The sequence below is a fragment of the Azospira sp. I09 genome (genome assembly GCF_009177135.1).
In the GTDB taxonomy this organism is placed as follows: domain Bacteria; phylum Pseudomonadota; class Gammaproteobacteria; order Burkholderiales; family Rhodocyclaceae; genus Azospira; species Azospira oryzae.
Genome location: NZ_AP021844.1, coordinates 2,411,944 through 2,522,623 on the forward strand (window position 1 = coordinate 2,411,944; position 110,680 = coordinate 2,522,623).

At 67.6% G+C, this 110,680-nt stretch carries 107 protein-coding genes, 1 pseudogene and 1 riboswitch (2 of these 109 running past the window's edge); of the genes and pseudogenes, 40 read left to right on the forward strand and 68 right to left on the reverse strand.

The window, feature by feature from the left end:
* The 5 genes from AZSP09_RS11265 to AZSP09_RS11285 form a co-directional block, all read right to left on the reverse strand.
* On the reverse strand, window positions 1-729 hold the start of the coding sequence (locus AZSP09_RS11265; RefSeq protein WP_014235768.1) for a methyl-accepting chemotaxis protein. The gene continues 1,470 nt to the left of window position 1, outside the view; the window shows 729 of its 2,199 coding nt (coding positions 1-729); the start codon lies at window positions 727-729; its stop codon lies off the left edge, out of view.
* A 79-nt stretch (window positions 730-808) separates the two neighbouring features.
* Window positions 809-1,321, reverse strand: coding sequence for a chemotaxis protein CheW (locus AZSP09_RS11270; RefSeq protein ID WP_014235769.1), 513 nt, complete (start codon window positions 1,319-1,321; stop codon window positions 809-811).
* A 14-nt stretch (window positions 1,322-1,335) separates the two neighbouring features.
* Window positions 1,336-1,698 (reverse strand): response regulator transcription factor, encoded by a 363-nt coding sequence (locus tag AZSP09_RS11275; RefSeq protein WP_014235770.1) that lies wholly within the window; start codon window positions 1,696-1,698, stop codon window positions 1,336-1,338.
* Window positions 1,699-1,719: 21 nt separating this feature from the next.
* Window positions 1,720-2,082 carry a response regulator gene (locus AZSP09_RS11280; protein ID WP_172974747.1) on the reverse strand — a complete coding sequence of 121 codons (363 nt, stop codon included), beginning with the start codon at window positions 2,080-2,082 and terminating at the stop codon, window positions 1,720-1,722.
* 126 nt (window positions 2,083-2,208) lie between these two features.
* Window positions 2,209-2,361: a rubredoxin gene (locus tag AZSP09_RS11285; protein WP_043797679.1), complete on the reverse strand. Its 153-nt coding sequence runs from the start codon at window positions 2,359-2,361 to the stop codon at window positions 2,209-2,211.
* Window positions 2,362-2,500: 139 nt separating this feature from the next.
* Here AZSP09_RS11285 and thiD point away from each other — a divergent pair, with 139 nt between their 5' ends.
* The 4 genes from thiD (at window position 2,501) to AZSP09_RS11305 (ending at window position 5,756) form a co-directional block, all read left to right on the forward strand.
* Window positions 2,501-3,343: a bifunctional hydroxymethylpyrimidine kinase/phosphomethylpyrimidine kinase gene (thiD, locus tag AZSP09_RS11290; protein WP_014235773.1), complete on the forward strand. Its 843-nt coding sequence runs from the start codon at window positions 2,501-2,503 to the stop codon at window positions 3,341-3,343.
* Window positions 3,336-3,986 carry a thiamine phosphate synthase gene (thiE, locus tag AZSP09_RS11295; protein WP_152090091.1) on the forward strand — a complete coding sequence of 217 codons (651 nt, stop codon included), beginning with the start codon at window positions 3,336-3,338 and terminating at the stop codon, window positions 3,984-3,986. The genes thiD and thiE overlap by 8 nt, the downstream gene beginning before the upstream one ends.
* Complete coding sequence (hemL, locus tag AZSP09_RS11300) at window positions 3,973-5,256, forward strand: glutamate-1-semialdehyde 2,1-aminomutase (RefSeq protein ID WP_014235775.1); 1,284 nt, start codon at window positions 3,973-3,975, stop codon at window positions 5,254-5,256. The genes thiE and hemL overlap by 14 nt, the downstream gene beginning before the upstream one ends.
* 143 nt (window positions 5,257-5,399) lie before the next feature.
* Complete coding sequence (locus AZSP09_RS11305) at window positions 5,400-5,756, forward strand: DUF805 domain-containing protein (protein WP_152090092.1); 357 nt, start codon at window positions 5,400-5,402, stop codon at window positions 5,754-5,756.
* 72 nt (window positions 5,757-5,828) lie between these two features.
* Here the strand turns inward: AZSP09_RS11305 and ppk2 are convergent, their stop codons facing one another.
* The 3 genes from ppk2 to AZSP09_RS11320 form a co-directional block, all read right to left on the reverse strand.
* Window positions 5,829-7,028 carry a polyphosphate kinase 2 gene (gene ppk2 / locus AZSP09_RS11310; protein WP_152090093.1) on the reverse strand — a complete coding sequence of 400 codons (1,200 nt, stop codon included), beginning with the start codon at window positions 7,026-7,028 and terminating at the stop codon, window positions 5,829-5,831.
* A 145-nt stretch (window positions 7,029-7,173) separates the two neighbouring features.
* The gene (locus AZSP09_RS11315; RefSeq protein ID WP_152090094.1) at window positions 7,174-8,676 is read right to left on the reverse strand and encodes a sodium:solute symporter family protein; all 1,503 of its coding nucleotides are present in this window, start codon (window positions 8,674-8,676) and stop codon (window positions 7,174-7,176) included.
* A 305-nt stretch (window positions 8,677-8,981) separates the two neighbouring features.
* Window positions 8,982-9,188 carry a hypothetical protein gene (locus AZSP09_RS11320; protein WP_014235778.1) on the reverse strand — a complete coding sequence of 69 codons (207 nt, stop codon included), beginning with the start codon at window positions 9,186-9,188 and terminating at the stop codon, window positions 8,982-8,984.
* 186 nt (window positions 9,189-9,374) lie between these two features.
* Between AZSP09_RS11320 and AZSP09_RS11325 the strand changes: the two genes are divergently transcribed.
* Window positions 9,375-12,095 (forward strand): DUF2339 domain-containing protein, encoded by a 2,721-nt coding sequence (locus AZSP09_RS11325; protein ID WP_152090095.1) that lies wholly within the window; start codon window positions 9,375-9,377, stop codon window positions 12,093-12,095.
* On the opposite strand, the gene AZSP09_RS20365 is transcribed toward AZSP09_RS11325, so the two are convergent.
* The 5 genes and pseudogenes from AZSP09_RS20365 to ubiB form a co-directional block, all read right to left on the reverse strand.
* A complete protein-coding gene (locus AZSP09_RS20365; RefSeq protein WP_232058917.1) occupies window positions 12,088-12,303 on the reverse strand; it encodes a hypothetical protein in 216 nt (71 codons plus the stop codon). The two genes, AZSP09_RS11325 and AZSP09_RS20365, sit on opposite strands and share 8 nt — an antisense overlap.
* A 5-nt stretch (window positions 12,304-12,308) precedes the next feature.
* A pseudogene (locus AZSP09_RS20745) lies at window positions 12,309-12,386 on the reverse strand (hypothetical protein); the annotation flags it as partial.
* A 74-nt stretch (window positions 12,387-12,460) separates the two neighbouring features.
* Window positions 12,461-12,778 (reverse strand): aldehyde dehydrogenase family protein, encoded by a 318-nt coding sequence (locus tag AZSP09_RS20375; protein WP_269473815.1) that lies wholly within the window; start codon window positions 12,776-12,778, stop codon window positions 12,461-12,463.
* A 246-nt stretch (window positions 12,779-13,024) separates the two neighbouring features.
* Complete coding sequence (locus AZSP09_RS11340; protein WP_152090097.1) at window positions 13,025-13,903, reverse strand: arginase; 879 nt, start codon at window positions 13,901-13,903, stop codon at window positions 13,025-13,027.
* Window positions 13,904-13,928: 25 nt separating this feature from the next.
* Window positions 13,929-15,479: a ubiquinone biosynthesis regulatory protein kinase UbiB gene (ubiB, locus tag AZSP09_RS11345; RefSeq protein WP_152090098.1), complete on the reverse strand. Its 1,551-nt coding sequence runs from the start codon at window positions 15,477-15,479 to the stop codon at window positions 13,929-13,931.
* A 118-nt stretch (window positions 15,480-15,597) separates the two neighbouring features.
* On the opposite strand from ubiB, the gene argS reads away from it, so the two are divergent.
* The 4 genes from argS to AZSP09_RS11365 all read left to right on the forward strand — a co-directional run bounded on the left by argS (window position 15,598) and on the right by AZSP09_RS11365 (window position 19,562).
* Entirely contained in the window at window positions 15,598-17,340 is a 1,743-nt protein-coding gene (gene argS / locus AZSP09_RS11350; RefSeq protein WP_152090099.1) for an arginine--tRNA ligase, read from the forward strand.
* A gap of 46 nt (window positions 17,341-17,386) precedes the next feature.
* Window positions 17,387-18,040: an SPOR domain-containing protein gene (locus tag AZSP09_RS11355; RefSeq protein WP_232058790.1), complete on the forward strand. Its 654-nt coding sequence runs from the start codon at window positions 17,387-17,389 to the stop codon at window positions 18,038-18,040.
* Window positions 18,041-18,051: 11 nt separating this feature from the next.
* The gene (locus tag AZSP09_RS11360) at window positions 18,052-18,711 is read left to right on the forward strand and encodes a thiol:disulfide interchange protein DsbA/DsbL (RefSeq protein ID WP_014235785.1); all 660 of its coding nucleotides are present in this window, start codon (window positions 18,052-18,054) and stop codon (window positions 18,709-18,711) included.
* A gap of 77 nt (window positions 18,712-18,788) precedes the next feature.
* On the forward strand, window positions 18,789-19,562 hold the full coding sequence (locus AZSP09_RS11365; protein WP_152090101.1) for an SDR family oxidoreductase: 774 nt from the start codon (window positions 18,789-18,791) through the stop codon (window positions 19,560-19,562).
* Here AZSP09_RS11365 and AZSP09_RS11370 read toward each other — a convergent pair.
* Window positions 19,559-20,380 carry a hypothetical protein gene (locus tag AZSP09_RS11370; protein ID WP_152090102.1) on the reverse strand — a complete coding sequence of 274 codons (822 nt, stop codon included), beginning with the start codon at window positions 20,378-20,380 and terminating at the stop codon, window positions 19,559-19,561. The two genes, AZSP09_RS11365 and AZSP09_RS11370, sit on opposite strands and share 4 nt — an antisense overlap.
* A 129-nt stretch (window positions 20,381-20,509) precedes the next feature.
* Here AZSP09_RS11370 and AZSP09_RS11375 point away from each other — a divergent pair, with 129 nt between their 5' ends.
* Both AZSP09_RS11375 and AZSP09_RS11380 read left to right on the forward strand, forming a co-directional pair.
* Complete coding sequence (locus tag AZSP09_RS11375; RefSeq protein WP_014235788.1) at window positions 20,510-20,866, forward strand: hypothetical protein; 357 nt, start codon at window positions 20,510-20,512, stop codon at window positions 20,864-20,866.
* Window positions 20,867-20,868: 2 nt separating this feature from the next.
* Window positions 20,869-21,543 carry an SCO family protein gene (locus tag AZSP09_RS11380; protein ID WP_152090103.1) on the forward strand — a complete coding sequence of 225 codons (675 nt, stop codon included), beginning with the start codon at window positions 20,869-20,871 and terminating at the stop codon, window positions 21,541-21,543.
* Window positions 21,544-21,546: 3 nt separating this feature from the next.
* Here AZSP09_RS11380 and AZSP09_RS11385 read toward each other — a convergent pair whose 3' ends face one another.
* Window positions 21,547-22,278 (reverse strand): SDR family NAD(P)-dependent oxidoreductase, encoded by a 732-nt coding sequence (locus AZSP09_RS11385; RefSeq protein ID WP_152090104.1) that lies wholly within the window; start codon window positions 22,276-22,278, stop codon window positions 21,547-21,549.
* Between the two features lie 29 nt (window positions 22,279-22,307).
* On the opposite strand from AZSP09_RS11385, the gene AZSP09_RS11390 reads away from it, so the two are divergent.
* Window positions 22,308-23,117 carry a helical backbone metal receptor gene (locus AZSP09_RS11390; RefSeq protein WP_152090105.1) on the forward strand — a complete coding sequence of 270 codons (810 nt, stop codon included), beginning with the start codon at window positions 22,308-22,310 and terminating at the stop codon, window positions 23,115-23,117.
* Between the two features lie 161 nt (window positions 23,118-23,278).
* On the opposite strand, the gene AZSP09_RS11395 is transcribed toward AZSP09_RS11390, so the two are convergent.
* Complete coding sequence (locus AZSP09_RS11395; protein WP_152090106.1) at window positions 23,279-23,872, reverse strand: 5-formyltetrahydrofolate cyclo-ligase; 594 nt, start codon at window positions 23,870-23,872, stop codon at window positions 23,279-23,281.
* Window positions 23,873-24,033: 161 nt separating this feature from the next.
* On the opposite strand from AZSP09_RS11395, the gene AZSP09_RS11400 reads away from it, so the two are divergent.
* From AZSP09_RS11400 to AZSP09_RS11415, 4 genes are all read left to right on the forward strand, one after another.
* Entirely contained in the window at window positions 24,034-26,022 is a 1,989-nt protein-coding gene (locus tag AZSP09_RS11400) for a lytic transglycosylase domain-containing protein (RefSeq protein ID WP_152090107.1), read from the forward strand.
* A 105-nt stretch (window positions 26,023-26,127) separates the two neighbouring features.
* Window positions 26,128-27,087, forward strand: a complete 960-nt coding sequence (locus AZSP09_RS11405; RefSeq protein ID WP_130459709.1) for a complex I NDUFA9 subunit family protein — start codon at window positions 26,128-26,130, stop codon at window positions 27,085-27,087.
* A gap of 33 nt (window positions 27,088-27,120) precedes the next feature.
* On the forward strand, window positions 27,121-27,753 hold the full coding sequence (locus AZSP09_RS11410) for a glutathione S-transferase family protein (RefSeq protein WP_083834008.1): 633 nt from the start codon (window positions 27,121-27,123) through the stop codon (window positions 27,751-27,753).
* Window positions 27,754-27,761: 8 nt separating this feature from the next.
* Entirely contained in the window at window positions 27,762-28,982 is a 1,221-nt protein-coding gene (locus AZSP09_RS11415) for a multifunctional CCA addition/repair protein (protein ID WP_130459708.1), read from the forward strand.
* On the opposite strand, the gene AZSP09_RS11420 is transcribed toward AZSP09_RS11415, so the two are convergent.
* Entirely contained in the window at window positions 28,966-29,157 is a 192-nt protein-coding gene (locus tag AZSP09_RS11420) for a DUF2905 domain-containing protein (RefSeq protein ID WP_130459707.1), read from the reverse strand. The two genes, AZSP09_RS11415 and AZSP09_RS11420, sit on opposite strands and share 17 nt — an antisense overlap.
* A gap of 95 nt (window positions 29,158-29,252) precedes the next feature.
* Between AZSP09_RS11420 and AZSP09_RS11425 the strand changes: the two genes are divergently transcribed.
* Both AZSP09_RS11425 and AZSP09_RS11430 read left to right on the forward strand, forming a co-directional pair.
* Entirely contained in the window at window positions 29,253-29,870 is a 618-nt protein-coding gene (locus tag AZSP09_RS11425; protein ID WP_152090108.1) for a glutathione S-transferase family protein, read from the forward strand.
* Window positions 29,870-30,682, forward strand: a complete 813-nt coding sequence (locus tag AZSP09_RS11430) for an alpha/beta hydrolase (RefSeq protein WP_152090109.1) — start codon at window positions 29,870-29,872, stop codon at window positions 30,680-30,682. Before AZSP09_RS11425 ends, AZSP09_RS11430 begins: the two co-directional genes overlap by 1 nt.
* Before the next feature lie 72 nt (window positions 30,683-30,754).
* On the opposite strand, the gene AZSP09_RS11435 is transcribed toward AZSP09_RS11430, so the two are convergent.
* The gene (locus AZSP09_RS11435; RefSeq protein ID WP_014235800.1) at window positions 30,755-30,949 is read right to left on the reverse strand and encodes a YjfB family protein; all 195 of its coding nucleotides are present in this window, start codon (window positions 30,947-30,949) and stop codon (window positions 30,755-30,757) included.
* Window positions 30,950-31,111: 162 nt separating this feature from the next.
* Here AZSP09_RS11435 and AZSP09_RS11440 point away from each other — a divergent pair, with 162 nt between their 5' ends.
* Complete coding sequence (locus AZSP09_RS11440; protein ID WP_152090110.1) at window positions 31,112-31,309, forward strand: hypothetical protein; 198 nt, start codon at window positions 31,112-31,114, stop codon at window positions 31,307-31,309.
* Between the two features lie 17 nt (window positions 31,310-31,326).
* Here AZSP09_RS11440 and AZSP09_RS11445 read toward each other — a convergent pair whose 3' ends face one another.
* Window positions 31,327-32,193, reverse strand: coding sequence for a type IV pili methyl-accepting chemotaxis transducer N-terminal domain-containing protein (locus AZSP09_RS11445; RefSeq protein WP_152090111.1), 867 nt, complete (start codon window positions 32,191-32,193; stop codon window positions 31,327-31,329).
* Between the two features lie 82 nt (window positions 32,194-32,275).
* Entirely contained in the window at window positions 32,276-33,433 is a 1,158-nt protein-coding gene (locus tag AZSP09_RS11450) for a class I SAM-dependent methyltransferase (protein WP_152090112.1), read from the reverse strand.
* A 90-nt stretch (window positions 33,434-33,523) separates the two neighbouring features.
* Between AZSP09_RS11450 and AZSP09_RS11455 the strand changes: the two genes are divergently transcribed.
* From AZSP09_RS11455 to AZSP09_RS11465, 3 genes are all read left to right on the forward strand, one after another.
* On the forward strand, window positions 33,524-34,279 hold the full coding sequence (locus AZSP09_RS11455; protein WP_152090113.1) for a pteridine reductase: 756 nt from the start codon (window positions 33,524-33,526) through the stop codon (window positions 34,277-34,279).
* A 21-nt stretch (window positions 34,280-34,300) separates the two neighbouring features.
* Window positions 34,301-35,200 carry a tRNA 2-thiocytidine(32) synthetase TtcA gene (gene ttcA / locus AZSP09_RS11460; RefSeq protein WP_014235805.1) on the forward strand — a complete coding sequence of 300 codons (900 nt, stop codon included), beginning with the start codon at window positions 34,301-34,303 and terminating at the stop codon, window positions 35,198-35,200.
* Between the two features lie 120 nt (window positions 35,201-35,320).
* The gene (locus AZSP09_RS11465; RefSeq protein WP_014235806.1) at window positions 35,321-36,223 is read left to right on the forward strand and encodes an adenylate/guanylate cyclase domain-containing protein; all 903 of its coding nucleotides are present in this window, start codon (window positions 35,321-35,323) and stop codon (window positions 36,221-36,223) included.
* A gap of 79 nt (window positions 36,224-36,302) precedes the next feature.
* Here AZSP09_RS11465 and AZSP09_RS11470 read toward each other — a convergent pair whose 3' ends face one another.
* The 12 genes from AZSP09_RS11470 to recA all read right to left on the reverse strand — a co-directional run bounded on the left by AZSP09_RS11470 (window position 36,303) and on the right by recA (window position 47,227).
* The gene (locus AZSP09_RS11470; protein WP_152090114.1) at window positions 36,303-38,639 is read right to left on the reverse strand and encodes a serine/threonine-protein kinase; all 2,337 of its coding nucleotides are present in this window, start codon (window positions 38,637-38,639) and stop codon (window positions 36,303-36,305) included.
* Window positions 38,640-38,655: 16 nt separating this feature from the next.
* Window positions 38,656-39,465: a hypothetical protein gene (locus AZSP09_RS11475; RefSeq protein WP_197739011.1), complete on the reverse strand. Its 810-nt coding sequence runs from the start codon at window positions 39,463-39,465 to the stop codon at window positions 38,656-38,658.
* A 62-nt stretch (window positions 39,466-39,527) separates the two neighbouring features.
* Complete coding sequence (locus AZSP09_RS11480) at window positions 39,528-40,343, reverse strand: hypothetical protein (RefSeq protein WP_152090115.1); 816 nt, start codon at window positions 40,341-40,343, stop codon at window positions 39,528-39,530.
* 16 nt (window positions 40,344-40,359) lie between these two features.
* Window positions 40,360-41,031, reverse strand: a complete 672-nt coding sequence (locus tag AZSP09_RS11485) for a hypothetical protein (RefSeq protein ID WP_130459699.1) — start codon at window positions 41,029-41,031, stop codon at window positions 40,360-40,362.
* Between the two features lie 124 nt (window positions 41,032-41,155).
* Complete coding sequence (locus AZSP09_RS11490; RefSeq protein ID WP_152090116.1) at window positions 41,156-41,470, reverse strand: PsiF family protein; 315 nt, start codon at window positions 41,468-41,470, stop codon at window positions 41,156-41,158.
* A gap of 45 nt (window positions 41,471-41,515) precedes the next feature.
* Complete coding sequence (hprK, locus tag AZSP09_RS11495; protein ID WP_014235811.1) at window positions 41,516-42,451, reverse strand: HPr(Ser) kinase/phosphatase; 936 nt, start codon at window positions 42,449-42,451, stop codon at window positions 41,516-41,518.
* Window positions 42,420-42,905 carry a PTS IIA-like nitrogen regulatory protein PtsN gene (gene ptsN, locus AZSP09_RS11500; RefSeq protein ID WP_014235812.1) on the reverse strand — a complete coding sequence of 162 codons (486 nt, stop codon included), beginning with the start codon at window positions 42,903-42,905 and terminating at the stop codon, window positions 42,420-42,422. Before ptsN ends, hprK begins: the two co-directional genes overlap by 32 nt.
* A 155-nt stretch (window positions 42,906-43,060) precedes the next feature.
* Window positions 43,061-43,381: a ribosome hibernation-promoting factor, HPF/YfiA family gene (gene hpf / locus AZSP09_RS11505; RefSeq protein ID WP_014235813.1), complete on the reverse strand. Its 321-nt coding sequence runs from the start codon at window positions 43,379-43,381 to the stop codon at window positions 43,061-43,063.
* A gap of 14 nt (window positions 43,382-43,395) precedes the next feature.
* On the reverse strand, window positions 43,396-44,874 hold the full coding sequence (locus AZSP09_RS11510; protein WP_152090117.1) for an RNA polymerase factor sigma-54: 1,479 nt from the start codon (window positions 44,872-44,874) through the stop codon (window positions 43,396-43,398).
* Window positions 44,875-44,940: 66 nt separating this feature from the next.
* Entirely contained in the window at window positions 44,941-45,687 is a 747-nt protein-coding gene (lptB, locus tag AZSP09_RS11515; protein ID WP_014235815.1) for an LPS export ABC transporter ATP-binding protein, read from the reverse strand.
* Between the two features lie 65 nt (window positions 45,688-45,752).
* The gene (gene recX / locus AZSP09_RS11520; protein ID WP_130459696.1) at window positions 45,753-46,208 is read right to left on the reverse strand and encodes a recombination regulator RecX; all 456 of its coding nucleotides are present in this window, start codon (window positions 46,206-46,208) and stop codon (window positions 45,753-45,755) included.
* A complete protein-coding gene (recA, locus tag AZSP09_RS11525; RefSeq protein ID WP_014235817.1) occupies window positions 46,205-47,227 on the reverse strand; it encodes a recombinase RecA in 1,023 nt (340 codons plus the stop codon). The genes recX and recA overlap by 4 nt, the downstream gene beginning before the upstream one ends.
* 136 nt (window positions 47,228-47,363) lie before the next feature.
* Between recA and AZSP09_RS11530 the strand changes: the two genes are divergently transcribed.
* Window positions 47,364-49,445, forward strand: a complete 2,082-nt coding sequence (locus AZSP09_RS11530) for a PAS domain S-box protein (protein ID WP_172974749.1) — start codon at window positions 47,364-47,366, stop codon at window positions 49,443-49,445.
* Between the two features lie 64 nt (window positions 49,446-49,509).
* Here the strand turns inward: AZSP09_RS11530 and bfr are convergent, their stop codons facing one another.
* From bfr to ilvA, 20 genes are all read right to left on the reverse strand, one after another.
* Window positions 49,510-49,989: a bacterioferritin gene (bfr, locus tag AZSP09_RS11535; protein ID WP_014235819.1), complete on the reverse strand. Its 480-nt coding sequence runs from the start codon at window positions 49,987-49,989 to the stop codon at window positions 49,510-49,512.
* A gap of 54 nt (window positions 49,990-50,043) precedes the next feature.
* Window positions 50,044-50,559, reverse strand: a complete 516-nt coding sequence (locus AZSP09_RS11540) for a CinA family protein (RefSeq protein WP_014235820.1) — start codon at window positions 50,557-50,559, stop codon at window positions 50,044-50,046.
* Entirely contained in the window at window positions 50,556-51,074 is a 519-nt protein-coding gene (locus AZSP09_RS11545; protein ID WP_172974750.1) for a phosphatidylglycerophosphatase A family protein, read from the reverse strand. The genes AZSP09_RS11540 and AZSP09_RS11545 overlap by 4 nt, the downstream gene beginning before the upstream one ends.
* Entirely contained in the window at window positions 51,052-52,023 is a 972-nt protein-coding gene (gene thiL / locus AZSP09_RS11550) for a thiamine-phosphate kinase (RefSeq protein ID WP_152090119.1), read from the reverse strand. The genes AZSP09_RS11545 and thiL overlap by 23 nt, the downstream gene beginning before the upstream one ends.
* Window positions 52,024-52,133: 110 nt before the next feature.
* Window positions 52,134-52,616, reverse strand: coding sequence for a transcription antitermination factor NusB (gene nusB / locus AZSP09_RS11555; RefSeq protein WP_014235823.1), 483 nt, complete (start codon window positions 52,614-52,616; stop codon window positions 52,134-52,136).
* Between the two features lie 60 nt (window positions 52,617-52,676).
* The gene (ribH, locus tag AZSP09_RS11560; protein WP_014235824.1) at window positions 52,677-53,150 is read right to left on the reverse strand and encodes a 6,7-dimethyl-8-ribityllumazine synthase; all 474 of its coding nucleotides are present in this window, start codon (window positions 53,148-53,150) and stop codon (window positions 52,677-52,679) included.
* A gap of 4 nt (window positions 53,151-53,154) precedes the next feature.
* Window positions 53,155-54,276 (reverse strand): bifunctional 3,4-dihydroxy-2-butanone-4-phosphate synthase/GTP cyclohydrolase II, encoded by a 1,122-nt coding sequence (ribBA, locus tag AZSP09_RS11565; protein WP_014235825.1) that lies wholly within the window; start codon window positions 54,274-54,276, stop codon window positions 53,155-53,157.
* A gap of 5 nt (window positions 54,277-54,281) precedes the next feature.
* Entirely contained in the window at window positions 54,282-54,884 is a 603-nt protein-coding gene (locus AZSP09_RS11570; protein WP_152090120.1) for a riboflavin synthase, read from the reverse strand.
* Window positions 54,885-55,001: 117 nt separating this feature from the next.
* On the reverse strand, window positions 55,002-55,625 hold the full coding sequence (ribA, locus tag AZSP09_RS11575) for a GTP cyclohydrolase II (RefSeq protein ID WP_014235827.1): 624 nt from the start codon (window positions 55,623-55,625) through the stop codon (window positions 55,002-55,004).
* Between the two features lie 150 nt (window positions 55,626-55,775).
* Window positions 55,776-57,560: a protein-disulfide reductase DsbD gene (locus AZSP09_RS11580; RefSeq protein ID WP_152090121.1), complete on the reverse strand. Its 1,785-nt coding sequence runs from the start codon at window positions 57,558-57,560 to the stop codon at window positions 55,776-55,778.
* A gap of 4 nt (window positions 57,561-57,564) precedes the next feature.
* Window positions 57,565-57,906, reverse strand: a complete 342-nt coding sequence (gene cutA / locus AZSP09_RS11585; RefSeq protein WP_014235829.1) for a divalent-cation tolerance protein CutA — start codon at window positions 57,904-57,906, stop codon at window positions 57,565-57,567.
* A gap of 60 nt (window positions 57,907-57,966) precedes the next feature.
* On the reverse strand, window positions 57,967-58,767 hold the full coding sequence (locus tag AZSP09_RS11590; protein ID WP_152090122.1) for an ABC transporter permease: 801 nt from the start codon (window positions 58,765-58,767) through the stop codon (window positions 57,967-57,969).
* A gap of 90 nt (window positions 58,768-58,857) precedes the next feature.
* Window positions 58,858-60,228 (reverse strand): peptide-modifying radical SAM enzyme CbpB, encoded by a 1,371-nt coding sequence (gene cbpB / locus AZSP09_RS11595; RefSeq protein WP_152090123.1) that lies wholly within the window; start codon window positions 60,226-60,228, stop codon window positions 58,858-58,860.
* Entirely contained in the window at window positions 60,225-60,395 is a 171-nt protein-coding gene (cbpA, locus tag AZSP09_RS11600) for a modified peptide precursor CbpA (RefSeq protein WP_152090124.1), read from the reverse strand. The genes cbpB and cbpA overlap by 4 nt, the downstream gene beginning before the upstream one ends.
* A gap of 86 nt (window positions 60,396-60,481) precedes the next feature.
* A riboswitch (cobalamin riboswitch) is annotated at window positions 60,482-60,682 on the reverse strand.
* Window positions 60,683-60,835: 153 nt separating this feature from the next.
* Complete coding sequence (locus AZSP09_RS11605; protein ID WP_197739012.1) at window positions 60,836-63,502, reverse strand: chemotaxis protein CheW; 2,667 nt, start codon at window positions 63,500-63,502, stop codon at window positions 60,836-60,838.
* Between the two features lie 226 nt (window positions 63,503-63,728).
* Window positions 63,729-64,637: an ATP-binding cassette domain-containing protein gene (locus tag AZSP09_RS11610; RefSeq protein WP_232058791.1), complete on the reverse strand. Its 909-nt coding sequence runs from the start codon at window positions 64,635-64,637 to the stop codon at window positions 63,729-63,731.
* Window positions 64,638-64,751: 114 nt separating this feature from the next.
* The gene (locus AZSP09_RS11615; RefSeq protein WP_152090125.1) at window positions 64,752-65,390 is read right to left on the reverse strand and encodes an alpha/beta hydrolase; all 639 of its coding nucleotides are present in this window, start codon (window positions 65,388-65,390) and stop codon (window positions 64,752-64,754) included.
* A gap of 2 nt (window positions 65,391-65,392) precedes the next feature.
* Window positions 65,393-65,701, reverse strand: a complete 309-nt coding sequence (locus AZSP09_RS11620) for a (2Fe-2S) ferredoxin domain-containing protein (protein ID WP_014235836.1) — start codon at window positions 65,699-65,701, stop codon at window positions 65,393-65,395.
* A 35-nt stretch (window positions 65,702-65,736) separates the two neighbouring features.
* Entirely contained in the window at window positions 65,737-66,792 is a 1,056-nt protein-coding gene (locus tag AZSP09_RS11625; protein ID WP_152090126.1) for a VanZ family protein, read from the reverse strand.
* 101 nt (window positions 66,793-66,893) lie between these two features.
* A complete protein-coding gene (gene ilvA / locus AZSP09_RS11630) occupies window positions 66,894-68,405 on the reverse strand; it encodes a threonine ammonia-lyase, biosynthetic (RefSeq protein WP_152090127.1) in 1,512 nt (503 codons plus the stop codon).
* Window positions 68,406-68,553: 148 nt separating this feature from the next.
* On the opposite strand from ilvA, the gene AZSP09_RS11635 reads away from it, so the two are divergent.
* The 3 genes from AZSP09_RS11635 to AZSP09_RS11645 all read left to right on the forward strand — a co-directional run bounded on the left by AZSP09_RS11635 (window position 68,554) and on the right by AZSP09_RS11645 (window position 73,566).
* Window positions 68,554-68,982: a YqaA family protein gene (locus AZSP09_RS11635; protein ID WP_152090128.1), complete on the forward strand. Its 429-nt coding sequence runs from the start codon at window positions 68,554-68,556 to the stop codon at window positions 68,980-68,982.
* Window positions 68,983-69,075: 93 nt separating this feature from the next.
* Complete coding sequence (locus AZSP09_RS11640) at window positions 69,076-72,954, forward strand: DUF3683 domain-containing protein (RefSeq protein ID WP_152090129.1); 3,879 nt, start codon at window positions 69,076-69,078, stop codon at window positions 72,952-72,954.
* Between the two features lie 192 nt (window positions 72,955-73,146).
* Complete coding sequence (locus AZSP09_RS11645) at window positions 73,147-73,566, forward strand: secondary thiamine-phosphate synthase enzyme YjbQ (protein ID WP_152090130.1); 420 nt, start codon at window positions 73,147-73,149, stop codon at window positions 73,564-73,566.
* Between the two features lie 15 nt (window positions 73,567-73,581).
* On the opposite strand, the gene AZSP09_RS11650 is transcribed toward AZSP09_RS11645, so the two are convergent.
* The 9 genes from AZSP09_RS11650 to gshA form a co-directional block, all read right to left on the reverse strand.
* A complete protein-coding gene (locus tag AZSP09_RS11650; protein ID WP_014235849.1) occupies window positions 73,582-75,123 on the reverse strand; it encodes an AmpG family muropeptide MFS transporter in 1,542 nt (513 codons plus the stop codon).
* 2 nt (window positions 75,124-75,125) lie between these two features.
* Window positions 75,126-75,722 (reverse strand): methionine biosynthesis protein MetW, encoded by a 597-nt coding sequence (metW, locus tag AZSP09_RS11655; protein ID WP_152090131.1) that lies wholly within the window; start codon window positions 75,720-75,722, stop codon window positions 75,126-75,128.
* A gap of 10 nt (window positions 75,723-75,732) precedes the next feature.
* Entirely contained in the window at window positions 75,733-76,860 is a 1,128-nt protein-coding gene (gene metX / locus AZSP09_RS11660; RefSeq protein WP_014235851.1) for a homoserine O-succinyltransferase MetX, read from the reverse strand.
* A gap of 189 nt (window positions 76,861-77,049) precedes the next feature.
* Complete coding sequence (gene ptsP, locus AZSP09_RS11665) at window positions 77,050-78,789, reverse strand: phosphoenolpyruvate--protein phosphotransferase (RefSeq protein ID WP_014235852.1); 1,740 nt, start codon at window positions 78,787-78,789, stop codon at window positions 77,050-77,052.
* A gap of 88 nt (window positions 78,790-78,877) precedes the next feature.
* Window positions 78,878-79,156 carry an HPr family phosphocarrier protein gene (locus AZSP09_RS11670; protein ID WP_014235853.1) on the reverse strand — a complete coding sequence of 93 codons (279 nt, stop codon included), beginning with the start codon at window positions 79,154-79,156 and terminating at the stop codon, window positions 78,878-78,880.
* 29 nt (window positions 79,157-79,185) lie between these two features.
* Window positions 79,186-79,578, reverse strand: a complete 393-nt coding sequence (locus AZSP09_RS11675; protein ID WP_014235854.1) for a PTS sugar transporter subunit IIA — start codon at window positions 79,576-79,578, stop codon at window positions 79,186-79,188.
* A 199-nt stretch (window positions 79,579-79,777) separates the two neighbouring features.
* Window positions 79,778-80,818 (reverse strand): FAD:protein FMN transferase, encoded by a 1,041-nt coding sequence (locus AZSP09_RS11680; RefSeq protein WP_152090132.1) that lies wholly within the window; start codon window positions 80,816-80,818, stop codon window positions 79,778-79,780.
* On the reverse strand, window positions 80,806-81,753 hold the full coding sequence (gene gshB, locus AZSP09_RS11685; protein WP_152090133.1) for a glutathione synthase: 948 nt from the start codon (window positions 81,751-81,753) through the stop codon (window positions 80,806-80,808). The genes AZSP09_RS11680 and gshB overlap by 13 nt, the downstream gene beginning before the upstream one ends.
* Window positions 81,754-81,847: 94 nt before the next feature.
* The gene (gene gshA, locus AZSP09_RS11690; protein ID WP_014235857.1) at window positions 81,848-83,128 is read right to left on the reverse strand and encodes a glutamate--cysteine ligase; all 1,281 of its coding nucleotides are present in this window, start codon (window positions 83,126-83,128) and stop codon (window positions 81,848-81,850) included.
* 173 nt (window positions 83,129-83,301) lie between these two features.
* Between gshA and AZSP09_RS11695 the strand changes: the two genes are divergently transcribed.
* Both AZSP09_RS11695 and AZSP09_RS11700 read left to right on the forward strand, forming a co-directional pair.
* Complete coding sequence (locus tag AZSP09_RS11695) at window positions 83,302-84,300, forward strand: ABC transporter substrate-binding protein (RefSeq protein WP_152090134.1); 999 nt, start codon at window positions 83,302-83,304, stop codon at window positions 84,298-84,300.
* Window positions 84,297-87,158, forward strand: a complete 2,862-nt coding sequence (locus AZSP09_RS11700; RefSeq protein WP_152090135.1) for an EAL domain-containing protein — start codon at window positions 84,297-84,299, stop codon at window positions 87,156-87,158. Before AZSP09_RS11695 ends, AZSP09_RS11700 begins: the two co-directional genes overlap by 4 nt.
* 23 nt (window positions 87,159-87,181) lie before the next feature.
* Here AZSP09_RS11700 and AZSP09_RS11705 read toward each other — a convergent pair whose 3' ends face one another.
* Complete coding sequence (locus AZSP09_RS11705) at window positions 87,182-87,514, reverse strand: hypothetical protein (protein ID WP_152090136.1); 333 nt, start codon at window positions 87,512-87,514, stop codon at window positions 87,182-87,184.
* A gap of 1 nt (window position 87,515) precedes the next feature.
* Window positions 87,516-88,727: an Eco57I restriction-modification methylase domain-containing protein gene (locus AZSP09_RS11710; RefSeq protein WP_014235861.1), complete on the reverse strand. Its 1,212-nt coding sequence runs from the start codon at window positions 88,725-88,727 to the stop codon at window positions 87,516-87,518.
* Window positions 88,728-88,939: 212 nt separating this feature from the next.
* Between AZSP09_RS11710 and AZSP09_RS19975 the strand changes: the two genes are divergently transcribed.
* Window positions 88,940-89,101, forward strand: a complete 162-nt coding sequence (locus AZSP09_RS19975; protein WP_014235862.1) for a hypothetical protein — start codon at window positions 88,940-88,942, stop codon at window positions 89,099-89,101.
* 130 nt (window positions 89,102-89,231) lie between these two features.
* Window positions 89,232-90,848: an ABC-F family ATPase gene (locus AZSP09_RS11715; protein ID WP_014235863.1), complete on the forward strand. Its 1,617-nt coding sequence runs from the start codon at window positions 89,232-89,234 to the stop codon at window positions 90,846-90,848.
* Window positions 90,849-91,060: 212 nt separating this feature from the next.
* Here AZSP09_RS11715 and AZSP09_RS11720 read toward each other — a convergent pair whose 3' ends face one another.
* Both AZSP09_RS11720 and AZSP09_RS11725 read right to left on the reverse strand, forming a co-directional pair.
* A complete protein-coding gene (locus AZSP09_RS11720; RefSeq protein WP_130459672.1) occupies window positions 91,061-91,756 on the reverse strand; it encodes a hypothetical protein in 696 nt (231 codons plus the stop codon).
* 43 nt (window positions 91,757-91,799) lie between these two features.
* Window positions 91,800-93,005 carry an HD-GYP domain-containing protein gene (locus AZSP09_RS11725; RefSeq protein WP_130459671.1) on the reverse strand — a complete coding sequence of 402 codons (1,206 nt, stop codon included), beginning with the start codon at window positions 93,003-93,005 and terminating at the stop codon, window positions 91,800-91,802.
* A gap of 142 nt (window positions 93,006-93,147) precedes the next feature.
* Between AZSP09_RS11725 and AZSP09_RS11730 the strand changes: the two genes are divergently transcribed.
* The 5 genes from AZSP09_RS11730 (at window position 93,148) to purU (ending at window position 99,962) form a co-directional block, all read left to right on the forward strand.
* Window positions 93,148-95,052, forward strand: a complete 1,905-nt coding sequence (locus tag AZSP09_RS11730; RefSeq protein WP_152090137.1) for an ATP-binding cassette domain-containing protein — start codon at window positions 93,148-93,150, stop codon at window positions 95,050-95,052.
* A gap of 63 nt (window positions 95,053-95,115) precedes the next feature.
* Window positions 95,116-95,952: a phosphate/phosphite/phosphonate ABC transporter substrate-binding protein gene (locus AZSP09_RS11735; RefSeq protein WP_152090138.1), complete on the forward strand. Its 837-nt coding sequence runs from the start codon at window positions 95,116-95,118 to the stop codon at window positions 95,950-95,952.
* Window positions 95,953-95,959: 7 nt separating this feature from the next.
* Window positions 95,960-98,386 (forward strand): EAL domain-containing protein, encoded by a 2,427-nt coding sequence (locus tag AZSP09_RS11740; protein ID WP_152090139.1) that lies wholly within the window; start codon window positions 95,960-95,962, stop codon window positions 98,384-98,386.
* A 99-nt stretch (window positions 98,387-98,485) separates the two neighbouring features.
* On the forward strand, window positions 98,486-99,094 hold the full coding sequence (gene thrH / locus AZSP09_RS11745) for a bifunctional phosphoserine phosphatase/homoserine phosphotransferase ThrH (RefSeq protein WP_014235871.1): 609 nt from the start codon (window positions 98,486-98,488) through the stop codon (window positions 99,092-99,094).
* A gap of 7 nt (window positions 99,095-99,101) precedes the next feature.
* The gene (gene purU / locus AZSP09_RS11750) at window positions 99,102-99,962 is read left to right on the forward strand and encodes a formyltetrahydrofolate deformylase (protein WP_014235872.1); all 861 of its coding nucleotides are present in this window, start codon (window positions 99,102-99,104) and stop codon (window positions 99,960-99,962) included.
* Between the two features lie 227 nt (window positions 99,963-100,189).
* Here the strand turns inward: purU and AZSP09_RS11755 are convergent, their stop codons facing one another.
* Genes AZSP09_RS11755 through AZSP09_RS11765 form a run of 3 tightly spaced genes read right to left on the reverse strand, consistent with a single transcriptional unit; the run spans window position 100,190 to window position 102,887 of the window.
* Window positions 100,190-101,689: an ammonium transporter gene (locus tag AZSP09_RS11755; protein ID WP_130459668.1), complete on the reverse strand. Its 1,500-nt coding sequence runs from the start codon at window positions 101,687-101,689 to the stop codon at window positions 100,190-100,192.
* A gap of 13 nt (window positions 101,690-101,702) precedes the next feature.
* Window positions 101,703-102,041, reverse strand: a complete 339-nt coding sequence (gene glnK / locus AZSP09_RS11760) for a P-II family nitrogen regulator (RefSeq protein WP_014235874.1) — start codon at window positions 102,039-102,041, stop codon at window positions 101,703-101,705.
* 60 nt (window positions 102,042-102,101) lie between these two features.
* Window positions 102,102-102,887 (reverse strand): TorF family putative porin, encoded by a 786-nt coding sequence (locus AZSP09_RS11765; RefSeq protein WP_152090140.1) that lies wholly within the window; start codon window positions 102,885-102,887, stop codon window positions 102,102-102,104.
* Between the two features lie 317 nt (window positions 102,888-103,204).
* Between AZSP09_RS11765 and AZSP09_RS11770 the strand changes: the two genes are divergently transcribed.
* The 5 genes from AZSP09_RS11770 to AZSP09_RS11795 all read left to right on the forward strand — a co-directional run.
* Window positions 103,205-103,441, forward strand: a complete 237-nt coding sequence (locus tag AZSP09_RS11770; protein WP_130459667.1) for an accessory factor UbiK family protein — start codon at window positions 103,205-103,207, stop codon at window positions 103,439-103,441.
* Window positions 103,442-103,525: 84 nt separating this feature from the next.
* Complete coding sequence (locus AZSP09_RS11775) at window positions 103,526-105,034, forward strand: YifB family Mg chelatase-like AAA ATPase (protein WP_152090141.1); 1,509 nt, start codon at window positions 103,526-103,528, stop codon at window positions 105,032-105,034.
* A 67-nt stretch (window positions 105,035-105,101) separates the two neighbouring features.
* Entirely contained in the window at window positions 105,102-106,295 is a 1,194-nt protein-coding gene (locus AZSP09_RS11780; protein WP_152090142.1) for a multidrug effflux MFS transporter, read from the forward strand.
* A 54-nt stretch (window positions 106,296-106,349) separates the two neighbouring features.
* Window positions 106,350-110,264 carry a response regulator gene (locus AZSP09_RS11790; protein ID WP_172974751.1) on the forward strand — a complete coding sequence of 1,305 codons (3,915 nt, stop codon included), beginning with the start codon at window positions 106,350-106,352 and terminating at the stop codon, window positions 110,262-110,264.
* A gap of 11 nt (window positions 110,265-110,275) precedes the next feature.
* Window positions 110,276-110,680, forward strand: partial view of a response regulator gene (locus AZSP09_RS11795; protein WP_152090144.1) — the start only. 759 nt of this gene lie beyond the right edge of the window; only the first 405 of its 1,164 coding nucleotides appear in the window; the start codon lies at window positions 110,276-110,278; its stop codon lies beyond the right edge, outside the window.

The window sequence follows — 110,680 nt, forward strand, 5'->3', positions numbered from 1 at the left end:
GGCGATACGCTGGGTCAGCATCACCATCTGGTTGGCCGCGGCGATTTCCCGGGCACCGCCGCCGGATTGCAGCTTGAGGGCGGCGACCTGTTCGGACAGTTCCAGCAGCTGGGGATTCTTGCTGGCGATGATGGCCACGTCCTTACCCAGGTTCACCAGGTTCTTTTCCATTTCCAGCAGGCGGGTGGCGTTCTTGTCGGTCTTTTCCCACTCGCTCATCAGGGCCTGCAACTGGGGCTGCACGCCATCGGGGGAGGGAGGGACCGCCACTTCGGTGATTTCACCGCCCTGGGAGAGGCGTTCCAGCAGGCGGGCAAAGGATTCGCGGGAGGTCTTCAGGTGTTCGAAGGCCACCGGCGTGCCTTGCAGGGCCTGGGCCGCATCCTTGGCCAGGCGCTGGGAGAGCATGCGCATTTCACCGGCCGCCGCCACATAGACGGTGCCGTAGGTGGATTCCCGGTTGTCGTGATAAACCAGCCCGGCGATGAACAGCATCACCACCAGCAGCACCGAACCGAGAATCTGCAACTGCTTGACGACCGGATACTGGCCAAGGAAGTCGGTCAGGGCCGCAGCCGGCTCCTTCGGCTTCTTTTCCTTGGCCGGTTTGGCCACCGGAACTTCCATTACCCGGGTGGGGGCGGCGAGGGTTTCCTCGCCCACAGGTGCGGCGGACTTTTTCTGACCCTTGCCGAAAGAAAAGGCGGGTAGCTTAAGTTTGAACGCCATGGTGTTCTCCAGTTCTCAGTGCTTTTGCAACCTAGTGTTGCGGAGCGGTTCGTTTATTGTTGGTTGGGAAAATCCGTGATCAGGCGCCGATCTGCATGAAATCGGGGTCGGCCAGGAGTTCCTTCAGGTTCAGCTTGTGCCAGGTCCGTCCGTCGCCATCCGTGTAGCACTCGCGGCCCCAGACAGGGAGGGAGGCATCCGGCTCGGCAGGCGTCAGGGTTTCCAGGTTCTTCAGCCCCAGGGAACGGTTCACCAGCAGGGCGGCGTTGGAACCGTAGCGGGTGCCCACCAGCAGCAGGCGGACGTTGGCGTTGTAGGGGGTGGGATCGCCGCCAAGGAAGGCGGAAAGGTCGGCCACCGAATAGAGGCTGCCGCGGATGTTGGCGATACCGGCGAACCAGGGCTTGGTCAGGGGCACGGGAGCCAAATGGGGGGAGGGAATGATTTCCCCCGAATCGGACAGGTTGAGCAGCCACAGGCGGCTCCCCGCCTGGACCCCGAGCAGGCCGGCCGCGGCCTGCCCGCGGGCGGCGCTGGACAGGCGTGCCGCCAGGTGTTCCTGGAACTGCCGCAGGCTGATTTTTCTGGCCATGCCGCCCCAGCCTCCTAGAGTGCGGCGATCTTGGCGAGCAGCTCTTCGGCGTTGACCGGTTTCACCAGGTAGTCCTGGGCACCCTGGCGCAGCCCCCAGATCTTGTCCGTTTCCTGGCCCTTGGAGGTGCAGACGATGACCGGAATGTCCTTGGTGTCGTCGTCCCGGGTCAGGGTACGGGTGGCCTGGTAGCCGTTGAGGCCGGGCATCACCACATCCATCAGCACCAGGTCGGGCTTTTCGGCCTTGGCCTTGGCGATACCGTCCTCACCGTTTTCGGCGGTAACCACCTGGTAACCGTTCTTGGTGAGGATTTCGACCATGAAGTGACGTTCGGTGGGGGAATCGTCCACCACGAGGATTTTCTTGACGGGCATAGGGACTCTCTCGGCTAACGCTTATTGAACCTGCTGGGGCCCGTAGGTGGCCACAGCCTGCAGCAAACTGTCTTTGGTAAAGGGCTTGGTGAGGTACTGGTCGGAACCGACCATACGCCCCCGGGCCCGGTCGAAAAGGCCGTCCTTGGAGGACAGCATGATCACCGGGGTGTTGCGGAAACGGGCGTTTTTCTTGATCAGGGCGCAGGTCTGGTAACCGTCCAGACGGGGCATCATGATGTCGCAGAAGACTATGTCTGGTTGGTGGTCGGCGATCTTGGCCAGGGCATCGAACCCGTCCTCGGCCAGCACCACCTGGCATCCTGCCTGCACCAGGAAGATTTCAGCGCTGCGACGGATGGTATTGCTATCGTCAATCACCATCACTTTCACGCCGCGCTGGGCAGTGGCATCCGGCAAATCAACCTCCCAAGATCTCTCGATTACCCCGGAACCAGCCGGGGCTTCTGGATTTTATGCAGCAATACTAAACCTTCGCCCGGGATTTTCCTAGATTTCCACCATTTCGAAGTCTTCCTTGCGCGCATCGCACTCGGGACAGACCCAGTTCATGGGAATGTCTTGCCAGCGGGTACCGGGGGCGATGCCCTCTTCCGGCAGTCCGGCGGCCTCGTCGTAGATGAAACCGCAAATCTGGCACATCCAGGTCCGGTAAGGACCTCCTGGCGGGGTGGATTCAGGCTGGGTCATATCAAAGCTCGGAAGGGGGTTTTAGGCTAGAATCGGGGCCCTTGATCTTACCCAAAGCGCTGCGCCGCCGAAAGGCAGAAAGCGTGCTGCAATGCCACAAAACCCCTCCCCCCAGCTGTCGCCCCCCATTGTCCTCACCTTTGCCGCCTCCGACCCCACCGGCGGCGCCGGCGTCCAGGCGGACATCCTGACCCTGGCCAGCATGGGCTGCCACCCCCTCTCGGTGATCACCGCCATCACCGTCCAGGACACCGCCGGGGTGGATGCGGTCCTGCCCATGGAGCCGGACTGGGTCGAGGACCAGGCCCGCTCCCTGCTGGAGGACATGCCGGTGGCCGCCTTCAAGATCGGCCTCATCGGCAGCGTGGAAAACGTGGCGGCCATTGCCGAGATCGTCTCCGACTATCCCCACATTCCCCTGATCCTGGACCCGGTGCTGGCCTCCGGCCGGGGCGACGAGCTGGCGACGGAGGACCTCATCGCCGCCATGAAGGAACTGCTGCTGCCCCAGACCACCATCCTCACCCCCAACAGTCTGGAGGCCCGCCGCCTAGCCGAGGAGGACGAGGAGGAGCCGGAACTGGAGGAGTGCGCCCGCCGCCTGGTCAGCTACGGCTGCGAATACGTGCTGCTCACGGGCACCCACGAAAACACCGGCCAGGTCATCAACACCCTCTACAACGAGCACGGCATGGTGCGGGCCGACCGCTGGGAGCGCCTGCCAGGCAGCTACCACGGCTCCGGCTGCACCCTGGCCTCCGCCATCGCCGCCAACCTGGCCAACGGCCTGGAGCTGGGCGACGCGGTGCGGGACGCCCAGGAGTACACCTGGCAGGCCCTGGCCGCCGGCTTCCGCCCCGGCATGGGCCAGTACATCCCGGACCGCTTCTTCTGGGCCCGGGCGCCGGAAGAGGGCAGAGAGGGCGATGCTTAAGCGCCCCCGCCCCGGCCTTTACGCCGTCACCCCCGACGGCCTGGAGACGCCGCGTCTGCTGATGCTGGCCGAGGCAGCCCTGGCTGCCGGCATTCCCCTGCTGCAGTACCGGGACAAGAGCGGCGACGCCGTCCGCCGCCGGGAACAGGCCACCGCCCTGCGGGCCCTGTGCCGCCGCCACGGCACACGCCTCATCATCAACGACGATGCGGCCCTGGCCCGGGAAGTGGATGCCGACGGCGTCCATCTCGGCGGCGAGGACGGAGACCTGGCCGCCGCCCGCGCCCTATTGGGCCCCGACAAGCTCATCGGCGCCTCCTGCTACGCCGATTTCGCCCGGGCCCAGGCCGCCGCCGCGGCCGGCGCCAACTACGTCGCCTTCGGCGCCATGTACGCCTCCCCGACCAAGCCCCAGGCACCCCGGGCGCCTTTCAACCTGGTCACCCGGGCCCGCCAGGAGCTGCCTGGCGTACAGGTCGCCGCCATCGGCGGCATCACCCTGGACAACGCCGCCCCGGTCATCGCCGCCGGCGCCCAGTTCATCGCCGTCATCACCGATTTGTTCGAGGCCCCGGACGTGACCGCCCGGGCCGCCGCCTATCAACGTCTTTTTGCAGAAAGTGCTGCCCATGAGCTCTCGTAACCAGCAACTCTTCGATGCCGCCCAACGCCACATTCCCGGCGGCGTGAATTCCCCCGTGCGGGCCTTCCGCTCCGTCGGCGGTGCCCCCCGCTTCTTCACCCGCGGCGAAGGCCCCCGGGTGTGGGATGCGGAAGGCAAGAGCTACCTGGATTACGTCGGTTCCTGGGGCCCCCTGATCCTGGGCCACGCCCACGCCCCCACGGTCAAGGCCGTGCAGGAGGCCGCCGCCCTGGGCCTGTCCTTCGGCGCCCCTACCGAGGCCGAGATCGAGATCGCCGACCTGCTCTGCGACATACTGCCCTCCCTGGACATGGTGCGCCTGGTCTCCTCCGGCACCGAAGCCACCATGAGCGCCATCCGCCTGGCCCGGGGCCATACCGGCCGGGACCTGCTGGTGAAGTTCGAGGGCTGCTACCACGGCCATTCCGACAGCCTGCTGGTGAAGGCCGGTTCCGGCCTGCTGACCTTCGGCAACCCCTCCTCCGGCGGCGTCCCCGCCGACGTGGCCAAGCACACCCTGGTGCTCGAATACAACAATGCCGAACAACTGGCCGAAGCCTTTGCCAAGCAGGGCAGCGAAATCGCCGCCGTCATCGTCGAGCCGGTGGCCGGCAACATGAACCTGATCGCGCCCAAGCCCGAATTCATGCAGGCCATGCGCGAGCTGTGCAGCAAGCACGGCGCCGTGCTCATCTTCGACGAGGTCATGACCGGCTTCCGCGTCGGCCCCCAGTGCGCCCAGGGCCTCTTCGGCATCACCCCGGACCTCACCACCCTGGGCAAGGTCATCGGCGGCGGCATGCCGGTGGCGGCCTTCGGCGGCAAGCGGGAGATAATGGAAAAGATCGCCCCTCTGGGTCCGGTGTATCAGGCCGGCACTCTCTCTGGCAACCCGGTGGCAGTGGCCGCCGGCCTGGTCACCCTCAAGGCCACCCGGGCCCCCGGCTTCTACGACAGCCTGGCCGCCCGCACCAAGCAGCTCACCGACGGCCTCACCGCCGCCGCCAAGAAGCACGGCGTCACCTTCTGCGCCCAGAGCGTGGGCGGCATGTTCGGCCTGTACTTCAGCGCCACCCCGCCCACCTCCTTCGCCGAGGTGATGCAGTGCGACAAGGAGGCCTTCAACCGCTTCTTCCACGCCATGCTGGAGGCCGGCCACTACCTGGCGCCTTCCGCCTTTGAAGCCGGCTTCGTCTCCGCCGCCCACACGGAAGCCGACATCGCCGCCACCATCGCCGCAGCCGAGGCCATTTTCGCCAAGGGCGTCTAAGTCCACACCCGGCCCATCGTTTTCAGCGTCGGCCTGAAACCCAGATGGGCCGGACACTTTGGCTACACCCGTTTGACATATTTCTGTTAGCTCCTTACTCTCGCCGGGCAGCTTCATCCGGAATTAATGTCTAAGGAGTCAGCATGAACTGGTATCTGGCAGTACTGAAAAAATATGCCGTATTCAACGGTCGGGCACGGCGCAAGGAATACTGGATGTTCTGCCTGTTCAACCTGATCATCGGGTTCATCCTGGGCTTCGTCGAAGGCCTCGCCCATGAAGGCTTTGGCATTCTGGGGGCTGTATACGGCCTGTTGGCGTTCCTGCCCGGCCTCGGCGTCGCCATCCGGCGCCTGCACGATACGGGTCGCTCGGGGTGGTGGCTATTGCTGGGTCTAGTCCCCCTTCTGGGTATGATTGTTCTGCTGATCTTCATGCTAATAGACAGCGATCCGGCAGAAAATGAATATGGCCCCAATCCCAAGTTACAGATAGCCTAGGCCTGCCTGTTCCCGGCATAAAAAAAAGCCCGCTCGTTTGAGCGGGCTTTTTTTTATGCCGGATGCCGGCGCTTACAGAATCGCCGTGCCTTCGTGTTCGCCCCGTTCGTACACCACGTTGGCCCGGCCCACCAGCAGGGGGTCCAGGGGGCCGATGCGTTCCACGTCCTTATTCTTGTAGGGCAGCTTGTGCAGGATGTAGCGCATGGCATTGAGCCGCGCCCGCTTCTTGCAGTCGGACTTGACCACGGTCCACGGGGAGTCGGCCGTGTCGGTGTAGAAGAACATGGCCTCCTTGGCCTTGGTGTAGTCCTCCCATTTGTCCAGGGAGGCCAGGTCGATGGGGGAGAGCTTCCACTGCTTCAGGGGATGGGTTTCCCGCTCCTTGAAACGGCGGCGCTGTTCGGCCCGGCTGACGGAGAACCAGAACTTGATCAGGTGGATGCCGCTGCGGGCCAGGTTGCGCTCGAACTCGGGGCACTGGCGCATGAACTCGGCGTACTCGTCCTGGTCGCAGAAGCCCATGACCCGTTCCACCCCGGCCCGGTTGTACCAGGAGCGGTCGAACATGACGATCTCGCCGGCGGTGGGCAGGTGCTGGATGTAGCGCTGGAAATACCACTGGCCCCGTTCCACTTCCGAGGGCTTTTCCAGGGCCACCACCCGGGCGCCCCGGGGATTCAGGTGCTCGGTGAAACGCTTGATGGCGCCCCCTTTGCCGGCCGCGTCCCGACCTTCGAAGAGGATCACCACCCGCTGCCCGGTTTCCTTGACCCAGGCCTGGAGCTTCAGCAGTTCCACCTGCAGGCGGTACTTCTGCTTCTCGTAGTTCTTGCGGGTCATCAGGTTCTTGTAGGGATAACCGCCGGTGCGCCACTCGTCGGAGAGCTGGTCGTCCGGGCTCACCGGCAGCTTGTCCGCCGGCACCTCGTCCTTGAACAGGGTGTCCCGCAGCATCTTCACGTCGTCGGGGGAAGCGCCGGCGACAATGGCTTCCAGGGTCTTGGCCACGGACTTGAGGTCGGTGCCCTGGGTACGGCTGAGGATGTCGCGCATGGCGACGACCTTGGAATTCTGGGCGGCGGCCACGGCCTGGCCGACTTCGAAACTCTCTACGCCGGCAGGGCTGTGGGCCGGGGCCACGTCGCCGCTCTTCACCGGGCGGGCGCGGCTGGGGCGGGGCTTGGCCACCACCTTGGTGGCGGCCTTGGGGGCGGTGTTGCCGAGGGCGGCGGACTTGCGGGTTGTGGGCTTGCTGACCTTTGTCACCATGTATTTATTCTCCGGGTCATGGGCTGGAATCGGGGCGCCGGGCCAACCTCCTTGGCCCGGCGGGCGAAGGAACATTGTGCGCCTATTTCAGCCCGGCCGGTGTGACCCATTAGGCATGGTAACCGTGCCATGCCGCAGTCGGCCGTCAGCGGCCGTCGTGATGGTGGGGGTGTTCGCCCAGGTGATGGGTCAGGCCGGCGGCATGGTGCTCGTGGCCGAAGGGCACCGGAGTCGGCTGACCCACCACGCGGGGCAGCAGGGAACCGGCCACCATGGCCACGCCGGCGACGAGGAAGCCCAGCACCTGGGGCGGCCAGGTGGCGTCTTCCGGCCCCAGCACTTCCATGAGGATCCAGGTGAAGAAGCCGGAGAAGATGGCGAACAGGGCGCCCTGGGTGTTGGCCTTCTTCCAGTAGAGGCCGGCGAAGAGGGGGATGAAGGCCGTGACCAGGGTGATCTTGTAGGCGTTCTCCACCATGTGGAAGATGCTCTCGTTGGAATTGAGGGCGAACAGCAGCACGGTGCCGGCGAAGCAGACGATCACCGTGCGCATGGCCAGGAGGAAGGTGCGATCCGGCATGCGCGGAAAGAAGCCGCGCAGGATGTTCTCGGAGAAGGCCACGGAGGGCGCCAGCAGGGTCGCCGAGGAGCAGCTCATGATGGCCGAGAGCAGGGCGCCGAAGAACACCACCTGGGCGAACACCGGCGTGTGCTGCAGGATCAGGGTGGGCAGCACCAGCTGGGAATCCTGTTCCAGCAGGTCGCCGAACATGGCCGGGTCGATCAGGGTGGCGGCGTAGGCCAGGAACATGGGCACGAAGGCAAAGGCGAAGTAGAGGCTGCCGCCCAGCACCGAGCCGCGGATGGCGGTCTTCTCGTTCTTGGCCGAGGTGATGCGCTGGAACACGTCCTGCTGCGGAATGGAGCCCAGCATCATGGTCATCCAGGCGCCGATGAAGGGCACCCACACCTCGAGCCCGCCCTTGGGGAAGAAGTCCAGCTTGCCCGCCGCCGCAGCGTGGCCGACCACGGCGCCGACGCCGCCGGTGAGGCCGGAGATGACGTAGCCGATGTAGAGCATGCCGCCCATGATCACGGTGATCTGCACGAAGTCGAGGATGGCCACGGAGAACATGCCGCCGAAGGTGGTGTAGGTCAGCACGATGAGGGCGCCCAGGATCATGCCCGCCTCCTGGGACACGGCGCCGCCGGTGACGACGAAGAAGACCAGGCCCAGGGCCTTGATCTGGGCCGAGACCCAGCCCAGGTAGGAGACCACGACGCAGAGGGTGGTGAGCACCTCCACGGTGCGGTTGTAGCGCAGCCGGTAGTAGTCGCCGATGGTCAGCAGGTTCATCCGGTACAGCTTGCTGGCGAAAAAGAGGCCGGCCAGGATGAGGCAGAGGGAGGCGCCGAAGGGGTCGGCGACGACGCCGCCCAGGCCTTCCTTGACGAAGGTGGCGGAGACCCCGAGCACGGCCTCGGCGCCGAACCAGGTGGCGAAGACCGTGGCGGTGACCACCGGCAGGGGCAGGCTGCGGCCGGCGACGGCGAAATCCTTGGCGCTATGGACCCGGGTGGCAGCGAACAGGCCGATGCCGATGGAGACCAGGAGATAGAGGATGACGAAGGCCAGGAGCGTGGTCATGTCAGAAACCCGGGCAGGAAGTCAGAAAAAGGGGATTGGAAAAAACGGGCAAGAGTATAGCCGGATTCCCCTTTAAAAGACTGACGAAAAGCAGCCAAATCAAGCGATTGGCACCATTCCGGCGATAACTGTATCGGAACGGGGGAACAGCCATAGCCCTGCTCTGGGCCGAACCATAACCCAGGACTTCTTGGTCACCCGCTACCTTGGCGCTGACGCCGCTAGCGGAGCGGATCAGGCACAGCCACGGGACAAGGCCACCAGCCTCATCCCGGCTGGCACTCGCTGACCAGGGACAAACTGATTTAGCCGGCGAGCAGGATGCGGTAGTTCACTCCTTCGCGAACTTGCCGCCCCAGCTGCAGCGACACCCCCAGTTCACACCGGTACGTACCGCTGGCCAGGGAAAATTCAAGCTGGGTAGCGGCTGGCGGGAGCGCCAGGGGAATTACGCCGCAGGCCGTCACCACAAGGATCGTGGCGACCAGGCTCCACAACGATTTTCGGCTCATTCGTACCGCCTCCCGGATTGCAGGAAGTCCTTTCATTGTAGGTCGCCCCCATGGACCGGCCGATCCATCCGCTCCAGCAGGCAGGCACCTGTAGCGGCAGCGAGACAATACCATCGGAATATCCCTATACTCGCGGGACAGCTTGGCGGCCTCCAAACGGCGGCCGGAACGAGGAAAGGACGCATCATGTGGTTACTGGGAGCAGTCATCGGCCTGATCATCGGCAGCCCCCTGGGCAGCTTCGGCAGCCTGGCCGGCGCCCTCGCGGGCGGCCTCATCGGCCACTGGCTGGGACGCCAGGGAAACAAGCGGGAGCCGGCAGTCGGCCCGGACTTCCGGCAGCGCCTGCAGCTGCTGGAAAACCAGGTCCAAGCCTTGCGCCGGGAGGTGGAGGTGCTCAAGGGCACCGCGACCGCCTCTACCGCCGTAGCTGAGAGCAGTTGGGAAACACCTGCCCCGACCTCCCCCGTCCCCCAAGCGGTGCAAGCTCCGCCCGTGGCAATGCCGCCCCAACCAGCCCCCCTCGCCGACAGCCCGCCTCCAGCAGCCCGCCCCGTAACGGGCCAGCCCTTTACCCTGGAGCCACCGGACTGGGCCCGGCGGCTGTGGGCCATCAATCCCCTGGCCAAGATCGGCATCGTCCTGCTCTTCTTCGGCATCGCCTCGGGCCTGCGCCTGGCAGTGGATTACGGCCTGTTGCCAGTGCCCCTGCGTCTCCTTATCGCAGCCGCCAGCGGCATCGCCATGATCGCCTTCGGCTGGAACCGAGCCGGGGAGGAAAAACATCGCACCTTCGGCCAGGCCCTCCAGGGTGGCGGCTTCGCCCTGCTCTATCTGGTCGCCTATTTCATGCTGCAGCGCTACACCATGATCGGCCAAGGACCGGCCTTCGCGCTCTTCGCCCTGCTGGGCATCGCCTGCGTCTTCCTGGCGGCGCGCCAGGATGCCCCAGTCCTGGCCGTACTTGGCCTTTCCGGCGCCTTCCTGGCCCCGATACTGGCCAGCGGTCAGGCCGACAGCCCCCTGCCCCTGTTCGCCTATTTCACCCTGCTCAATGTCTTCATCCTGGCAGTGGACTGGTTCCGGGCCTGGCGGGTGCTCAATATCGCCGGCTTCTTCTTCACCCTGGCGGTGGGCATGGCCTGGGCCATGGACGGCTACCAGCCCCGGCACTACCTGCTAACCCAGGCTTTCCTCGTCCTCTTCCTCTCCGTCTATTCGGCCATGCCGGTGGCCACTGCCCTGCTGCGGGCGCCCGGCCTGGCTGCCTGGCGCGATGGCATCCTGCTTTTCGGCACCCCCTTGGCCGGCACTTTCCTGCAGGCCCGGCTGATGGAGGGCGAGCGCTACGGCCTGGCCTGGAGCACCCTCATCGCCGCTCTTTGGTATTTTGGCCTGTGGGCCCTGCTTTTCCGACGTCGGGAACCGGCCAACCTGCTGGTGGAGCGCAGTCATCTGGGCATCGCCGTGGTCTTCCTCACCATCGCCATCCCCCTGGCCTTCGACGCCCAGGTGACCTCCGCCTTCTGGGCGGCGGAAGGGGCGGCGGTGCTGTGGTTCGGGGTGCGGCAGGAACGCAAGTTGGCCCAGGTCAGCGGCTTCCTCATGCAACTGGCGGCCGGCCTGTCCCTGCTGCTGGGCTGGGCAGCGCTCGGCCACCGCCTGCCGGTGGCGAACGACGCGATGCTCGGTGCCTTCATCCTGGTCCTGGCCGGCCTCTTTTCCGCCCGCCAGCTGCGCTCCCGGGCCTCCTCGGCGGCGCTACTGCCTTTCTTGCCCTGGGCCTGGGCCATGCTGTGGTGGCTGGGCCCGGGCCTGGACGAAATCTACCGTTTTGCCCCTGACAGCCTGCATGCTCCCTACGCCCTACTCTTCATTACCGCCACGGTGCTCCTCCAGGAAGGCCTGATCAGCCTCTGGCGCTGGCCCCAACTGCGGCCCGCCGCCGTGCTACTACTGGTTGGGTTGGTGGTGGCGACGCTGGCAGGCATCGGCCGCCACGGCCATCCCCTGGCCGGCTTCATGGCTTTGGTGCTGCCCCTGGCCCTGGCTGTCCATTACGTACTCCTGGCCCGCCACGAGCGCCAGGGCGAGACAGGCCTGGCCGCCATCCGCCATCTGGGCGCCTGGTGGCTGCTGCTCTTCGCCCTGGCCTGGGAATTGGCCTGGCAGGCCCGGCACCTGATGCCGGCACCGACCCTATGGTCCTTTGTCGCCGTGGTCTTGGTACTCGCCGCCGGGCTGACCCTGCCGGTCCTGGGACAGCAGCGACAGCGCTGGCCATTCACGGCGGCAGGGGCCGGCTACATCCCCTACGGCGTGCTGCCGCCCCTGTTCGGCCTGCTCCTGCTGCTGCCCTGGGGCAATCTGCGTCTGAGTGGCCTTGATGGCCTCGGCTGGCCCTACCTGCCCCTGCTCAATATCTTCGACGCGGGGCAACTCGCCGCCCTGGGCGCCCTCGTGCTTCTAGGCCGCCAGCTCGCTGCCGCCGTCGCCCCCCTGCTGCGGGTTCTCACGGCCCTGCTGGCCTTTCTCTGGCTCTCGGCCCTGGCTGCACGTATTGCCCATCACTGGGGCGGGATTCCTTTCAATTTCCCGACGCTGATGCATGCCACCCTCTTCCAGGCCCTGCTCACCCTGTTCTGGAGCACCACCGCCATTGCCACCATGATCCACGCTTCCCGCCGGGAACTGCGCCACCGCTGGTTCGGCGGCATGCTCCTGCTGGGCCTGGTGGGAGCCAAGCTGCTGCTGTTCGACACCATGGGCAGGGGCACCCTTACCTGGACTGCCACCCTCATCGGCGTCGCCCTGCTGGTACTGGCTGCCGGCTACTTCGCGCCCCTGCCGCCGAAGGCAGCGGCAGACGGCCCTCTGGAGTCGGACACCCTGCCTGGAATTACCTAGCCGGCCATCTGCCCGGCAGTTCGAAGCGGATGCCCTGAGCCGGGGACAGCTGGTTACCGTAGTTGATGGCCAGGGCCTGGCTCATTTCCGCTTCGTCCAGCAGCAGCAGGGTGAATACGCCCTGGGCGCCGTGGTTGCGGCACACCTCATCCACCACACCTTCTGGATGACGATGGCGGTGAGGGGCGCCTTGGGCGACGGCTTCCACACCACCGTATCGCCGCAGACGGCAGTGATAAAGGCACTCCAGGCCCACACCGGAGCGGGAAAGTTGAAGGCAGTGATCACCACTATCGGGCCCGAGGTTGCCAGCGCTCCAACAGGTGATGGCGGGGCCGCTCCAAGGGCAGGCTGAGGCCGTGGAACTAACGGAAGAGACCGACGACGTAGTCGGCGATGTCGATCATTTCCCGGATTTCCACTTCCGCCTCACTGCAGATTTTGCCCACCTCGATGGCCAGCAGGGTGGCCAGGTCAGCCTTCCTTTCCCGTAGGGCGGTGGCCAGGTCCCGGATCACCAAGCCCCGACGGGACGCCGGCACTTGGCGCCAGTGCAGGAAGCGTCGACCGGGTTGAGTTCGCTGAGGCCAAGGCGGTGGCCACCGACAGGGGCAGGCTGCGGCCGGCGACGGCGAAATCCTTGGCGCTATGGACCCGGCTGGCAGCGAACAGGCCGATGCCAATGGAGACCAGGAGATAGAGGATGACGAAGGCCAGGAGCGTGGTCATGGAGTAAAGCCCCGAGGCAGCGGCTGGGCGGAAATTGAAAAACGCGCAAGTTTAGCCACATTTTTGCACCGCGCCGGCAGGATTTAGGGCAAGCAAATCAGTGCCTTGGCGCACCATTTTGGACCGCCTGCGGGCAGACCCCGGGAAAGGCCGTCACCGCTGCCCTGCAGCTGGGCTGGAACGCCCGTCCGGCGGGCCTCTCAGGCCCCGTGCCGGCGGGGGAAGACAGCACCGATGAGCCGGGCCAGCAGGGCTGCCGTGCGCCCGCCCGCATCCCGGTCCGGGTTGAACTCCATCACCTCCAGGGCCAGCAGGGCCGGGTCCCCGGCCAGGCCGGCCAGGGCCGGCATCAGTTCGGTCTGGGACAGGCCCGCCGGTTCCGGGCTGCCCACCCCCGGCGCTTCCCGGGGATCGAAGACGTCCAGGTCCAGGCTGACGCCGTAGCCGCCGGGCGCCTGTCGCACCCGGGCCCGAGCTTCGCCGAAGACCGCCGGCAGGCCCCGCTGCCGCACCTCGTCAATGGTGAACACGCGCACCCCGAGGCGGTCGAGGAATTCCCGCTCCTCCGGCTCGTAGCTGCGCACCCCGATGAGGGCCACATGCCCGGGCAGCAGCTTGGGACCGGGACCGCCCACGGTCACCAGGCGCCGGTCGCCCTGGCCCAGCAGGCAGGCCAGGGGCATGCCGTGGAGGGCGCCGGAATGGGTGCTTTCGGGGGTGTGGCTGTCCAGGTGGGCGTCGAGCCAGAGCAGGCCGACGGGCGCCGGGCTGGCGGCGCGGACGCCGCTCCAGGTGCCGATGGCGCAGGAATGGTCGCCGCCCAGCACCACCGGGGTCTCGCCCCGCTCCCGAGCCTGGCGCACCGCCTCGGCCAGGCGCTGGCAGAGGTCGGCCACCTCGGCCACGCGGCCGCCCAGGGCCTGGCGCGGAAAGAGGGTTTCGCCCCAGTTGAGATCGGGGCGGCGTTGCAGGTCGTCGAAGGCGTGGGCCCGATGCAGGGCGGTGGGGCCGGCGTGGCAGCCCGGGTCCTGGGCGCCGACGCCGCTGGCGGCACCGATGAGGCGGAGGGTGCGGTGCATGGCGGCGCTGGCGGCGGGCCCGGACTCAGCCCAGGCTGCGGAAGATTTCCAGGGCGAAGATGCCGGCGGCCAGCAGCAGGGCCAGGCGCAGCCAGCGCTCGTGGCGGGCCTGGGTGGCCTGGATGGCGGCCAGGGCCGCCTGGGTGGCGGCGTCGGTTTCCGGCGCCCGGGCCTGGGCGGCCAGGGCCTGCTGGGCCAGGCGGGGAATCTGGGGCAGGCTGCGGGCCCAGTAGGGCGCCTCGTTCTTCAGGTTGCGCACGAAACCGCGCCAGCCCATCTGGCTTTCCATCCACTTCTCGAGGAAGGGCTTGGCGGTCTTCCACAGGTCCAGGTCCGGGTCCAGCTGGCGGCCCAGGCCTTCGATGTTGAGCAGGGTCTTCTGCAGCATCACCAGCTGGGGCTGGATTTCCACATTGAAGCGGCGGCTGGTCTGGAACAGGCGCAAGAGCAGCTTGCCGAAGGAGATGTCCTTCAGGGGGCGGTCGAAGATGGGCTCGCAGACGGCGCGGATGGCCGCTTCCAGCTCGTCCACCCGGGTGTCGGCGGGGGCCCAGCCGGATTCGATGTGGGCCTCGGCCACCCGCTTGTAGTCGCGGCGGAAGAAGGCGAGGAAGTTCTGGGCCAGGTAGTTCTTGTCGTTGTCGTTGAGGGTGGCAACGATGCCGAAATCCAGGGCGATGTAGCGGCCGTCGGCATGGACGAAGATGTTGCCCGGGTGCATGTCGGCGTGGAAGAAGCCGTCGCGGAAGACCTGGGTGAAGAATATCTCCACCCCGGCCCGGGACAGGGCCTTCAAGTCGGTGCCCTGGGCCTGCAGGCGCTGGGTCTGGCTGATGGGGATGCCGTGCATGCGCTCCATGACCATCACCGAGGGGGTGCAGTAGTCCCAATGCACTTCGGGCACCAGCAGCAGGGGGGAATTCTCGAAATTGCGGCGCAGCTGGGAGCAGTTGGCCGCTTCCCGCATCAGGTCCAGCTCGTCGTAGAGGTGCTTGGCGAACTCGGCCACCACCTCCCGGGGCTTCAGGCGCTTGCCGTCGGCCCACAGCTTTTCGGTAAGGCCGGCCAGGGTGTCCATGAGGGCCAGGTCGTGGCCGATGACCGGCTTCATGCCGGGGCGCAGCACCTTCACCGCCACTTCGCGGCCATCGTGCAGGCGGGCGAAATGGACCTGGGCGACGGAGGCGGAGGCCACCGGGGTCGGGTCGAACTCGGCGAAGATTTCCGCCAGGGGCTTGCCGTAGGCCGCTTCCACCTGGGCGATGGCCTGCTCCGAGGGGAAGGGCGGCACCTGGTCCTGCAGCTTGGCCAGTTCCTCCGCCAGGTCCGGCGGCAACAGGTCGCGGCGGGTGGACAGCACCTGGCCGAACTTGACGAAGATGGGGCCCAGGGCTTCCAGGGCCAGGCGCAAGCGCTCGGCCTCGGAGCGGCGGTCCAGATCGCGCCAGAAGAAGAGGGCGCGGGAAAGCCGGGAGAGGCCCCGGGCACGGCCGGTGGGCTCGTGTTCCAGCACCATCTGGTCGAGGCCGTAACGGATGGCGACGGTGGCGATCTTGGCGAGGCGCAGCAGGCGCATGGTCAGTCGGGAAGAGGCGGGGGAGGGAGCCGCCGAGAATACCAGAATCCAGACCGGCCCGCGGCGCCGGGCAGGTATAATCGGCCCTTTCAAGCTTTTGGCACCGCCCGATTTCCCTATGAGTCAAGATATCAAGGCCCACCTGGCCGACCTGCTGCAGACCGCCCTGAAGAGCGTGGCCCCCGATCACGCCGCCACGCCCATCGCCCTGGAACGCCCGAAACAGGAGTCCCACGGCGACTTCGCCGCCAACGTGGCGATGCAGCTGGCCCGGGAACTGAAAAAGAACCCGCGGGAAATCGCCCAGCAGCTGGTCAATGAGCTGCCGCCCTCCGCCTGGGTGGAAAAAGTGGACATCGCCGGCGCCGGCTTCATCAACTTCACCCTCAAGGCCGCCGCCAAGACCGCCGTGGTCCAGGCCGTGCTGGCCAAGGCCGGGGAATACGGCCGCAGCAACGCCGGCGGCAAGCAGAAGGTGCAGGTGGAATTCGTCTCCGCCAACCCCACCGGCCCCCTCCACGTCGGTCATGGCCGCGGCGCCGCCTATGGCGCCTCCCTCTCCAGCCTGCTGGCCTTCGTCGGCTGGGATGTGACCCGGGAGTACTACGTCAATGACGCCGGACGGCAGATGGACATCCTCGGTCTCTCCACCTGGCTGCGCTACCTCGGCCTCTACGACATCAACGTCCCCTTCCCGCCCAACGGCTACCAGGGCGACTACGTGCGCGACATGGCCCGCCAGATCAAGGACGCCCACGGCAACAAGTACCTGCGCCCGGCGGCGGACATCCTGGCCGGCGCTCCCGACGTGGAAGCGGACAAGGAGGGCCACCTGGACGCCCTCATCGCCAACGCCAAGAACCTGCTCGGCCCGGACTGGAGCTACATCCACCAGCACGCCCTGTCCGAGCAGCTGGCGGACGGCAAGGACGACCTGGAAGAGTTCGGCGTGCACTTCGACGTCTGGTTCTCCGAGAAGTCCCTCTTCGATACCGGCCTGGTGGCCAAGTGCGTGGAGAAGCTGGAAGCCGCCGGCCACCTATACGTGCAGAACGGCGCCAAGTGGTTCCGTTCCACCGCCTTCGGCGACGAGAAGGACCGGGTGGTGCAGCGGGAGAACGGCCTGTTCACCTACTTCGCCTCCGACATCGCCTACCACCTCAACAAGTTCGACCGGGGCTTCGACAAGGTCATCAACATCTGGGGCGCCGACCACCACGGCTACATTCCCCGGGTGAAGGGCGCCCTCCAGGCCCTGGACCAGGACGAAGCCAAGCTGCACGTGGCCCTGGTACAGTTCGCCGTGCTCTACCGCAACGGCGAGAAGGCCGCCATGTCCACCCGCTCCGGCGAGTTCGTCACCCTGCGCCAGCTGCGCGGCGAAGTGGGCAACGACGCCTGCCGCTTCTTCTACGTGCTGCGCAAGTCCGACCAGCACCTGGACTTCGACCTGGACCTGGCCAAGAGCCAGACCAACGAAAACCCGGTCTATTACATCCAGTACGCCCACGCCCGGGTCTGTTCCGTAGTCAAGCAGTGGGGCGATGCCGGCGGCAACGAGGCCGAACTGGCCGGTGCCGACCTGGGCCTGCTGACCCACCCGCGGGAACTGGCCGTGGCCGCCCGCCTGGCCGCCTTCCCCGAAGTCGTCGCCAATGCCGCCGCAGACCTGGCGCCGCACCAGGTGGCCTTCTACCTGAAGGACCTGGCCGCCGACTTCCACAGTTATTACAATGCCGAACGCATGCTGGTGGACGACGCCGCCCTGGCCCGTTCCCGCGTCGCCCTGGCCGCCGCCGTGCGCCAGGTGATCCGTAACGGCATGGCCCTGCTGGGTGTTTCCTGCCCGGCCTCCATGTAAGCCAACCCCGCCCCCATACGTTGAGCAGAGAACCATGAGTCGTGACATGAAACCCCGCAAGGCCCCCGCCAGGAAAAAGTCCGGCGGTGGCACCCTGATCGGCATCTTTATCGGCCTCATCCTGGGGGTGGTGGCGGCCCTGGGCGTCGCCTGGTACATCAACAAGGCGCCGATGCCCTTTGTGAACAAGACCCAGAACGGCGCCCCCATGCCGCCGGAGGCCCTGCCCAAGCCGGGTGAGAAGGCGGCGGACAAGGCCGCCCCGGCCCAGCCCCCCGCCCCGGCGGCCCTGCCCGGCAAGCCCGGCGACCCGGTGCCGGAAAAGCCCCGTTTCGACTTCTACAAGATTCTGCCCGGCAACGCCGACGCCGTTCCCGCCCCGGAAGCCAAGCCCGACGCCAAGACGGCCAAGGATGGCAAGGACGGGAAGGAGGCCAAGGACGCCAAGGACGGCGCCGCCGCCAAGGAACCCGTGTTCCTCCAGGCCGGCTCCTTCCAGAAGCCGGGCGACGCGGACAATCAGAAGGCCAGTCTGGCCATGTTGGGGGTGGAAGCCACCGTGCAGCAAGTGATGGTGGGCGACAAGGTGTGGTACCGGGTGCGCCTGGGGCCGTACACCAAGATCGATGAAGTGAACAAGGTGCGCGCCGAGCTGGCCAAGGCCGGCGTCGAAGCCAATATCGTCAAGAACAAGGACTGAAGGAAACCCCCATGACCCAGACCTCCGCTTCCCTGTATTCCCGCCTGCGCCGCTGGCTGGCGCCCCTGGCCCTGCTGGCCGCCGCCGCCCTACAGCCGGCCGTTGCCCAGCAGCAGCCCCAGTTCCAGGCGATCAACCCGCCCATCGCCACCGACAGCGGCAGCAAGATCGAAGTGATCGAGTTCTTCTCCTACGGCTGCCCCCACTGCGCCGACTTCAACCCCCTGATCCACGCCTGGGCCTCCCGCCTGGGCCCGGACGTGGCCTTCAAGAAGGTGCCCATCACCTTCGGCCGCCCCGCCTGGACCAACGTGGCCAAGCTGTACTACGCCCTGGAAACCACCGGCGACCTGGCCAAGCTGGACGAAGCCGTGTTCAAGGCCATCCACGAACAGCGCGTCAATCTGTTCGACCCCCGCACCGCCGAGGAATGGGTGGGCAAGCAGGGCGCCGACGGCAAGAAGTTCGCCGAGGCCTTTGCCTCCTTCGGCGTGAACAGCAAGATGAGCCGGGCCGAGCAGATCGCCCGGGCCTACAAGGTGGACGGCGTGCCCATGGTGGTGGTGGACGGCCGCTACGTAGTCAAGGGCGAAGCCTTCAAGGACGTGCTGCGCAACGCCGACCTGCTGATCGAGAAAATCCGCGCCGAGCGGGCCGGCAAGAAGAAGTAAGACCCGCCGGCAGACCCACGCCATCGCCCGGACGGCCCCGCCCTCCGGGCGATTTCACATCCACCTGCGGAACATTCATGGCATCCCTCAAGGTCTTCATCACCGGCGCCTCCAGCGGCATCGGCGCCGCCCTGGCCCGCCACTACGCCGAACAGGGCGCCACCCTTGGCCTGGCGGCCCGCCGACAACAAGCACTGACGGACCTCCTGGCCGACCTGCCCGGCCACCACGCCGCCTATGCCCTGGATGTGAGCGACGCCCCGGCCCTGGCCGCCGCCGCTGCCGACTTCACGGCCCGCCACGGCGCCCCGGACATCGTCATCGCCAACGCCGGCGTCTCCGTCGGCACCCTCAGCGAATGCCCGGAAGACCTGGCGGCCTTCCGCAAGGTGATGGACACCAACGTCTACGGCATGGCCGCCACCTTCGCCCCCTTCATCGGACCCATGGCCGCCGCCGGCGGCGACAGGCGCCTGGTGGGCATCGCCTCCGTCGCCGGCATCCGGGGCCTGCCGGGGGCCGAAGCCTATTCGGCCTCCAAGGCCGCCGCCATCGCCTATCTGGAATCCCTGCGCCTGGAAATGGCGCCCAAGGGCATCAAGGTGGTGACCATCGCCCCGGGCTATATCGAAACCCCCATGACCGCCATCAACCCCTATCCCATGCCCTTCCTGCTGCCGGCAGCGGAAGCGGCGCGGCGCTTCGCCCGGGCGGTGGCGAAGGGCACCAGCTACACGGTCATTCCCTGGCAGATGGGGGTGGTGGCAAAGATCCTGCGGCTCCTGCCCAACTGGCTCTACGACCGCCTCTTCACCCAGGCCCCGCGCAAGCCCCGGGGCCTGCTGGACTAGGCCAGCACCCGCTCCAGGCAACGGCGCAGCAGGAATACCCGGCGCAGGCTGCGGCCCCGTTTGTGGCGCCAGGGCCGGGCCAGGAAGGTGATTGCGCGCAGCCACAGCATGGCCCGCTGCAGACAGCGACGGATGTCGGCCGCCGGATGGGCCGTGAAGTAGCGCTCCAGCAGGGCCTCGCCCATGGTCTGCCAGGCGGCCTCACCCCGGTCGTCGAGGAGCAGGCAGGAATTGACCAGCAGCACCAGGTCCAAGGTCTGGGCCACGGCCAGGGACAGGTGCTCGCCGATGTCTTCCTCGAAATCGATGCGGTAAATCTCGCCCTGCCACAGCATCAGGTTCTTCACCTGGCTGCCGCCGTGCCAGTGGCCGGCCCGGTGGAAGGCCGCCAGGTCGTCCATGGCCCGCAGCAGCAGGGCGTCCCATTCCTGCCGCGGACGGTCCGTGCGGGCGTGTTCCAGGGTGTCGCCCACCGCCTCCAGGGCCAGCCAGCCGGCCCCTTCCGCCAGCACCCGGGGCACTTTCACCCCGGCGGCGTGGAGGCTGCGCAGGCGGCGGGCTTCAATGCGGATCAGGCCGCCCTGGTCCGACAGGGCCAGGGACTGCCGCGGCAGGGGCTGGGGCGAAAGGCTGCCGGCGATGCGGGCGGCGATCCAGGTGACCCAGGGGGCCCGGGTCTGGTCGGAGGCGCGCTTCACCACCAGGGACTGGCCCTCGTGGCTGAGGCGCAGGATGCGTTCCTCGGGACGGGCGGCCAGGGCCGCCTCGATGGCGGCGACCAGTTCGGGGGCGCCGGCGGGCAGGTTGGGAGCAGACATGGGGCGGATTATCCCACAGGCCCCGCCGCCGCCGCGGGATCCGGGGCGGCGACAAATCCGGCCTATATCAAATCAGGCGGCCCCGGGCCGGGCTATCATCCGCCCATTCCCCCTGCTTCCGAGGACCCTATGCGCCGTCTTGCCCTGCTCCTGCTGCCCCTCTCGCTGTTGGCCGCCCAACCCGCCCGGGCGGCGGATTTGTCGCCCGAATCGGTACTGCAGGCCCTCACCGAGCTGGGCCGCCTCAACGGCACCGCCCTGGCCTGCGGCCAGAAGGAGGTGGTGGCACGGATCAAGGGGCTGGTGATCCAGCGCGCCCCCAAGACCCGCCAGTATGGCGAGGCTTTCGAAGGGGCCACCCAGAACGCTTTCCTGGAACGCTCGCGCCAGGGGGGCACCTGCCCCGCCGCCCCGGAACTGGCCCGCAAGGCCGAAGCCCTGGCCGAGCAATTGCCGCCTGCCTCTGCCGACGCCGTGGCCCGCTGACCATGAAGTACGCCCGTCTCAAGCTCGCCCTGCTGGCCCTGGGCGCCGCCCTTGCCCTGCCGGCTGCCGCCCAGGCCCCGGCCAAGCCCCTCAACCCGGCCCGCCATCTGGCCACCGGCGGCGACGACATCGCCGTCGGCGTGCAGCCCCGCTACCTGCTGCAGACCCAGTACGGCAACGTGGTCACCAACCAGGACTTCGGCGGCCAGTTCCAGCTGATCACCTTCGGCTACACCTCCTGCCCCGACGTCTGCCCCACCACCCTGGCGGAAATGGCGGCCATCCTGGAACAGCTGGGAGAGGCGGGCAAGCGGGTGCAGCCCATTTTCATCAGCGTGGACCCGCAGCGGGACACGCCCAAGGTCCTGGGCAACTACGTCGCCTTCTTCAACCCGCGCATCCTCGGCCTCACCGGATCGCCGGCCCTGGTGCGGGGCGTCGCCGACAACTTCAAGGCGCGCTACGAGAAGGTCCAGGAGCCGGGCTCGGACCAGTACTGGATGGACCACTCCGCCGGCATGTACCTGCTGGGGCCGGATAGCGGCTTTGTCGCCAAGTTCCCCTACGCCATGCCCGCCGCCGAGATCACGGCGCGCATCAAGGCCCAGCTGGACGCCACGCCGGAGCCGACGCCCCGGGAACAGCAGACCCCGGCGGACGCCCCGCCCCGGCGCTGAGCCTTACCAGTCCAGGGGCTGGCCGTCCCGGAAGAAGCCGCCGCTGGGCCCGTCGTCGGGCAGGGTGGCGGCCCACAGGATGCTGCGGGCGCCCTCCTCGGCGCTGCGCTGGGCGCCGCTACCGCCCATCTCGGTGCGGCACCAGCCGGGACACACCGCATTGACCTTGATCGCCGCCCCTTCCGCGGCCAGTTCCGCTGCCAGGATGCGGGTGAGGGCGTTGAGGGCCGTCTTCGAGGCCCGGTAGCCGGGCCAGGCGCCGCCCATGGTGGACAGCTGGCCCATGCCGGAGGAGACATTGACGATGCGCCCCCAGCCCCGCCGCCGCATCAGGGGCACCAGGGCCTGCATCAGGCGCAGGGGCGCCAGGGTGTTGGCCTCCAGGGTCGCCGCCACCAGCGCCGGATCGACCCGCAGCAGGCTGCCGCTGGCCGGGTCGGCAAAATCGTGGGGTTCGAGGAAGACCCCGGCGTTATTCACCAGGATGTCCACGCCGCCGTATTCCCGTTCCAGGAAGGCGGCCAGCCGGGCCACGTCCTCGCCCCGGGTGACGTCGGCCACCTGGGCCGCCACCGCCAGACCGCGTCCCGCCAGTTCGGCGCAGGCCGCCTGCAGCGGTCCCTCCCGCCGCCCCACCAGCACCACCCGGCAACCCTGCTCGGCCAGCAGGCCGGCCACGGCCAGACCCAAGCCCCGGGCGGCACCCGTCACCACGGCAATTTTTTGCGCTAGCATCGCTGCTCCTTCACGTTCATGGATGCCCGATGATGCAATGGCCCGACGCCCTCGGCAAGCCGCACCCCGCCTGGTCCGCCGATCAGGGCGAACTGCGCCTGGTGTCCCTGGTGCCCTCCATCACCGAGCTGCTGTGGGAGCTGGGCCTGGGCCCGCAGCTGGTGGGGCGCACCGGCTTCTGCGTGCATCCGCGGCAGGCCCTGCAGGCCGTACCCAAGGTGGGCGGCACCAAGGGTTTCTCCGTGGAGAAGATCCGCGCCCTGGCCCCCACCCACGTCATCGTCAATGTGGATGAAAACCGGCGCGAGGAAGTGGCGGCCCTGGAGGCCTTCGTGCCCCACATCGTCGTCACCCATCCCCTGGGCCCGGACGACAATCCGGCCCTGTACCGCCTGCTGGGCCATCTCTTCGGCAAGGAAGGGGAGGCGGAGCGGCTCTGCGCCGACTACGCCGCGGCCCGGGCCGAACTGGCGGACGCCGTGGCCGGCCTGCCCCGGGAGACGGTGCTCTACCTGATCTGGAAAAAGCCCTGGATGAGTGTCAGCCGGGACACCTACATCTCCCGCATGCTGGCCGCCGCCGGCTGGGACAGCCTGCCCGCCGACGCCGCCGAACGCTATCCGGAAGTGGACCTGGCCCTGGCCCGCCAGGCCGGGCGCATCCTGCTGCCGAGCGAGCCTTATCCCTTCCGCGACAAGGACGCCCTTGAACTGGCCGCCGACCCGGCCGCGGGCTGCACCCCGGTGCTGACGGTGGATGGGGAAATGATCTCCTGGTACGGCAGCCGGGCCATCGCCGGCCTGCGCTACCTGGCGGCCCTGCGCCCCAGCCTGGCCTAGGGCGGCAGGCACCGCTCCTTTGCGCCTACCCTGGCAGGCAGGAAAGACGGCATTCTCCCGACCACCTGCCGGGGGAGGCCGATTGCAAACCGCTCACCGGCCACACCATCTCAAGACACCCGTCCCGCCTGCCTCTCCCGGCAGGGACCGGTGCAGGCCGCTCAGGGCCGGAAGCGGGTGATGCCGGCTTCCGTCACCAGGGCATCCAGGGGCTCGTCGTGGGGTTCCGGGCCGATGTCGGCCACCCTGGCCAGTTCGTAGCCGACGCCGATGGCCAGGGGCCGGGGGTCCAGGCTGGCCAGGGTGCGGTCGAAAAAGCCGCCGCCGTAGCCCAGGCGGTAGCCCAGCCGGTCCACCCCGTTCACCGGCAGCAGCAGCACCTGGGGCACCAGCCAGGGACCCTCGGTGGGCGTCGGGATGCCGTAGCGGTCCGGCGCCAGGAGCGTCGCCTCCCGCCACTCGCGGAAGGCCAGGGGCGCATTGGGCACCGTCACCACCGGCAGGGCCGAGCGGCCGCCCCGGGACTGCCACTCCAGCAGCAGGGGGCGCAGGTCCGGCTCGTTCTGCACCGGCCAGCAGAAACCCACCACCTGGCCCTCCAGTTCGGGGAAGCCGGCCATGAGGTGGCCGCAGATGGCCTCGGAAAGCAGGGCCACGGCCTCGGCGGAAAGGCCGCGGCGGGCGGCAATGAGGCGCTGGCGCAGGACGTTGCGGTTCTCGGGGGCGGGCGGCGGGGTGAAGGGAATGGCGGTCATGGGGAAAGATGAAATTGGCTCGCTGCGGAGGCCGGGCAGGGCCCCGGCCTGTGCTATGCTCAAAGGGCTGCCAGTGGCTCTGCCGTGACGGCATTTTTTCCCGCCAGCCCCTTGCCTCAAGCGCCTGCCCTGCAGACGCCGAACCAGATTATCACACCACGATGTCGCCTTCCCCAGCCCGCCCCCGCTTCGCCCTTCGCCTCACCCTGTGCTCCGCCCTGCTCGGCCTCTGTCTCGGCCTCAACGCCCCGGCCCGCGCCGGTAGCGACGAACAGTTCGTCGCCGCCCGGGACGCCTTCCGCGCCGGCGACCTGAACCGTCTCGACCGCCTCGCCGCCGAGCTGCGGGACCACGAACTGGCGCCCTACGTGGAGTATTTCCAGATCCGCGCCCAGCTGGAGAAGGCCGACGCCAACACCGTCGCCGCCCTCAACGATTTCCTCGCCCGCCAGGACAAGACCTACATCGCCGAGAAGCTGCGCGGCGACTGGCTGCGCCTGCTCGGCAAGCAGCAGCGCTGGAGCGAGTTCGAGGCCGAATACCCGAAGATTTCCCAGGCCGACCAGGACCTGGCCTGCCTCAGCCTGCAGAGCCGCCTGGCACGCAAGGACCCGAAGGCCCTGGACGACGCCCTGCCCCTGTTCCGCACCCTGCTGGAAGTGCCCGAGCCCTGCAACCCGGTGCTGGACGCCGTGGTGGCGGCCCAGAAGGTCAATTCCGACGACGTCTGGGCCCGCATCCGCCGCCAGTTCGAAATCAACAAGCTCGGCGCCGCCTGGAACACGGCCCAGTACCTGCCCGTGGCCCAGACCCCGGAGCGCAAGCTGTGGGACCAGGTGACGGACAGGCCCCTGCCCTTCCTGGTCAAGCTCTCCGGCACCAGTCAGCGCCTGCAGCGGGAACTGGCCCTTTTGGCGCTGCAGCGGGTGGCCCGCAACGACCCGGCCATGGCCGCCCAGCGCCTGGATGCCCTGGAAAGCCAGCTGCCGCCCGCCGACCGGGCCTGGGCCTGGGGCCAGATCGGCTGGCAGGGCGCCCAGCGCCACTATCCGGAAGCCCTGGACTGGTACCGCCGCGGCAGCGACCTGACGCCCCTCTCCGACGAAGCCCAGGCCTGGAAGGTGCGCGCCGCCCTGCGCGCCCAGGACTGGCACCTGGTGCGCCACGCCATCGAAGGCATGAGCCCGACCCAGGCCGCCGACCCCAGCTGGACCTACTGGCTGGGCCGGGCCTACAAGGCCGCCGGCCGCAACGACCTGGCCCAGCCCCTGTTCGAGCGCATCGCCGGCCAGCCCAATTTCTACGGCAACCTGGCGGACGACGAGCTGGGCCGCCCCATCAAGCTGCCGCCCCAGGCCCGCCCCCTGAGCCGGGAGGAACTGGCCCGGGTCGGCGACAACCTGGCCCTGCGCCGGGCCCTGGCCCTGTTCCGCGCCAACCTGCGCTTCGAAGGCACCAAGGAATGGAGCTGGGCCCTGCGCGGCATGGACGACCGGGAGTTGCTGGCCGCCGCCGAAATCGCCCGCCGCAGCAACATCTACGACCGGGCCATCGCCGCCGCCGACCGCACCAAGAACGAGCACGACTACAGCCTGCGCTATCTCTCCCCCTTCGACGAGCAGGTGCGCCCCGTGGCGCGCCAGCAGCAGCTGGACGATGCCTGGGTATACGGCCTGATGCGTCAGGAAAGCCGCTTCGTCACCAACGCCCGCTCCTCCGTCGGCGCCTCCGGCCTGATGCAGCTGATGCCGGCCACGGCCCGCTGGGTGGCGAAGAAGATCGGCCTCAAGGACTACGACCACGGCCAGGTGACCAATACGGACACCAACGTGCTGCTCGGCACCTCCTACATGCGCATGGTCATGGAAAGCCTGGACAACCACCCGGTGCTGGCCTCCGCCGCCTACAACGCGGGTCCCGGCCGGGCCCAGAAATGGCGGGCCGCCAAGCCCATCGAGGGGGCCATCTACGCCGAGACCATCCCCTTCAGCGAGACCCGGGATTACGTGAAAAAGGTGATGAGCAACTCGGTCTACTACGCCTCCCTCTTCAACAACGGCCGGCCCCAGTCCCTGAAAAGCCGGCTGGGGGTGGTGCTGCCCAAGGGCAGCGGTGGCGAGAACCAGCCAAAACCGGAAGATTTGCCGTAAAATCCGGGGTTTCCCGGCGGCGCCAGCGTTGCCGGGAGGTGAGGGGAGCATCGCGTCGGCAACGACGCGGCGCAAAGACTATAAAGCGACACTCCAGAGATAATCATGGCGATCAAAAACATTCTGTTGCTGGGCGGTAGCGGCTTTGTCGGCAGCCACATTGCCAACCTGCTGTCTGCCCGCGAAGGCATCCGCATCACCGTGCCCTCCCGCCGTCGGGAACGGGCCAAGCACCTGCTGCCCCTGCCCGGGGTCGATGTGGTGGAAGCCAACATCAACAAGGAAGAAGACCTGCTCGCCCTGATGCGCGGCCAGGACGCGGTGATCAATCTGGTGGGCATCCTCCACGGCGACAGCGAAATGCCCTACGGCCGCAAGTTCGCCCAGGCCCATGTGGAACTGCCGCGGAAAGTCGTCGCCGCCATGCAGCAGGCCGGCGTCAAGCGCCTGGTGCACATGAGCGCCCTCAAGGCCGACGCCAAGGGCCCCTCCGAATACCTGCGCTCCAAGGGCGACGGCGAAGCCATCGTGCTGGCCGCCCAGGGCCCGCTGGACGTGACCGTGTTCCGTCCCTCCGTCATCTTCGGCGCCGGCGATTCCTTCCTCAACACCTTCGCCAAGCTGCTCAAGCTGGCCCCGGTGTTCCCCATCGGCTTCCCCGACGCCCGCTTCCAGCCGGTGTGCATCGACGACGTGGGCCAGGCCTTCGTGGACAGCCTGGAAGACAGCGACACCTTCGGCCAGACCTATGAACTGTGCGGCCCCGGCGTGTACAGCCTGCGCGAACTGATCCAGTACACCGGCAAGGTGATCGGCAAGGAACGGCCCCTGTTCAAGCTCTCCGAAGGCTGGGCCTACCTGCAGGCCGGCCTGCTGTGGCTGGCGCCCAAGCCCCTGATGTCCCCGGACAACCTGCGTTCCATGCAGGTGGACAATGTGGCCACCCCCGGCGCCAAGACTCCGGCCCGCTGGTGCCCCGCCTCCCTGGAATCCGTGGCCCCCACCTACCTGGCCGCCGATCCCAACGCCAAGTTCAACACGTTCCGGGGCCAGGCCGGCCGCTGAACACCTGCCCCCCGCCCGGGAGGAGACTCCATGCTGCAACTGGTCATCGGCAACAAGAACTTCTCCTCCTGGTCCCTGCGGCCCTGGCTGCTGCTGAAGCAGGCCGGGCTGCCCTTCCGGGAAATCCCCGTGCGCCTGCGCCAGGCGGACACCAAGGCCCAGATCCTGGCCCACTCGCCCTCCGGCAAGGTGCCGGCATTGATCGACGGCGACCTGACGGTGTGGGATTCCCTCGCCATCTGCGAATACCTGGCCGAAAAAGCCTCCCTGAACCATGTGGACCTGTGGCCCGCCGACCCCAAGGCCCGGGCCGAGGCGCGCAGCGTCAGCGCCGAGATGCACTCCGGCTTTGCCGCCCTGCGCCAACAGATGAGCATGGAGGTGGCTGCCAGCCGCCCCGGTGAAGGCCAGACGCCGGAGGTCCTGGCCGACATCGCCCGCATCGCCGCCCTCTGGACTTCCTGCCGGGAGCGCTTCGCCGCGGCCGGCCCCTTCCTCTTCGGCGACTTTTCCGTGGCCGATGCCATGTACGCTCCGGTGGCCTTCCGCTTCCACACCTACGGCGTCGAACTGCCGCCCCTGGCTGCCGCCTACCGGGACACCCTGCTGGCCCTGCCGGCCATGCAGGAATGGGCTGCCGGCGCCCGGGCCGAGGTGGGCGCCTGACCCCGCCCATGCAGATCTACGTCGTCGGCGGCGCCGTGCGCGACCGCCTGCTCGGCCTGCCGGTGCAGGACCGGGACTACGTGGTGGTGGGCGCCGATCCCCAGACCATGCTGGCCCAGGGCTTCAAGCCCGTGGGCAAGGATTTTCCCGTCTTCCTGCATCCCCAGACCCATGAGGAATACGCCCTGGCCCGCACCGAAAGGAAGACCGGCCGGGGCTACGCCGGCTTCGCCTTCCACGCGGCGCCGGACGTGACCCTGGAACAGGACCTGGCGCGGCGGGACCTGACCATCAATGCCATCGCCGAAGGTGAGGACGGCAGCCTCACCGACCCTTACGGCGGGGTCCGGGACATTGCCGCCCGGGTGCTGCGCCATGTGGGCCCGGCCTTTGTCGAAGACCCGGTGCGCATCCTGCGCCTGGCCCGCTTCTCCGCCCGCTTCACCGATTTTTCCGTGGCCCCGGAAACCCTGGCCCTGATGCGGGAAATGGTGGCCAACGGTGAGGTGGACGCCCTGGTGCCGGAACGGGTGTGGCAGGAACTGGCCAAGGGCCTGATGGAGGCCCGGCCCTCGCGCATGTTCGCCGTGCTCAAGGACTGCGGCGCCCTGGCCCGCCTCCTGCCCGAACTGGAGAAGCTCGACGGGGTGCCCCAGCGGGCCGACTACCATCCGGAAATCGACACCTTCGACCACGTCATGCGCGTCATCGACGTCGCCGCCAGCCGCGGCGAGCCGCTGCCGGTGCGCTTCGCCGCCCTGCTGCACGACCTGGGCAAGGGCACCACGCCGGCCGACATCCTGCCCCGGCACATCGGCCACGAGCACCGCAGCGTGGAGCTGGGCGAGGCGCTGTGCGCCCGCCTCAAGGTGCCGGTGGAATGCCGGGACCTGGCCCTGCTCACCGCCCGCTACCACGGCGACATCCACAAATGCCTGGAAATGCGGCCGGCGACCCTGGTCACCCTATTGGAAAAGACCGACGCCTTCCGCCGCCCCGAGCGTTTCGAGCAACTGCTCGCCGCCTGCGCCTGCGACTACAACGGCCGCAAGGACTGGGAGGAGCGCCCCTACGCCAGCCCGGCGCGCCTGCGCACCGCCCTGGCGGCGGCCCGCAGCGTCGATGCGGGGGCCGTGGCCAAGGCCGCCGGCGACCGTTCCCGCATCCCCGACGCCATCCACCAGGCCCGGGCCGGCGCCGTCGCGGCGGCCCTCAGAGAAAACGGCTGAGCAGGGCCAGCAGGGCAGAAAAGACCAGGGTGGAGCCGAAGGGAAAGAAATAGTCCCGGCCGCGCAGGCGCAGATTGACATCCCCGGGCAGGCCCCGCCGCCGCCCCGGCTGGCGGGGCAGGAACAGGCCCAGGAGTATCACCCCCAGGCTCAGGGTCAGAAGCCATTTCAACATTGTGCAGACCTAGACAGGAAAGGTTGGCGCCCACATCCGGCGGCCCCGATTTAACCACGGGAAGCCGGCCCCGCGACACAGAACCAAGGAAAGCCATGATCACCCTCTACACCTGGGGCACCCCCAACGGCCGCAAGGTCTCCATCATGCTCGAAGAGTGCGGCCTGCCCTACGCCGTGCAGCCGGTGGATATCACCCGGGAGCAGCAGTTTGCCCCGGACTTCCTGGCCATCAACCCCAACAACAAGATTCCCGCCATCGTGGACCGGGAGGGCCCCGGCGGCCAGCCCCTGAGCCTGTTCGAATCCGGCGCCATCCTCATCTACCTGGCGGAAAAGTGTGGCCGCTTCCTGCCCGCTGCCGGGCCGGAGCGCTATGCCGTGCTGCAATGGCTGATGTTCCAGATGGGCGGCATCGGCCCCATCTTCGGCCAGACCCACCACTTCCTGCGCTTCGCCCCGGCTCCGGTGCCCTACGCCATCGAGCGCTTCCGCACGGAAACGGCCCGCCTCTACGGCGTCCTCGAGGGCCAGCTGCAACGCCAGACCTACGTCGCCGGCGATTATTCCATCGCCGACATGGCCATCTACCCCTGGGTCAGCCGCCACGAATGGCAGGGCATCGACCTGGCGGACTATCCCCAGGTGGCCCGCTGGGCCGCCCTGGTGGGCGAGCGGCCCGCCGTGCGGCGCGGCATGGAGGTACCCGCCTGATGGACACCCGCGCCCAGGACCAGGTCCTCGAAGTCATTTCCCGCCCGGCCCAAGGCAAGGCCAAGGCCCGGCCCACGCCCCTGCTCTTCGTCCATGGCGCCTTCGCCGGCGCCTGGTGCTGGGACGAGCACTTCCTGCCCTTCTTCTCCGCCGCCGGCTACGACGCCCATGCCGTTTCCCTGCGCGGCCACGGCGGCAGCTGGGGTCACAACAGCATCGACTGGTGGAGCATCCAGGATTACGTCGAGGACGTGCGCCGGGCGGTGGCGGAACTGGAACAGGCGCCGGTGCTGATCGGCCACTCCATGGGCGGCTTCGTGGTGCAGAAGTACCTGGAGCAGGCCCAGGTGCCGGGCGCCGTGCTGATGTGCTCGGTGCCGCCCCAGGGCCTGGTGGGGGCTTCCCTGCAGATGGTCTTCTCCCGCCCGGACCTGCTGGGGGACCTCAACCACCTGCTGGGGGGCGGCCAGGTGGCCAGCCACGTGCTGGAACAGGCCCTGTTCGCCCAGGACGTGGAGCCGGAACGGCTGCTGCGCTACTACGGCCACATGCAGAAGGAGTCCCAGCGGGCCATCTGGGACATGTCCCTGTTCAACCTGCCCCAATTGATGCGCATGCGGCTGCCGCCCCTGCAGATCATCGGCGCCGAGCTGGATGCCCTGGTGCCGGCGGCCCAGGTGAAGATGACCGGGGACACCTACGGCATCACCCCGGAAATTTTCCCCGGCATGGGCCACGGGCTGATGCTGGAACAGGACTGGGAAAAGGTGGCCAGGTCGCTCCTGGCCTGGCTGCAGCGCCAGGGTTTCTGAAACGCGACACAAAAAGCAAACGCCCCGGCAAGCCGGGGCGTTTCGGTATCTACGACGGCAGGGCCGGGTAGATCAGGCCGTGGTGTTCACGTTCTTGCCCAGATGGTCGGGCAGATTGACGGTGGACTGGGGCAGGGCCTGGATCAACTGGGCCGCACTGGAAGCCTGGGCATCCAGTGCCTTCTTCAGGACTGCGGTTTGAATCTGGTTGCTGGTCTGGGTTTCCGAAAAGCTGGTGGCCAGACTGGCGATGCCATTGACGTCCATGGCGTTCTCCTCGTGGATTTACTGCTTCATTCTACGACCAAAATCCGGCTTTCTTGATACCCCGGGAAAAAAATTTCGGAACGGCTCAACCTTTTCCCCCCGCGCTCCGTTACACCTCTTACAGGGGGCGACGGGCGCCCCCTCACGGTGAAGGAGAGCAACATGCTGACCATCATGGAGATGAGCACGGGCCGCTGCAGCGACGACCTCACCGCCCATTACGACGAAGACGTGCTGAACGCCAACTGGACCGAACCGCCCCGCCTGGAGCCCCAGTTGCAACTGGTGGCGGTGCCGGTGCGTGAACCGGGCATCGACCCCGCCCTCTATCTCAACGCCTTCTACGCCGCCCAGGAATAGGCGCCGCCCGGACCACCTCAGTTGCGGCGGGCACCCCCCGGCGCCACCGCCATCTGGGTGCTGTTGTAGGCCTGGGCGTACTGGCGGCTGACCTCCTCCAGCACTTCGGCGATGCGCTCGCTGGTGGTGGCCACGTTGCGGGCCTGGCTCTGCCTATCCGTACCGGCGCCGCTGCCGCCGCCGACCAGGGCCTGGTCGAAGAACAGCCATTGGGTGCGGGCCAGTTCCAGGGCATTGCGCACGGCAGCAGTGTTTTCCCGGGCCCCGGCCAGTTCTCCCAGGGCGGTGTTGAATTCACGGCGGGCCTGTTCCGCATCCACCTGACGCCCCTGGCTGCGGTCACCAGCGTAGCCCATAAGATACAGCCGTGCCAGCCGCTGGGCCAGCATGTTCTGCCGCTGGGAAAGGTCCAGCAGGCGCCCCATATTGCCTTCGCTCTGCTCCTCGATCAGCAGACTCAGTTTGCCGCTGGCCAGCATCAGATCGTCGCTGACCGCCAGCACCCGCTGCAGGGCCGGCGTGGTGTAGGGAGATTTCAGAGCCTGCCGCAGTTCCACCCAGAGGGCCTGGGTGCGCTGCAGGGTCGGCGCCATGCGGCTCTGACGGCTGTAGGGAGCCAGTTCGGCGAGGGCCGCCTCCAGTTGCTGGGTGGCTTTCTGCAACTGATTGCGGGCGCTGTCGGCCTGGATCTGCAGGCCGGCCTGCAGGTAGAGCTTGGCCACGCGCTGGGACTGCAGCCGCAGTTGGCCCACGGCCACCAGGTCGCTGGCTCCGGCAGCCTGGACGACACCGGAGAGCAGCAAGGCGAAAAGGAATAGCAGCCGCAGCAACGGTGCTGGCGCCCGAACTGGGCGGAATAGGGCGGCGAAAAAGGCAGGAGGCATGGCGGCATTCCCGAAAACATCTAGGGGCCGTCAGTAAACACCCCCCGCGTTGCAGGAATATGAAGGGCCGGGACGCTGCCGCTTACAGGGTGTGGCTGCGATCGCCGCGCTGGAAGCCGAGCAGAGGCTCGGCCAGGCCCTTGCCCAGGGCGATGACCTTGAACAGCTCACCCATTTCATGGGGCTGCACCAGCTTCTGCACCATGGCTGCGGCCTTGAAGTAGTCGCTGCTGCCCGGCGCTAGGCTGGCCAGGCAGTCCAGCAGGCCGGCATTCATGAGGAACTGGCCCTGGGCGGTGTAACCCAGCACCTCCAGGCCCGCAGCGAAGCCGGCTTCGGCCGCTGCCGTGAAATCCACGTGGGCGGTGATGTCGGTTAGGCCCGGCAGGTGGAAGGGGTCCGGATGGGCATGGTGGCGGTAGTGGCACATCAGGGTGCCGCCGCCCCGCTGGGGATGGTAGAACTCCTGCCGGGGAAAGCCGTAGTCCAGCAGCAGCAGGGCACCCCGCTCCAGGATCGGCCCCCAGGAGGCCACCCAGGCCGGCGCCGCCAGGCCGATCTCGCTCATGTAGCCGGCCGGCGGAATGGTGCATTCGGCCGCCAGGGACTGGGCCCTGGCCAGCAGTTCGCCGGCGGCGGGGCGTTCTTCCCAGGTAAAGCCTGCGGGGCCGATAGCGACGCCCCGCTCAAAAATGCCGGTCTCGCGCCAGGCCACCGCATGCACGGGCATGGCGTCGAGCACCTCGTTGCCCAGCACCAGGCCGGAGAAGCGCTGCGGCAGGCGCTCCAGCCACTGTACCCGGTGCAGCAGATGGGGCGCCCGCTGCTCCAGGGTCGCCGCCTGGCGCTGGCGCAGGTCCGGCGACAGGTCCAGGATGGCATAGCTCTCCGGCAGGCTGTCCAGGGCCTCCAGGGCCAGCAGCAGGTCGGCCGCCAAGCGGCCGGTGCCGGCCCCGGCCTCGATGATGTGGGGGCCGCTGGCCGCCATGATCTGGGCCGCCTGGGGTGCCAGACTGCGGGAGAAGAGGGGCGACAGTTCGGGAGCGGTGACGAAATCCCCGTCGGCGCCGAACTTGCGCGCCCCGGCCGTGTAATAGCCCAGCCCCGGCGCGTAGAGCGCCAGCTCCATGAACCGGGCGAAGTCGATCCAGCCGCCACGGCCGGCGATTTCGGCGGCGAGGGCATCGGTCAGTCGCTGGCTGTGGGCCAGGGCGTCGGCATCGGGCAGGGGCAAGGCCATGAAAGAAGAAGAAAAAGGGGCGAAAAGAGGGCGGGATGATGGGCCAATCCGCTAAAATTCGCAAACTTCCAAATCCGTTCAGGGCAGTCCATGGACAGCAACGGCAACTTGCAGGGCAAGGCGATTCTGGTGACCGGCGGCGCCAAGCGGGTCGGCGCGGCCATTGCCCGGCGCCTGCATGCCGCCGGCGCCAATGTGGTGCTGCATTACCGCTCGGCGGCGGCCGAGGCCCGCAGCCTGGCGGCCGAACTGAACGCCCAGCGGGACGGCTCCGCCGTCTGCATCCAGGCCGACCTGCTACAGACCTCGGCTCTGCCCGGGCTGGTGGAGCAGTCGGTGACGGCATTCGGCCGTCTGGACGGTCTGGTCAATAACGCTTCCAGCTTTTTCCGTACCCCCCTGGGCAGCATCGACGAGGCAGCCTGGGACGATCTGGTGGGCAGCAACTTCAAGGCCCCCCTGTTCCTCACCCAGGCGGCGGCGCCCCATCTCCGGGCCAGCGGCGGCGCCGTGGTGAACATCACCGACGTCCATGCCGAGCGGCCCCTGGTGGGCTACCCCCTGTATTGCGCCGCCAAGGGCGCCCTGCTCACACTGACCCGGGCCCTGGCGGCGGAGCTGGCACCGGTGGTGCGGGTCAATGCGGTGGCGCCGGGCCCCATCCTGTGGCCGGAGGGCAGCGACTTCGACAGCGCCGCCCGCCAGGCCATCGTCGCCGACACCCTGCTGGGCCGGGAAGGCAGCCCGGCCGACATCGCCCGGGCCGTGCACTTCCTGCTGGTGGACAGCCCTTACATCACCGGCCAGGTGATCAACGTAGACGGGGGCCGCACGGCCCATCTGTAATCAAGTAACCAGGAATCTCCCGTGGAACGCTCCAACACCCTGCAACGCATTGAAAAATGGCTCCTGCGCGAAACCGGCAAGGCCATCGCCGACTACAACATGATTGAGGAAGGCGACACGGTGCTGGTCTGCGTTTCCGGCGGCAAGGATTCCCATACCCTGCTGCACCTGCTGCGCATCCTCCAGGCCAAGGCGCCGATCAACTTCCGCCTCATCGCCATGAACCTGGACCAGAAGCAGCCCGGCTTCCCGGCCGAGGTGCTGCCGGCCTACTTCGAGAAGACCGGCGTCGATTTCCGCATCATCGAGGCCGACACCTACTCGGTGGTGAAGGAGAAGATTCCCGAGGGCAAGACCACCTGTTCCCTCTGTTCCCGCCTGCGCCGCGGCATCATCTACCGCACCGCCAAGGAGCTGGGCGCCAACAAGATCGCCCTCGGCCACCACCGGGACGACATGGTGCATACCCTGTTCCTCAACCTGATTTTCGGCGGCAAGCTGAAGGCCATGCCGCCCAAGCTGGTCACCGACGACGGCGCCCACGTGGTCATCCGTCCCCTGGCCTACTGCGCCGAGAGCGACATCGCCCGCTACTCCCGGGGCATGGAATTCCCCATCATCCCCTGCAACCTGTGCGGCTCCCAGGACAACCTGCAGCGGCAGAAAATCCGGGAGATGATGCAGGAGTGGGACCAGAAATTCCCCGGCCGCACCGAGGCCGTCTTCAGCGCCCTGCAGAACGTGGTGCCCTCCCACCTGGCGGACACCAAGCTATTCGACTTCAAGGGCCTCAAGGCCGGCCTGACCCCGGCGGCCGAGGGCGACACCCTGTTCGATCCGCCGGAGCTGCCCCCCATGCTGGCGCCCCGGGGGCCCCTGGACGGGGACGATTTTCCGCTGCCCGTAGTGGCTGGGGCCTGAGCCCTTTGCTATGATGCCGGTTCAGGGAAAATCAACATAAATCAATAATATGACGAAGAGAATACGTGCAGTTCAGGTAGTTGGAGTCATGCTGTCGCAGTCATTCAGGGGGGTAATGGCATGAGTAGTACCGAATCCGAACTGGCGGTACTGTTTGCCGACATTTCCGGCAGCACCCGGCTCTATGAGAAGCTGGGGGACACGGAAGCCCTGCACGCCGTCGATCGCTGCATCAAGCGCATGGAGCGGGCCGTCGAGGGTTACCAGGGGCGCATCATCAAGACCATCGGCGACGAACTGATGGTGGCCTTCCCCACCGCCGACGCCGCCTTCCAGGCGGCCATGGACATGCAGCAGCGGGTCCTGGACCTGCCGCCGGTATCCGGGGTCAAGCTCAACATCCGGGTGGGTTTCCATTTCGGCCCCACCATCGAGGAGAACAACGACCTCTTCGGCGACACGGTGAACACCGCCGCCCGCATGGCCGGGCTGGCCAAGGCCGGCCAGATCATCACCAACGCCCAGAGCCTGGCCACCGTCTCGCCGTTGCTACGGGCTTCGACCCGGGATGTGGACCGGCTGCCGGTGAAGGGCAAGGCCGAGGAAATGCAGATCGTCGAGGTGCTGTGGCAGGAGACCGAGGAGCTGACCATGAAGGCTCCCAGCATCGACCCCACCCAGCCCCTGCGCACCGTGACCCGCCTCTGCGTGCGGCACCACGGCAAGGCCTATCTGCTGGATGACAAGACCTCCACCCTGACCTTCGGCCGCGGCGGCGAGAACGACGTGGTCATCGAGGACCGCAAGGCCTCCCGCAGCCACGCCAAGATCGAACGCCGGCGCGACAAGTACGTGCTGATCGACCAGAGCACCAACGGCACCTTCGTCGCCTTCGAAGGCGAGGCCGAAGTGTTCCTGCGGCGCGAGGAGATCGTCCTGCGCAACAAGGGCCTGGTGGCCTTCGGCCACACCGCCGCCAGCGGCAGCACCGAAATGGAAGTGGCCCAGTTCGAATACCTGTAAGCGGGCCCCAACCAAAACCAACGGCCGGAGGCGTCATGCCTGCCGGCCGTTTCTTTTGGGCCTGTCCCCAGGAGCGTCTTCAGATTTCCAGCTTCTTCAGCAGGGCCGGGTTTTTCACCACTTCCGCCCGGCGCCCGGGCGTGGCTTCGTAGAGGGCGGCCGGCGGCGCCTCGTTGAGGCGGGCCAGACCGGCAGCGCTGCTGCAACGGCTGTCCAGGCCCACCGTCACCTCGCTGCCGGCGGTGGATACCACGCTGAAGCAGGGCTGGCCCAGCTTGCGGTTGAGGGGCGCAAGGACGGCGGCCTGGGCCAGCTCCGCCGTGGCCGGCAGGCTGCCGGCCAGCTCCGCCTCCACCACCTCGCCGTCGAGACGGGTGCCCAGCACCGCCCGCAGGCCGTTCATTTCCTGCTGCAACCTGGGCAGCAGGGCCTTGTCGGGCAGGGCGCCGAAGCGGAAGCGGACCTTCTGGCCGGCGAAACGGAAGTGCTGCAGGAAGAAGCTCTTGGAGAACTCCTCCCCCACCAGCCGGCCCACATCCTTCAGGGCCGCCTCTTCCGTGGCCCAACTGCCGTTCTGGGGCAGGGTGGTGTTGAAGTAGATTTCCTCGCCGCTGGCCTGGTCGATGCACTTCACCGTCCACGAGGTGATGACGTACTTCTCGATGGTCAGGCCGGAAGCCTGCAGGGTGGCGGAAAGCTTCTTGAAGCGGGCCTCGCCGACGATGGCGAAATCGGCCCCCGGCTGGCCCTTGGCGGCATCGCCCCAGGTGCGGAAGCCGAAGGACTGGACCCGCTCCTTGAGGATGTTCTCGGCGATGGGGGAACGCACGGCATCGCCGGCTTCGCCCCGGGTATTGATGGTGACGGAGATTTTCGGGTCGCCGTTGTTGCGGATGAAATCCACTCGTTCCTCGGAGGACATCTGGTTGAGGGATTTCTGCACCTCCCGCACCCGCACCACGGCCCGGGTGCCCAGGGTGGCCAGGCCGCCGGCCTCCTGCTGTGGCGCCTCTTCCTGCAGCACCGATTCGATGAAGTCGCCGCTGCGGGAAAGCAGGCGAGCAGACAGCAGATCGTAGTAGCGGGAGAGGGAGGCCGGCTGCACGTTGAGGGCCACCGCCTTTTCCACCAGCTGGCGACGGGCATCCTCCCGCAGGGCGGCCTGCAGCAGGGCCGGATCGCCGGCCAGGCGGGAATCGCTGGGATCGGCCACGCCCACGGCGGAAATGACGATGGTGCCGTTGTCGGCCGTCGCTACCGAAGCCGCCGGCAACGCTGCCGGGGAACCCGATCCGTCGCCGCCGCGGCCCAGGTACAGGTAGCCGGCACCGGCCGCCACCAGGATCGCCGCCCCCGCCGCCAGGGCATAGGGCAGACGGGATTTGGCAACGGCCTGGGAGGCAGGCGGGACGGACGTCCCGGCCATGCCATGGCTGGAAGGCGCGTCCTTGCTGGCTGCTGGCGATGGCACCACCCGGGTGGCCTCGCTGGCGGCGGCGGGCACCGCCGCCCCGGAGACCAGGGTCCGCTCCGCCTCGGCAGAGAGCAGGGTGACCTCATCGGCCACCAGGGTCGCCTCCTCCTCGGGGCCGCCAGCCATGGCCTGCTGCAGGGCGTCGGCGAACTCCCGGGCGCTCTGGAAACGCTGCTCCGGCCGCTTGGCCAGAGCCTTGCGCACCACCGCATCGAAGCGCCGCGGCACCTGCACGTTGAGCTCGGAAGGGGCGATGGGGTCCTCCTTCAACACCTTGTGCATGATGGTGGTGAGCTGGCCGGTGAAGGGCTTTTCCCCGGTGAGAAACTGGTAGAGCAAAACGCCGGCCGAGAACAGGTCGGAACGGCCATCCACCGTCTGCCCCATGAACTGCTCCGGCGACATGTAGGCCGGGGTGCCGAGGACGGAGCCGGCCTGGGTCAGGTTGGAGGATTCGATGCGGGCGATGCCGAAATCCCCCACCTTGGCCTGGCCGTTGTGCAGGATGAAGATGTTGGCCGGCTTGATGTCCCGGTGCACGATGCCGTTGCCGTGGGCGTGGTCCAGGGCTGAGAGCAGCTCGCCCATGAGGCGGGCGATCTCGGTGAGGGAAAAGCGTTCGGACTTGTCGAAATAGTCCTTCAGCTCCCGCCCTTCCACATACTCCATGGCGATGAAGGCGGTGCCTCCATCCTCGCCATACTCGTAGATGGCGACGATGTTGGGATGGTTGAGCCGCCCGGCGGCCTGGGCCTCGCGCTGGAAACGGCTCAGCAGCTCCTGGGCCTCATCCTTCTCCAGCTGGTCCCGGCGCACGGTCTTGAGGGCCACCCGCCGGGCAATGCCCGGGTCGAAGCCCTCATAGACCACCCCCATGGCCCCCCGCCCCAACTCCCGGCGGACCTCGTACTTGCCCAGCCTTTGTGGCATTGCTTCAGCCATGGCAGCTCCTTGATGGTTACTTCTTGTACTTGCTGTCGATCTCGTACACGTTCTTCTGCACCAGGCGCTGCACCAGGGAATCCAGGGTCAGGCCGCCAGACTGGCCGGAAGAAAAACCCATGACGGAAGTGCCCTTGGAGCCCAGCTCCATTTTCTCCTCGGTGTAGCCGGTTGCCACCTGCTCGGTGGTGTTGGCGTTGATCAGCTTGTAGCGCATGCCGACAATCCACACCCCGGTCGCTTCCTGGGTTTTCACGGAACCCACCACCTCCCCGGCCACGGCGCCGCCCCGGCTGTTGGAGGCAATGGCCACCACGTTACCAATGGCCCGGCCGTCAAAGCCCTGCTGGGCCTGGGCCACCGGCTCCGCCTTGAGGATGTCGAACTTGAGAATCCATTTGGTGGTCTTGAATTTGCCCTTCTGCAGCATCTTCCGGGCCTTGGGTGGATCACCCATGGTGTAGGCCAGGGTGAACTCGTTGAGCAGGGGACCTAGGTCGGCCCGCTCCAGCACCTTGAAATTGGCCTTGCCCAGTTCCAGTTCGGCGTAGTCGGCGATGTTGTTGGGGCCGAACTTCTGGGTGAAGCTGGCATTGTTGCTCTTGATTTCGCCGGGGATCACAACGATCTGGGGCCCCTTCTTCGCCGCATTGACGTATTCCACCGGCTTGTACATTGCCTTGTCGGCCATGGCATTGGCCTGATCGGAAGTCGAACTGCCGCAGGTCGCCGACGGGTTGTCGGGATCGCACTTCGACGGATTGGTCTGGCAGGCGGCCAGAACCAGGCCAAAAGAGGAAAGAAGAAGCAGGCGCTGCACACTCATGGAAGACTCCCTGTTTTTATGTACGTATAGGCCGGCCTTGGGCCGGCGCCCCTAGGGCAGCGTTACTTGTACTTGCTGTCGATTTCCCAGACGTTCTTCTGCACCAGGCGCTGCACCATGCTGTCCAGGGTGAGGCCGCCGGAGGCGCCGGAGGAAACGCCCATCACCGACGAGCCCTTGGCTCCCAGTTCCATTTTCTCTTCGGTATAGCCGGTGGCCACCTGTTCGGTGGTGTTGGCGTCGATGATCTTGTAGCGCATGCCGATGATCCACACCCCGGTGTTTTCCTGGGTCTGCACCGAACCGACCACCGTCTCGCCGACGGCCCCGGCCTGGGCCCCGCCCATGGAGCCGGAGAAGGCGCCGAAGACGCCCAGCAGCTTGCCCACGGCACGGCCGTCGAAGCCCTGCTGGGCCTGGGCCACCTGCTCGGCCTTGAGGATGTCGAACTTGACCACGTACTTGGTGGTCTTGAACTTGCCCTTCTGCAGCAGCTTGCGGGCGGCGCTGGGGTCGCCCATGTTGTAGGCCAGGGTGAACTCGTTGAGCAGGGGGCCCATGTCGGAACGTTCGAGGATCTTGAAGTTGGCCTTACCCAGTTCCAGTTCGGCGTAGTCGGCGATGTTGTTGGGGCCGTACTTCTGGGTGAAGGAGGCGTTGTTGGACTTCACCTCCCCCGGGATGACCACCAGGGCCGGGCCCCTCTTCGCCGCATTGGCGTACTCCACCGGCTTGTACATGGCCTTGTCGGCCATTTCGTTGGCCTGCTTGGAGGTGTCGCTGCCGGCGGTGGGCGACGGGCTGTCGAAAACCGGCTGGGCATGGGCCGAACCGGCGCAGGCCAGGGCCAGGGCAATGGGGGCGATGTACTGACGCATGGAAGACTCCGTAGGTTTATTTTTTTGGTTTGCCGGCAGCCCGGCAGTAATCGTTGTAGAGCTTGGCCACGACCTCCTCGGCCTGCTCATGGACCAGCTCCAGGGCCATGCCGGCGGTGTCGCTGCCGGAATAGGACTCGGCCTTGGCCGTGGCGGTGGAAATGGTGCGGCCGTCCGCCGCCGCCAGGGTGAAATGCATGGTCACATAGACCTCGGGCAGGCGCACCACCGGGTTGTAGGCGGTGCGGGTGGAAACCCCGCCCTTGAGCACGAAGGCGGCGCCCAGCTTGCTGGAAGCGGCCAGGGCCGCATCCGGGTCGTTGCGGAAATAGGCCTCCATCTCGGCCTGGGCGATGCGGGCCCGCTGCTCCTCGGCGGTGTAGGTCTTCAGGCCCAGGGCCTTCAGCTTTTGGTTGATCACGGCGGCATGGCGGCCGTATTTGCTGCCCTGCAGCTGGTAGCCGTCGGCCGTCTGGTCGGCCAGGGCCACCAGGATGCCCTGGTTGCGCAATGCCGCCTTGCAGGGAACGGCCAGATGCTGGGCGATGCGGCCGCGGCGGCCCTCCTCCTCGGCAGCACCCTGCTTCTCGTCCTCGGCAAAACTGAAGGCCCGGGCGCCGCCGGTTGCCGCCAGCAGCAGGCCGCAGCAGAGCAGGCGGGAAGCGGCACGCAGGGGGGCAGGCTTCATCTCGGGGCTCCAGGGAAAGTCCCCGGCATCAACGCCGGGGCAGGTGGAATGGGGCAGGCCATTCTGTCAAAAAAAATGCCAGCCTTCAATCGGCTGGCATTTTTGCGGGAAGTCCGCCCCGGGCTTACTTGGCAGCCTGGCTGTCGGCTTCGCACTTCTTGATGAAGGAGGCCTTGGCGGCACCGGCCAGCTTCTTCTCCGCGGCCTTGGACTGGCACTCCGCATTGGCGGCGGGAGCATCGGCGGTCTTGCCGGAGAGGCAGGTCTTCATGAAGCCCTTGCGCTCGTCGCCCTTGAGGCCCTTCTCGCCGGCTTCCTTGTTGCAGTTCTTCATGCGCTCCTGCTGGGGCGTCGGCGCTTTGGCCGCGTCGGCGGCGCCGGCAACGGGAGCCAGGCCGATACAGGCCAGGGAAAACAGGGCTAGCAGCATCTTTTTCATGGTGTCTCCGTCAGTGGTCAGGCAGGGCTTACCACTATGCGTTCGTCAAATATCGTCGTCAAGCAGCAGCTTCTGCTGCCGGGTGATGAATTCCTGCATGTTGTCGATGCCGCGCAGCTGCAGGATGCTGTTGCGCACCGCCGCCTCCAGCAGCACCGCCAGGTTACGCCCGGCGGCCACCGGAATGACCACCTTGCGCACGGCCACGCCGAGGATCTCCTGGGTCTGGGCATCCAGGGGCAGGCGCGGCGCATCCACCCCGGCCACCGGCTTCTGCAGGTGCACGATCAGCTTGAGCTTCATTTTCCGCCGGGAGGCGGTCTCGCCGAAGATGGTGCGGATATTGAGCAGGCCCAGGCCCCGCACTTCGAGGAAGTCCCGCAGCATGCCCGGGCAACGGCCCTCGATGGTGGCGGGAGCGATGCGGGCCAGTTCCACCACGTCGTCGGCGACCAGGCCGTGGCCCCGGGAAATCAGTTCCAGGGCCAGTTCGGACTTGCCGACGCCGGAATCGCCGGTGATGAGGACGCCCATGCCCAGCACGTCCATGAAGACGCCATGCACCGACACCGTGTCCGCCAGGCGGCGGGAGAGGTAGATGCGCAGCAGGTCGATCACGGCCGAGCAGGGTTTGGCGGTGGTGAACAGGGGCGTGCCGGTGCTCTCGCAGCCCTCCAGCACGGCCGGCAGCACTTCCAGGCCCTCGGCGACGATGACGGCGGGGGGCTGGGCGGCGAAGATTTCGTTCATCTGCGCCTTGAGGCGCTCAGGATTGACCCGGCTCAGCCACTGGTACTCGGCGGCGCCGATGACCTGCAGGCGTTCCGGGTGGATCAGGTTGAGGTGGCCGACCACGTCGGCGCCGTAGTTGCCCCGCTCCCGGATCTCGATGGAGCGTTCGGCACCCTGGGCCGCGACCCAGGTCAGGGACAGCTTGTCCTGGTGGTCCTCAAACAGCTGGCTGATGGAGATTTGCCGCATGGTTCCCCCAGTCGGTGAACAGGCGGTGGGCGTCGTCGGTGTTGTCGCAGGCGCCCAGGGCCTCGCGGAAGGCCCGGTCGGAGAAACGCTGGGCCAGCTCGGAAAGAATCTGCAGATGCTGCTCGGTGGCCTGTTCCGGCACCAGCAGCACGAACATCAGGCCGACGGGCTTGCCGTCGGGGGAATCGAAAGGCACCGGGGCGGACAGGCGCATGAAGGCGCCGGCGGCTTCCTTGAGCCCCTTGATGCGGCCGTGGGGAATGGCAACCCCCTGGCCCAGGCCGGTGGAACCGAGTTTTTCCCGGGCGAAGAGGCTGTCGAAAACCGTGGCCCGGGCGATGCCCAGGTTGTTCTCGAACAGCAGTCCGGCCTGCTCGAATGCCCGCTTCTTGCTGCTGGCTTCGAGGTCCAGCAGGATGTGGGCGGGAGGGAGGAGTTTGGCAATCAGATCCATGGGGCGGGAACCTTCCCCGAACAGCGGGATGGCGGCGGCAGGGCCGGTTGGAGACTGGGATTCAGGCAGGATACCAGGCGAAAAGTGGCGGGATCATAACGGAAAACGACCCCGCCGCCTATGCCTTTCGTCCCAGTCCCGGAGAGGGAATCAGATCACTCTTCGATGTGATTCTTGATGGTGTCGCGGTGGTGATCCTGGGCCTTCTGCTTGTACTTCTGCACTTGGCGGTCCAGCTTGTCGATCAGGGTGTCCACGGCGGCATACAGGTCGGCATCCTCGGCATCCACGTGGATGTCCTTGCCGGGCACGCGCACGGTGACTTCAGCCTTCTGCTTCAGCTTTTCCACGGTGAGGATGACGTTGACGTCGATGACGCTGTCGAAGTGACGCGTAACCCGCTCCAGCTTGGCAGTGACGTAGTCGCGGATCGCCGGGGTGACTTCCAGGTGATGTCCGGTGATGTGCAGGTTCATGGCTCGCTCCTTTTTTAGATGGACTTGCGTAGGTTGGCCGGCGAAATGTTGAGCGCTTCTCTGTATTTTGCAATGGTTCGACGCGCCACAACAATGCCTTGTTGGCCAAGAATTTCGGATATTTGACTGTCCGAAAGGGGTTTTTTGGGGTCTTCGGCCGCCACCAGCTGCTTGATCAGGGCCCGGATGGCGGTGGCCGAACAGGCGCCCCCCGTATCCGTGGCCACGTGGCTGCCGAAGAAATACTTGAGTTCGAAAATGCCCCGGGGGGTGGCCATGTACTTCTGGGTGGTCACCCGGGAGACGGTGGATTCGTGCAGGCCCAGGGTTTCGGCGATTTCCCGCAGTACCAGGGGACGCATGGCCACCTCGCCGTGTTCGAAGAACTGGCGCTGGCGGTCCAGGATGGCCTGGGACACGCGCAGGATGGTGTCGAAACGCTGCTGCACGTTCTTGATCAGCCAGCGGGCCTCCTGCAGCTGGCCGGAGAGGCTGGAGCCGCGCTGCTTGGAGAGGATCTCGGCGTAGAGCCGGTTGATGCGCAGGCGCGGGTAGGCGTCCGGATTGATGCTGGCGGTCCACTGGTTGCGCACCTTCTTCACCACCACGTCCGGGGTGATGTAGCGGGCATCCAGGGGCGCGTACTGGGCGCCGGGCCGGGGGTTGAGGCTCTTCACCAGGTTGGTGACGGCGCGCAGGCGCTCGTCGTCGCAGCCCAGCAGCTTCTTCAGCTTGGTGAAGTCCCGGCCGGCCAGCAGTTCCAGGTGATGGCGCACCAGCTTCAGGGCCTGGTCCCGCACCTCGTCGGCCGGCAGGGCTTCCAGCTGCAGGGCCAGGCATTCGCCCGGAGTGCGGGCACCGACACCGGTCGGGTCCAGGTGCTGCAGGTGGCGCAGGGCGATCTGCAGGTCGTCCAGATCGATTTCCAGCTCTTCCGGCAGGGCTTCCTGCAGCTCCTCCAGGGGCTGGGTCAGGTAGCCGTCCTCGTCCAGCGCCTCGATCAGGAAGCTGACCAGCTGCCGGTCCCGCTCGGAGAGCTGCATCAGGCCCAGCTGCCAGTTGAGGTGGTCGCGCAGGGAGGTGTTGGCGGCCTGCACTTCCTGGAAGTCGGAATCCTCGTCCTCGTCGCGGGAGGCGGAAGGGTAGCTGCCTTCGGCAAACCAGTCCTCGCCCTCACCCAGGCGGTCCCGGCTGTCGTCCCGGACTTCTTCGGGGCCGTGACTGTCGGCGCCTTCACCGGATTCGCCGCTATCGCCTTCCCGCGGGCCTTCGGCAGCGGACTCGGCCGTACTGCCGGCGTATTCGCCTTCGCTCCCGCTGTAGGAGGGCTCGTAGTTCTCGTCCTCCCGCTCCAGCAGGGGGTTTTCCAGCAGATACTTCTCCAACTCCTGCTCCAGCTCAAGCGTCGACAGTTGCAGCAGCCGGATGGACTGCTGCAGCTGTGGCGTCAGGGCCAAGTGCTGCGAGAGTTTGAGTTGGAGGGTTGGTTTCATGGACCCGGGGCCGAAGGGGCCGGCGGCAATGAGCGGGTTGAGGGAAAGACTCGGAGACTGGGCTCGTCAGAGACGGAAGCTCTCGCCCAGATATACTTTTCGGACGTCTTCATTATAAACGATCTCATCCGGGCGGCCAGACGCCAGCACCCGTCCCTCATTGATGATGTAGGCCCGGTCGCAGATGCCCAGGGTCTCACGCACGTTGTGGTCGGTGATGAGCACGCCGATGCTGCGGTCCTTGAGGAAACGGATGATCTTCTGGATTTCCAGCACGGCGATGGGGTCCACGCCGGCGAAGGGCTCATCCAGCAGGATGAAACGGGGAGAGGTGGCCAGGGCCCGGGCGATTTCCACCCGGCGGCGCTCGCCACCGGACAGGGCGGCGGCATTGGAAGCGCGGATGTGGCCGATGTGCAGCTCTTCCAGCAGCTCCTCCAGGCGCAGGTCGATCTCGTGCTTGGGTAGCTTCTGCAGTTCCAGCACGGCGCGGATGTTCTCCTCCACGTTGAGCTTGCGGAAGACGGAGGCCTCCTGGGGCAGGTAGGAAATGCCCAGATGGGCCCGCTTGTGGATGGGGAAGTGGGTCACTTCCTGATTTTGCAGCTGGATGGAGCCGCCGTCGGAGGGCACCAGGCCGACGATCATGTAGAAACAGGTGGTCTTGCCGGCACCGTTGGGGCCCAGCAGGCCGACCACCTCACCGCTGCCCACCTCGAAGGACACGTCATGCACCACGGTGCGGGACTTGTAGCGCTTTTTCAGGTTGTTGGCGGAAAGCTTGGCGATGAGGTCGGGGTTCTGCTCGGACATGGGCTATCAGATTCTATGAATGCGGGGGCGTAAAGGCATTGTGCCAGAGGTGTCGCCCGGGGGTTCTACCAGTCGCTGCCGGACTCGTCGTCCCAGCCGCCCTGCAGCACCTGGCGGACGGTGGCGGCGGCAAAGCCGCGGCTGAGGAGGAAGCGGGTCTGTTTGGCCCGCTCGGCCAGATCGGCGGGCAGGGCGGCGAATTTCTTCTGCCACACCTGGCGCGCCCGTTCCAGCTCGCTGCCGCCCTGGGCCAGGGCCGCGGCGACGGTTTCCTCGGCCACGCCCTTCTGCCGCAGTTCCTGGGCCAGCCGGGCATCGCCGTAGCGGCGGGCCCGGATGGCGACCCTTTCACTGGCATAGCGGGCATCGGAAAGCTGGCGGCGAGCCGCCAGGTCGTCCAGCAGGGTCTCCAGCTCAGCCTCGGATTCTGCGTGGGGCGCCAGCTTGCGGGCCAGTTCGGCCCGGCTGTACTCCCGCCGCGCCAGCAGCCCCAGGGCCCGCTGGCGCAGGCTCGGGGTCATTCTCCGGCAGCGGCCGCCGGGGCGGGATTGGCCACGCCCAGGGCTTCCCGGATCTTGCCTTCGATTTCCTGGGCAATGGCCGGGTTGGCTTTGAGGAATTCCCGGGAGTTGTCCTTGCCCTGGCCGATTTTCTCGCCCTTGTAGGAGTACCAGGCGCCGGACTTCTCGATCAGCTTGTTGGCCACCCCCAGTTCGATGATCTCGCCCTCGCGGGAGATGCCTTCGCCGTAGAGGATGTCGAACAGGGCTTCGCGGAAGGGCGGGGAGACCTTGTTCTTCACCACCTTGACGCGGGTTTCGTTGCCGATCACCTCGTCACCCTTCTTGATGCCGCCGATACGGCGGATATCCAGGCGCACGGAGGCGTAGAACTTGAGCGCGTTGCCGCCGGTGGTGGTTTCCGGGGAACCGAACATCACCCCGATCTTCATGCGGATCTGGTTGATGAAGATGACCAGGGTATTGGTCTTCTTGATGTTGGCGGTGAGCTTGCGCAGGGCCTGGCTCATCAGGCGGGCGTGCAGGCCCATCATGGAATCGCCCATCTCGCCTTCGATTTCGGCCTTGGGGGTGAGGGCGGCGACGGAGTCCACCACGATCACGTCCACACCGCCGGAACGCACCAGCATGTCGGCAATTTCCAGGGCCTGTTCGCCGTTGTCCGGCTGGGAGATGAGCAGCTCGCCGATGTTCACGCCCAGCTTCTGGGCGTACTGGGGATCGAGGGCGTGTTCCGCGTCGATGAAGGCGGCGGTGCCGCCCAGCTTCTGCATCTCGGCGACGACCTGCAGGGTCAGGGTGGTCTTGCCGGAGGATTCCGGACCGTAGATTTCCACCACCCGGCCCCGGGGCAGGCCGCCCACGCCGAGGGCCACGTCCAGGCCCAGGGAGCCGGTGGACACCACGTCCACGCCCTTGTCCACTTCGGTCTCGCCCATCTTCATGATGGCGCCCTTGCCGAACTGCTTTTCAATCTGCGCCAGTGCGGCGGTTAGTGCTTTGGCCTTGTTGTCGTCCATGACTGAATTCCCCAAAATCAAGCGGCTGATTATGGCACAAACCCTCCGGCCTACGCCAAGTTACCCGGACTACGTGTTATCCCCAGCATCAAAGGCCTTGGAACACCGCGGCAAAGCAGGGAAAATGGCGCAAATTATGCTAAAGCGATTATTGGCGCCCCCGGCCGCCGCTCTCCTCCCCGCTGCCCACCTGCCCCTGCTCCCGGGGCTGCTGCTGGTGTTTGCCGCCTATCTGGCGGTGGCCCAGCTGACCATGGCCATCGGCACTGCCGGCCACGGCCTCTTCGTGCCCTTCTGGCCCCCCGCCGGCATTGCCCTGGCCGCCCTCGTCCTGGGCGGCGGCCGGCTGTGGCCGGCAGTGCTGCTGGCCACCCTGGGCAGCGCCCTCATCAGCGGCTTTGCTCCCCTCACCGGCCTGCTCATGGGCGCCGGCAACGCCCTTGGCGCCTGGGCCGGCTACCGTCTGCTGCGGGGTCCCCTGCAGTTCGATCCGCGCCTGGGCCGCCCCCAGGACGTGCTGCACCTGTGTTTCAGCGCCCCCGTGCTGGGCGGCGCCATCAGCGCCAGCCTGGGCGTCGGTGCCCTGAGCCTGGGCGGCAGCCTGGAGCCGGCCCAGCTGCTGCCCGCCTGGCGCGGCTGGTGGGTGGGCGACCTGGCCGGCACCCAGCTGCTGGCCCCCCTGCTGCTGGCCTGGCTGCAGCCCCGGGAAGGCCTGGACCAGGGCCGCTGGCGCCATCTGGCGGTGGCGGCGGTGGTCGCCGCCGCCCTCAGCAGCCTGTGGTTCTTCTCCGAGCGGGCCCCCGAATCCTTTGCCTACGCCGGCCTGCTGCTCCTGCTGACCCTGATCTGGATCGCCTTCAGCTGCGAGTTGCGCCTGGTGACCCTGGCCCTGGCCACCACGGCCCTGACGGCCGCCGTCTTCGCCGCCCTGGGCACCGGCCCCTTCGCCAATATCGAGCCCCAGCTGGTGCAGGTGAAGCTGCAGGTGCTGATCGCCTCCCTCACCGCCGTGACCCTGGCCCTGGCCGCCGCCAACCGGCAGCGCCGCAGCGCCGAGGAGGACCGCAACCGGGCGGAGGAGCGCCTGGAACAGGTGCTGGATTCCCTCGACGACGTCATCTGGACCCTGGAGGCGGAGGAACGGCGTTTCTCCTTCGTCAGCGGCGCCACCCAGCGCCTCAGCGGTCATTCCGCCGCCGAGCTGTATGCGAACGCCATGCGCTGGGCCGACGACCTGCATCCGGCGGACCGGGAAACCACCCTGGCCGCTTTCGAACGGCAGTTCGCGGGGGAAGCCGCCGACCAGGAATTCCGCATCATCCGCGACGGCGAGGTGCGCTGGCTGCGGGTCCGCAGCCATCCGGTGGTGGTGGCGGAGCGGGTGGTGCGCATCCACGGCATCACCCAGGACGTCACCTCCCTGCACCGGGCCATGGACCGTCTCGCCGCCAGCGAGGAGCGCCTGCGCCGGGCCCTGGGTGCCTCGGAGGTGGGGGTGTGGGACTGGGCGGTGGAGACAGGCAATCTGCAGTTCGTCCTGGCCGTGGCCGACGGCAACGGCTACCGCCTGGCCGAGCGCAGCGTCGGCCTGGCCGAATGGGAGGCCAGCCTGCACCCGGAGGACCGGGCCCGGGCCATGCAGGCCCTGCTGGATTGCCGCGACGGGCGCAGCCTCCGCTTCCGCTGCGAATACCGCACCCACACCCGGCACGGCCACTGGCGCTGGTTCCGCGGCGAAGGCCAGGTGGTGGACAGCGCCGACGGCCAGGCCCGGCACCTGGCCGGCACCTTCCGCGACATCCACGAGCGCAAGCAGGTGGAGGCGGAACTGGAGAAGCTCTCCATGGCTGTGGAACAGAATCCCTCGGTAGTCTTCATCACCGACGCCCAGGGCCGCTTCGAATACTGCAACCAGGCCTTCTCGGAAGTCACCGGCTACGGCCTGGAGGACATCCTGGAACAGACGCCACGGCTGCTCAAGTCCGGGCTCAACGAGGTCGGCACCTATGCCGACCTGTGGCGCACCATCAACGCCGGCAAGACCTGGCGCGGACGCCTGCTCAACAGGCGGCGGGACGGCAGCATCTACGTCTGCCTGCAGGCCATCGCCCCCATCCGCGACGCCAACGGGCGCATCACCCACTTCGTCAGCATCAGCCAGGACCTCTCCGAACTGCAGGAATCGCCGGACCTGTGGCCGCCCCGGCGGCGCAGCTGAAGGGCGCCGGTCAACGCAAAAGGCCGCCCACGGGCGGCCTTTTGACTGGCGGGGCGGCAGCGGCTCAGGCGGCGTCGCCCATCTGGGACTGCAGGTAGTTTTCCAGGCCCACCAGTTCGATCAGTTTCAGCTGCTGTTCCAGCCAGTGGGTGTGGTCCTCTTCCGTGTCGTCCAGCATCTTCAGCAGCATGTCCCGGGTCACGTAGTCCTTGTGGGCCTCGCAGCGGGCCATGGCGGCACGCAGTTCCTTGACCACCGAGATTTCCACGGCCAGGTCGCTCTTCAGCATCTCCGGCACGGTTTTGCCGATCTTCATGGACTTGGCCGGGGTCATGCCCGGAGTGCCTTCGAGGAACAGGATGCGCTTGATGAGCCAGTCGGCATGCTCGGTTTCGTCCTGCATCTCGTGCCAGATGCGCTCGTTGAGCTTCTTCAGGCCCCAGTTCTCGTACATGCGGGCGTGGATGAAGTACTGGTCCCGGGCCATCAGTTCGCCGGCCAGGAGTTCGTTCAGCAGCTTGATGACTTCAGTGTTGCCTTTCATGGCGCGCTCCGCGGAAAAAGGGGGAATGGGCCGATGGTAATCCAGGCCCGGGGCTTAGGCCAGCACCGGCGCCTGCAGCCGCTGCCGCAGCACGTCCAGGGCATGGGCCACGGTCTGGGCCCGCACCGCCTCCCGGTCGCCGGCGAAATGGCGGGTTTCCAGCGCCACCCAGTCCTCGGGGCCGGCCCAGGCGAAGCACACCGTGCCCACCGGCTTGGCCGGGGTGCCGCCGGTGGGACCGGCGATACCGCTGACCGCCAGCGCCCACTGGGCGCGGCTCCTGGCAATTGCACCCTGGACCATGGCGCCTGCCGTGGCTTCCGACACAGCCCCTTCGCTGCGCAAGGTCTGGCGCGGCACACCGAGCATGTCCTGCTTGGCCTCGTTGCTGTAGGTGATGAAGCCCCGGTCGAACCAGTTGGAGCTGCCGGCGATGGCGGTGCAGCACTGGCCAATCCAGCCGCCGGTGCACGACTCGGCGGTGGCCAGGCGCTCGCCCCGCTGCAGCAGGGCTTCGCCGACGGCGGCGGCCAGGGCCTCCAGTTCGGCCTGGGCGGGTCCACCGCTCACAGCAGGCGCCCCAGGACGAAGTGCAGCACGGCCAGGGAGAGGATGGTGTAGAGGCCGGCAAAGACGTCGTCCATCATGACGCCGAAGCCGTTCTTCACCTGCTCGTCGAAATAGTTGGCCGGATAGGGCTTGAAGATGTCGTAGATGCGGAACAGCAGGAAGGCCGCGGTCTGCCACAGGGCCGTCTGCCACCAGAACTGGCCCACCGGGCAGAAGAACAGCACCAGCCAGAAGGGCACGATCTCGTCCCAGACGATGGAGCCGTGGTCCACCACCCCCAGGTCCCGGCCGGTACGGTGGCAGGCCAGCGCGCCGCCGACGAAGCACACCAGGAGGAAGACGAGGAAGCCGATTTCGTCGAAATTGGGCCGGATCAGGGAATAGACGGCCCAGGAGAAAAGGGTGCCGGCCGTGCCCGGGGCGAAGCGGGAGAGGCCGCTGCCCAGGCCGCAGGCGACGAAGTGGGCCGGATGGGAGAAGAGGAAGCGCAGGTCAGGTCGCACGGAAGTGGTCATATCCCTTGAATTGATCCATGAATTCGGGGGGCAATGGCGCCCCATCGCCATCATACAGGCTCACCCCGGCACCTTCGGCCGCGTAGCCGATGCGCCACAGGGGCAGTTCCAGGTCGGCGGCCAGGGCCGCCAGGGCCATGCGTTTTTCCGCCGGCGCGGTGAAGGCCAGTTCGTAGTCGTCGCCGCCGGCCAGCTGGCAGCGCTGGGCCAGCAGCGGATCCACGCCCCTGGGCAGCAGGGGCAGCTGGCCCACGTTGAGGCGCAGCTCCACCCCGGAGCGCTCGGCGATGTGACCCGCGTCGGCCAGCAGACCGTCGGAAATGTCGATGGCCGCAGTGGCCAGCTGCCGCTGCACCAGGGCCAGGCCCAGGGCAATGCGCGGCCGGGGCCGCTGCAAGGCGGTGAGGCAGCGCTGCACCAGGGCCTCGGGCAGTTCAATCTTGCCCTGCAGCTGGGCCAGGCCCAGGGCCGCCAGGCCGGGCTGGCCGGAGACCCACAGGTCGTCGCCAGCCTTGGCGCCGTCCCGGCGCAGGGCCTGGCCCGGCGCCACTTCGCCCAGGGCGGTGACGCACAGGTTGAGCGGGCCCCGGGTGGTATCGCCGCCCACCACGTCCACCTGGCTGGCCCTGGCCAGGGTGAAGAAGCCCTTGGCGAAGGCGGCCAGCCAGGCCTCGTCGGCCTCGGGCAGGCTGCCGGCCAGCAGCACCCAGCGGGGCTTGGCGCCCATGGCGGCGAGGTCGGAAAGATTGACGGCCAGGGTCTTCCAGCCCAGGCCTTCGGGATCGGTGTCGGGCAGGAAGTGCACGCCGGCCACCAGCATGTCGGTGGTCACCGCCAGCTCCATGCCGGGGGAGGGCTGCAGCAGGGCGCAGTCGTCGCCGGGACCGAGCACGGCCCCCGGGGTCGGGCCGGCGAAGTGGCGGGCGATCAGTTCAAACTCGGAAGGCATGGGCGGCTTTGCTCGGGGGCGGACAGTCGGGGAAAAACGGAGGCAAGAGAAAGGGCACAGGGATCACAGAGAAGTCTCCGTGGCCGCTGTGCCCCGCCGGGAATGCCGGATCAGCCGCGCTGCTGCCTGCGCTTGGCTTCAACCTCGGCCGCCCGCAGCTTGCCGGCCAGCTTGTCGAGGACGCCGTTCACGTACTTGTGGCCGTCGGTGCCGCCGTAACCCTTGGCCAGCTCGATGCACTCGTTGATGATGACCTTGTAGGGCGTTTCCGGATGATGGGTCAGCTCCAGGGCGCCCAGCAGCAGGATGCAGGCCTCGATGGGGGACATCTCGTCGAAGCCCCGGTCGAGGAAGGGCGTCAGTTCGGCCACCAGGGCTTCCCGCTGGGCCAGGGCGCCGCGCACCAGGCCGACGAAGAATTCCCGGTCGGCCTTGTCGAAGCCGGAGACGTCGGCCATGTGGGCCTCGATCGCCGCCTCGTCCTGACCGCCGATGCGCCACTGGTACAGGCCCTGCAGGGCGAACTCCCGGGAACGGCGGCGGGGGGATTTGGCGGCGGCGGGCTTGCCGGCGGGTTTCTTGGCTTCGGTCATGGTGTTGCCTTCACTTCAGGTTGGCCGGGTGGCCCCGGTGGGGCGCTCCCGGCGGATAAATTACTTGCCGACGGCTTTGAGCAGGTTGGCCATTTCCACGGCGGCCTGGGCGCAGTCGGCGCCCTTGACCTGCATGCGGACCAGGGCCTGATCGTCGTTTTCGGTGGTGAGGATGCCGTTGGCGATGGGCACCCCGGTCTTCAGCTGCACTTCCAGGACGCCGCGGCAGGAATCGTTGGAGACCACCTCGAAGTGGTAGGTCTCGCCGCGGATCACCGCCCCCAGGGCCACCAGGGCGTCGTACTTGCCGGTCTGGGCCATGGTCTGCAGCACCAGGGGAATCTCCAGGGCGCCGGGCACGGTGGCGATGGTGATGTCGCCGGCAGCCACGCCCAGACGCTGCAACTCGGCGGTGCAGGCGGAGAGCAGGCCTTCGCAGACGTCCAGGGTGAAGCGGGCCATGACGATGCCGACCTTGAGGCCGGCGCCGTTGAGGTTGATGTCGTGTTCGGGGATGTTGTCGTAGCGGGCCATGGTCTCAGGGCTTTTCAATGTCGGTGACGAAACCGGTGACTTCGAGGCCGAAGCCGGTCATGGAAGGCATGCGGCGCGGGCTGGAGAGCAGCTTCATCTTGCGCACGCCCAGCTGGCGCAGGATCTGGGCGCCGATGCCGTAGATGCGCGGGTCCCACTTCTTCGGCGCCGGGGCGGCGGCCTTTTCGGGACACAGGGCGGCGCGCAGGTCGCTGCCGCTCTGGGGCCGGTGCAGCAGCACGATGACGCCGCTGCCGTGCTTGGCCAGGGCCTGCTGGGCCTGGTCGATGGAGACGGTATGCACGCCGCCGGCAGGGTCGAGGAAGTCGAGCACGGAGACGGGCTCATGGACCCGCACCAGGGTTTCCTGATCGGCCTTGATCTCGCCCTTGACCAGGGCCAGGTGCACCTCGTCGGCCACCCGGTCGTGGAAAGCGTGCAGCTGGAACTCGCCGTGGGGGGTCTGCACGGTCTTGACGCGCAGGGGCTCCACCAGGGTTTCGTGTTCGCTGCGATAGTGGATCAGGTCGGCGATGGTGCCGATCTTGAGGCCGTGCAGCTTGGCGAATTCGATCAGGTCCGGCAGGCGGGCCATGGTGCCGTCTTCCTTGAGGATCTCGCAGATGACGGAGGACGGCTCCAGGCCGGCCAGGGCGCCCAGGTCGCAGCCGGCCTCGGTGTGGCCGGCGCGCACCAGCACGCCGCCGGGCTTGGCGGTGATGGGGAAGATGTGGCCGGGCTGGACGATGTCGTCGGGACCGGCGTTCTTGGCCACGGCGGCCTGCACGGTGCGGGCCCGGTCGTGGGCCGAAATACCGGTGGTGACGCCTTCGGCGGCTTCGATGGAAACGGTGAAGGCGGTGCCGTAGGGGGTCTTGTTGTCCCGGGCCATCTGGGTCAGGCCCAGCTGGCGGGAGCGTTCCTCGGTGATGGTGAGGCAGACCAGGCCACGGCAGTGGGTGACCATGAAGTTGATGGCTTCGGGGGTAATGAAGTCGGAGGCGATGATGACGTCGCCTTCGTTTTCCCGGTCCTCCTCGTCCACCAGGATGACCATCTTGCCGGCGCGGATGTCGGCGATGATGTCCTGGATCGGGGAGATGGCACTGGCAGTAGCGGCATTCATGGCGTTCAGGCTTCCGGATTGAGCATGCGCTCGACGTAGCGGGCGATGAGGTCCACTTCCAGGTTCACCTTGGCGCCCACGTGCAGGCGGTTCAGGGTGGTGACTTCCAGGGTGTGGGCGATGAGGTTGATGCTGAAGGTGCTGCCGCTGACCGTGTTGGTGGTGAGACTGACGCCGTCCACGGTCATGGAGCCCTTGCGCGCGATGTACTTGGCCAGTTCGGCCGGCGCCTCGATCTGCAGCAGGCGGTTGGCTTCCTTGCCTTCGCCGATGAGGTCGAAGCGGGTCACGGTGCCGACCCCGTCCACATGGCCGGAGACCAGGTGGCCGCCGAGGCGGTCCGCCAGGCTGAGGGCCTTCTCCAGGTTCACCGGGCCGGGCTCGGCCAGGCCCACGGTGCAGGAGAGGGTCTCGGGGGAGACGTCCACGCAGTAGTGGCTGGGGGTCTTTTCCACCACGGTGAGGCAGACGCCGTTGTGGGCGATGGAATCGCCCAGGGCCACGTCCGTCATGTCCAGGCCGCCGGGCTCCACGGTGAGCCGGAAGCCGGCCTCACGGGCGGTCAGATGGGTGATGCGACCGACGGCCGCGACGATACCGGAAAACATGGATTTATCTCGGAATTTTGGGGTTGGGGAAGGGGATTTTATCACGCCGCACCGGGGGGCTCCGGATGGGGACCGCCCCGGGGCAGGACGGCGGCCACGGCCGCCGGCAAGTGAAACCTAGTCCTGTTCCAGCCAGGGCAGCAAGTGGCCCATGCGGGCCGCCTTGGTTTCCAGATAGTCCTGGTTGCGCGGGCCGCGGCCGGCCACATGGGGCACCCGCTCGGTCACATTGACACCCCGGGCGGTGAGGGCCGACACCTTGGCCGGATTGTTGGTCATCAGGCGCACCGCCGGCACCCCCAGGGTGTTGAGCATGGCGGCGGCGACGCCGTAGTCCCGGGCGTCGTCGGGCAGGCCCAGGGCCCGGTTGGCGTCCACCGTGTCCAGGCCCTGGTCCTGCAGGGCGTAGGCCCGCAGCTTGTCCAGCAGGCCGATGCCCCGGCCTTCCTGGCGCAGGTACAGCAGCACGCCCCGGCCTTCCTTGGCGATGGCCGCCAGGGCCGCCTCCAGCTGGGGACCGCAGTCGCAACGCAGGGAAAAGAGGCCGTCGCCGGTGAGGCATTCGGAATGGAGCCGGGTCAGGGCCGGCACGCCATCGCCCACCTGGCCCAGGGTCAGGGCCAGATGCTCCTTGCCGGAAGCGGTTTCCTGGAAGCCGTGCAGGCGGAAGACGGCCCAGGGCGTGGGCAGTTCGCAGCTGGCCACCAGGGCCACGGCCGGCAGGGAAGGGGTGGAAGTCATGTTGTTATAAGTTGAATTTTATTGAGCTGTTCTCTGGGCAGGCCCACCGCGGCGGTAGGCAACTCCCCATGGGGTCATGCCATATTAGGCCAGACGGGGCCGGGCCAAAAGCGAAAAATATCGGGCGAAAAGATCAACCCGGTTCACCAATCAGGCGCCCGGGGCCACCCGCTGCAGGACCTGGAGGAACGGGGTGGCCTCCTGGAAGCCCACCACCCGCAGGCCGGCGATTTCCTGGCCGGCGGCATCGAAGAAGATGATGCCGGGCGGGCCGAACAGCTTGAAGCGCTGCAGCAGGGCCTTGTCGTCCTCGCTGTTGGCGGTGACGTCGGCCTGCAGCAGGGTGAAGCCGGCCAGCTTGGCCCGGACCTTGGGGTCGGCGAAGGTGAAGCGCTCCATTTCCTTGCAGGAGACGCACCAGTCCGCATAGAAATCCAGCATCACCGGCTTGCCCGCCGCCTTGACCCGGGCTTCCAGGTCGGCCACGGATTTTACCCGGACGAAGGGCAGGGCGGGAGCCTCGGCCCCGCCGCCCGCCGCCGCATTGGCCGCCACCACGCCCTTGAGGGGCTGCAGGGGGTCCCGGGAGCCGGCCGCCAGGCCCACCACCAGGGCGGCGCCGGCCAGCAGCATGACGATGCCGATGCCCTTCCAGAAGCGCTGCCAGCCCTTGGCCGTGGCCGGCAGGGGATCCAGGGCGTGCATGAAGACGGCCGGCACGATCAGCAGCAGGGCCCAGCCGGCCATTACCAGGGCCGCCGGCAGCACCGGCGACACCAGCCACAGGGCGGTGCCGAGGAGGATGACGCCGAAGGCCTTCTTCACCGCTTCCATCCAGGGTCCGGACCGGGGCAGCAGGGTGGTGGCGGAGAGGCCCACCAGCAGCAGGGGCACGCCCATGCCCAGGGCCATGGCGAAAAGGGCGGCGCCGCCCAGCACCGCATCGCCGCTCTGGCCGATGTAGAGCAGGGCCCCGGCCAGGGGGGCGGCGACACAGGGGCCGACGATCACCGCCGACAGGGCCCCCATCGCGAACACCGCCGCCAGGTGGCCGCCGTGCAGGTGGCTGGCCTCTTCCGACAGCTTGCTCTGCAGGAAGCTGGGCAGCTGCAGCTCGTAGAAGCCGAACATGGAGAAGGACAGCACCACGAAGACGGCGGCGAAGGCGCCCAGCACCCAGGGATTCTGCAGGGCGGCGGAGAGCAGGGTGCCGGTGAGGCCGGCGGCCACCCCCAGGGCGGCGTAGGTCACCGCCATGCCCAGCACGTAGGCCAGGGAGAGAAGGAAGCTCTTGCTGCGGGAAACGTGGTGCCCCTGGCCAACGATGATGCCGGAGAGGATGGGGATCATGGGGAAGACGCAGGGCGTCAGGGCCAGCAGCAGGCCGAAGCCGAAGAAGGTGGAGACGGCCAGCCAGAAGCCGGCGTTCTGCAGCAGGCCGGCGATATGGCCGCTCTCATCGCCGGCGGCGTCGGGCACGGCGGCCGGGGCGCTGCCCGGGGCCGGCAGGGTGACGCTGAGCTTTTGTTCCTGGGGCGGGTAGCAGACCCCGGCATCGGCGCAGCCCTGGGCCGTCACCTTGAGGGTGATGGGGCCGGACTGGTTGGCGCTCAGCGGCAGGCGGATGGCCACGCTCTTGTAATAGACCTCCACGTCGCCGAAGTTGTCATCGTGCTTCTGCTTGCCGGCGGGGAACACGGGGGTGCCCAGGGTGGCGCCCTCGGCGGCGAACCTGAACTTGTCCCGGTACAGGTAATAGCCCTTGGCGATGCTGTAGCGCACCTCCACGGTCTTGTCGTCCAGGGCCCGGGCTTCGGGCTTGAAGGCCACCAGGGGATCGAGGAATTCCTGGGCGGCCACGGGCAGGGCCAGGCCCAGCAGGATCAGGCACGGCAGCAGCCGACGCCACAACGGGGAAGTCAGGGAAGCAATCACGGCGTCACTCGGGGCGGGTCTCGGTCACGACCCAGTTGAGGTAATCGGGCAGCCCTTCGGCCACGGGCCAGGCAACGATCTCCGGCACGTCGTAGGGATGCAGTTCCAGCAGGCGGGCCCGCAGTTCGGGGAAGCGGTCGGCGGCGGTCTTCAGCTGCAGGGGCGTCTCGGTGGCCATCTCCACCTTGCCCTGCCAGCGGTAGATGGAGGCGCAGGGCGCCAGCACGTTGGCGCAGGCCGCCAGACGGGCATCCACCAGGGCGGCGGCGAGGCGGGCGGCGGTTTCGCCGTCCGGGCAATTGGTCTGCACCAGCAGTACCGGGTTGGCTTTTTTGGAGGTGGTCATGGGGCCATCTTAGCCGAGAGCGGCGTTTCGCGTTTTGATCTGCCTGCGCCTGCCGCCATCTCAGCGCAACAGGCGGCGCCGGGTCAGCACCAGGGCGACGAGGAAGGCGACGGCAGTGATGGCCAGCAGCACCGCCACGTGCAGCAGGACATTGGCCGGCACCTGGCCCTGCAGCAGGGGCCGCACCAGTTGCACGGCGTGGGTCAGGGGCAGCGCCTCGGTCAGCCCCTGGACCAGGACCGGCAGCTGTTCCCGGGGGAAGAAGACGCCGGAAAGCAGCATGGTGGGGGTGATGAAGAGGGTGAAGTAGTACATGAAGAAATCGTAGGAGGGCGCCAGGGCATTGACGATCAGGCCCAGGGCGGCAAAGGCCAGGCCGGTGAGCAGGATCACCGGCAGCACTCCCAGGGCCAGGGGCGAATGGGAGAGGCCGAGGACGAATATCACCGTGAGGATGGCGCAGCCGGAAAGGAGGCTCTTGGTGGCGGCCCAGATCAGCTCGCCCAGCATCACGTCCTCCAGCTCCAGGGGGGCGTTGAGCATGGCCTCCCAGGTCTTCTGCACGTGCATGCGGGAGAAGGCCGAATAGAGGGCTTCGAAGGTGGCGGCATTCATGGTGCTGGCGCACACCGTGCCGGCGGCCAGGAAGGCCACGTAGGAGGTGCCGGCCACCTCCGGCAGCATGCTGCCCAGGCCGTAACCCAGGCCCAGCATGTAGATCAGGGGATCGGCCAGGTTGCCCAGGATGGAAGGCAGGGCCAGCTTGCGCCAGACCAGGAAGTTGCGTTGCCACACGGGAAACCAGCGGGCGGAAAGGCGGGGCGGCGCGTAGAGGGAAGCGGAGGAAGTGGCGGCATTCATGGCGCCATTATCCGGCCTTGGCGCCCGGAAGGTAAGCACCCCGGTCGGGGCGGGGCCGCCGACCGGGGGCAAACGGGCCTCGAACGGGCCTCAGCAGGCGCTGAAAACCGTCTCCGTGCCTTGGTCCCAGCCGTCCCAGAGAAAGTCGTCGGACTTGCCGTCGGCGATCAGGCGCAGGGCGTAGCGCACCTGCTCCTCGTAGAACTGGCAGAAGGCGCCGGTCTTCTCCATGCCACCGTTCATCTCGTTGGCCTCCGCCGGGCAGGGGCTGCCGCAGAAGTGGCGGATGGGGCAGGAGGCGCAGGGCTCGAACTGGTCCACGTCCCGCTGCGTCACCGTCTTGAAGGCCGGCGATTCCAGGGCTGCCGCCACGCCGTCGGTAAACAGGTTGCCGCCCTCGAAGGCCGGCAGGCCGATGAACTCGCTGCAGGGAAAGAGGCCACCGTCTGCCGCCAGGGCGAAGAAGGCCCGGCCGCCGCCGCAGGGGGAGATGTCGCACATCAGGCGTCGCGCCGTGGGCGCCAGGATAGCCAGCAGGATGTTGGCGAAATTGGCCACCACCAGCTTGCGCCCGGTCTCCCGGTACAGCTCGTGGGTCCGTTCCAGGGCGGCGATGAAGGCCCGGGCGAAATCCCCGTCCGCCGGCTTGACCCCCCGGGCGCCGGAAAGGGTGCAGCGCACCGCGTTGAGCATGCAGGTGGGCACCTGGTGGCGATGGAACAGCTCCACCATGTCCGTCAGGTGGGCCAGGTTCTCCGTGGTGCAGGTGGTGATGACGCTCCAGGAGCCGTAGCCCTGGAGCCGCTCCATGGCCCGCAGCACATGCTGGTGCACCCCCTGGCCGGCCCAGGTGTGGCGGGTGGCGTTGGTGATGGGGGCGGTGGGACCGTCCAGGGAAAGGCCGATGCTGACGTTGCGCTGCATGAGGAAGTCGGCGGCGGCATCGGTGAGCAGGGTGCCGTTGGTCTGCACACCGAAGGCGAAGTCGTCCTGGAACAGGTCGATGGCGGCGAACAGGGCCTCCCGGTTCATCAGGGGTTCGGCGCCGTGGAAGATGAGGCGGGGCTTGCGCGCCCCCTCGCCGCCGTCCATCACCGTGGCGAAGTATTCCTTCAGCCGCTGCAGGGCCCCCAGCAGCCGTTCCGCCGGCATGTCGCTGCCGTGGCGGCGCAGGGTGTCGGGGATGTAGCAGTAGGTGCAGTCCAGGTTGCAGCGTTCCGTCGGGTTCACATAGACGCCGGAGGGCTTCAGCTCGAAGCGCAGAGCGTGGATTTCCTGGGCGAACCTTGCCGCCTGGGCCTGGAAGCGCTCGGCCAGCTCGCTGCCGCACAATTCCGCCTCCACCCGGTCCTTGTCCACCAGGGACCAGAAGGCGGTTTCCGGGTGCAGCAGGGCCACGTAGCGCTCATGGCCGATGTCGTAGGGCTGCAGCCGGCGCAGATGGGGAGCCGGACCGTTCACTTGGCCGCCTTCCGGTCCATCAGGACGTAGTGGGAGAGGCCGATGCCGTCCGGGTTGCAGGACTTGCGGCTGGCGATGACCGGGGCCGGGGCGGCTGCCTGGGTGGGCAGGGTGGCAGCCTGCTGGGCAGTGGTGGCTTGGCTGGTAACTTGAGTGGTGGCTTTCATGGGGTCCTCCCGCGAAGGTATGAAAAAAAGCAAAAGGGCTCCGGCGGCCTGTCTCGAAAGAAACATGCCGCCGGAGCCCTTTGCCTGGAACTCCACGACTTCCGCCCGTCTTCTGGCTTACGGATCGACCGGTCCTGCTACTGGGTTCCCCCTTCCCGCCGCATTTTCTGCGGCAGTGGGTGGCGTGGAAAAACTGCACCACGCCGTGGAACGACCGTCCCCGATTACAGCGGCGGGCCCGCCACGGAGTTGCACCGTGTTCCGAAAGCGGAAGCCGAATGGGGGCGGATTCTGGCCGCCGGCCCGGGGAGGGTCAAGGCCGACGGCAGCCGGATTTGATCCAGGTAAAGCGCCTCTGTCCGAGGTCGGATTTTTGCCCGGCAGCCCGGCGCCTGCCTCCTTTCCCTGCCTCCTTTCCCTGCCCCCTTGCCCTGCCCCCTTCAGCGCCCGCCTCCGGGCCCGCCGATGGCCCGCAGGGGCGCCGCCGGGCGCGGTGCCTCGCCGCCCGCGGCGGACTCCGGCTTTCTCTGGGCAGCGCCGCAGATGCGCTCCGGGTCCAGCACCTGGAGGATTTTTTCCCTGTCCGGCTGGCGCGGCTTGATGATGGCCTGCACGTAGCCGGCGTCCTGGCGGATCATCTCCGGGATCGGCTCCAGGCGCTCGGCGTCGAATTCGGGCACGGCATAGAGATCGTCCACCAGCAGCCCCATGAGGCCGTCCCGCACCCGCACCACGACGATCTGGCTGTGGTTGTCCACCTCCTTGGCCGGGTAGTTGAGGAGGAAGCGCATATCCACCACCGGCACCAGGGTGCCGCTGTCGCCGCCACCGCCCTGGAAGCTGATGACGCCGCAAAGATAGCGGCGGGAGCCGCTCATGGGGGAAAGCCGGGCCGGGTCCACCGCCTCCAGCACTTCGGCCGCCGGCAGGCCGTACACCTTGTCGCCGACGACGAAGGTGGCCAGCTCCACGCTCTGCCCGCCCCGGGCGTGCAGGTCGCCGTAGCTGCCTTCCAGCACCGCCGGGCGCCGCTCCCGGGGGGCCGCGGCGGCACTGCCGTCGCCGACGGGAACGAACACCAGGGCCACCACGTCGTTGCTGTAGTCGCCGCTATTCTTGAATTCCCGGTAGCCGAAGGAGGCGGTGCTGCCGACGATCCAGGTGCGCCCGGCCAGCTGCACCACCCGGGAGCGGCCCTCGCCGTTGGCGGCGGAGAAGAGGCTCTTATCCAGTTTTTCCACCTCCAGCAGGCTTTCCGCCGGGAAGCGTTCGTCGGAGGAGGCAATGATGCGGCCGCTGCGCTCGGCGAAGACGGCGAAGGCCCCGGCCTGGGGCGGCAGGGAATCGGCCAGCATGGCGGCGAACTGGGGCGCTGCGTCGAAGACGATGCCGATGCCCCCCACCACCTTGGCCGGATCGTCGGGATGGCGGATGGCGGCGTTGTAGACGTAGGTGGGGCGGCCGCCGTAGAGCCAGCTCTTCTCGAAGGGGGAGACGCAGTAGTGCTGGGTGCTGGGCAGGTAGAAGACGGACTGGACCCAGCCCGCATCCACCTTCTTGCCCACCAGGTTGAGGCTGTCGCCGTGCAGGTTGGAAGCGGCGACGATGGTGCCGGAAAGGTCGTACACGAAGAGCCGGGAATAGACGGTGTACAGGCTGTTGATGTATTCCAGGATGCCGGCCATGGCCTGGGCCTCCGCCTCGCCGGGACGGCCGGCGGCCATGCTGCGGCGCAGGGCCGAGGTGAGGGCCCACCAGCGGCAGTCGTTGGCCCGCTCGTAGAGGTTGCGGTCCATGATGTCGATCATCAGGCGGGAGATGAACTGCACGTCCTGCAGGCTGGAGGAGATGGCGGTCTGGTAGAGGTCGGCGATGGAGCGGGCGAAGAGGTCGCTGGTGCGGTCGCCGGTCTCGGAAATCTGCTGCAGCACGGATTTGAGCTTGAGCAGGTCGCCCCGCTTGTCGGCAGCCATGATCTGGCCGTTCCACACCACCCGGCGCAGGGAGAGGTTGATGCCCTCGGCGCCCCGGGCGATGTCGGCCAGGGCCGGGCAGAAGGTGTCGGCGTGGGCCAGCACGCCCTCCAGCACCTCCGCCGGCAGGCTCTCGGCGGCCTGGCCCAGGCCGGCGCGGAAGGCGGAGCTGACCGGCACCATGACATGGCCCACCCAGCCGGGCCCGACGTAGCCCTGGTAGCCCCGGGTGGGGCAGGTCCTGGCCAGGTATTCGCGGCCGCCCCAATCGACGATGCGGTAATCCGCATCCCGCACCTGCTCCAGGCGGCGGCCCAGGGGCACGTGGTCGGCATCGCTGGAGGCGATCACCGTGCCCTGGGCGTCCAGCAGCAGCATCACCGAACGGTCCTCCCGGCGACGCAGGTTGCGGAAAATGCTCTCCGTCTCGTCGGCGAAGCGGAAGCACAGGCACAGCACCCCCAGGGGCTCGCCGCTGCCGCCGTCGTCGATACGCTGGGAGTAGATGAGGGCCCGCTCCAGACCGGGGCGCAGGTCGCTGGCGCGGAAGGTCTCCACATAGCCGTCGGTGTGCAGGGTCTGTTGCAGCAGGGGGTCCTGGGAGAAGAGCACGGGGCTGGCGCCGTCCAGGTGGGCGATGACCCGGCCATTGAGGTCCAGCACCAGGATTTCGTCGTACACCGTGTATTTGTCCCGGTACTCCTGCAGGCGGCGCAGGATGCGGGCCTTCTCCCCTTCCAGGGTCTCCTGGTCCGGCGCCTCCTTGCGCTGGCGGATGAAGTCCCGGATGTCCTCGTCCGTGGCCAGGAAGCCCACGTCGGCGGTGCGCTCGTAGAGGTTGCGGATCAGGATGTCCACCGCCACCTGGGCCTTGGAGCCGATCTCCAGCACCACCTTGCGGATGTTCTCCTGCACCAGGTTCTCGATCAGCTGCCGCTCCAGGCGGCCGAAGCCTTCCCGGGTAGCACCCATGGTCGGCAGGATGGTCTTGGCCTCGGCCGGGCAGTTCATCTTGGCCGTGGCCTCGATCATGCCCCAGGTGAAATTGAGGTTCTCCAGCTGCTTTTCGCACTGGGCGACGCTGCGCATGAAGGGGATGAAGGCCTCCACCAGGCCCTGGTTGTCGTCGTGCATGGCACTCCTCCTAGGATGGCGCCGGCGGTGGGCGTGAGGGCCCCTGCCAGTCGGAATACGGGAGGTCGTGCGGTGGTGGTCGGGCCTTATGGGGAACAACAGGCAGCGGGCTGGCCCTGGGCCGCTGCCGGCGCCCGGGTCGATGCCCGGGTCATGGGTGGGGAGATTGTAGCGTGAAGCCCGGCTTTGCATAGCCCCCGGGAATTCCCGGGGCCGGAGGCGGCCCTCAGTCCCGCAGTTCGCGGCCGGTGAGCTTGATGAACACGTCTTCCAGGTTGGCCGCCCGGTGCACGTAGTGCAGGCCCGGGGCGGCGGTCAGGGCCTCCAGCAGGGACGCCGGTTCGCGGCAGTAGAAGAAGGCCGTCTCGCCGGAGATTTCGCAGCGATCCGCCAGATGGCCGTGACCCTCGGCCCAGGCCGGGGCGTTTTCGCCGTAAACCTCCACCACCTGGGGCTCAATGTGGCTGGCGATCAGCTCCCGGGGGCTGCCCTGGGTGATCAGGCGGCCGTGGTCGAGCACCGCCAGCTGGTGGCAGAGGCGCTCCGCCTCGTCCATGAAGTGGGTGGTGAGGATGAGGGTCTTGCCCCGGGCGGTGAGGGCCTTGAGGCGTTCCCAGATGAGGTGCCGGGCCTGGGGATCGAGGCCGGTGGTGGGTTCGTCGAGGAAGACGATGTCCGGGTCGTTGACCAACGCCCGGGCCAGGGTCAGGCGCCGCTTCATGCCGCCGGAGAGGCTTTTCAGGGGCGACTTTTCCTTGCCGCCGAGGCCGGCGAATTCCAGCAGCTCGGGAATGCGGGCCAGCACCGTGGCGTCGCTGAGGCCGAAGTAGCGGCCGTACACCAGCAGGTTCTCGGCCACCGTGAAATCCGGGTCCAGGTTGTCGAACTGGGGCACCACGCCGGTCCGCAGACGGGCTTCCCTGGCCGCCTGCGGCACGGGCAGGCCGTTCAGCCGCACCGCGCCGGACTCCGGGGCCGTGAGGCCGAGGCAGCAGCGCAGGGTGGTGGTCTTGCCGGCGCCGTTGGGCCCGAGCAGGCCGAAGCAGGTGCCCGGCTCGACGGCAAAGGAGACGCCGTCCACGGCGGTGAAATCGCCGTAGCGCTTGACCAGGGATTCGACGATCAGAGGTTGCACAGGAGCCCTATCCATTTCTGTTTGAGCCCTGCCCGGGAAGGCAGGAGGGATGCCGTTCTCCGGCCGGGCAAGGCGGAGATGCCCGTCCTTGCTGGCTGCCACGGCATCGGTTGGTCAGTGTTTCCAGGCGCGGGTGATGATGTCTTTCAAGACGTGCAGGCGGCGGTGGAAGAAATGGTCCGCCCCCGCCACCACCACCACCGGCAGGTCCATGGGCTCGGCCCAGGCCAGCACGTTTTCCAAAGGCACCGTTTCGTCCTTGGAGCCGTGGATGACGATGGTGTCCGGTGCCACGGCGCTGGTGTTGTACTGGCGCGCGCCTTCCACATGGCCGGAGGCGGTGCCCACCAGCACCAGGCGCTGGGCCGGGTGGCCGGCTTCGGCCAGGCGGGCAGCCACCTTGGCCTGGACGTAGGCACCGAAGGAGAAGCCGGCCAGCACCACGGGCAGGTGGCCGAAGCGCTCCTTCGCATATTCCAGCACCGCCAGCATGTCATCGCTCTCGCCCTGGCCCTCGTCGTGGCTGCCTTCGCTCTGGCCGACGCCGCGGAAGTTGGGGCGCAGGGCGGCATAGCCCAGTTGCACCAGGGTGCGGGCCAGGGTCTGGGCCACCTTGTTGGTGTTGGCGCCGCCGAAGAGGGGATGGGGATGGCCGATGAGGGCGATGCCCTTGGGCGCCCCCGGGTTCTCCAGGATCACCTCGATCTTGCCGGCAGGACCGTCGAGCAGCAGCAGTTCGGGTTCGACGCGCATGGTCAGATCTTCAGGCGCTCGACGATGCGGCCGTGGAGCAGGTGTTCCTCCACGATCTCGTCGATGTCGGACCTGTCGAGGAAGGTGTACCAGGTCTCTTCCGGGTAGATCACCATCACCGGGCCGTTGTCGCAGCGGCCCAGGCAGCCGGCCTTGTTGATGCGCACCTGGCCGGGACCGTTGCGCTTGGCAGCGGCCACCTTGTCCTTGGCGTAGGCCATCAGCTCGCTGGCCCCCAGGGCGTTGCAGCAGGTTTCGCCGTCGGGGCGCTGGTTGCAGCAGATGAAGGCGTGGTGTTGGTAGTAGCTCATGGGGCAGTCCGGTAGGGAAAAACGTCGGGATCGGATTATAGCCGCCGCCCCAGCAGCATCAGGTAGGGCAGGGCGACGAAGGGCCACAGGGCGGCCGTCAGACGGGTAAGACCGTTGAAATTGAAAAAGTGCCCCTGGCGCCAGGCGGCCAGGGCGGCGGCGGAATAGGGATTCTCCGGCGCCAGGTTCACCAGCACCGTGGCCGCCATCAGGGCCAGGCCGGCGAGAACGATGCGCCAGTTGGGCGGCAGCCAGGCCAGCACCGCCAGCACGATGCCGCCCCACAGCAGGCCCAGGCGCGCCCCCTCGCTCCACCAGATGAAGGCGTCGCCGGGACTGACCAGCACCGCCAGGGCCAGGGACTTCACCCCCAGGGCCGCCAGGATCAGCAGGGGCGGGCCAACCCAGGCCGGCCAGCGGGGCGCCAGCAGGGTGCGGGCAAAGAGGCCCAGGGCCACCACCGAGGTGCCGACGATGAGGGCCTCCACCAGCTGGAACACGGGCGGATCGAAAGGCACGGCCAGGGGCAGGCCCAGCAGGCTGCGCAGGTCGCCGCTGCCGAAGAGCAGGGTTTCCGGCGACAGCTGGGTCACCAGCCACAGGCCCAGCAGCACCGCCCCCAGTTCGGCATGGGGCAGGTCCGCCACCAGGCGGCCGTGCCAGTGGGTCAGGCGCAGGAACAGGCGCTCGCCGTGGAAGAAGGCGGCCAGGGCGCCGAGCAGGGCCCCCAGGGCATTGCAGGCCAGGTCCAGGTTGGAGGGGACCCGGCTGGGCAGCCAGGTCTGCACCGACTCCAGGCCGAAGGAAAGGCCGCTGCCCAGCAGCACCGCCAGCAGGCTGGGCAGCAGGCGCGGCAGGACCGGCATGGGCAGGGCCAGGGCGAGGAGGAAGCCGAGGGGCAGGTACACCCCCACGTTCACCACCAGGTCGAAGGCTGTCCAGTAGCGGGGCCAGCCGGCCTCGAGGAAGGCGAAGGGGGACAGGCCCAGGTCGCGCCAGCCGGCGAAGGGGTGCAGGCTGGCGTAGATCACCAGCAGGACGTAGGCCAGGGCCAGGTAGCGGGCGAGGACGGTACCGGGGCGGGAGAACATGGCGGGGGACGGGCGGAGGGGAATCCGGAGGGCGTCGACGGGTTTTCAGTATGGCACAGGCGGGGACGGGGCGCCCCTCCGGCGCCGCCGCCCCGGCGACCTCAGCCGAGGAAGAGCTTGTAGGCCGGGTTGGCCGTCTCGTCCCAGTGGTGGTAGCCCAGCTCCTGGAGGAATGTCTGGAACTCGCCCATCTCCGCCGGCGGCACCTGCATGCCCACCAGCACCCGGCCGTAGTCGGCGCCGTGGTTGCGGTAGTGGAAGAGGCTGATGTTCCAGCCGGAGCTCATGCGGTTGAGGAAGTTCATCAGGGCGCCGGGCCGTTCCGGGAACTCGAAGCGGTACAGCAGCTCGTTCTCCACCTGGGGCGCATGGCCGCCGACCATGTGGCGCACGTGCAGCTTGCCCATTTCGTCGTCGGTCAGGTCCAGGGTGGCGTAGCCGTGCTTTTTCAGGCTCTCCACCAGCTTGGTGGATTCGGCCCGGTTGGCCACCTGCACGCCGACGAAGACGTGGGCTTCCCGCGCCTCGTGGAAGCGGTAGTTGAATTCGGTGATGTTGCGGCTGCCGATGAGGGAGACGAAGCGCTTGTAGGCGCCGGGCTTCTCCGGCAGGGTCACGGCCAGCACCGCCTCCCGCTGCTCGCCCACCTCGGCCCGCTCGGCGACGAAGCGCAGGCGGTCGAAATTGGTATTGGCGCCGGAGGCCACGGCCACCAGGGACTTGTCCTTCAGCTTGTGCTGCTTGGCGTATTCCTTGGCGCCGGCGATGGCCAGGGCGCCGGAGGGCTCCAGGATGGAGCGGGTGTCCTCGAAGACGTCCTTGATGGCGGCGCAGATGGCGTCCGTATCCACCAGGATGATGTCGTCCAGGTATTCGCGGCAGACCCGGAAGGTTTCCTCGCCGACGAACTTCACCGCCGTGCCGTCGGCGAAGAGGCCCACGCTGTCCAGGCGCACCCGCTTGCCGGCGGCGATGGACTGTTTCATGGCGTCGGCGTCGAAGGTTTCCACGCCGATGACCTTGATCTCCGGCCGCACCGCCTTGATGTAGGCGGCCACGCCGGCCGCCAGGCCGCCGCCGCCGATGGCCACGAACACGGCGTGGATCGGCTTGCCGTGCTGGCGCAGGATTTCCATGCCGATGGTGCCCTGGCCGGCGATGACGTAGGGGTCGTCGAAGGGGTGCACGAAAGTCAGCTTCTCGGCCTTCTCCAGCTCCACCGCATGGGCATAGGCCTCGTCGTAGGACTCGCCGGCCAGCACCACCTCGCCGCCCCGGGAAGCCACGGCCTGGACCTTGATCTGGGGCGTGGTGGTGGGCATGACAATGACCGCCCGGCAGCCGATCTTGGCGGCGGAAAGGGCTACGCCCTGGGCGTGGTTGCCGGCGGAGGCGCAGATGACGCCGCGCTGCAGCTGGGCCGGGGTGAGGTGGGCAATCTTGTTGTAGGCGCCGCGCAGCTTGAAGGAAAACACCGGCTGCATGTCCTCGCGCTTGAAATAGAAGCGGTTGCCGAGCCGGTGGGAGAGATTGGGCGCCAGTTCCAGGGGAGTCTCAACGGCGGCCTCATAGACCCGGGCGTTGAGGATTTTGGTCAGATAGTCGTGCTGCATGGGGAAGGTCGGATGCCGAGGGCGTAAAGCACGGCAGTGTACCCCCCGGGTGGGGGCAAGTCCATGAAGGGACTACCTGAAATCCAGGATAATGGTGGTCCATTGAAGCCCAACGCCTACCTAGTTTTTAAACCAACTTTGTCTCTTCATGCCTGACTGGTTTGCCGATCCTGCCGCCGGCCTGGGCGGCCTTTTCATCGCCAGCTTTCTTGCCGCCACCCTGCTGCCCGGCGGCTCGGAGGCCGCCCTTGCCGCCTTTCTCCTGGCCCACCCGGCAGAAGTGCCCGCCGCACTTTTCTGGGCCACCCTGGGGAACACTTTGGGCGGATTGACGTCTTATGGGGCCGGACGCCTACTGCCGGAGCGAAGCCTGCACCGGTTGCCGCACCTGGCCCAGGTGCGCCGCTTTGGCAGCCCCAGCCTGTTGCTGGCCTGGGCTCCCCTTGTCGGTGACGCCCTCTGTGTGGCGGCCGGCTGGCTGCGGCTACCCTGGCTGCCCTGCACCCTGTTCATGGCCGCCGGCAAGCTGGCCCGCTACTGGGTCGTGGCCCAGGGACTGGCACTGCTGGCGTCATGAAGGGCGGTCCGGGCAGGACCCGGTTCTGCCTGATGCACCGCAATACGTTAAAATTCACCTTTTGAAAGACACGGCCCTGGCCGCCCCCGTCCGATGACTGCACGTCTGCGCGAAATCCCCTACAACTACACCTCCTTCTCCGACCGGGAGATCGTCATCCGCCTGCTGGGCGAGGACATGTGGCGGGTGCTGGACGAACTCCGCGCCGAGCGCGTCACCGGCCGCTCCGCCCGCATGCTGTACGAGGTGCTGGGCGACATCTGGGTGGTGCAGCGCAACCCCTACCTGGAAGACGACCTGCTGGCCACCCCCAGCCGCCGCGAGGCCCTGGTGCAGGCCCTGCGCCACCGCCTGGCGGAAGTGGAAAAGCGCCGCAGCGAATCCGCCGGCGAGGACCCGGAACGCAGCCGCAAGGTGGCCCAGCTGGTGGAAGCCGCCCACAAGGCGGTGGACCGCTTCGAACAGCGCTTCATCGACACCCTCATGCTGCGCCGGAAGGTGCTGAAGACCCTGACCCGCCACACCCGCAAGGACAACGTGGCCTTCGACGGCCTAGCCCGGGTCTCCCATGTGACGGACGCCACCGACTGGCGCGTCGAATACCCCTTCGTCGTCCTCTACCCGGATACGGAAGAGGAAATCGGTCCCCTGGTGCGCGGCTGCATCGAGCTGGGCCTGACCATCATTCCCCGGGGGGGCGGCACCGGCTACACCGGCGGCGCCGTGCCCCTGTCGCCCCTGTCCGTGGTCATCAACACCGAGAAGCTGATCGACATCGGCCCGGTGGAAGAGATCGTCCTGCCCGGCCACGACAAGCCCTACGCCACCATCCGCACCAGCGTCGGCGTGGTTACCGACCGGGTCTCCGAAGCCGCCTCGGCCGCCGGCCGCGTCTTCGCCGTGGACCCCACCTCTGCCAGCGCCTCCTGCATCGGCGGCAATATCGCCATGAACGCCGGCGGCAAGAAGGCCGTGCTGTGGGGCACCGCCCTGGACAACCTGGCCTGGTGGAAGATGGTGACGCCGGACGGCAACTGGCTGGAGGTGGAGCGCCTCAACCACAACTTCGGCAAGATCCACGAGCAGGAGAAGGTGGAATTCCGCCTCAAGCGCTTCGACGCCAGGAGCTACAAGCTGCTCTCCGAAGAAGTGCTGACCCTGCCCGGCGCGGCCTGCCGCAAGACCGGCCTGGGCAAGGACGTCACCGACAAGTTCCTCGGCGGTGTGCCCGGAGTACAGAAGGAAGGCACCGACGGCATCATCGTCGCCGCCCGCTGGGTGCTGCACAAGATGCCCCCGGTCACCCGCACCGTCTGCCTGGAATTCTTCGGCCAGGTGCGGGAGGCCGTGCCCTCCATTGTCGAGATCACCGACTACTTCAAGCCGGGTGGCGAAGGCCACAAGGCCGGCGTGCAGCTGGCCGGCCTGGAGCATCTGGACGAACGCTATGTGAAGGCCGTCGGCTACGCCACCAAGGCCAAGCGCCACGGCCGGCCGAAGATGGTACTGATCGGCGACATCGTCGGCCACGACGAGAATGCGGTGATGCAGGCCGCCTCCGACGTGGTCAAGATGACCAATGTGCGCGGCGCCGAAGGCTTCATCGCCATCACTCCGGAAACCCGCAAGAAGTTCTGGCTGGACCGTTCCCGCACCGCCGCCATCTCCAAGCACACCAACGCCTTCAAGGTGAACGAGGACGTGGTGATCCCCCTGCCGCGCATGGGCGACTACTGCGACGGCATCGAGCGCATCAACATCGAACTGTCCCTGCAGAACAAGCTGGACCTGTGCGATGCCCTGACCGAATTCTTCAAGGGCGATCTGCCGGTCAACAGCGCCGACACCAAGCTGGACAAGGACGTGCTCATCGAGGACCGCCGCGAGCGGGCCCTGGAGCACATCAGCGACGTGCGGGCCCGCTGGCAGTGGCTGCTGGACAACCTGGACCTGCCCCTGGCCGAGGCCGAGCAGCGCTTCGCCGAATTCGGCGTGGTGGCTGGCGAGCTGACCAACCGGGCCGCCAACCCGACCCTCTTCCACCGCCTGCAGGACTACTCCGTGCGCGCCTCCTGGAAGAAGGAGCTGAAGGAGCCCCTGGACAACATCTTCAACGGCGCCACCTACCGGCCCCTCTCCGAGAAGATGGCCGCCGTGCAGAAGGAAGTGCTGCGCGGCCGTGTCTTCGTGGCCCTGCACATGCACGCCGGCGACGGCAACGTGCACACCAACATCCCGGTGAATTCGGACCACTACGAGATGCTGCAGACCGCCAACAAGGCGGTGGAACGCATCATGCACCTGGCCCGCTCCCTGGACGGCGTCATCTCCGGTGAGCACGGCATCGGCATCACCAAGCTGGAATTCCTGACGGACGAGGAAATCGGCCCCTTCCGCGCCTACAAGGAGAAGGTGGACCCGGAAGGCCGCTTCAACAAGGGCAAGCTGATGCCCGGCGGCGACCTGCACAACGCCTATACGCCCTCCTTCTCCCTGCTCGGGGCCGAGTCCCTGATCATGGAGCAGTCCGAGATCGGCAAGATCGCCGACTCCATCAAGGACTGCCTGCGCTGCGGCAAGTGCAAGCCGGTGTGCTCCACCCACGTGCCCCGGGCCAACCTGCTCTATTCCCCGCGCAACAAGATTCTCGGCACCTCCCTGCTGATCGAGGCCTTCCTCTACGAGGAGCAGACCCGCCGCGGCATTTCCCTGCAGCACTTCGACGAATTCAACGACGTGGCCGACCACTGCACGGTCTGCCACCGCTGCGTCAAACCCTGCCCGGTGGATATCGACTTCGGCGACGTCTCGGTAGCCATGCGCAACTTCCTGCGCAAGCAGGGCAAGAAGAAGCTGGACCCGGGCAAGGCCGCCACCATGTGGTTCCTCACCATGAAGGATCCGGCCACCATCAAGCTGGCCCGCACCATGATGATCGGCTGGGGCTACAAGCTGCAGCGCCTGGGCGTGAAGCTGGCCAAGACCTTCGGCCTGACCCAGGGCATCGTGCAGCACCCGCCCGCCACCCTGGGCCGGCCCTCGGTGAAGGCCCAGGTGATCCATTTCATCAACAAGCCCATGCCGGGCAACCTGCCCAAGCGCACTTCCCGGGCCCTGCTGGACATCGAGGACGACCACGTGGTGCCGGTGATCCGGGACCCGCAGAAGGCCACCGAGGATTCGGACGCGGTCTTCTACTTCCCCGGCTGCGGCTCCGAGCGCCTCTTCTCCCAGGTGGGTCTGGCCACCCAGGCCATGCTCTACGAGACCGGCGCCGTCACCGTGCTGCCCCCGGGTTACCTGTGCTGTGGCTACCCGCAGAATGCCGCCGGCGAGGAGGACAAGGGCCAGAAGATCATCACCGACAACCGGGTGCTGTTCCACCGGGTGTCCACCACCCTCAATTACCTGGACATCAAGACGGTGATCGTCTCCTGCGGCACCTGCATGGACCAGCTGCAGAAGTATGAATTCGAGAAAATCTTCCCCGGCTGCCGCCTGCTGGACATCCACGAGTACCTGCTGGAAAAGGGCGTCAAGCTGGAAGGCGTCAAGGGCACCCAGTACATGTACCACGAGCCCTGCCATACGCCGATGAAGACCTACTCCGGCATCAAGGTGGTGAACGACCTGATGGGCCAGCGCGTGGACCTCAACGACCGCTGCTGCGGCGAGTCCGGCTCCTTCGCCCTGTCCCGTCCCGACATCTCCACCCAGGTGCGCTTCCGCAAGCAGGAGGAGATCGAGAAGGGCGCCACCAAGCTGCGCCAGGACTTTGGCGTCCAGGACCAGGTGAAGATCCTCACCTCCTGCCCTTCCTGCCTCCAGGGCCTGTCCCGCTACGAGCCGGATGCCGACATCCAGGCCGACTACATCGTGGTGGAAATGGCCAAGACCCTGCTGGGCGAGAACTGGATGGCCCAGTACGTGCAGAAGGCCAACAGCGGCGGCATCGAGCGGGTGCTGCTGTAAGCCCCACTGTCACAAACGCTCACTGATGTTGATGAAGCCCCCTGCTAGCATGGAGTCGTTGCATACAGGAGGTTTCATCATCATGAGCGCCAAGGAAATCAACACCGCTCTCGTCCTGGCGCCGGCCCTGCCTCTGACCCTGATGGGACTGGCTTTCGCCGTCTATCTCTGTCTCTGAGACAGGCCCGCGCCGTGCCCCAAGCCCTGGCAAGCATCCACATCGCAACCCGGGGCCGGGGGCTTCACGAATTCACCCGACAAGCCCGCGACTTCGTCGCCGCCAGCGGCCTCCACCAGGGCCTGCTCACCGTTTTCTGCCGCCACACCTCCGCTTCCCTGCTCATCCAGGAAAACGCCGATCCCTCCGTACAGCGGGATCTGGAGCGCTTCTTCGCCAAGCTGGTACAAGATGGGGACCCGGCCTTCGAGCATGACCTGGAAGGGCCGGACGACATGCCGGCCCACATCCGCGCCGCCCTGACCCAGACCTCCCTCGGCATCCCCGTCAGCGACGGCCGCCTGCTGCTGGGTACCTGGCAGGGGCTCTATCTCTACGAACACCGCCACCGGGGCCATTCCCGGGAGGTGGTGCTGCATCTGCTCGGCGACTGAATCCGGCGGCGACCCTCAGTCGTCGGCGGCGCCGGCGCTGGCCGGGGCTCCCAGGGCCTGCAGGGGCCGCCGCATCCACCACACCATGAAGACGCCGGGTACGGCCACCAGGATCGAGAAGAGGAAGAAGGCGGGCCAGCCGATGGATTCGGAAAGCACACCGGAGAGGGGACTGACATAGATGCGCCCCACCGCCGCGAAAGCCGAGAGCAGGGCATAGTGGGTGGCGGAGAAGCGATGGTTGCAAAGCCCCATGAGCAGGGCGACGAAGGCAACGGTACCCATGCCGCCGCTGATGTTCTCCCCAGCGATTACCGTCAGCAGCAGCCAGTCCAGGCTGGCCGGGGTATGCAAGGAAACGATGCCCCAGTCGAAGGCCGGCACCATCACCGCCCCCCAGGCCCCCTTGCCGAGCAGGGCCAGCAGGTAGAAGCCGAAGTTGGAAACCAGCTGCAGCACGCCGAAAAACAGAAGGGAGCGGTAAAGGGCCAGGCGGGTCATGATGAGGCCGCCGATGAAGGCTCCCAGGATGGTCAGCCAGATGCCGATGACCTTGTTGGCGATGCCCACCTCTTCCTGCAGGAAGCCCATGCCCTTGATCAGGAAGGGCGTGGTCAGGCTGCCGGCGAAGGCGTCCCCCAGCTTGTACAGCACGATCAGCAGGAGGAAGGCTCCGGCACCGCTCTGGGCGAAGTAGCTGGCGAGGGACTGGTTGAGGGTCTCGAAGCCGGCCTTGCGGGAACACCACCAGGCCAGGGGCAGGGCGGCGGCAATCTCGGCCAGGACGAACAACAGCTGCACCCACTTGTTGGCATCGTCCGGATTGAGGCCCAGCACCACCAGGGCCTGGCGAGCCACGACATAGCCGGCGACGACGCCGGCCAGCATGGCGGCAAAGCCCAGCAGTTCCTTTTTCGGGTCCGAGGCCAGGGGCTTGTTGGCGCTGCTGACCCGGGGCACGGCCAGCAGGGAGAAGGCGGCGCAACCCACCATGATGGCCGCCATCACCGCGTACACCCGGGGCCAGGACTGCCACTGGCCGGCCCAGATGAGGCTGATGCCGCCGGAAAGGATCATGGCTAGGCGGTAGGCGAAGACATGCACCGAGGCGCCGAGACCCCGTTCGGCCTCGGGCAGCAGGTCGGTACGGTAGGCGTCCACCACCACGTCCTGGGAAGCGGCCAGGAACGCTACCGCCAGGGCCGCCAGGGCGAACAGCTGGGGCGCCGTCGCCGGCGACAGGCCGGACATCAGCCACAGCAGCCCGCCCAGGGCCAGTTGGGTGAGCACCAGCCAGCCCCGGCGCCGGCCCAGGAAGGGCGGCTCGAAGCGGTCCATGAGGGGCGCCCAGAGAAACTTGAAGGTGTAGGGAATGCCCACCAGGCCGAAGAAGCCGATGGTGGCTAGGTCGATGCCGTCCACCGTCAGCCAGGCCTGCATGGCCTGCCCGGTGAGGGCCAGGGGCAGGCCGGAGGCGAAGCCCAGCACCAGGATGGCGGCCAGGCGCCAGGCCCGGCCCAGACGGGCGCCGGCGGAAAGGACCGCGGCCTCGGCCACGCTCAGTCCCGGCCCAGGCGGCAGATGGCCAGGCTGGCGAGGAAGTTGGGATCTTCCGTCACTTCCTTGCCTTCGTCGAAAGCCTTCAGCTCCCGCATGGCGATGCCCTTTTCCTCACACAGGGCCTGGAAGTCGGCGATGGTGAAGAAGCGCACGTTGGGGGAGTCGTACCACTGGTAGGGCAGGTCCTTGGAGACCGGCATGCGGCCGTTGAGGATGGCCTGGCGGTGCAGCCAGTAGCCGAAGTTGGGGAAGGAAACCACCGCCTCCCGGCCCACCCGCAGCAGCTCTTCCAGCAGGGGTACGGTGCGGTGCACGGTCTGCAGGGAGAGGGACATGATGGCGTGGTCGAAGAAACCGTCCTCGAAGCCGGCCAGGCCCTGCTCCAGGTTGCTCTGAATGACATTGACGCCGTTGCGCACGCAGGCCAGGACGTTGGCCGGATCGATATCCACGCCGTAGCCGTGGGCATTGCGGACCTGGGCCAGGAACTTGAGCAGGCTGCCGTCGCCGCAGCCCAGGTCCAGCACCCGTTCGCCGGGGGCGATCCACTTGGCGATGACATCGAAGTCGAAACGGTCGAGAGAATTGTTGGTCATGGCGGCTCTCTCAGACGGCGATGTTGTGCAGGTAGGCGCCCATCACCGCATGGTACTGGGCGTCGTCCAGGAGGAAGGAGTCGTGGCCGGCGTTGCAGTCGATCTCGGCGTAGGAGACTTCCCGGTTGTTGTGCAGCAGGGCATACACCATCTCCCGGCTGCGCTCCGGCGCGAAACGCCAGTCGGTGGTGAAGGAGACCAGCAGGAACTTGGCCGAGGCCCGGGCCAGGGCCGCCTTCAGGTCGCCGCCGAAATCCCGGGCCGGATCGAAGTAGTCCAGGGCCTTGGTGGTGATGAGATAGGTGTTGGCGTCGAAGAAGCCGGCGAACTTGTCCCCCTGGTAGCGCAGGTAGGACTCGATCTCGAAATCCACGTCGTAGTTGTACTTGAGCACCCCTTCCCGCAGCTGGCGGCCGAATTTCTCCCCCATCTGGTCGTCGGAAAGATAGGTGATATGACCCACCATGCGCGCCAGGCGCAGGCCCCGGGCCGGCACCACGCCGTGCTCGTAGTAGTTGCCGCCGTGGAAGTCCGGGTCGGTGAGGATGGCCTGGCGGGCCACCTCGTTGAAGGCGATGTTCTGGGCGGTGAGCTTGGGGGCGGAGGCGATGACCAGGGCGTGGCGCACCCGCTCCGGGTATTCCAGGCTCCACTGCAGGGCCTGCATGCCGCCCAGGCTGCCGCCGATGATGGCGGCCCACTGGTTGATGCCGAGGCGGTCGGCAAGGCGGGCCTGGGACTCGACCCAGTCCTCCACCGTCACCACCGGGAAGTCGGCGCCGTAGGGCTTGCCCGTGGCCGGGTTGATGGAGCCGGGGCCGGTGGAGCCGTAACAGCCGCCCAGGTTGTTCACCCCGACGACGAAGAACTTGTCGGTATCCAGGGGCTTGCCCGGGCCCACCAGGTTATCCCACCAGCCCACGTTCTTCGGGTTGTCGGCGTAGTGGCCGGCCACGTGGTGGCTGCCGGAGAGGGCATGGCACACCAGCACGGCATTGGAACGGTCGGCGTTGAGGCGGCCGTAGGTCTCATAGACCAGGTCGTAGGCGGCCAGGGTGGCGCCGCTGGCCAGCTGGATGGGTTCGGCGAAATGGGCCCGCTGGGGACTCACCACACCGACGGAATGCTTGTCTGACATCGCAGGATTTCAATCACCAAAAAACAAGACGCCCAGTCGGAGAATCGAGATTGGCTCGGCTCGGACTGGGCATCGGTCCTCGCTTTAGCCGTATTTATTAAGCGCCCGCAAGCTGACGGATTTCAAATCGGCGCTGTGGAACATGATAACCAAGGGGGCGGAGGAGCGCAAACGCGGTCCGCCCCGGGCTCAGGCATTGAGCTTGTCGATCTGCTCGCGGATTTTCTCCGGCTCGCTGTAGCGGAGGATCTTGCGCACCTGGGGCGCGATCTCGGCCACTTCGCTCTTCAGCACGTGCTGCTTCACTTCCAGGATCTGGGAGGGATGCATGGAGAAGACGCGCAGGCCCATGCCCAGCAACAGCCGGGTCATGGCCGGATCGCCGGCCAGCTCGCCGCAGACGGACACCGGCAGGCCGGCCTTCTCGCCGCTGTAGATGGTGTGGGCCACCAGCATCAGCACCGCCGGATGCAGGGGATCGTAGAGCTGGGAGACGGTCTCGTCGGAACGGTCGATGGCCAGGGCGTACTGGATCAGGTCGTTGGTGCCGATGGAGAGGAAATCCAGGCGCCGCAGGAACATGCCGATGGCCAGGGCGGCGGCGGGAATCTCGATCATGCCGCCCACCTCGATGCCCTCGTCGAAGCCGATCTTCTGCTCCCGCAGGCTCTGCTTGGCCGCCTGCACCGCCGCCAGGGTGGCGTCGATCTCGTGGGCGTGGGCCAGCATGGGAATGAGGATTTTCACCTTGCCGTACTTGGAGGCCCGCAGGATGGCCCGCAGCTGGGTGCGGAACATCTTCGGCTCGGCCAGCTGCAGGCGGATGGCGCGCAGGCCCAGGGCCGGGTTGGTCTTGACCCGGTCCATGGCGTCCAGGGCCTTGTCGGCCCCCAGGTCGAAGGTGCGGATGGTCACGGGCTTGCCTTCCATGCCCTTGACCACCTTGCGGTAGGCCTCGAACTGCTCGTCCTCGGTGGGCATATCGCCCCGGTTGAGGAAAAGGAATTCGGTGCGGAACAGGCCGATGCCGTCGGCACCGGCGGTGCGGGCCGCCTCCACGTCCTCCGGCAGTTCGATGTTGGCGTACATCAGCACATCCACCCCGTCCAGGGTGGTGGCCTTCATGGTCTTGAGGCGCTTCAACTTGGAGCGTTCCAGCTCCAGTTCGCTCTTGCGCAGCCGGTACTCTTCCAGCACCCGCTCGTCCGGATTGACGATGACCACGCCCCGAGTGCCATCGATGATCAGCAGTTCGCCGTCCCGGATCAGGTCCCGGGCCCGGTGCAGGCCGACGATGGAGGGGATAGCCATGGAGCGGGCCAGGATGGCGGTGTGGGAGGTGGCGCCGCCCACGTCGGTGATGAAGGAGGCGAAACGCTGCTCCTTGAAGCCGATGGTGTCGGCGGGGGAAAGGTCGTGGGCGACGATGATCTGGTCCGTCGTCTCCTTGCCGCCCTTGCGCGCCCGCAGGGCGGAGCGGCCGGGATGGCCCATCAGCACCTTGACCACCCGCTCCACCACCTGCACCACGTCGGCCTTGCGTTCTCGCAGGTAGGCGTCGTCGATGGCGTCGAACTGGGCCACCAGGCGCTCCATCTGCTGCACCACGGCCCACTCGGCGTTGCAGCGGCGTTCCCGGATGATCTGCTTGGGCACTTCCGACAGTTCCGGGTCGGCCAGGATCATGCCGTGCAGGTCCACGAAAGCCCGCAGCTCGGCCGGGGCGTTGCCCTTGCTGGCTTCCAGCTTGAGCTGTTCCAGTTCGGCTTGCACCGCCAGGATGGCGGCCTCGAAGCGCAGCACTTCCTTGTCGGCCATGCGCGGGCCGATGGTCAGGTGGGCCACCTCCAGGGTGGCGTGGGACATGAGCTGGGCCACCCCGATGGCAATGCCGCCGGAAACGCCAAGGCCGTGGATGGTGAAGCTCATGTCGGTCTCCCGAGGTGTTGTTCTGTTTATGCCGCCCGCGGGCGGACTGGCTTGGGGCCGCGACGCCGTGCCGGCGTCATGGCGGAAATCACTCCCCTTCGCCGAATTTGTCGGCAATCAGGGCCAGGAGTTCCTGCAGGGCCTGCTCCGCATCCGGACCGCTGGTCTCGACGCTGACCGTGGAACCCTTGCCGGCGGCCAGCATCATCACCCCCATGATGCTCTTGGCGTTGATGCGGCGGCCGTTGCGCTCCATCCACACCTCGCTCTTGAAGCGGCCGGCGAGCTGGGTCAGCTTGGCCGAGGCCCGGGCGTGCAGGCCCAGCTTGTTGGTGATTTCCGCATCGGCACGGCAGGTCTGGCTCATGCATTACTCCTTTCAGGGCTCACCCGGGCTCAGGGCAGGGGAGCGGAACATTCGGTGGCGGCGGTGAGGGCCTTGTCCCTCAGTGCCTCCAGGGGCAGCTGACGGTAATTGACGGCCCGCAGCAGCATGGGCAGGCTGACCCCGGCGGCGCCGGCGACCCGGCCCGGCTGCAGCAGCTCCCGGGACAGGTTGGCCGGAGTGGCGCCGAACAGGTCGGTCAGCAGCAGTACCCCGTCGCCGCTGTCGAGATCGGCCACCCGGGCCTTGGCCTGGGCCAGGAAATCCTCCCGCGCCTCGTCATGGCCGGCGCGCAGGCTGGCCACCCTTTCCTCCGCCAGATTGCGGCCGAGGACGTGGGAAGCGGCGCCGATGAGGGCGGGGCCGATGTCGCCGTGGGCGATGATCAAGATGCCAACTGTCATTCTAGCTTAAGGTCCTGCCTGGAAATCAAAGCCTGGCGCCGAAGACGGGCAGGCCAACAAGGAGAGGAAGAGCTGGCGCGGCAATGGCGGCATGCCCGGCTGGAACGATTATCCGGTGCGGTCCGGCGGCCGGCAACCGCCGGCGGTCAGCTTCCCACCCGGCGACCGCCAGGGCCGGAGCGGCCTCTCCCCTGCAAAACTAGGGAGATATTACCGTTGCCGGCTTCACTCCGTCTGCCCATTTCAGCCGCTCGGCCAGACCTTTGGTCACCTGGATGGCGCCGCTGCCGTCCACCCGCAGGGCCTGGCTGACGCCGGTGGCCTGGGCCAGGCGCTGCCAGTCGGCGGCGCCGGCGATGAAGAGGGGCTTGGACAGGGCGTCGGAAAGGGTGCCGGCCTGGGGCCCGGGAGGGATGAGCACGGTCACCGTCTGGGTGCCCTGGGCCGGCCAGCCCCGGCGCGGATCGATGAGGTGGCTGTAGCGCTGGCCGCCCACCTCGAAATAGCGCTGGTAGTCGCCGGAGGTACCGACCGCCTCGCCGTCCTTCAGCTCCAGGCTGGCCATGGGGCCCGGCTGGCGCGGATGCTGGATGCCCACCCGCCAGGGATCGCCGTTCTTCTCGCCCAGGGCCAGCACGTTGCCGCCGATGTTGATGAGGGCATTGTGGATGCCCCGGGCCTTGAGGATGGCGGCGGCCCGGTCCAGGGCCACGCCCTTGAGATAGCCGCCCAGGTCGATGGCCACCGAGGGATTGCTGCAGGCCACCCGCTCGCCCTTGAAGCTCAGGTCCCGCAGGGAAGGGCGGGCGGCGGCGAGGAAGGAGGCCCGGTTGGGATCGGGCAGGGCCGGCTTGAACTCGTCGGCGTGGAAACCCCACAGCTCCACCAGGCGGCCGATGGCCGGGTCGAACAGCCACTGGCCCCGGGCGGCGATGGCCTGGGAATCCTGCAGCAGCTGGCGCAGTTCGGCCGAGACCTTGAGGCTCTTGCCGGCGGCGATGGCATCGTTGAGGGCGGTCAGCTCGGACGGCTGCCAGGCGTGGTAGGCCCGGTGCAGCCGGTCGAATTCCTGCAGCACTTCACCCACCGCCGCCCGCGCCTGGGGCTCCGGGGTACCGGCCACCAGCACCTCGACCCGGGTGCCGAAGACGTAGGCTTCCTGCTGGGTCAGGGGGGCCTTGCTGCAAGCGGAAAGAAGGGAAAGCAGGACGGCGACGAACAGGGGTGCTACGAACCGCATGCGTGCTCCAGGGCGGTGATGAAGGCGCCGGCCACATCGAAGCCGGTCTGCTGTTGGATCTCCACCATGCAGGTGGGGCTGGTGACGTTGATTTCCGTGAGCCAGTCGCCGATCACGTCCAGGCCCACCAGGAACAGGCCCCGGGCCACCAGGACGGGGCCCAGGGTCTCGGCGATCTGCCGGTCTCGGGGCGACAGCTCCTGGGCCACGCCGGTGCCGCCCACGGCCAGGTTGCCGCGGGTCTCGCCGGCCTTGGGAATGCGGGCCAGGGCGTAGGGCACGGGCTTGCCGTTGATCAGCAGGATGCGCTTGTCGCCATGGCTGATCTCGGGAATGAAGCGCTGGGCCATGACCGTGCGCTGGCCCAGCTGGGTCAGCACCTCGATGATGACGTTGCGGTTGGGCTCGTTGCGATGGACGCGGAAGATGGAGCTGCCGCCCATGCCGTCCAGGGGCTTCATCACCACGTCCCGCTGGGTGTCGATGAAGGCCTGCAGGGCATGGCTGTCCCGGGTCACCAGGGCCGGCACGGTGAACTGGGGGAATTCGGCGGTGGCGAACTTCTCCGAATGGTCGCGCAGGGCCCGGGGCTTGTTGAAAATGCGCGCCCCTTCGGCCTCGGCCCGCTCCAGCAGCCAGGTGGCGGTGACGTATTCGACGTCGAAGGGCGGGTCCTTGCGCATCACCACCGCATCGAAATCCTTCAGGGCCAGGCTCTCCCGGCCCGTCTCCCGGTACCAGTCGTGGTCGTCGGGCCGGGTGTGCACGCGCAGGGCCTGGCCCCGCACGCCGCCCTCCTGGCTCCAGGCCAAGCTGTCCACCTGCAGGGCCCAGGCCTCGTGGCCGTGGCGCTCTGCGGCCCGCATCATGGCCACGGATGAATCCTTGTAGGCCTTGAGCTGGTCCAGGGGATCGACGATGAAGGCAATGCGCATGGAAAGTCCTGAAAGAGGTGGGCGGCAGGAGCGAGCCCTGTCACAGAGGCGAAAACGCCGGGATGGTTCCCGGCCGTCGCCCCGGACAAGGACATCAGGCCGCCGGCGCGGTGTTTTCCAGTTCCACGGACGCTGCCAGCAGGGCCAGGCGGGCCACCACTCCGTAGGCGTAGAAGCGGTTGGGCGGGGCATCCGGGGCCAGGGCGTGCTCGGGCTGGTTGCAGCAGGTCTCAAAGGCCAGGGGCTCGAAGTGCATGCCCGGGGCGTTGAGGTTTTCGTCCTTGGCGCGACCGCTGTGCACCCGGTAGAAGCCGCCGACCACATAGCGGTCGATCATGTACACCACCGGCTCGGCGACGCCGTCGTTGATGCTCTCGAAGGTATGCACCCCTTCCTGGATGATCACCTCGGACACTTCCAGGCCTTCCTTGACCACGCTCATCTTGTTGCGCTGCTTGCGGTTGAGGCCGGTGACCTCGGAGGCGTCCTTCACCGTCATGACGCCCATGCCGTAGGTGCCGGCATCGGCCTTGACCACCACGTAGGGCGTCTCGGTGACGCCGTATTCCTTGTACTTCTCGCGGATGCGGGCCAGCAGCATGTCCACCTGGGCGGCCAGGCAGTCCTCGCCCTGGCGCTCATGGAAGTTGATCTGGTTGCACACGGCGAAATAGGGATTGATGCGCCACGGGTCCAGCCCCAGATGGGCGGCGAAGTCGGTGGCCACCTGGTCGTAGGCGGCGAAGTGGTGGGACTTGCGGCGCACCGCCCAGCCGGCGTGCAGGGGCGGCAGCAGGAACTGCTCGTTGAGGTTCTGCAGGATGGCAGGGGCGCCGGCGGAAAGGTCGTTGTTGAGCAGGATGGCGCAGGGATCGAAGTCCTTCAGGCCGAGCCGGTACTGGGTCCGCACCAGGGGCTCCAGCACCAGGCTGTGGCCGTTGGGCAGTTCCAGGGTGGTGGGCTCGGTGATCTCCGGCAGCAGGGTGCCGATGCGCACGTTGAGGCCGGTCTGGCGCAGGATGGTGGCCAGCTGGGCCACGTTCATCAGGTAGAACTGGTTGCGCGTGTGGTTCTCGGGGATGAGCAGCAGGTTGCGGGCATCGGGACAGATTTTCTCGATGGCCGACATGGTGGCATGCACGCACAGGGGCAGGAAGGCCGGATTCAGGTTGTTGAAGCCGCCGGGGAAGAGATTGGTATCCACCGGGGCCAGCTTGAAGCCGTTGTTGCGCAGGTCCACCGAGCCGTAGAAGGGCGGGGTGTGCTCCTGCCACTGGCTGCGCAGCCATTGTTCGATGCGGGTACTGTCGTCGAGGAAGCGTTTTTCCAGGTCCAGCAGGGGGCCGGTGAGGGCGGTGGTGAGATGGGGAACCATGGGGAGCTGTCTCCGGGTCGGCGGAACGCCGTTGTGGTTGAGACGGCCTATGTTACCAAAACGGGGCGTCCCGCCGCCCCGACGGCTTTCCCTTAGTCCCCCGGCCGCCTCACCGTCCCGGGAACGCCTGGTATTTCATGAGATAATGAAATGGTAATTTTCCGGCCCCGCCCATGTCCTCCGCCAGCGCCCATGCCAGCCTCTTGCCCCACCTCACCCGCCGCCGCCTGTTGCTGGCCGCCGGTGCGGCGCTGCTCGCCGGTTGCGGACGCCGGCAACAGCTGGCGCCCCTGCGCCTGGGCAGCAACGAATGGCCCGGCTACGAGCCCCTGCACCTGGCCCGGGAACGGGGCTACTGGGGCGATGCACCGCTCCGCCTGTACGAGCTGACCTCCTCCTCCGAAGTCCTGCGGGCCCTGCGCAACGGCGCCCTGGACGGCGCCGCCCTCACCGGCGACGAGGCCCTCAGCCTGCTGGCGGACAAGGTGGAGGTGCGCGTCGCCCTGGTGCTGGACATCTCCCACGGCGGCGACGCCCTGGTGGCCCGCCCCGACATCCGCCGCCTGGCGGACCTCAAGGGGCGCCGCATCGGCGTGGAAAACCAGGCCCTGGGCGCCTACATGCTGACCCGGGCCCTGGCCCAGGGTGGCCTGGCCCCGGCCGACGTCTCGGTGGTGCCCCTGACGGTGGACACCCACATCAATGCCTACATCGCCGGCGCCGTGGATGCGGTGGTGACCTTCGAACCGGTGCTCTCCCGCCTGCAGGCCATGGGCGCCCACCAACTCTTCTCCAGCCGTCAGACCCCGGGCGAGATCTTCGACCTGCTGGTGGTGCGGGAGGAGGCCTACCGGCAGCACCGGGCGACCCTGAAGACCCTCAGCCAGGCCTGGTTCCGCGTCCTCGACGAGTTCAAGGCGGCACCGGCCGAGGTCGCCGCCGCCCTGGGGCGCCGCACCCAGAGCAGCGGTCCCGAACTGCTCAAGGCCCTGGACGGCCTGGTCCTGCCCGACCGTCAGGAAAACCTCAATCTGCTCACCGGCACCACCCCGGCCATCGCCGCCCCCCTGCAACGGCTGGCCACCCTGATGCAGGAACGCCAGCTGCTCAGCCACGGGGTCGCCCCCCTGCGCCTGCTGCCGGCGGACCTGACGGAGGTGCTGGCGCCATGAAGTCCGTGCCCCCCATCCACCAGCTGCCGGCCCCCTTCCGCCTGAAGCGGCTGCTGCCGGTGGTGCTGCTGCTGTCCGCCATCCTGGCCTCCCTCTACGTCGCCCAGCACTGGTACCAGCACGCCAGCCAGCGCATCGAGCAGGAAAGCCGGGAAACCGTGGGCGTCCTCATGCGCCAGCTGCAGGACATCCTCTCCGAGCGCCTGGTGCTGGACAACCTGTCCCAGGCCAAGGCCCGCCTCTCGGCCACCGCCCTGCACCCCCGCATCAACACCCTGATCCTGGCCGACGAACAGCACCAGGTCATCTTCGCCAACCGCTACCTGTGGCAGGGCCAGGACGCGGCCCGGGTCAGCGGCTACCGGCCGCGGGAGGCGGACGAGGCCATGGGCCGGGACCAGCACCGCATCGAGCTGAACGAGGCGGGGACCGTGCTCAGCGGCTACTTCCCCCTGGTGCTCGACCTCACCCACGGCTCCCTGCGCGGCCTCAAGCGCGGTACCCTGTACGTCGAATTCGACATGACGGCGCCCCTGGCCGCCGCCCGCAGCGAAGCGGTGGAGGAGTCCCTGAAGACCGGCGCCCTGGCCGTGCTCGGCGCCCTGCTGCTGTCCCTGCTGCTGGACCTGTGGGTGACCCGCCGCCTGCAGCGCATCTCCGCCGCCGCCCGGCGCCTGGGCGAGGGCCATCTGAACGAACGCATCGGCATGGCCGGTGACGACGAAATCGCCACCCTGGCGCGCCAGTTCGACGAAACCGCCGCCAGCCTGGCGCGCAAGCAGGACGCCCTGCAACAGGCCGACGCCCAGCTGCAGGAACACGTGCAGTTCATGCACACCCTGATCGAGGCCATTCCCAGCCCCCTTTTCTACAAGGATGCCCAGGGCCGCTACGTGGGTTGCAACGAAGCCTTCCTCACCTACCTTGGCAAGGAACGCCACGAGCTGCTGGGCAAGAGCGTCTACGACCTGGCGCCGCAGGAGCTGGCCGACATCTATGCCGCCGCCGACCGCCAGCTGTTCGACAACCCGGGCAAGCAGGTCTACGAAAGCCAGGCCTGCTACGCCGACGGCAGCAAGCACGACGTGATCTACAACAAGGCCACCTTCATGGACGCCGAAGGGCGGGTTGCCGGCCTGGTGGGGGTGATGGTGGACATCACCGAGCGCAAGCGCCAGGAAGAGGAACTGCGCCTGGCGGCCAAGGTGTTCGACACCTCCAACGAAGCCTTCCTCGTCACCGACGCCGACAACAACATCCGCTCGGTGAACCGGGCCTTCTGCGAAACCACCGGCTACAGCGCCGAAGAGGTGCTGGGGCGCAATCCCCGCCTGCTCTCCTCGGGCCACCACGACAAGACCTTCTACCGCCAGATGTGGGAGGCCCTCAACAGCCAGGGCTACTGGCAGGGCGAAATCTACGACCGGCGCAAGAGCGGCGAGATCTACCCGAAGTGGACCCGCATCAACGTGGTCAAGGACGACCAGGGCCGGGTGGTGAACCATGTCGCCGTCTTCTCCGACATCTCGGACCGCAAGGCCCTGGAGGAACGCCTGCAGTTCCTCGCCCAGCACGACCACCTGACCGGCCTGCCCAACCGCAACCTGCTGCGCCTGCGCCTGGAACAGGCGGTGGAATCGGCCATGGAGCGGGGCGCCGGCGGCATCAACCCGGTGGCCTTGCTGCTGCTGGACCTGGACCACTTCAAGACCATCAACGACTCCCTCGGCCACCACGCCGGCGACCAGCTGCTGCGCACCGTGGTTAAGCGCCTGAAGAACATCCTGCGGGAGAGCAGCACCCTGTGCCGCCAGGGCGGCGATGAATTCCTCATCGTCCTGCCCCAGGCCCAGGACCTGGCCCGGGTCTCCCGGGCTGCCGAAACGGTGCTGGCCGCCCTGGCCACCCCCTTCGAGGTGGACGGCCACCCCCTGAGCATCACCGGCAGCATCGGCATCAGCCTGGCCCCGGACGACGGCAGCGATTTCGACACCCTGCTGAAGAAGGCCGACACGGCCCTGGTGCACGCCAAGCAGAGCGGCCGCAACGCCTACCGCTTCTTCACCGAGGCCATGAACGTCAGCACCCTGGAACGCCTGACCCTGCAACAACGCCTGCACCAGGCCCTGGAGCGGCAGGAGCTGGTGCTCTACTACCAGCCCCAGCTGGACCTGGCCAGCGGCCGGGTGGTGGGGGTGGAGGCCCTGCTGCGCTGGCGCACGCCGGAAGGCCTGGTGCCCCCGGGCAAGTTCATCCCCCTGGCGGAAGAGACGGGCCTGATCGTGCCCATGGGCGCCTGGGTGATCCAGGAAGCCTGTCGCCAGGCCCGGACCTGGCTCGATGCCGGCCTGCCGCCCATGACCATGGCGGTGAACCTGTCGGCCCTGCAGTTCCACCGGGACAACCTGCTGATCACCGTCGGCGACGCCCTCAGCGCCGCCAGCCTGCCCGCCGCCAGCCTGGAGCTGGAACTGACCGAATCCATCCTGATCCAGGATGCGGAGGCCACCCTGGCCACCCTCAAGGCCATGAACGCCATGGGTGTGCTGCTCTCCATCGACGATTTCGGCACCGGCTATTCCAGCCTGGCCTACCTGAAGCGCTTCACGGTGGACAAGCTGAAGATCGACCAGAGCTTCGTGCGCGACATCACCAGCGACGGCGACAGCGCCGCCATCGTCCGCGCCGTGGTGCAGATGGCCTCCAGCCTGAAGCTGAAGACCATCGCCGAAGGGGTCGAAACCGAATCCCAGGCCGCCGCCCTGCGCGCCACCGGCTGCGACGAAGTCCAGGGCTACCTCTACGCCCGCCCCATGCCGGCGGCGGAATGCGAGGCCTACCTGCGCGGCAAGGCCTGACACCCTGGCCGCGGCCTAGCGGCTCAGGCGGAGTGGTAGGCCAGCCAGAAGGATTCCCGGCAGGCGTTCTCGAAGACCTGGCGGGCGGGATGGATGGGATTTTCAGGGGCGCTGGCCAGCACTTCGTAGGTGATCCAGCATTCGGCACAGGCCAGGGCGGCGGGGAAATCGTCTTCCTCCACCGTGCGGCGGATCACGGCGCCGTCGGCGAACTGCCAGGTCGCCACCTCCCGGCGCACCTCGACGCCCTGGTCCAGCCATTGCGTGCGTTCGACGCTGCACTGGCCGGCCGGCTCCCCGGCCTGGCCCAGCATGACCCGCACGTAGGGCGCCAGGGCCCGCCCCGGCAGCTCCATCTCAGGCGGCCCCGGGCCGCCGCGCGAAGGGGGCGAAGGCCTGGGGCAGCAGGGCCTGCTCCAGGGCCCGCTGGGCGAAGAGGAAGCGGCCGTCGCAGACGAAACCCTGGGCTTCCCAGTCCACGGCGTTGAGCATGTCGCACAACACCTGCACATCCACCGTCGGGTCGTGGGGGAAGAGGGCCAGCACGGCGCCGTCGTAATAGCGGCAGGGGTGGAGGAAGAAGGGCCGGTCCACCCGGGTCTTGCCGTTCACATAGATGCGCGGGCCGTCGCTGAGGTGGCAGCTGCGCCCCCACTTCCACCAGTTGCTCTCGTCGAAGCGGCGGATGCGGCGCTGGATCAGGCGTTCCCGGTGGGGTTCGAGCAGGGGATGGCGCACGTCGTAGATCATGCGGCGGGTCTGGCCGGTGCGGGCGGTGCGGGCGCAGACGAAATCCTGGTTGCCGTGCTCGGCCGAGGCGTACAGGTCGTCGGCCCCGGAAACGGCGCCCACCTTGACGTAGAACACGTCCCGCAGGCGCACCGGGCAAGGCTCCCGGGTGAAGGCCAGGTGGCCGCCGCTGCACTGGAAATGGCGCTCTTCCACCTGCCCCCCCGCCTCGTAGCGGGTGCGGCGGGAAAAGTCGCCCTTCTCGAAGCGCCAGATGACGCAGTTGGGGGTGGCCCCGGGGAAGACCCGGGCGTCGCCCAGGTCGATGAAGTCAGTGATGCTGCCGGCGGCGTGGAGCAGCCGGTTCATGCCGACGGCGGAGGTGGCCTTGAGGAAATCCCGGGGCGTGATGAAGATCAGCTCGCCGCCGGGCGCCAGGTGGCGCAGGCACTTTTCGATGAAAAACAGGTAGAGGTTGGAGCGGCCGTCGAAATGGTCCAGGCTGAGGCGGGCCCGGGTCGGGGCCGGAATGTCCTGGAAGCGGACGTAGGGCGGATTGCCGATGATGGTGTGGAACTGCTCGCTCACCGGGTAGGCGAAGAAATCCATGACCGTGGCCCCGGCCGGCGCATGGCGCCCGTCCACCTCGATGCCGACGGCCCCCGGCAGGCGGGCCAGGAAGGCGCCGTCGCCGCAGGCCGGCTCCAGCACCCGTCCCGCATTGCGGCGCAGGGCCAGCATGCGGGTGACAATGTCGGGCGGGGTGAAGACCTGGCCCAGACGGATGATGTCGTGGGCAAGGGCAACGGGAGGGGCAACGGGTTCTGCGCATTCGGCCATGGGCGCCAGTTTACCCTATGGCAGGGGCCCCATTCGCTGCCTTCGCCGGGTAAAAGCTGCCCAAAACGGGAAAAAACCTTTAAAATTCACGCCCCTGATCTTGATCATTAGGTCGGACTGGATTTCAGACCCGTTTTTTCGAGGCTGGCCTGAGCCGGTTTAACCTTGTTTTTCCAACCATTTGAGTCAAGCCTGCTTGACCGGAGAAAACCATGGCCGCTACCGCCAACCGTACCCGCCGTTCCACCCTGGAACGCCGCTGCCTGTCCAAGGCCGCCAAGCGCCTGTTCCGCAACAGCCCCAAGGCTGTGCGCAAGGCCGTCTACGCCGCCGAAGGCCACGCCCGTAACAAGCCGATCCTCGGCGCCAAGTAAGTCCCCGCGACTTACCTGACGAGGGCGGCGACAAGCCGCCCTCTGTCTTTCCGTCGTCCGCTTTCGTCGCGCTTTACGCCGCTATCGCCGTTCCCGCTTTTCGTCGCAGTTCGTTTTTCCAGGATCGTCCATGCTCGTCGCCGCCAATATCACCATGCAGTTCGGGGCCAAACCCCTGTTCGAGAACGTCAACGTCAAGTTCGGCGAAGGCTTCCGCTACGGCCTCATCGGCGCCAACGGGGCGGGCAAGTCCACCTTCATGAAGATCCTCTGCGGCGCCCTGGAAGCTTCCGGCGGCAATGTCTCCAAGGACAAGCATGAGCGCATGGCCTACCTGAAGCAGGACCAGTTCGCCTACGAGGACATGCGGGTGCTGGACGTGGTGCTGATGGGCCACGAGGAAATGTGGGCCTGCATGAGCGAGAAGGACGCCATCTACGCCAATCCGGAAGCGACGGAAGAGGACTACATGAAGGCGGCCGAGCTGGAAGGCAAGTTCGCCGAGTACGACGGCTACACCGCCGAATCCCGGGCCGGCGAACTGCTCCTGGGCGTAGGCATCCCGGTGGACAAGCACAACGGCCCCATGCGCGAAGTCGCCCCGGGCTGGAAGCTGCGGGTACTGCTGGCCCAGGCCCTGTTTGCCAACCCGGACATCCTGCTGCTGGACGAACCCACCAACAACCTGGACATCAACACCATCCGCTGGCTGGAAGACGTGCTCAACGAGCGCAACTCCACCATGGTGATCATCTCCCACGACCGCCACTTCCTGAACCAGGTGTGCACCCACATGGCGGATCTGGACTACGGCAAGATCACCATCTACCCGGGCAACTACGACGACTTCATGGAGGCCTCCAGCCAGGCCCGTGAGCGCCAGCAGAACGCCAACGCCAAGGCCAAGGAACGGGTGGCCGAGCTGCAGGAATTCGTGCGCCGCTTCTCCGCCAACAAGTCCAAGGCCAAGCAGGCCACCTCCCGCCTCAAGCTGATCGACAAGATCAAGCCGGAAGACGTGAAGCCCTCTTCCCGCCAGTACCCGTGGATCCGCTTCGACTTCGACGAGAAGGACAAGCTGCACCGTCTGGCGGTGGAGATCGAGAATCTCAACTTCGGCTACGACCCGGCCAAGCCCCTGTTCAAGAACTTCACCTGCAACATCGAGGCCGGCGACAAGATCGCCGTCATCGGCGAAAACGGCGTCGGCAAGACAACCTTCCTCAAGCTGCTGATGGGCCAGCTGCAGCCCTCCTACGGCACCATCAAGTGGGCCGAGAAGGCCAAGCCCGGCTACTACGCCCAGGACCACGCCAGCGACTTCGCCGAGGACAAGAGCCTGACCGACTGGATCACCGAATTCGTGCGCCAGGGCGGCTACGAGGGCGGCGACGTGGAAACCCTGATCCGCGGCACCCTGGGCCGACTGCTGTTCTCCGGCGACGAGGTGAAGAAGTCGGTGAAGGTGATTTCCGGCGGCGAACAGGGCCGCATGCTGTTCGGCAAGCTGATGCTGCTGCACTCCAACGTGCTGCTGCTGGACGAGCCCACCAACCACCTGGACATGGAATCCATCGAATCCCTCAACACCGCCCTGGACCTGTTCAAGGGCACCCTGGTGTTCGTCTCCCACGACCGGGAATTCGTCTCCTCCCTGGCCACCCGCATCATCGAAATCAAGGCGGACGGCATCGTGGACTACAAGGGCACCTACGAGGAATACCTCTCCAGCCAGGGCATCGAGTAAGCGGCAGCCCAGGCGTCAACGACAGCAGCCCCAAACCCCAAAAGGGACGGGCATCTCCGGCAGGCCATGCCGGGGATGCCCGTCCCTTCTGCTTTCCAGGGGATACTTCTGCCGCTTCCGGCACCGTCGGCGGCAAACCGGAGGCGACAAAAAAGGCGCGGTCCCGGCCGCGCCTTTTCGCTGGGTAAGCGGGCGCGGCGGCGGCCCAACCCCTACTTGCCCTGCAACTGCTTCTGCCGGGCCTCCCAGGCGGCGCGCTCGGCGGCCCGCTGCTTTTCCTTGGCTTCCCGCTCCGCCTTCTTCTCCGCCACCCGCTTGTCCCGCTCGGCGACGCGCTGGGCCACTTCCTCTTCCGGGGTCGCCGTGCTGCGGGGGGGACGGTCCTGCTGCTTGGCGTTGAGGCGCTCGGCCCGGGCCTTGGCCTCGGCGGCGGTCTGGGCGCGGCCGGCGGCCTCTTCCTGGACCTTGGCCTGCTGCCGCTTCTGCCGGTCGGCGGCGGCCTTGGCCTGCTCGGCCCGGTAGCGCTCGGCCTCGGCCTGCTGCTCCGCCGCCCGGGTCGGGGCTTCGGCGGCACGACGGGCTTCCCGGGTGGCCAGCACCCGGTTGTTCACCTCGCGCTGCAGGGTGTTGGCCTGGACTTCGATGGCGCGGGCCTTCTGGATCACCGTCACCCGGCGGGCCTTGGCCTCGTCGATGCAGGCGGTGACCAGCACCTTCTGCCAGCACACCTTCTCGTCGGCGATGAACTGCTGCTCGGCCCCGGCCCGAATGTCCTCGGCCTCGGCCTTCATGGTCTTGACCTGGGCTTCCAGGCGGGTCTTTTCGGCATCGTCGATGGGCGCCAGGGTCTGGGCCCAGAGGGGGGCGGCAACAGCGGCGGCGAGGAGGAAAAAGGCGGAACGGCGCATGGCGAAGGCTGGGGAAACGCGGGGGAGGGCAGTATAACCGGCTTCAGGCCGGCATCCAGGTACGCATGTCGATGCCCCACTGCTCCGGGTTTTCGTGACCGAGGATGCGGTCCTGGCTGAGGCTCAGGTCTACCTCCTCGGGCGGCAGGTAGTAGCGCTTCTCGGCATGGTAGAAGACCTTGACCCGGGGCAGCAGCAGCTTTTCCGCGTTCTGCTCCAGCACCACCCCCAGGCGGCCGCTCTCCAGGCGCACCAGGGAACCGGTGGGGTAGATGCCGATGCTGCGGATGAAGGCCTGCACCAGCTCCGGGTTGAAGTGGAACTGGCTCCATTCCAGCAGGCGGCGCAGGGCCTCGGTGGCGGGCATGCCCTTGTGGTACACCCGGTTGGAGGTGATGGCGTCGTACACGTCCACCACCGCCCCCATCTGGCCGTAGAGGCTGATCTGGTCGCCCTTGTACTTGTTCGGGTAGCCGGTGCCGTCGAAGCGCTCGTGGTGTTCGGCGGCCACGTCCAGGGCGATCTGGCTGATGCCCGGGGTGTGCAGCAGGATGATCTTGCTCTGCACCACGTGGTTCTTCATCTTGTCGAACTCGGCGTCGGTCAGCTTGGCCGGCTTGTTGAGGATGGACTCGGGCACCTGGGCCTTGCCCACGTCGTGCAGCAGGCCGCCGATGGCGATTTCCTTGATGGTGTCCCTGGGCAGGTTGAGGGTGCGGGCGAAGGCCACCAGCAGGGCGCACACCGACACCGAATGGAGGAAGGTGTAGTCGTCGTGGGTCTTCAGGCGGGAAAGGGGAATCAGGGCGTCCTGGTGGCGGAAGATGGAATCCACCATGTTCTCCACCATGGGCTCCACCTTTTCCATCTCGATCTGCTTGCCCAGGCGGATGTCGCCCATCATGTCGCGGACGATGCGGTGGGCCTCGTTGTGCAGCTTGCGGGCCCGGTGCATCTCCTCGGCCAGGGCCACGCTGCGCAGCGGCGCCGGCTCCTCCTCGGCGATGGCCTCCAGGCGCTGGTGCAGTTCCCGGGTGGTTTCCTCGCTGGTGGGGGCATGGGCCACGTCCAGGCCCTTGGCGGTGTCGATATAGACCTCGTGCACCCCGGTCTCCCGCACCTTGCGCAGGTCGGCCTCGTCGTGCACGGCAAAACTGTTGCGCAGGAAGTTGTGGTCCAGCCAGCCCATGTTGAGGTCGTGGATGAACATGCCTGGCTTCAGTTCGGCGATGGCGATTTTCTTGATCATCGAGGCAGGTCGGGCAGGGATTGATCGGACACCACAGGCCAATTATGCCTTCAAGCGGCAACGGCGGGCAGCGTACAATGCGGCCTTTCCTCCGTCCTGGGGCAATCCCTGCTGCCAGGCCGCTTTCACGCCAGTTTGCCCCATGATCAGTCTCCGCAATCTCACCTTCGCCCGCGCCGGCCAGCCCCTGGTCAGCGACGCCAGCCTGCAGCTACATCCCGGATACAAGGTGGGCCTCACCGGCGGCAACGGCTGCGGCAAGTCCTCCTTCTTCGCCCTTTTCAGCGGCGCCCTGCACGCCGAGAGCGGCGACCTGGACCTGCCGGCCAGCTGGGTCATCGCCCACGTGGCCCAGGAGACGCCTTCCCTGCCGGACCCGGCCCTGGAATTCACCCTGGACGGAGACCGGGAGCTGCGCCAGGTGGAAGCTGACCTCAAGGTGGCCGAAGCGGCCCACGACGGCGAGCGCATCGCCGCCCTGCACGCCCGCTACGGCGAGATCGGCGGCTACGGCGCCAAGGCCCGGGCCGCCGAACTGCTGCACGGCCTGGGCTTCACCGATGCCGACTTCACCCGGCCGGTGAAGGAGTTTTCCGGCGGCTGGCGCGTGCGCCTCAACCTGGCCCGCGCCCTGATGTGCCGCTCCGACCTGCTGCTGCTGGACGAACCCACCAACCACCTGGACCTGGATGCGGTGCTTTGGCTGGAAGGCTGGCTGAAGAGCTACCGCGGCACCCTGCTGATGATTTCCCACGACCGGGACTTCCTCGACGCCGTGGTCAGCCACATCCTGCACATCGAGCAGGGCCGGATGAAACTCTACAGCGGCCACTACTCCGCCTTCGAGCGCCAGCGGGCCGAGCAGCTGGCCCTGCAGCAGGGCATGTTCGAGAAACAGCAGCGGGAGCGGGCCCATCTGCAGCGCTTCATCGAGCGCTTCAAGGCCAAGGCCACCAAGGCCAAGCAGGCCCAGAGCCGGGTCAAGGCCCTGGCCCGCATGGAGGAGGTGGCGGCGGCCCACGTCGATACGCCCTTCACCTTCCGCTTCCGCGACCCCGTGGCCAGCCCCGATCCCCTGCTGACCCTGACCCACGCCCGGGCCGGTTACGGCGACAAGGTCATCCTCGACCAGGTGGAACTGACCCTGCGCCCCGGCGAGCGCATCGCCCTGCTGGGCCGCAACGGCGCCGGCAAGTCCACCCTGGTCAAACTCCTGGCCGGCCGCCTGGCGCCCCTGGCCGGCGAGTACAAGGAAGGCAAGGGCCTGGCCATCGGCTACTTCGCCCAGCACCAGGTGGACGAACTGCGCCCCGAGGAATCGCCCCTGCAGCACATGGTGCGCCTGGCCCCCACCACCCGGGAGCAGGAGCTGCGCGACTACCTGGGCGGCTTCGACTTCCGCGGCGACATGGCCACCCGGCCCTGCGGCCCCTTCTCCGGCGGCGAGAAATCCCGCCTGGCCCTGGCCCTGCTGATCTGGCACCGGCCCAACCTGCTGCTGCTGGATGAGCCCACCAACCACCTGGACCTGGAGATGCGCGAGGCCCTCACCCTGGCCCTGCAGGAATACGAGGGCGGGGTGGTGCTGGTCTCCCACGACCGCCACCTGCTGCGCACCACCGCCGACAGCCTGTGGCTGGTGGCCGACGGCAAGGCCGCCCCCTTTGACGGCGACCTGGACGAATACGCCGCCTGGCTGGCCCAGCAGCAGAAGGAAGAGAAGGCGGACACGGTCAAGGAGGCCAGCAAGGAGGAACGGCGCCAGCAGCGGGAGGACGACAAGGCCGCCCGCCAGGCCCTGCTGGCCAGGCGCCGGCCCCTGGTCAAGGAAATCGACACCCTGGAGAAACGCCTGGCCGCCTGGCAGGGGGAACTGAAGCTGCTGGAGCAGCGCCTCTCCGACCCCGGCCTCTACGCCAACCCGGACCCGGCCCTGCTGGAACCCCTGGTCAAGCGCCAGGCCGAGCTGACCCGGGACATCGGCGCCGCCGAGGAGCGCTGGCTGGAAGCCCAGGACGAACTGGAACAATTGCCCGTTCCCGAGTGATGCCCTAACATCGGCCGTGGGCGCCGCCCGGGACATAACAACCGATCAAGGGGAAGGAGGGGCATGGGACATCTGCTGCGACGCTGGTCGCTACTCCTGCTGCTCCTGCCCGCCACCCTGCTGCAGGCCCAGGAAGCCCGCCCCCTGCTATTCGGGGTCCTGCCCTATCTCAGCACCCGCATCCTCATCACCACCTATTCGCCCCTCGCCGCCTACCTGGAGCAAGGCCTGGGGCGGCCGGTGAGCCTGCAGACCGCCCCCGATTTCGATACCTTCACCAGCCGCGCCTTCGCCGGCGAGTACGACCTGCTGCTGATCGCCCCCCACTACGCCCGGCTGGCGGAAGTGGATTACGGCTACATTCCCCTGCTGCGCCACCGCAACGACATCCGCTGCTACCTGATGGTGCCCCGGGAGCAGCCCCTGGCCTCCCTGGAGCAGCTGCGGGGCCAGACCGTGGCCATCCACGAGCGCAGCGCCATGGTGCCCATGCTCGGCCTCAACTGGCTGGCGGAAAAGGGCCTGCTGGCGGAACGGGATTTCCGCGTGGTGGAAAACGTCACCCAGAGCAGCGCCCTGCAAAGCGTGGTCAGCGGCAAGGCCCGGGCCGCCATCGTCTCCCATTCCACCGTGGCCCAGGCCCCGGCCGACCTGCGGGAAGCCACCCGCATCGCCGGCGAATGCCCGTCCGCCCCGGGCCTGGCCCTGATGGCCCACAACCGGCTGCCGCCGGCCGAGCGCCAGCGCATCAAGGAAGTCCTCAACGCCTTCGAGCAGACGCCGGAGGGCAAGGTCTTTTTCGACATCAGCACCCACGGCGGCTACCGGGAGCCGACCCCGGCCGATGCCCGGCTGATGGACAAGGTGCTGCCGGAAACCCGCCGGCTGCTGAAGAAATAGGATGGGCATGGGCTGGCTGCATACGCTGCGGGGCAAGCTGATCGTGTCCACCATCCTGGTGGAGGCGGTCATCATCGGCGCCGTGCTGTGGAACGGCCTGCGCCTGACCGAGGCCCATCTGCTGGAGCAGTTCGAGCTGCGGCGCAAGGAAACCACCCTGCTGCTCGACGCCGCCCTGGCACCGGCCATGGCCCAGCGGGACTACGCCGCCGTCAGCGACATCCTGCAGGCGACCCAGGCCATCAACAGCATCGACTACCTGGTCATGTTCGACAACGACGGCCAGATCATCGCCACCGCCAACTGGGACCGCCGCCGGCCCCTGCCGGCCACCGACAATCCGGCCCGCCTGCTGGACGGAAGCGGACTGCAGAACTTCGACCTGCGCATTCCCATGAGCATCGGCGGCCGCCAGTTCGGCGAGCTGCAATACGGCCTCGACCTTGGCTTCCTGCGCCAGGCCCGGGACGAACTGCAGCGCCAGACCATGCTCATCGCCATCAGCGGGCTCCTGCTCTCGGCCCTGGTGCTGGCCTCCATCGGCCTCTGGCTGACCCGCCACCTGAACCGCCTGACCCAGGCCAGCCGCCGCCTGGCCCGGGGCGCCACCTTCCAGACCCTGCCCGACAGCGCCGACGACGATGTCGGCGCCCTGACCCGGGCCTTCAACCAGATGGGCGGCGCCCTGGCCGCCCGGGTGGGGGAGCTGCTGGCCTCGGAACGGGAACAGCGCCAGCTGGCCGCCACCCTTTCCGCCGAACAGGCCCGCCTGCACGCCCTGCTGTCCTCCATGCGCCTGGGCCTGCTGTTCGTCTCCCCCGAGGGGCGGGTGGTCTATGCCAACCCGGCCTTCCGCCAGCTGTGGCGCCTGGAGGAGGACGACACCCCGGCGGGCATGACCCTGGGCGACCTGGTGCAGCGCATCGCCAGCGACCCCCAGCGCCTGCCGGACCCCTACCAGCGGGAACACCTGTTCCTCGACGACGGCCTGCAATGGGAGCTGCGCCAGTCCGACGAACGCCTGCTGACCCAGACCAGCGTGGCGGTGCCGGCCGCCTCCGGGCAGACCGAGGAAGGGGAGAGCCGGCTGTGGATTTTCGAGGACATCACCCATGAGCGGCAGACCGCCGACCGGCTGCTGTTCATGGCCGAGCGGGACCCCCTCACCGGCCTCTACAACCGCAGCCGCTTCGAGGGCGAGCTGCAGCGGCTGGCGGTGCAGCTCGAGCGGGATGCCTCGGTGCGGGCGGCCCTGCTGTATTTCGACCTGGACGAATTCAAGACGGTGAACGACAGCTTCGGCCACCGGGCCGGGGACGCGGTGCTGCTGCGCATCGCCGGCGAGGTGGGGCAGCTGCTGCGGGGCAACGAGATGTTCGCCCGCCTCGGCGGCGACGAATTCGCCGTGGTGGCCCCGGGCGCCGACCTGGCGGCCGCCCAGACCCTGGCCCAGCGCATCATCAGCGCCGTCGCCGCCCTGGGCTTCGAGTTCGAAGGCACCAAGGTGCGCCTCACCTCCAGCCTGGGCATCGCCCTGCTGCCGGAGCACGCCCGGCGGCCCGAAGAATGGGTGGCCCGGGCCGACATCGCCATGTACGCCGCCAAGCACGCCGGCAAGAACGGCTGGCGCGTCTTCCGCGAGGAACTGGGCCAGTCCGCCTACATGCTGGCCCAGCTGTCCTGGGCCGAGCGCATCCAGGCGGCCCTGGAGCAGGACCTGTTCGAGCTGCACTTCCAGGGCATCTACACCACCGGCACCCCGGTACTCTCCCACCTGGAAGTGCTGCTGCGCATGAAGGACCCGGAACACCCGGGCCAGTACCTGATGCCGGGCGAATTCATCCCGGCGGCGGAACGCAACGGCCGCATCCTGGACATCGACCGCTGGGTGCTGGCCGCCGGCATCCGCACCCTGGCCCGGCGCACCGACCTGCCGGGCCTGGCCATCAACATCTCGGGCCGCTCCTTCGACGACCCGGGTCTGCCCGACTACATCACCGGCCTGCTGGAAACCCACCGGGTGGCGCCCCAGCGCCTGCTGGTGGAGCTGACGGAAACGGCCGCCCTCTCCAACATGGCCGACACCCAGCGCTTCATCAGCCACATCCGCAGCATGGGCGGCTCGGTCTGCCTGGACGATTTCGGCGTCGGCTTTTCCTCCTTCGCCTACCTAAAGCACCTGGACGCCGACGTCATCAAGATCGACGGCATGTTCATCCGCAACCTGGTGCAAAGCCGGGAGGACCAGGTGTTCGTGCGGGCCATCATCGAAGTGGCCCGGGGCCTGGGCAAGAAGACGGTGGCCGAGTTCGTCGAGGACCGGGCCACCTACCTGCTGCTGGGCGAACTGGGGGTGGACCTGGCCCAGGGTTACCACCTCTCCCGGCCCCGCCCCGAACTGCCGGACCCGGCGGCCCCGCCGGCCGCTGCCTGAGCGCCCCGGCCCGCCATCCACGGCCGGTCGGCGGGGCGTCGGAACGGTGCCCCTTCTGCTAAAATCCTGGCTTTTGCGTCCTCAGCCAAGGAGTTTTCCGTGCAGATCGTTTGTCTTGACCTCGAAGGTGTGCTCGTTCCCGAAATCTGGATCGAATTCGCCGAACGCACGGGTATCCCCGAGCTGCGCCGCACCACCCGGGAAGAGCCGAACTACGACGTGCTGATGCAGTACCGCCTGGGCATCCTCAAGCAGCACGGCCTGGGCCTGCCGGACATCCAGAAGGTCATCGCCGAAATGGGTCCCCTGCCCGGCGCCAAGGAATTCGTCGAGTGGCTGCGCCCCCGCTTTCAGGTGGTGATCCTCTCCGACACCTTCTACGAATTCGCCATGCCCCTGATGCAGCAGCTGGGCTTCCCCACCCTGTTCTGCCACAAGCTGGAAGCGGACGCCCAGGGCTTCCTGGTGAACTACCACCTGCGCATGCCCAACCAGAAGCAGGAAGCGGTGAAGCGCTTCAAGGAACTGAACTTCAAGGTGATCGCCTCCGGCGACTCCTACAACGACACCACCATGCTCGGCGAAGCCCATGCCGGCATCCTCTTCTGCCCGCCGGAAAACGTCATCCGCGAGTTCCCCCAGTTCCCGGTGGTGAAGGATTACGAAGCCCTCAAGGGCGAGATCCTCAAGGCCAGCGAACGCATCTAAGACCATCATGCATCGCCAGCGCTACTACACCCTGACCGCCTCCTGCCCCGACCGGGTGGGCATCGTCGCCAAGGTTTCCGGTTTCTTCGCCGCCCACCAGGGCTGGATTCTCGAAACCGCCCTCCACGCCGACGACACGGCGGGCCGCTACTTCATGCGCATCGAGGTGCGGGCCGACTCCCTGCCCTTCCACCTGGCCGAGCTGCGGGAGCGCTTCCGCCCCGTCGCCGAGGAACTGGGCATGGAGTGGAAGATCAGCGACAGCGCCGTGAAGAAGCGCGTGGTGGTGCTGGTTTCCAAGCAGGAGCACTGCCTCTACGACCTGCTCTCCCGCTGGCAGTCCAAGGAACTGGACATCGAGATTCCCTGCATCATCTCCAACCACGACACCTTCCGCGGTTTCGTCGAGTGGCACGGCATCCCCTTCCACCACATCCCGGTGACGGCGGACAACAAGGCTGCCGCCTACGCCGAAATCCAGCGCCTGTACGAGGAAGTGAAGGGCGACACCATGGTGCTGGCCCGCTACATGCAGATTCTCTCGCCCGAGCTGTGCGCCGCCTATCCGGGGCAGATCCTCAACATCCACCACAGCTTCCTGCCCAGCTTCGTCGGCGCCAAGCCCTACCACCAGGCCTATGAACGGGGCGTCAAGCTGATCGGCGCCACCTGCCACTACGTCACCGCCGACCTGGACCAGGGCCCCATCATCGACCAGGATGTGATCCGCATCGACCACTCGGATTCGGTGGAGGACATGGTGCGCTACGGCAAGGACATCGAAAAAACCGTGCTGGCCCGGGGCCTGCGCTACCACCTGGAAGACCGGGTGCTGGTGCACGGCAACAAAACGGTGGTGTTCCGCTGAACCGTGGTCGTTCCCGGACATGAAAAGGGCGCCGCGGCGCCCTTTTTCTTTTCCGCCGGGGCAGCTGCAGGCGGATGGCCGGAAAGGCGCATGCTTCCTGGATGACAGCCATGGCATGACGCAAACACAGCATCCACGCGCCTTTCCAGGCATGCATAAAAATCCCGGCACCAAAAACAACGGGCACCCGCAGGTGCCCGTCGCATGGAGGCGGAAGATTCCGCGTCTTACAGGTGGTAGGCGCTTTCGCCGTGGGAGGTGACGTCCAGACCTTCGCGCTCTTCCTCTTCGGGGACACGCAGGCCGATGAACATGTCCACCAGCTTGTAGGCCACCAGGGAGACCACGGCGGACCAGATGATGGTGGTACCCACGCCGGTCAGCTGGATGATGACCTGGTCACCGATGGAGTACTCGGGGGCAACGGCGTTGGTGACGTAGTCCCAGATGCCGGTGCCGCCCAGGGAGGGAGCAGCAAAGACACCGGTCAGGACCGCACCCAGGATGCCGCCGACGCCATGGACACCGAACACGTCCAGGGAGTCATCGGCGCCCAGCAGGCGCTTCAGGCCATTGACGCCCCACAGGCAGACCACACCGGCCAGCAGGCCCAGCACCAGGGCACCGACCACACCGACGAAGCCGGCGGCGGGAGTGATGGCCACCAGGCCGGCGACGGCACCGGAGGCAGCGCCCAGCATGGAGGGCTTGCCCTTGATCAGCCATTCGGCGAAGACCCAGGAAACGGTGGCGGCAGCGGTGGCGAGCCAGGTGTTGATGAAGGCCAGGGCGGAGGTGCCGTTGGCTTCCAGGGCGGAGCCGGCGTTGAAGCCGAACCAGCCGAACCACAGCAGGGAGGCGCCGATCATGGTCATGGTCAGGCTGTGGGGGGCCATGGATTCACGACCATAGCCGATACGCTTGCCGATCAGGAAGGCACCCACCAGGCCGGCAACGGCGGCGTTGATGTGCACCACGGTACCGCCGGCGAAGTCCAGCGCACCCTTCTGGAAGAGGAAGCCGGCAGTGGCGCCCAGCTTCTCGGCGGCAGCGGCATCGACGTAACCGTCGGGACCGGCCCAGTACCAGACCATGTGAGCCATGGGCAGGTAGGAGAAGGAGAACCACAGGACCACGAACACCAGCAGGGCGGAGAACTTGATGCGCTCGGCGAAGGCACCGATGATCAGGCCGCAGGTGATGGCGGCGAAGGCGCCCTGGAAGACGATGTAGGCAAATTCGGGAACAGCCACGCCCTTGGAGAAGGTGGCAGCCAGGGACTCCGGCGTCACGCCCGACAGGAACAGCTTGTCCAGGCTACCGAAGAAGGCGCTGCCTTCGGTGAAGGCCACGCTGTAGCCGTAGATGCACCACAGCACGGTGATCAGGGAGAACACCATGAACACCTGCATGAGCACGGAGAGCATGTTCTTGGAGCGGACCAGACCGCCGTAGAACAGGGCCAGGCCGGGAATGCTCATGAGGATCACCAGGGCGGCGCAGACCATCAGCCAGGTGGTGTCACCCTTGTCCACCTTGGGGGCGGGGATTTCGGCAGCAGCAGCTTCGGCGGCCGGAGCGGGTGCTGCGACCGGAGCAGCAGCGGGAGCCGGAGCGGCTTCGGCAGCGGCAGCCACGGGGGCAGCGGGCTTGTCATCGGCAAAGGCCGGCGCGGCGGACAGGCCGACTACGCCGAACAGGGCCAGAACAGCAAGAAAGCGTTTCATTGTGTTCTCCCTCTTACAGAGCATCTTCACCGGTCTCACCGGTGCGGATGCGGATGACTTGTTCGACGTCGAAGACGAAGATCTTGCCGTCACCGATCTTGCCGGTGCTGGCAGACTTCTCGATGGCTTCGATGACCTGATCGAGCAGCTCGTTCTTCACGGCAGCCTCGATCTTCACCTTGGGCAGGAAATCCACAACGTACTCGGCACCGCGATACAGCTCGGTGTGCCCCTTTTGCCGACCGAACCCCTTGACCTCGGTGACGGTGATGCCCTGCACGCCGATGGCGGAAAGGGCTTCACGCACTTCGTCAAGCTTGAACGGCTTGATGATGGCGGTTACCAGTTTCATAGCTTTCTCCTGAAATGGCCCCGGGGATCGGGTCCCCGGGATGCCTAGGGAAGATGGAAGTTAGAAAGTCTTGGTGAAGGACAGCAGGGCACGGCCTTCGCCCAGATCCTTGTTGAAGGCGTTGCAGTACACCGGGGTGCTGTCGCCGCAGGCCTTGGCGTTGGTGGTCCAGTAGGACAGGCCGACGGTGCCGAAGCCCACATCTTTGGTCACACCGACCTTGTAGTCGGTGTAGGAGGCATCGTCGTTGTTCTTGATCTTCTGGTGACCGACGTGGCCCAGCACACCCCAGCCGTCGCCCAGGTCGTAGGCGGCATTCAGTTCCAGGTAGCCGGAACCGCGGGTGTTGTCGGTGCCATTGGCGCCGGTGAAGCCGAAGATGTGGCTGGAGACCACGTGGGAGTACTTCAGGGTCAGCCACTTCCAGCCGATGGCGCCGTACAGTTCGGTGGTGTCGGCCTTGGTGTAGCCGCTCGGGTAGGTGCCCGGGTAGTTGTAGCGCAGCACGCCCACGTCGTAGTTCCAGTCGCCGCCGGCGAAGGTGTTCTTGTAGCCACCGTAGAGGTCGATCTCAACGGAGGAACTGATATTGGTGGCTGCATCGCTCAGCCAGGACACGTTGGAACCCCAGACGCCGGCATACAGACCGCTGGCGTGGGAATAGTCGAAGCCGCCTTGCAGGGCGGGCTTGCGGTTGGTCTGGCCGATACCGCGGTAGATGTACTCGGAAGCCAGGGTCACGTTGGCGGTGAAGGTATGTTCGGCGGGAGCGGCTTCTTCGGCCATGACGGTGGAAGAGGCGGCCAGGGCAGCCAGAACGGCGGTGGCGATGAGCGTCTTGCGCATAATTTGGACTCCTGTTTCGTTCGATGAAAGTAAAAGCTTGCACAGACCGTTAGCACATGCCGTGCCAACTTTATTTTTAAGATAAATCAACAAAATAGGGAGCACCCCTAGCCCTCTTCCGCAGGAGGCGCACCGGGCTGGCGCACCATGACGGGGAGTTGCACCAAAGCAGTGCCACCCCATGGGAAAGCCGCCGCACGCCATCAAATGGCGCTATCGGCCCATGCTAAACTCGCCCCCGCAAGCGGATCGGAACATCCGCGCCCCCTTTGCCGCCGCCGTGCCGGCCCGACTGAACCTGTTGCGGAGTGCTCGCCATGCTCGACCCAAAAGTGTTTGAAGAATTTTCCGGCCGCCTGGCCAGCCTCCTGGCCGCCTCCCCGGCCGCCGACATCGAAAAGAACGTGAAGGCCATGCTCGGCGCCTTCTTCAGCAAGCTGGACCTGGTCACCCGGGAAGAGTTCGACGTCCAGGCCCAGGTACTGGCCCGCACCCGGGACAAGCTGAAGGACCTGGAAGCCCGCATCGCCGCCCTGGAACAACAGGGCCGCTGAGCGCCGCCGCCTCTAGTCAAACGTCATCATCCCACCTACACTGCCCGGACACCACCCACCCCGCTCCTGACTCCGGCCCCCACCATGCCCCTCGCCCTCGTCCATAGCCGCGCCCTGGCAGGCATGGAAGCGCCGCCGGTGGCCGTGGAGGTGCACCTGGCCAACGGCCTGCCGGGCTTCACCCTGGTGGGCCTGCCGGAAGCGGAGGTGAAGGAGGCCCGGGACCGGGTGCGGGCCGCCCTCATCACCAGCGGCTTCGAGTTCCCGGCCAAGCGGGTCACGGTGAACCTGGCCCCGGCCGACCTGCCCAAGGAATCGGGCCGCTACGACCTGGCCATCGCCCTCGGCCTGCTGGCCGCCTCCGGCCAGATTCCCGCCGCCCGGCTGGACCAGTATGAATTCGTCGGCGAACTGTCCCTGTCCGGCGAACTGCGCCCGGTGCGCGGCGTCCTGCCCATGGCCCTGGCCGCCGCCCGGGCGGCACGGGCCTTCGTCCTGCCCCTGGCCGATGGCGCCGAGGCTGCCTGGGTCCGCCGCGCCCATCCCGACACCTCCATCCTCCCCGCTGCCAGCCTGCTGGCGGTGTGCGCCCACCTGCACGGCCAGGAACTGCTGGCGGAACAGCCGGAACCGCCGCCCCCGGCGCCGGACGCCTACCCGGACCTGCGCGACGTCAAGGGCCAGGCCCAGGCCAAGCGGGCCCTGGAGATCGCCGCCGCCGGCGGCCATTCGCTCCTTTTCAGCGGCCCGCCCGGCACCGGCAAGTCCATGCTGGCGGCGCGCCTGCCCGGCCTGCTGCCGCCCATGAGCGAGGCGGAAGCCCTGGAATCGGCCGCCATCCTCTCTCTGGGGCGCCAGTTCCGCCCCGAGGCCTTCTCCCGCCGCGTCATGCGCAGCCCCCACCACACCTCCTCGGCCATCGCCCTGGTCGGCGGCGGGGCCCAGCCCCGGCCCGGGGAGATTTCCCTGGCCCACCACGGCGTGCTGTTCCTCGACGAACTGCCCGAGTTCGACCGCCGGGTCCTGGAGGCCCTGCGCGAACCCCTGGAAAGCGGCCACATCCATGTTTCCCGGGCCGCCTCCCGGGCCGATTTCCCTGCCCGCTTCCAGCTGGTGGCGGCCATGAATCCCTGTCCCTGCGGCTATCGGGGCCATCCCCGGCGGCTCTGCCGCTGCACCCCGGACCAGGTGGCCCGCTACCGGGGGCGCCTCTCCGGCCCCCTGCTGGACCGCATCGACCTGCTGCTGGAAGTGCCCGACCTGGGGGCCGAGGAACTGCAGGCCGCCCCGGACGGGGAAAGTTCGGCCCAGGTGCGGCAGCGGGTGGTCCTGGCCCGGGAGCGGCAGTTGCAGCGCCAGGGCGTCTGCAACGCCCGGCTCGAGGGCAGCGAACTGGAGTACCATTGCCGGCCGGACACCGACGGGACCGCTCTGCTGCAACAGGCGGTGCGTCGCCTCGACCTGTCGCCCCGGGCCTACCACCGGGTCCTGCGGGTGGCCCGCAGCATCGCCGACCTGGCCGCAGCGCCGCAGATCGGCGCCGCCCAGGTGGCCGAAGCCCTGCATTACCGCCGCAACGAAACTCCCGGCTGATTGCCTTGCCTGAAGGGCATGCCCCGGCGCCGGCCGGACCCGCCCCCTTGATTCCATTGAGCCGCCCTTGATTTCCTACCGCCTCCTCGCCGTCCTCCTGGCCACCCTGTCGGCCCTCGGCCCCTTTTCCATCGACACCTACCTGCCGGCCTTCCCGGAGATGGGCCAGAGCCTGGGGGCCACCCCGCTGCAGGTGCAGCAGACCCTCACCGCCTACCTGCTGCCCTTCGCCATCATGACCCTGTGGCACGGGGCCCTCTCCGACGCCCTCGGGCGCCGCCGGGTGATCCTGTGGGCCCTGGTTCTGTTCGGCCTGGCCTCCGTCGGCTGCACCCTGGCCACCAGCATCGAGCAGCTGTGGTTCTTCCGTGCCCTGCAGGGCATGACCGCCGGCGCCGGCATCGTGGTGGGCCGCGCCGTGGTGCGGGACGTCTTCCAGGGGGCCGAGGCCCAGCGCCTGATGGCCCACGTGGCCATCATGTTCGCCCTGGCGCCGGCCATCGCCCCCATCATCGGCGGCTGGCTGCACGTGGCCTTCGGCTGGCGCTCCATCTTCCTGTTCCTGGTCCTGGCCACGGCCCTGCTGCTGGCCGCCTGCTGGCGCTGGCTGCCCGAGACCCTGGCCCCGGAGACCCGCCAGCCCCTGCATCCGGGCTACCTGATGGGCGCCTACCGGGCCGTGCTCACCTCCCCGGGCTTCCTCAGCGCCTCCCTGGCCATCTCCTTCAACTTCCTCGGCTTCTTCATCTACGTCATGTCGGCCCCGGTGTTCCTCATGCAGCATCTGGGCCGTTCGGAAACAGAGTTCTACTGGCTCTTCGGCCCGGCCATGGCCGGCCTCATGGGTGGTTCCTGGATCTCCGGCCACCTGGCCGGCCGCATCACGCCCCGGGTCACGGCCCTGGCCGGCTACGCCCTGATGGGCCTGGGCGCCGCCATCAACCTGGCGGTCAGCTTCGGCCTGCCGCCGGGCATTCCCTGGAGCGTGGTCCATCTGCTGGTGTACAACGTCGGCATGGCCATGGCCATGCCCTGCCTGACCCTGATGGCCCTGGACCTGTTCCCCCGGCAACGGGGCCTGGCCGCCTCCTGCCAGACCTTCCTGCAGGCCGGCATGAACACCGTGGCGGCGGCCCTGCTGGCGCCCCTGCTGTGGGACACCACCCGCCACCTGGCCCTGGGCTCAACCCTGCTGCTGGCCCTGGGCCTGGCCTGTACCCTGCTGCACCTGGGCCTGCCCCGCCGGACGCCAGCCACCTGACATTTTCCCGGGGGCCGCCGCTATACTGGAACTCCTTCACGGTCGGTTCCAATCATGGGTGCAGCCCCGTCCAGACAGAACGAATCCACCATCCGCCGCAGCCTGCTGATCCGGGTGGCGGCCCTGGTCTTCGTTTCCATCGCCCTTTTTTCCTTCGGCCTCTACGGCCTCATCATCCGGCCCACGGTGCACGACCTGGCCGCCCGGGAGATGCGGGGTGCCGTCGAAGCCATGCAGAGCCGCATCTCCCAGAAGGTGGGGCAGGTCGAGTACGTGGCCCGCATCGCCCGCGCCTGGGGCGAAAACGGCGAGCTGGACCTGGACGACGTGCGCGCCTTCAACCAGCGCTTCATGCCCATGCTGCGCAATTCCCCGGTCATTTCCTCGGTCATCTTCGCCGACAACCAGGGCCGGGAAATCCTCCTGCTGCAACGCCCCGACGGCGCCTGGAACAACCGCATCACCGACGTGCAGCGGCACGGCAAGGAAGTGCGCTGGATGGCGTGGCAGGACGAACGCACCCTGCTTTCCGACGAGCGGGTCGTCAAGGACTACGATCCCCGCCAGCGCCCCTGGCACCGCGGCGCCCTGGCCCTGGAGCGGGACGACGACCTGCACTGGACCCAGCCCTACACCTTCTTCACCGCCCAGCAGCCCGGCATCACCCTGTCCACCCGCTGGCGCCGCGGCGGCGAGACCTATGTGATCGCCTTCGACGTGCTGCTGGCCGACCTTTCCCGCTTCACCGGCAGCCTCAGCGTCGGCGACCACGGACACGCCGCCGTCCTCACCAACGACGGCCTGCTGCTGGCCCTGCCGCGCCACCCGGGCTACAGCAGCGACGACCAGGTGCGCCAGGCCCTGCTGCAGCCGGCGGCCAAGTCCCCGGTGGAGTCCCTGCGCCTGGCGGTGGAGCACTGGGAGCAGAACGGCCGCGGCGCCTTCTTCGCCACCCTGGGCAGGGAACAATGGATCACCAGCGTCCAGCCCCACCGGCTGCAGGACCAGCAACTCTGGCTGGTGGCCCAGGCGCCCCTGTGGGACTTCATTCCCGGCGCCCTGCGGGACGTGCTGCTGCTGGCGGTGCTGGCGGTGCTGGCCCTGGGCCTGGGGGTGGTGATGGCGGCCCGCCTGGCGCGCCGCGTCGCCGTGCCCCTGGACATCCTGGCCGGGGACAGCGAACGCATCGGCGCCCTGGATTTCTCGCCGCGCCAGTACCGGCGCACCGGCTGGCGCGAGATCGACCGTCTCGCCGCGGCCCAGGAGCACATGCGGGAAACCCTGCAGGACGCCACCCTGCGCCTGGAGGAACGGGTCGAGCAGCGCACCCGGGAACTGGCCGACGCCCGGGAGGAATCGTCGCGGCAGCTGGTGCTGCTGCAGGCCATCATGGACAGCATGCCCAACCCGGTCTTCTTCAAGGATGCGGAAGGCCACTTCCTCGGCTGCAACCGGGCCTACGAAGACACCTTCGGCATCAGCCGCGACCAGATCGTCGGCAAGACGGTACGGGAGCTGCCGTTCCTCTCCGAAGCGGAGAAGGTGGAACTGCAGGCGGTGTCCGAAGCCATCATCCGGGACGGCATCATGATGCACCGGGAACTGCAGCTGCCCTTCGCCGATGGCCTGCGCCACGACACCCTCTACTGGGCCAACGGCTTCAGCCGGGAGGACGGCACACCCGGCGGCATGGTGGGCGTGGTGGTGGACATCTCCGAGCGCAAGCTGATGGAGGAGGAGCTACGCCGGGCCCGGGCCACGGCCGAGGAGGCGACGGAGGCCAAGTCCCTGTTCCTGGCCAACATGAGCCACGAAATCCGCACCCCCATGAACGCCATCATCGGCATGGCCCACCTGGCCATGAAGACCGAGCTGACGCCGAAACAGCGGGACTACGTGGGCAAGATCCACAACGCCGCCATCTCCCTGCTGGGCATCATCAACGACATCCTGGACTTCTCCAAGATCGAGGCCGGCAAGCTGTCCCTGGAAAACGTGCCCTTCAGCCTGGAGGACGTGCTCGACAACGTCTCCGGCCTGCTCGGGCTGAAGGCCAACGAAAAGGGCCTGGAGCTGCTTTTCAACGTCAATGCGGGCACCCCGGCCGGCCTGGTGGGGGACCCCCTGCGCCTGAACCAGATCCTCACCAACCTGGTCTCCAACGCCATCAAATTCACAGAGCGGGGCCAGATCACCCTCACCGCCCGGCCGGTGGACCAGGCCGGAGACCGGGTCAAGCTGCAGTTCTGGATCGAGGATACGGGCATCGGCATGAGCCGGGAGCAGCTGCTGCACCTGTTCCAGGCCTTCACCCAGGCCGACGGCTCCACCACCCGCAAGTACGGCGGCACCGGCCTCGGCCTTTCCATCTCCCGCCGCCTGGTGGAAATGATGGGCGGCACCATCTGGGCCGACTCGACCCTGGGGGAGGGCAGCACCTTCTGCTTCACCGCCTGGTTCGGCCGCGCCGAGGAACTGGCCCGGCCCCGCACCCTGCCCGCCTCCCTGGCCGGCCTGCGGGTGCTGGTGGCGGACGACAACGGCGCCGCCCGGGAAATCCTCGGCGAAGCCCTGCGCCACCTGGACCTGCGCCCCGACCTGGTGGCCTCCGGCGCCGAGGCCCTGGCCCAGCTGACCGAGATGCAGGGCGGCGCCGACCCCTACCGGGTGCTGTTCCTCGACTGGCAGATGCCCGACCTGGACGGTGTCAGCACCCTGCACAAGCTGCAGCAGGCCCTGCCCCAGGCCCAATGGCCCCGGGTGGTGATGGTGACGGCCTACGACCAGGAGGAACTGCGGCGCCAGACGGAAAACCTGGGCATCTGCGGCATCCTGGTGAAGCCGGTGAGCGCCTCCACCCTGTTCGACGTCCTGGTCAGCCTGGTGGACACGGACAACGCCCCGGCCACGCCCCTGCACATCGCCGCCCCCCAGACCCGCATCGACGGCATGCGCATCCTGCTGGCCGAAGACAACGAGATCAACCAGCAGATCGCCGTGGAACTGCTGCAATCCATGGGCGCCCAGGTGACGGTGGCCGGCGACGGCCTGCAGGCGGTGGAACTGCTGGAACGCTCCCCGGACGACAGCTTCGACCTGGTCCTGATGGACCTGCAGATGCCCCACCTGGACGGCTACGACGCCACCGAGCGGCTGCGCTGCCAGCAGCGCTTCGCCCACCTGCCGATCCTGGCCATGACCGCCCACGCCATGCCGGAGGAGCGGGAACGCTGCCTGGCCATCGGCATGAACGACCATCTGGCCAAGCCCATCGACCCCACCGCCCTGGCCGCCACCCTGGCCCGCTGGTACGAGGAACGGCCGGGCGCCTCGGCGCCGGCGCCAGCCCCCGCCAAGGATGCGACGGATGCGCTGCCCCCCATCCCCGGCGTGAACACGACCCAGGGCCTGGCCCGCATGGCCGGCAACCAGGCCCTCTACCGGCGTCTGCTGCTGCGCTTCGTGGACACCCAGACCGGCACGGGGGAGCACATCCGCCAGGCCCTGGCCGACGGCGACATCACGGCGGCCGAACACCTGGCCCACACCCTCAAGGGCGTCGCCGGCAACATCGGCGCCGAAGTGCTGCAGCAGAAGGCCACGGCCCTGGACCAGGCCCTGCGCCGCAACGACGGCCAGGGGCAGAAACTGGAGTCCCTGCGGCAACGCCTGGCGGAAGAGCTGGCGGCCGTCACCGGGGCCATCGCCGCCGCCCTGGCGGAAGAGGGCGGCCCGGCGCCGACCCAGGCAGCCCCCCTGGATGCGGATCAGCGCCACCGGGCCCGCCAGCTGCTGGCCGAGCTGGCGGAACAGCTGGAAGCCAGCGAAATCCACGCCGGCCAGCTGTTCCGGGAAAGCCGCGCCCTCCTGGCCGGGCTGCTGCCGCCGGCGGACCTGACGGGTCTGGAAAAGGCCATTGCCGATTATGATTACGACCGGGCCCTCAACATCGCCCGGGCCCATCTCTAGGGAGGGATGCCATGAGCCTCAATCTGGACTTCACGACCCGGCCCGTGATCCTGGTGGTGGACGACACCCCGGACAACCTGACCCTGATGGCCGAGCTGCTGCAGGACCGCTACGCCATCAAGGTGGCCAACAACGGCGAGCGGGCCCTGCGGGTGGCCGCCGGCACGCCGCCGCCGGACCTGATCCTGCTCGACATCATGATGCCGGACATGGACGGCCTGGAAGTGGCCCGGCGCCTGCGGGCCGACCCGGCCACCCGGGACATTCCCTTCATCTTCCTCACCGCCCGCAGCCAGATCGAGGACGAGCGCCATGGCTTCGAGCTGGGCGCGGTGGACTACATCACCAAGCCGGTGAGCCCGCCCATCCTCCTCGCCCGGGTGCACACCCACCTCACCCTGAAGGCCGCCAAGGAT

Excerpts from the sequence above, each read along its gene's own strand:
- AZSP09_RS11485 (WP_130459699.1), bottom strand. The coding sequence starts at position 41,031 with ATGAAGCCTGCCCCCCTGCGTGCCGCTTCCCGCCTGCTCTGCTGCGGC.
- AZSP09_RS11725 (WP_130459671.1), bottom strand. The coding sequence starts at position 93,005 with ATGATCAAGAAAATCGCCATCGCCGAACTGAAGCCAGGCATGTTCATC.
- ribH (WP_014235824.1), bottom strand. The coding sequence starts at position 53,150 with ATGGCCCGCTACGACAACATCCCCGAACACGACATCAACCTCAACGGC.
- AZSP09_RS11435 (WP_014235800.1), bottom strand. The coding sequence starts at position 30,949 with ATGGACGTCAATGGCATCGCCAGTCTGGCCACCAGCTTTTCGGAAACC.
- AZSP09_RS11640 (WP_152090129.1), top strand. The coding sequence starts at position 69,076 with ATGACTGCACGTCTGCGCGAAATCCCCTACAACTACACCTCCTTCTCC.
- AZSP09_RS11425 (WP_152090108.1), top strand. The coding sequence starts at position 29,253 with ATGATCACCCTCTACACCTGGGGCACCCCCAACGGCCGCAAGGTCTCC.
- AZSP09_RS11675 (WP_014235854.1), bottom strand. The coding sequence starts at position 79,578 with ATGACAGTTGGCATCTTGATCATCGCCCACGGCGACATCGGCCCCGCC.
- AZSP09_RS19975 (WP_014235862.1), top strand. The coding sequence starts at position 88,940 with ATGGCCGCTACCGCCAACCGTACCCGCCGTTCCACCCTGGAACGCCGC.
- AZSP09_RS11705 (WP_152090136.1), bottom strand. The coding sequence starts at position 87,514 with ATGGAGCTGCCGGGGCGGGCCCTGGCGCCCTACGTGCGGGTCATGCTG.
- AZSP09_RS11700 (WP_152090135.1), top strand. The coding sequence starts at position 84,297 with ATGAAGTCCGTGCCCCCCATCCACCAGCTGCCGGCCCCCTTCCGCCTG.
- AZSP09_RS11455 (WP_152090113.1), top strand. The coding sequence starts at position 33,524 with ATGGACAGCAACGGCAACTTGCAGGGCAAGGCGATTCTGGTGACCGGC.
- AZSP09_RS11570 (WP_152090120.1), bottom strand. The coding sequence starts at position 54,884 with ATGTTTTCCGGTATCGTCGCGGCCGTCGGTCGCATCACCCATCTGACC.
- AZSP09_RS11280 (WP_172974747.1), bottom strand. The coding sequence starts at position 2,082 with ATGGTGATTGACGATAGCAATACCATCCGTCGCAGCGCTGAAATCTTC.
- AZSP09_RS11275 (WP_014235770.1), bottom strand. The coding sequence starts at position 1,698 with ATGCCCGTCAAGAAAATCCTCGTGGTGGACGATTCCCCCACCGAACGT.
- AZSP09_RS11400 (WP_152090107.1), top strand. The coding sequence starts at position 24,034 with ATGTCGCCTTCCCCAGCCCGCCCCCGCTTCGCCCTTCGCCTCACCCTG.
- AZSP09_RS11420 (WP_130459707.1), bottom strand. The coding sequence starts at position 29,157 with ATGTTGAAATGGCTTCTGACCCTGAGCCTGGGGGTGATACTCCTGGGC.
- AZSP09_RS11715 (WP_014235863.1), top strand. The coding sequence starts at position 89,232 with ATGCTCGTCGCCGCCAATATCACCATGCAGTTCGGGGCCAAACCCCTG.
- AZSP09_RS11445 (WP_152090111.1), bottom strand. The coding sequence starts at position 32,193 with ATGCCTCCTGCCTTTTTCGCCGCCCTATTCCGCCCAGTTCGGGCGCCA.
- hpf (WP_014235813.1), bottom strand. The coding sequence starts at position 43,381 with ATGAACCTGCACATCACCGGACATCACCTGGAAGTCACCCCGGCGATC.
- AZSP09_RS11315 (WP_152090094.1), bottom strand. The coding sequence starts at position 8,676 with ATGACCACGCTCCTGGCCTTCGTCATCCTCTATCTCCTGGTCTCCATC.
- ribBA (WP_014235825.1), bottom strand. The coding sequence starts at position 54,276 with ATGAATGCCGCTACTGCCAGTGCCATCTCCCCGATCCAGGACATCATC.
- AZSP09_RS11735 (WP_152090138.1), top strand. The coding sequence starts at position 95,116 with ATGGGACATCTGCTGCGACGCTGGTCGCTACTCCTGCTGCTCCTGCCC.
- AZSP09_RS11395 (WP_152090106.1), bottom strand. The coding sequence starts at position 23,872 with ATGACCGCCATTCCCTTCACCCCGCCGCCCGCCCCCGAGAACCGCAAC.
- gshA (WP_014235857.1), bottom strand. The coding sequence starts at position 83,128 with ATGGTTCCCCATCTCACCACCGCCCTCACCGGCCCCCTGCTGGACCTG.
- AZSP09_RS11695 (WP_152090134.1), top strand. The coding sequence starts at position 83,302 with ATGTCCTCCGCCAGCGCCCATGCCAGCCTCTTGCCCCACCTCACCCGC.
- metW (WP_152090131.1), bottom strand. The coding sequence starts at position 75,722 with ATGACCAACAATTCTCTCGACCGTTTCGACTTCGATGTCATCGCCAAG.
- AZSP09_RS11615 (WP_152090125.1), bottom strand. The coding sequence starts at position 65,390 with ATGCGCGTCGAACCCGAACTGCTGCTGCTCGACGGTCCTGCCGGCAAG.
- AZSP09_RS11755 (WP_130459668.1), bottom strand. The coding sequence starts at position 101,689 with ATGAAACGCTTTCTTGCTGTTCTGGCCCTGTTCGGCGTAGTCGGCCTG.
- cutA (WP_014235829.1), bottom strand. The coding sequence starts at position 57,906 with ATGACCACCTCCAAAAAAGCCAACCCGGTACTGCTGGTGCAGACCAAT.
- glnK (WP_014235874.1), bottom strand. The coding sequence starts at position 102,041 with ATGAAACTGGTAACCGCCATCATCAAGCCGTTCAAGCTTGACGAAGTG.
- AZSP09_RS11440 (WP_152090110.1), top strand. The coding sequence starts at position 31,112 with ATGCTGACCATCATGGAGATGAGCACGGGCCGCTGCAGCGACGACCTC.
- AZSP09_RS11775 (WP_152090141.1), top strand. The coding sequence starts at position 103,526 with ATGCCCCTCGCCCTCGTCCATAGCCGCGCCCTGGCAGGCATGGAAGCG.
- AZSP09_RS11320 (WP_014235778.1), bottom strand. The coding sequence starts at position 9,188 with ATGAGCCGAAAATCGTTGTGGAGCCTGGTCGCCACGATCCTTGTGGTG.
- AZSP09_RS11590 (WP_152090122.1), bottom strand. The coding sequence starts at position 58,767 with ATGAATGCCGCCACTTCCTCCGCTTCCCTCTACGCGCCGCCCCGCCTT.
- AZSP09_RS11605 (WP_197739012.1), bottom strand. The coding sequence starts at position 63,502 with ATGCACGACGACAACCAGGGCCTGGTGGAGGCCTTCATCCCCTTCATG.
- AZSP09_RS11480 (WP_152090115.1), bottom strand. The coding sequence starts at position 40,343 with ATGCGTCAGTACATCGCCCCCATTGCCCTGGCCCTGGCCTGCGCCGGT.
- AZSP09_RS11545 (WP_172974750.1), bottom strand. The coding sequence starts at position 51,074 with ATGACCACTTCCGTGCGACCTGACCTGCGCTTCCTCTTCTCCCATCCG.
- ptsP (WP_014235852.1), bottom strand. The coding sequence starts at position 78,789 with ATGAGCTTCACCATCCACGGCCTTGGCGTTTCCGGCGGCATTGCCATC.
- AZSP09_RS11465 (WP_014235806.1), top strand. The coding sequence starts at position 35,321 with ATGAGTAGTACCGAATCCGAACTGGCGGTACTGTTTGCCGACATTTCC.
- AZSP09_RS11710 (WP_014235861.1), bottom strand. The coding sequence starts at position 88,727 with ATGGCCGAATGCGCAGAACCCGTTGCCCCTCCCGTTGCCCTTGCCCAC.
- AZSP09_RS11670 (WP_014235853.1), bottom strand. The coding sequence starts at position 79,156 with ATGAGCCAGACCTGCCGTGCCGATGCGGAAATCACCAACAAGCTGGGC.
- AZSP09_RS11270 (WP_014235769.1), bottom strand. The coding sequence starts at position 1,321 with ATGGCCAGAAAAATCAGCCTGCGGCAGTTCCAGGAACACCTGGCGGCA.
- AZSP09_RS11355 (WP_232058790.1), top strand. The coding sequence starts at position 17,387 with ATGAAACCCCGCAAGGCCCCCGCCAGGAAAAAGTCCGGCGGTGGCACC.
- thiD (WP_014235773.1), top strand. The coding sequence starts at position 2,501 with ATGCCACAAAACCCCTCCCCCCAGCTGTCGCCCCCCATTGTCCTCACC.
- hprK (WP_014235811.1), bottom strand. The coding sequence starts at position 42,451 with ATGCGGCAAATCTCCATCAGCCAGCTGTTTGAGGACCACCAGGACAAG.
- purU (WP_014235872.1), top strand. The coding sequence starts at position 99,102 with ATGCATCGCCAGCGCTACTACACCCTGACCGCCTCCTGCCCCGACCGG.
- AZSP09_RS11340 (WP_152090097.1), bottom strand. The coding sequence starts at position 13,903 with ATGCACCGCACCCTCCGCCTCATCGGTGCCGCCAGCGGCGTCGGCGCC.
- cbpA (WP_152090124.1), bottom strand. The coding sequence starts at position 60,395 with ATGAAAGCCACCACTCAAGTTACCAGCCAAGCCACCACTGCCCAGCAG.
- AZSP09_RS11475 (WP_197739011.1), bottom strand. The coding sequence starts at position 39,465 with ATGAGTGTGCAGCGCCTGCTTCTTCTTTCCTCTTTTGGCCTGGTTCTG.
- AZSP09_RS11625 (WP_152090126.1), bottom strand. The coding sequence starts at position 66,792 with ATGTTCTCCCGCCCCGGTACCGTCCTCGCCCGCTACCTGGCCCTGGCC.
- AZSP09_RS11620 (WP_014235836.1), bottom strand. The coding sequence starts at position 65,701 with ATGAGCTACTACCAACACCACGCCTTCATCTGCTGCAACCAGCGCCCC.
- AZSP09_RS11360 (WP_014235785.1), top strand. The coding sequence starts at position 18,052 with ATGACCCAGACCTCCGCTTCCCTGTATTCCCGCCTGCGCCGCTGGCTG.
- hemL (WP_014235775.1), top strand. The coding sequence starts at position 3,973 with ATGAGCTCTCGTAACCAGCAACTCTTCGATGCCGCCCAACGCCACATT.
- AZSP09_RS11380 (WP_152090103.1), top strand. The coding sequence starts at position 20,869 with ATGAAGTACGCCCGTCTCAAGCTCGCCCTGCTGGCCCTGGGCGCCGCC.
- nusB (WP_014235823.1), bottom strand. The coding sequence starts at position 52,616 with ATGACCGAAGCCAAGAAACCCGCCGGCAAGCCCGCCGCCGCCAAATCC.
- AZSP09_RS11305 (WP_152090092.1), top strand. The coding sequence starts at position 5,400 with ATGAACTGGTATCTGGCAGTACTGAAAAAATATGCCGTATTCAACGGT.
- AZSP09_RS11680 (WP_152090132.1), bottom strand. The coding sequence starts at position 80,818 with ATGCGGTTCGTAGCACCCCTGTTCGTCGCCGTCCTGCTTTCCCTTCTT.
- ilvA (WP_152090127.1), bottom strand. The coding sequence starts at position 68,405 with ATGCAGCACGACTATCTGACCAAAATCCTCAACGCCCGGGTCTATGAG.
- recA (WP_014235817.1), bottom strand. The coding sequence starts at position 47,227 with ATGGACGACAACAAGGCCAAAGCACTAACCGCCGCACTGGCGCAGATT.
- ubiB (WP_152090098.1), bottom strand. The coding sequence starts at position 15,479 with ATGCGCCTGCTGCGCCTCGCCAAGATCGCCACCGTCGCCATCCGTTAC.
- ribA (WP_014235827.1), bottom strand. The coding sequence starts at position 55,625 with ATGACTTCCACCCCTTCCCTGCCGGCCGTGGCCCTGGTGGCCAGCTGC.
- AZSP09_RS11770 (WP_130459667.1), top strand. The coding sequence starts at position 103,205 with ATGCTCGACCCAAAAGTGTTTGAAGAATTTTCCGGCCGCCTGGCCAGC.
- AZSP09_RS11375 (WP_014235788.1), top strand. The coding sequence starts at position 20,510 with ATGCGCCGTCTTGCCCTGCTCCTGCTGCCCCTCTCGCTGTTGGCCGCC.
- AZSP09_RS11720 (WP_130459672.1), bottom strand. The coding sequence starts at position 91,756 with ATGCGCCGTTCCGCCTTTTTCCTCCTCGCCGCCGCTGTTGCCGCCCCC.
- AZSP09_RS11490 (WP_152090116.1), bottom strand. The coding sequence starts at position 41,470 with ATGAAAAAGATGCTGCTAGCCCTGTTTTCCCTGGCCTGTATCGGCCTG.
- lptB (WP_014235815.1), bottom strand. The coding sequence starts at position 45,687 with ATGTCCGAGCAGAACCCCGACCTCATCGCCAAGCTTTCCGCCAACAAC.
- recX (WP_130459696.1), bottom strand. The coding sequence starts at position 46,208 with ATGACCCCGAGCCTGCGCCAGCGGGCCCTGGGGCTGCTGGCGCGGCGG.
- ppk2 (WP_152090093.1), bottom strand. The coding sequence starts at position 7,028 with ATGGTGACAAAGGTCAGCAAGCCCACAACCCGCAAGTCCGCCGCCCTC.
- AZSP09_RS11365 (WP_152090101.1), top strand. The coding sequence starts at position 18,789 with ATGGCATCCCTCAAGGTCTTCATCACCGGCGCCTCCAGCGGCATCGGC.
- AZSP09_RS11730 (WP_152090137.1), top strand. The coding sequence starts at position 93,148 with ATGATCAGTCTCCGCAATCTCACCTTCGCCCGCGCCGGCCAGCCCCTG.
- AZSP09_RS11510 (WP_152090117.1), bottom strand. The coding sequence starts at position 44,874 with ATGAAACCAACCCTCCAACTCAAACTCTCGCAGCACTTGGCCCTGACG.
- ptsN (WP_014235812.1), bottom strand. The coding sequence starts at position 42,905 with ATGGATCTGATTGCCAAACTCCTCCCTCCCGCCCACATCCTGCTGGAC.
- AZSP09_RS11430 (WP_152090109.1), top strand. The coding sequence starts at position 29,870 with ATGGACACCCGCGCCCAGGACCAGGTCCTCGAAGTCATTTCCCGCCCG.
- AZSP09_RS11635 (WP_152090128.1), top strand. The coding sequence starts at position 68,554 with ATGCCTGACTGGTTTGCCGATCCTGCCGCCGGCCTGGGCGGCCTTTTC.
- thiL (WP_152090119.1), bottom strand. The coding sequence starts at position 52,023 with ATGCCTTCCGAGTTTGAACTGATCGCCCGCCACTTCGCCGGCCCGACC.
- gshB (WP_152090133.1), bottom strand. The coding sequence starts at position 81,753 with ATGCGCATTGCCTTCATCGTCGATCCCCTGGACCAGCTCAAGGCCTAC.
- AZSP09_RS11370 (WP_152090102.1), bottom strand. The coding sequence starts at position 20,380 with ATGTCTGCTCCCAACCTGCCCGCCGGCGCCCCCGAACTGGTCGCCGCC.
- thiE (WP_152090091.1), top strand. The coding sequence starts at position 3,336 with ATGCTTAAGCGCCCCCGCCCCGGCCTTTACGCCGTCACCCCCGACGGC.
- AZSP09_RS11390 (WP_152090105.1), top strand. The coding sequence starts at position 22,308 with ATGATGCAATGGCCCGACGCCCTCGGCAAGCCGCACCCCGCCTGGTCC.
- AZSP09_RS11285 (WP_043797679.1), bottom strand. The coding sequence starts at position 2,361 with ATGTGCCAGATTTGCGGTTTCATCTACGACGAGGCCGCCGGACTGCCG.
- AZSP09_RS11530 (WP_172974749.1), top strand. The coding sequence starts at position 47,364 with ATGCTAAAGCGATTATTGGCGCCCCCGGCCGCCGCTCTCCTCCCCGCT.
- AZSP09_RS11470 (WP_152090114.1), bottom strand. The coding sequence starts at position 38,639 with ATGGCTGAAGCAATGCCACAAAGGCTGGGCAAGTACGAGGTCCGCCGG.
- AZSP09_RS11415 (WP_130459708.1), top strand. The coding sequence starts at position 27,762 with ATGCAGATCTACGTCGTCGGCGGCGCCGTGCGCGACCGCCTGCTCGGC.
- argS (WP_152090099.1), top strand. The coding sequence starts at position 15,598 with ATGAGTCAAGATATCAAGGCCCACCTGGCCGACCTGCTGCAGACCGCC.
- AZSP09_RS11790 (WP_172974751.1), top strand. The coding sequence starts at position 106,350 with ATGGGTGCAGCCCCGTCCAGACAGAACGAATCCACCATCCGCCGCAGC.
- AZSP09_RS11765 (WP_152090140.1), bottom strand. The coding sequence starts at position 102,887 with ATGCGCAAGACGCTCATCGCCACCGCCGTTCTGGCTGCCCTGGCCGCC.
- AZSP09_RS11405 (WP_130459709.1), top strand. The coding sequence starts at position 26,128 with ATGGCGATCAAAAACATTCTGTTGCTGGGCGGTAGCGGCTTTGTCGGC.
- bfr (WP_014235819.1), bottom strand. The coding sequence starts at position 49,989 with ATGAAAGGCAACACTGAAGTCATCAAGCTGCTGAACGAACTCCTGGCC.
- AZSP09_RS11740 (WP_152090139.1), top strand. The coding sequence starts at position 95,960 with ATGGGCTGGCTGCATACGCTGCGGGGCAAGCTGATCGTGTCCACCATC.
- AZSP09_RS11385 (WP_152090104.1), bottom strand. The coding sequence starts at position 22,278 with ATGCTAGCGCAAAAAATTGCCGTGGTGACGGGTGCCGCCCGGGGCTTG.
- metX (WP_014235851.1), bottom strand. The coding sequence starts at position 76,860 with ATGTCAGACAAGCATTCCGTCGGTGTGGTGAGTCCCCAGCGGGCCCAT.
- AZSP09_RS11325 (WP_152090095.1), top strand. The coding sequence starts at position 9,375 with ATGTGGTTACTGGGAGCAGTCATCGGCCTGATCATCGGCAGCCCCCTG.
- AZSP09_RS11450 (WP_152090112.1), bottom strand. The coding sequence starts at position 33,433 with ATGGCCTTGCCCCTGCCCGATGCCGACGCCCTGGCCCACAGCCAGCGA.